91 protein-coding genes, 1 pseudogene and 1 other annotated feature (2 of these 93 cut by a window edge) are annotated in these 115,343 nt (G+C 58.5%); of the genes and pseudogenes, 39 read left to right on the plus strand and 53 right to left on the minus strand.

Going from position 1 to position 115,343, the window contains the following annotated elements; all coding sequences use genetic code 11:
• The 5 genes from fabD to yceD form a co-directional block, all read right to left on the minus strand.
• A protein-coding gene (fabD, locus tag NOM67_RS03460) for an ACP S-malonyltransferase (protein WP_156853017.1) crosses the window boundary here: on the minus strand, nt 1–301 show its 5' portion. The gene continues 635 nt to the left of window position 1, outside the view; the window shows 301 of its 936 coding nt (coding positions 1–301); the start codon lies at nt 299–301; its stop codon lies off the left edge, out of view.
• A gap of 70 nt (nt 302–371) precedes the next feature.
• Complete coding sequence (locus tag NOM67_RS03465) at nt 372–1,331, minus strand: beta-ketoacyl-ACP synthase III (protein WP_255933807.1); 960 nt, start codon at nt 1,329–1,331, stop codon at nt 372–374.
• 7 nt (nt 1,332–1,338) lie between these two features.
• A complete protein-coding gene (gene plsX / locus NOM67_RS03470) occupies nt 1,339–2,358 on the minus strand; it encodes a phosphate acyltransferase PlsX (protein ID WP_041207723.1) in 1,020 nt (339 codons plus the stop codon).
• Nucleotides 2,359–2,367: 9 nt separating this feature from the next.
• Nucleotides 2,368–2,535, minus strand: coding sequence for a 50S ribosomal protein L32 (gene rpmF, locus NOM67_RS03475; protein ID WP_005300935.1), 168 nt, complete (start codon nt 2,533–2,535; stop codon nt 2,368–2,370).
• 19 nt (nt 2,536–2,554) lie between these two features.
• A complete protein-coding gene (gene yceD / locus NOM67_RS03480) occupies nt 2,555–3,076 on the minus strand; it encodes a 23S rRNA accumulation protein YceD (RefSeq protein WP_041207910.1) in 522 nt (173 codons plus the stop codon).
• Nucleotides 3,077–3,195: 119 nt separating this feature from the next.
• Here yceD and NOM67_RS03485 point away from each other — a divergent pair, with 119 nt between their 5' ends.
• Entirely contained in the window at nt 3,196–3,777 is a 582-nt protein-coding gene (locus NOM67_RS03485) for a nucleoside triphosphate pyrophosphatase (RefSeq protein WP_255933808.1), read from the plus strand.
• Between the two features lie 98 nt (nt 3,778–3,875).
• Here NOM67_RS03485 and NOM67_RS03490 read toward each other — a convergent pair whose 3' ends face one another.
• On the minus strand, nt 3,876–4,538 hold the full coding sequence (locus tag NOM67_RS03490; protein WP_255933809.1) for an HAD-IA family hydrolase: 663 nt from the start codon (nt 4,536–4,538) through the stop codon (nt 3,876–3,878).
• A complete protein-coding gene (gene rluC, locus NOM67_RS03495) occupies nt 4,538–5,482 on the minus strand; it encodes a 23S rRNA pseudouridine(955/2504/2580) synthase RluC (protein ID WP_255933810.1) in 945 nt (314 codons plus the stop codon). Before rluC ends, NOM67_RS03490 begins: the two co-directional genes overlap by 1 nt.
• Before the next feature lie 412 nt (nt 5,483–5,894).
• On the opposite strand from rluC, the gene rne reads away from it, so the two are divergent.
• Both rne and NOM67_RS03505 read left to right on the plus strand, forming a co-directional pair.
• The gene (gene rne / locus NOM67_RS03500; protein WP_255933812.1) at nt 5,895–8,924 is read left to right on the plus strand and encodes a ribonuclease E; all 3,030 of its coding nucleotides are present in this window, start codon (nt 5,895–5,897) and stop codon (nt 8,922–8,924) included.
• An 83-nt stretch (nt 8,925–9,007) separates the two neighbouring features.
• Nucleotides 9,008–9,100, plus strand: a pseudogene (locus NOM67_RS03505) (dCTP deaminase); the annotation flags it as partial.
• 783 nt (nt 9,101–9,883) lie between these two features.
• Here the strand turns inward: NOM67_RS03505 and NOM67_RS03510 are convergent.
• The 4 genes from NOM67_RS03510 to apbC form a co-directional block, all read right to left on the minus strand.
• The gene (locus NOM67_RS03510) at nt 9,884–11,353 is read right to left on the minus strand and encodes an inorganic phosphate transporter (protein WP_041207908.1); all 1,470 of its coding nucleotides are present in this window, start codon (nt 11,351–11,353) and stop codon (nt 9,884–9,886) included.
• Between the two features lie 396 nt (nt 11,354–11,749).
• A complete protein-coding gene (gene dcd, locus NOM67_RS03515; protein WP_041207718.1) occupies nt 11,750–12,331 on the minus strand; it encodes a dCTP deaminase in 582 nt (193 codons plus the stop codon).
• Between the two features lie 62 nt (nt 12,332–12,393).
• Nucleotides 12,394–13,038, minus strand: a complete 645-nt coding sequence (gene udk / locus NOM67_RS03520; protein WP_041207717.1) for a uridine kinase — start codon at nt 13,036–13,038, stop codon at nt 12,394–12,396.
• Between the two features lie 110 nt (nt 13,039–13,148).
• Nucleotides 13,149–14,231, minus strand: coding sequence for an iron-sulfur cluster carrier protein ApbC (gene apbC, locus NOM67_RS03525; RefSeq protein ID WP_255933815.1), 1,083 nt, complete (start codon nt 14,229–14,231; stop codon nt 13,149–13,151).
• 186 nt (nt 14,232–14,417) lie between these two features.
• Here apbC and metG point away from each other — a divergent pair, with 186 nt between their 5' ends.
• Nucleotides 14,418–16,451 (plus strand): methionine--tRNA ligase, encoded by a 2,034-nt coding sequence (gene metG, locus NOM67_RS03530; protein WP_104014789.1) that lies wholly within the window; start codon nt 14,418–14,420, stop codon nt 16,449–16,451.
• A 116-nt stretch (nt 16,452–16,567) separates the two neighbouring features.
• Here metG and NOM67_RS03535 read toward each other — a convergent pair whose 3' ends face one another.
• Both NOM67_RS03535 and NOM67_RS03540 read right to left on the minus strand, forming a co-directional pair.
• Nucleotides 16,568–17,326, minus strand: coding sequence for a CHAD domain-containing protein (locus NOM67_RS03535; protein ID WP_255933816.1), 759 nt, complete (start codon nt 17,324–17,326; stop codon nt 16,568–16,570).
• Nucleotides 17,327–17,341: 15 nt separating this feature from the next.
• A complete protein-coding gene (locus NOM67_RS03540) occupies nt 17,342–17,614 on the minus strand; it encodes an acylphosphatase (protein ID WP_255933817.1) in 273 nt (90 codons plus the stop codon).
• A gap of 82 nt (nt 17,615–17,696) precedes the next feature.
• Between NOM67_RS03540 and NOM67_RS03545 the strand changes: the two genes are divergently transcribed.
• The 6 genes from NOM67_RS03545 (at nt 17,697) to NOM67_RS03570 (ending at nt 25,187) form a co-directional block, all read left to right on the plus strand.
• Complete coding sequence (locus NOM67_RS03545) at nt 17,697–19,127, plus strand: methyl-accepting chemotaxis protein (RefSeq protein WP_255933819.1); 1,431 nt, start codon at nt 17,697–17,699, stop codon at nt 19,125–19,127.
• 110 nt (nt 19,128–19,237) lie between these two features.
• On the plus strand, nt 19,238–20,431 hold the full coding sequence (locus NOM67_RS03550) for a class I SAM-dependent methyltransferase (protein WP_025201720.1): 1,194 nt from the start codon (nt 19,238–19,240) through the stop codon (nt 20,429–20,431).
• Nucleotides 20,432–20,776: 345 nt separating this feature from the next.
• Entirely contained in the window at nt 20,777–21,961 is a 1,185-nt protein-coding gene (locus tag NOM67_RS03555) for an acyltransferase (RefSeq protein ID WP_255933821.1), read from the plus strand.
• Between the two features lie 409 nt (nt 21,962–22,370).
• Complete coding sequence (gene selD / locus NOM67_RS03560; protein ID WP_255933822.1) at nt 22,371–23,408, plus strand: selenide, water dikinase SelD; 1,038 nt, start codon at nt 22,371–22,373, stop codon at nt 23,406–23,408.
• Nucleotides 23,405–24,520, plus strand: a complete 1,116-nt coding sequence (mnmH, locus tag NOM67_RS03565) for a tRNA 2-selenouridine(34) synthase MnmH (protein ID WP_255933823.1) — start codon at nt 23,405–23,407, stop codon at nt 24,518–24,520. The genes selD and mnmH overlap by 4 nt, the downstream gene beginning before the upstream one ends.
• Before the next feature lie 22 nt (nt 24,521–24,542).
• Complete coding sequence (locus NOM67_RS03570) at nt 24,543–25,187, plus strand: MBL fold metallo-hydrolase (protein WP_042030935.1); 645 nt, start codon at nt 24,543–24,545, stop codon at nt 25,185–25,187.
• A 179-nt stretch (nt 25,188–25,366) separates the two neighbouring features.
• Here the strand turns inward: NOM67_RS03570 and rnd are convergent, their stop codons facing one another.
• From rnd to NOM67_RS03605, 7 genes are all read right to left on the minus strand, one after another.
• Nucleotides 25,367–26,479, minus strand: a complete 1,113-nt coding sequence (gene rnd / locus NOM67_RS03575) for a ribonuclease D (RefSeq protein ID WP_255933827.1) — start codon at nt 26,477–26,479, stop codon at nt 25,367–25,369.
• Nucleotides 26,480–26,577: 98 nt separating this feature from the next.
• Nucleotides 26,578–28,254, minus strand: a complete 1,677-nt coding sequence (fadD, locus tag NOM67_RS03580) for a long-chain-fatty-acid--CoA ligase FadD (protein WP_370689129.1) — start codon at nt 28,252–28,254, stop codon at nt 26,578–26,580.
• Nucleotides 28,255–28,452: 198 nt separating this feature from the next.
• Nucleotides 28,453–29,319, minus strand: coding sequence for an alpha/beta fold hydrolase (locus NOM67_RS03585; protein WP_255933831.1), 867 nt, complete (start codon nt 29,317–29,319; stop codon nt 28,453–28,455).
• Nucleotides 29,320–29,328: 9 nt separating this feature from the next.
• Nucleotides 29,329–29,844, minus strand: coding sequence for a Slp family lipoprotein (locus NOM67_RS03590; protein ID WP_041207704.1), 516 nt, complete (start codon nt 29,842–29,844; stop codon nt 29,329–29,331).
• A gap of 101 nt (nt 29,845–29,945) precedes the next feature.
• Nucleotides 29,946–30,647 (minus strand): tRNA (adenosine(37)-N6)-threonylcarbamoyltransferase complex dimerization subunit type 1 TsaB, encoded by a 702-nt coding sequence (gene tsaB, locus NOM67_RS03595; protein WP_041207703.1) that lies wholly within the window; start codon nt 30,645–30,647, stop codon nt 29,946–29,948.
• Between the two features lie 134 nt (nt 30,648–30,781).
• Nucleotides 30,782–32,689 carry an ATP-dependent DNA helicase gene (locus NOM67_RS03600; RefSeq protein ID WP_201908188.1) on the minus strand — a complete coding sequence of 636 codons (1,908 nt, stop codon included), beginning with the start codon at nt 32,687–32,689 and terminating at the stop codon, nt 30,782–30,784.
• Between the two features lie 67 nt (nt 32,690–32,756).
• Complete coding sequence (locus NOM67_RS03605) at nt 32,757–32,999, minus strand: hypothetical protein (protein ID WP_041207701.1); 243 nt, start codon at nt 32,997–32,999, stop codon at nt 32,757–32,759.
• Nucleotides 33,000–33,186: 187 nt separating this feature from the next.
• Nucleotides 33,187–33,311 (plus strand) — a sequence feature (His leader region).
• Nucleotides 33,312–33,339: 28 nt separating this feature from the next.
• On the opposite strand from NOM67_RS03605, the gene hisG reads away from it, so the two are divergent.
• From hisG to hisIE, 8 genes are read left to right on the plus strand one after another with little or no spacing between them, the layout of a single operon-like run.
• Nucleotides 33,340–34,236, plus strand: coding sequence for an ATP phosphoribosyltransferase (gene hisG, locus NOM67_RS03610; protein WP_182925515.1), 897 nt, complete (start codon nt 33,340–33,342; stop codon nt 34,234–34,236).
• A 12-nt stretch (nt 34,237–34,248) separates the two neighbouring features.
• Nucleotides 34,249–35,574: a histidinol dehydrogenase gene (hisD, locus tag NOM67_RS03615; protein ID WP_255933837.1), complete on the plus strand. Its 1,326-nt coding sequence runs from the start codon at nt 34,249–34,251 to the stop codon at nt 35,572–35,574.
• Nucleotides 35,571–36,641, plus strand: a complete 1,071-nt coding sequence (gene hisC / locus NOM67_RS03620) for a histidinol-phosphate transaminase (protein WP_255933838.1) — start codon at nt 35,571–35,573, stop codon at nt 36,639–36,641. Before hisD ends, hisC begins: the two co-directional genes overlap by 4 nt.
• A gap of 15 nt (nt 36,642–36,656) precedes the next feature.
• Nucleotides 36,657–37,766: a bifunctional histidinol-phosphatase/imidazoleglycerol-phosphate dehydratase HisB gene (hisB, locus tag NOM67_RS03625; RefSeq protein ID WP_158110782.1), complete on the plus strand. Its 1,110-nt coding sequence runs from the start codon at nt 36,657–36,659 to the stop codon at nt 37,764–37,766.
• Entirely contained in the window at nt 37,766–38,407 is a 642-nt protein-coding gene (gene hisH, locus NOM67_RS03630) for an imidazole glycerol phosphate synthase subunit HisH (protein WP_255933839.1), read from the plus strand. The genes hisB and hisH overlap by 1 nt, the downstream gene beginning before the upstream one ends.
• Nucleotides 38,408–38,412: 5 nt before the next feature.
• The gene (hisA, locus tag NOM67_RS03635) at nt 38,413–39,174 is read left to right on the plus strand and encodes a 1-(5-phosphoribosyl)-5-[(5-phosphoribosylamino)methylideneamino]imidazole-4-carboxamide isomerase (RefSeq protein WP_139478569.1); all 762 of its coding nucleotides are present in this window, start codon (nt 38,413–38,415) and stop codon (nt 39,172–39,174) included.
• The gene (gene hisF, locus NOM67_RS03640) at nt 39,174–39,947 is read left to right on the plus strand and encodes an imidazole glycerol phosphate synthase subunit HisF (RefSeq protein ID WP_019446757.1); all 774 of its coding nucleotides are present in this window, start codon (nt 39,174–39,176) and stop codon (nt 39,945–39,947) included. The genes hisA and hisF overlap by 1 nt, the downstream gene beginning before the upstream one ends.
• The gene (gene hisIE, locus NOM67_RS03645; protein ID WP_255933846.1) at nt 39,940–40,590 is read left to right on the plus strand and encodes a bifunctional phosphoribosyl-AMP cyclohydrolase/phosphoribosyl-ATP diphosphatase HisIE; all 651 of its coding nucleotides are present in this window, start codon (nt 39,940–39,942) and stop codon (nt 40,588–40,590) included. Before hisF ends, hisIE begins: the two co-directional genes overlap by 8 nt.
• A gap of 33 nt (nt 40,591–40,623) precedes the next feature.
• Here the strand turns inward: hisIE and NOM67_RS03650 are convergent, their stop codons facing one another.
• The gene (locus tag NOM67_RS03650; RefSeq protein WP_255933848.1) at nt 40,624–42,138 is read right to left on the minus strand and encodes a P-loop NTPase fold protein; all 1,515 of its coding nucleotides are present in this window, start codon (nt 42,136–42,138) and stop codon (nt 40,624–40,626) included.
• Between the two features lie 354 nt (nt 42,139–42,492).
• Here NOM67_RS03650 and NOM67_RS03655 point away from each other — a divergent pair, with 354 nt between their 5' ends.
• On the plus strand, nt 42,493–43,782 hold the full coding sequence (locus NOM67_RS03655) for a sensor domain-containing diguanylate cyclase (RefSeq protein ID WP_041207692.1): 1,290 nt from the start codon (nt 42,493–42,495) through the stop codon (nt 43,780–43,782).
• 87 nt (nt 43,783–43,869) lie between these two features.
• On the opposite strand, the gene NOM67_RS03660 is transcribed toward NOM67_RS03655, so the two are convergent.
• Nucleotides 43,870–45,492, minus strand: coding sequence for an acyl-CoA synthetase (locus NOM67_RS03660; RefSeq protein ID WP_255933851.1), 1,623 nt, complete (start codon nt 45,490–45,492; stop codon nt 43,870–43,872).
• Between the two features lie 636 nt (nt 45,493–46,128).
• On the opposite strand from NOM67_RS03660, the gene NOM67_RS03665 reads away from it, so the two are divergent.
• Complete coding sequence (locus NOM67_RS03665; protein ID WP_255933853.1) at nt 46,129–47,655, plus strand: YfcC family protein; 1,527 nt, start codon at nt 46,129–46,131, stop codon at nt 47,653–47,655.
• A 55-nt stretch (nt 47,656–47,710) separates the two neighbouring features.
• Here NOM67_RS03665 and NOM67_RS03670 read toward each other — a convergent pair whose 3' ends face one another.
• Nucleotides 47,711–47,899, minus strand: coding sequence for a hypothetical protein (locus tag NOM67_RS03670; RefSeq protein WP_255933855.1), 189 nt, complete (start codon nt 47,897–47,899; stop codon nt 47,711–47,713).
• A gap of 482 nt (nt 47,900–48,381) precedes the next feature.
• Between NOM67_RS03670 and NOM67_RS03675 the strand changes: the two genes are divergently transcribed.
• The gene (locus tag NOM67_RS03675) at nt 48,382–48,921 is read left to right on the plus strand and encodes a glycine zipper 2TM domain-containing protein (RefSeq protein WP_255933856.1); all 540 of its coding nucleotides are present in this window, start codon (nt 48,382–48,384) and stop codon (nt 48,919–48,921) included.
• Between the two features lie 107 nt (nt 48,922–49,028).
• Here NOM67_RS03675 and xdhC read toward each other — a convergent pair whose 3' ends face one another.
• The 10 genes from xdhC to ygfK form a co-directional block, all read right to left on the minus strand.
• Complete coding sequence (gene xdhC / locus NOM67_RS03680; RefSeq protein ID WP_095592723.1) at nt 49,029–49,514, minus strand: xanthine dehydrogenase iron sulfur-binding subunit XdhC; 486 nt, start codon at nt 49,512–49,514, stop codon at nt 49,029–49,031.
• On the minus strand, nt 49,511–50,389 hold the full coding sequence (gene xdhB / locus NOM67_RS03685; RefSeq protein WP_255933857.1) for a xanthine dehydrogenase FAD-binding subunit XdhB: 879 nt from the start codon (nt 50,387–50,389) through the stop codon (nt 49,511–49,513). Before xdhB ends, xdhC begins: the two co-directional genes overlap by 4 nt.
• On the minus strand, nt 50,382–52,700 hold the full coding sequence (gene xdhA / locus NOM67_RS03690; protein ID WP_255933859.1) for a xanthine dehydrogenase molybdenum-binding subunit XdhA: 2,319 nt from the start codon (nt 52,698–52,700) through the stop codon (nt 50,382–50,384). The genes xdhB and xdhA overlap by 8 nt, the downstream gene beginning before the upstream one ends.
• Before the next feature lie 311 nt (nt 52,701–53,011).
• Nucleotides 53,012–54,313 carry an NCS2 family permease gene (locus NOM67_RS03695; protein ID WP_162516894.1) on the minus strand — a complete coding sequence of 434 codons (1,302 nt, stop codon included), beginning with the start codon at nt 54,311–54,313 and terminating at the stop codon, nt 53,012–53,014.
• Between the two features lie 379 nt (nt 54,314–54,692).
• Nucleotides 54,693–56,009 carry a guanine deaminase gene (guaD, locus tag NOM67_RS03700; RefSeq protein ID WP_255933860.1) on the minus strand — a complete coding sequence of 439 codons (1,317 nt, stop codon included), beginning with the start codon at nt 56,007–56,009 and terminating at the stop codon, nt 54,693–54,695.
• Between the two features lie 39 nt (nt 56,010–56,048).
• A complete protein-coding gene (locus NOM67_RS03705; protein ID WP_255933861.1) occupies nt 56,049–57,566 on the minus strand; it encodes a nucleobase:cation symporter-2 family protein in 1,518 nt (505 codons plus the stop codon).
• Between the two features lie 95 nt (nt 57,567–57,661).
• Nucleotides 57,662–60,559 carry a molybdopterin-dependent oxidoreductase Mo/Fe-S-binding subunit gene (locus NOM67_RS03710; protein ID WP_255933864.1) on the minus strand — a complete coding sequence of 966 codons (2,898 nt, stop codon included), beginning with the start codon at nt 60,557–60,559 and terminating at the stop codon, nt 57,662–57,664.
• Nucleotides 60,556–61,332, minus strand: a complete 777-nt coding sequence (ygfM, locus tag NOM67_RS03715; RefSeq protein WP_255933866.1) for a molybdopterin-dependent oxidoreductase FAD-binding subunit — start codon at nt 61,330–61,332, stop codon at nt 60,556–60,558. The genes NOM67_RS03710 and ygfM overlap by 4 nt, the downstream gene beginning before the upstream one ends.
• Before the next feature lie 80 nt (nt 61,333–61,412).
• Nucleotides 61,413–62,741, minus strand: a complete 1,329-nt coding sequence (gene ssnA, locus NOM67_RS03720; RefSeq protein ID WP_255933868.1) for a putative aminohydrolase SsnA — start codon at nt 62,739–62,741, stop codon at nt 61,413–61,415.
• Nucleotides 62,742–62,771: 30 nt separating this feature from the next.
• Nucleotides 62,772–65,882, minus strand: coding sequence for a putative selenate reductase subunit YgfK (gene ygfK, locus NOM67_RS03725; RefSeq protein ID WP_255933870.1), 3,111 nt, complete (start codon nt 65,880–65,882; stop codon nt 62,772–62,774).
• 136 nt (nt 65,883–66,018) lie between these two features.
• Between ygfK and NOM67_RS03730 the strand changes: the two genes are divergently transcribed.
• A complete protein-coding gene (locus NOM67_RS03730; protein ID WP_255933872.1) occupies nt 66,019–66,246 on the plus strand; it encodes a hypothetical protein in 228 nt (75 codons plus the stop codon).
• A gap of 109 nt (nt 66,247–66,355) precedes the next feature.
• On the opposite strand, the gene mocA is transcribed toward NOM67_RS03730, so the two are convergent.
• A complete protein-coding gene (mocA, locus tag NOM67_RS03735; RefSeq protein ID WP_338142768.1) occupies nt 66,356–67,021 on the minus strand; it encodes a molybdenum cofactor cytidylyltransferase in 666 nt (221 codons plus the stop codon).
• Between mocA and yqeC the strand changes: the two genes are divergently transcribed.
• Both yqeC and yqeB read left to right on the plus strand, forming a co-directional pair.
• Nucleotides 67,020–67,856, plus strand: a complete 837-nt coding sequence (yqeC, locus tag NOM67_RS03740; RefSeq protein WP_071910247.1) for a selenium cofactor biosynthesis protein YqeC — start codon at nt 67,020–67,022, stop codon at nt 67,854–67,856. The two genes, mocA and yqeC, sit on opposite strands and share 2 nt — an antisense overlap.
• A 39-nt stretch (nt 67,857–67,895) precedes the next feature.
• Nucleotides 67,896–69,488, plus strand: coding sequence for a selenium-dependent molybdenum cofactor biosynthesis protein YqeB (yqeB, locus tag NOM67_RS03745; protein WP_255933879.1), 1,593 nt, complete (start codon nt 67,896–67,898; stop codon nt 69,486–69,488).
• Nucleotides 69,489–69,555: 67 nt separating this feature from the next.
• Here yqeB and NOM67_RS03750 read toward each other — a convergent pair whose 3' ends face one another.
• The 7 genes from NOM67_RS03750 to NOM67_RS03780 form a co-directional block, all read right to left on the minus strand.
• Nucleotides 69,556–70,479 carry a DMT family transporter gene (locus NOM67_RS03750; RefSeq protein ID WP_255935125.1) on the minus strand — a complete coding sequence of 308 codons (924 nt, stop codon included), beginning with the start codon at nt 70,477–70,479 and terminating at the stop codon, nt 69,556–69,558.
• A gap of 171 nt (nt 70,480–70,650) precedes the next feature.
• Complete coding sequence (gene arcC, locus NOM67_RS03755) at nt 70,651–71,583, minus strand: carbamate kinase (RefSeq protein WP_255933881.1); 933 nt, start codon at nt 71,581–71,583, stop codon at nt 70,651–70,653.
• Between the two features lie 95 nt (nt 71,584–71,678).
• Nucleotides 71,679–73,103 (minus strand): dihydropyrimidinase, encoded by a 1,425-nt coding sequence (gene hydA, locus NOM67_RS03760; RefSeq protein ID WP_255933883.1) that lies wholly within the window; start codon nt 73,101–73,103, stop codon nt 71,679–71,681.
• A gap of 105 nt (nt 73,104–73,208) precedes the next feature.
• Entirely contained in the window at nt 73,209–74,426 is a 1,218-nt protein-coding gene (locus NOM67_RS03765) for a YgeY family selenium metabolism-linked hydrolase (protein ID WP_033113252.1), read from the minus strand.
• A 139-nt stretch (nt 74,427–74,565) separates the two neighbouring features.
• Complete coding sequence (gene dpaL, locus NOM67_RS03770) at nt 74,566–75,765, minus strand: diaminopropionate ammonia-lyase (RefSeq protein ID WP_043850868.1); 1,200 nt, start codon at nt 75,763–75,765, stop codon at nt 74,566–74,568.
• A gap of 156 nt (nt 75,766–75,921) precedes the next feature.
• The gene (ygeW, locus tag NOM67_RS03775) at nt 75,922–77,109 is read right to left on the minus strand and encodes a knotted carbamoyltransferase YgeW (protein ID WP_255933896.1); all 1,188 of its coding nucleotides are present in this window, start codon (nt 77,107–77,109) and stop codon (nt 75,922–75,924) included.
• A gap of 397 nt (nt 77,110–77,506) precedes the next feature.
• On the minus strand, nt 77,507–78,466 hold the full coding sequence (locus NOM67_RS03780) for a Wadjet anti-phage system protein JetD domain-containing protein (RefSeq protein WP_255933898.1): 960 nt from the start codon (nt 78,464–78,466) through the stop codon (nt 77,507–77,509).
• Between the two features lie 216 nt (nt 78,467–78,682).
• On the opposite strand from NOM67_RS03780, the gene NOM67_RS03785 reads away from it, so the two are divergent.
• Both NOM67_RS03785 and NOM67_RS03790 read left to right on the plus strand, forming a co-directional pair.
• A complete protein-coding gene (locus tag NOM67_RS03785) occupies nt 78,683–79,915 on the plus strand; it encodes an alpha/beta hydrolase (RefSeq protein WP_255933901.1) in 1,233 nt (410 codons plus the stop codon).
• A gap of 126 nt (nt 79,916–80,041) precedes the next feature.
• Nucleotides 80,042–80,245 carry a hypothetical protein gene (locus NOM67_RS03790; protein ID WP_033113256.1) on the plus strand — a complete coding sequence of 68 codons (204 nt, stop codon included), beginning with the start codon at nt 80,042–80,044 and terminating at the stop codon, nt 80,243–80,245.
• A 79-nt stretch (nt 80,246–80,324) separates the two neighbouring features.
• On the opposite strand, the gene NOM67_RS03795 is transcribed toward NOM67_RS03790, so the two are convergent.
• From NOM67_RS03795 to cmoM, 8 genes are all read right to left on the minus strand, one after another.
• The gene (locus NOM67_RS03795; RefSeq protein ID WP_255933907.1) at nt 80,325–81,155 is read right to left on the minus strand and encodes a hypothetical protein; all 831 of its coding nucleotides are present in this window, start codon (nt 81,153–81,155) and stop codon (nt 80,325–80,327) included.
• A 48-nt stretch (nt 81,156–81,203) separates the two neighbouring features.
• Nucleotides 81,204–81,707, minus strand: coding sequence for a peptide deformylase (gene def / locus NOM67_RS03800; protein WP_255933909.1), 504 nt, complete (start codon nt 81,705–81,707; stop codon nt 81,204–81,206).
• A gap of 43 nt (nt 81,708–81,750) precedes the next feature.
• Nucleotides 81,751–82,329: a hypothetical protein gene (locus NOM67_RS03805; RefSeq protein ID WP_201932144.1), complete on the minus strand. Its 579-nt coding sequence runs from the start codon at nt 82,327–82,329 to the stop codon at nt 81,751–81,753.
• A gap of 80 nt (nt 82,330–82,409) precedes the next feature.
• Entirely contained in the window at nt 82,410–82,823 is a 414-nt protein-coding gene (locus NOM67_RS03810; RefSeq protein WP_050490001.1) for a septal ring lytic transglycosylase RlpA family protein, read from the minus strand.
• A gap of 435 nt (nt 82,824–83,258) precedes the next feature.
• Nucleotides 83,259–87,686: a chromosome partition protein MukB gene (gene mukB, locus NOM67_RS03815; RefSeq protein WP_255933920.1), complete on the minus strand. Its 4,428-nt coding sequence runs from the start codon at nt 87,684–87,686 to the stop codon at nt 83,259–83,261.
• Nucleotides 87,687–87,689: 3 nt separating this feature from the next.
• A complete protein-coding gene (mukE, locus tag NOM67_RS03820; protein ID WP_005336835.1) occupies nt 87,690–88,409 on the minus strand; it encodes a chromosome partition protein MukE in 720 nt (239 codons plus the stop codon).
• Complete coding sequence (mukF, locus tag NOM67_RS03825; protein WP_255933926.1) at nt 88,390–89,709, minus strand: chromosome partition protein MukF; 1,320 nt, start codon at nt 89,707–89,709, stop codon at nt 88,390–88,392. Before mukF ends, mukE begins: the two co-directional genes overlap by 20 nt.
• 100 nt (nt 89,710–89,809) lie before the next feature.
• Nucleotides 89,810–90,586: a tRNA uridine 5-oxyacetic acid(34) methyltransferase CmoM gene (gene cmoM, locus NOM67_RS03830; RefSeq protein WP_033113262.1), complete on the minus strand. Its 777-nt coding sequence runs from the start codon at nt 90,584–90,586 to the stop codon at nt 89,810–89,812.
• Between the two features lie 101 nt (nt 90,587–90,687).
• On the opposite strand from cmoM, the gene elyC reads away from it, so the two are divergent.
• From elyC to pfkA, 3 genes are all read left to right on the plus strand, one after another.
• Entirely contained in the window at nt 90,688–91,458 is a 771-nt protein-coding gene (gene elyC / locus NOM67_RS03835) for an envelope biogenesis factor ElyC (RefSeq protein WP_255933932.1), read from the plus strand.
• Between the two features lie 135 nt (nt 91,459–91,593).
• Nucleotides 91,594–92,349 carry a triose-phosphate isomerase gene (gene tpiA / locus NOM67_RS03840; RefSeq protein WP_041207655.1) on the plus strand — a complete coding sequence of 252 codons (756 nt, stop codon included), beginning with the start codon at nt 91,594–91,596 and terminating at the stop codon, nt 92,347–92,349.
• 151 nt (nt 92,350–92,500) lie between these two features.
• Nucleotides 92,501–93,472, plus strand: a complete 972-nt coding sequence (pfkA, locus tag NOM67_RS03845; protein WP_041207654.1) for a 6-phosphofructokinase — start codon at nt 92,501–92,503, stop codon at nt 93,470–93,472.
• 1,458 nt (nt 93,473–94,930) lie between these two features.
• Here pfkA and NOM67_RS03850 read toward each other — a convergent pair.
• The gene (locus NOM67_RS03850) at nt 94,931–96,172 is read right to left on the minus strand and encodes a dicarboxylate/amino acid:cation symporter (protein ID WP_255933936.1); all 1,242 of its coding nucleotides are present in this window, start codon (nt 96,170–96,172) and stop codon (nt 94,931–94,933) included.
• A gap of 268 nt (nt 96,173–96,440) precedes the next feature.
• Between NOM67_RS03850 and NOM67_RS03855 the strand changes: the two genes are divergently transcribed.
• The 3 genes from NOM67_RS03855 (at nt 96,441) to NOM67_RS03865 (ending at nt 99,909) form a co-directional block, all read left to right on the plus strand.
• Nucleotides 96,441–96,725 (plus strand): pyrimidine/purine nucleoside phosphorylase, encoded by a 285-nt coding sequence (locus NOM67_RS03855; RefSeq protein WP_042030890.1) that lies wholly within the window; start codon nt 96,441–96,443, stop codon nt 96,723–96,725.
• Between the two features lie 152 nt (nt 96,726–96,877).
• The gene (locus tag NOM67_RS03860; protein ID WP_255933938.1) at nt 96,878–98,263 is read left to right on the plus strand and encodes an L-serine ammonia-lyase; all 1,386 of its coding nucleotides are present in this window, start codon (nt 96,878–96,880) and stop codon (nt 98,261–98,263) included.
• A gap of 275 nt (nt 98,264–98,538) precedes the next feature.
• Nucleotides 98,539–99,909, plus strand: coding sequence for an L-serine ammonia-lyase (locus tag NOM67_RS03865; protein ID WP_041207648.1), 1,371 nt, complete (start codon nt 98,539–98,541; stop codon nt 99,907–99,909).
• A 165-nt stretch (nt 99,910–100,074) separates the two neighbouring features.
• Here the strand turns inward: NOM67_RS03865 and NOM67_RS03870 are convergent, their stop codons facing one another.
• Nucleotides 100,075–101,601 carry a fumarate hydratase gene (locus NOM67_RS03870; RefSeq protein ID WP_041207647.1) on the minus strand — a complete coding sequence of 509 codons (1,527 nt, stop codon included), beginning with the start codon at nt 101,599–101,601 and terminating at the stop codon, nt 100,075–100,077.
• Nucleotides 101,602–101,895: 294 nt separating this feature from the next.
• On the opposite strand from NOM67_RS03870, the gene pabB reads away from it, so the two are divergent.
• The 3 genes from pabB to NOM67_RS03885 all read left to right on the plus strand — a co-directional run bounded on the left by pabB (nt 101,896) and on the right by NOM67_RS03885 (nt 105,302).
• A complete protein-coding gene (gene pabB, locus NOM67_RS03875; protein ID WP_255933944.1) occupies nt 101,896–103,179 on the plus strand; it encodes an aminodeoxychorismate synthase component I in 1,284 nt (427 codons plus the stop codon).
• 41 nt (nt 103,180–103,220) lie between these two features.
• Nucleotides 103,221–103,787, plus strand: coding sequence for a CoA pyrophosphatase (locus tag NOM67_RS03880; RefSeq protein WP_255933946.1), 567 nt, complete (start codon nt 103,221–103,223; stop codon nt 103,785–103,787).
• 216 nt (nt 103,788–104,003) lie between these two features.
• Nucleotides 104,004–105,302 carry a serine/threonine transporter gene (locus NOM67_RS03885; RefSeq protein ID WP_255933949.1) on the plus strand — a complete coding sequence of 433 codons (1,299 nt, stop codon included), beginning with the start codon at nt 104,004–104,006 and terminating at the stop codon, nt 105,300–105,302.
• 365 nt (nt 105,303–105,667) lie between these two features.
• On the opposite strand, the gene sstT is transcribed toward NOM67_RS03885, so the two are convergent.
• Nucleotides 105,668–106,918: a serine/threonine transporter SstT gene (gene sstT / locus NOM67_RS03890; RefSeq protein ID WP_215807987.1), complete on the minus strand. Its 1,251-nt coding sequence runs from the start codon at nt 106,916–106,918 to the stop codon at nt 105,668–105,670.
• 318 nt (nt 106,919–107,236) lie between these two features.
• Between sstT and NOM67_RS03895 the strand changes: the two genes are divergently transcribed.
• From NOM67_RS03895 to NOM67_RS03910, 4 genes are all read left to right on the plus strand, one after another.
• The gene (locus tag NOM67_RS03895) at nt 107,237–109,150 is read left to right on the plus strand and encodes an ATP-dependent DNA helicase RecQ (RefSeq protein ID WP_255933958.1); all 1,914 of its coding nucleotides are present in this window, start codon (nt 107,237–107,239) and stop codon (nt 109,148–109,150) included.
• 581 nt (nt 109,151–109,731) lie between these two features.
• The gene (locus NOM67_RS03900) at nt 109,732–111,654 is read left to right on the plus strand and encodes a PrkA family serine protein kinase (protein WP_033113275.1); all 1,923 of its coding nucleotides are present in this window, start codon (nt 109,732–109,734) and stop codon (nt 111,652–111,654) included.
• 23 nt (nt 111,655–111,677) lie between these two features.
• Nucleotides 111,678–112,949 carry a YeaH/YhbH family protein gene (locus NOM67_RS03905; RefSeq protein ID WP_182925556.1) on the plus strand — a complete coding sequence of 424 codons (1,272 nt, stop codon included), beginning with the start codon at nt 111,678–111,680 and terminating at the stop codon, nt 112,947–112,949.
• A gap of 9 nt (nt 112,950–112,958) precedes the next feature.
• Complete coding sequence (locus tag NOM67_RS03910) at nt 112,959–114,479, plus strand: SpoVR family protein (protein ID WP_203976334.1); 1,521 nt, start codon at nt 112,959–112,961, stop codon at nt 114,477–114,479.
• Between the two features lie 165 nt (nt 114,480–114,644).
• Here NOM67_RS03910 and fadJ read toward each other — a convergent pair whose 3' ends face one another.
• A protein-coding gene (gene fadJ, locus NOM67_RS03915) for a fatty acid oxidation complex subunit alpha FadJ (protein ID WP_255933962.1) crosses the window boundary here: on the minus strand, nt 114,645–115,343 show its 3' portion. 1,425 nt of this gene lie beyond the right edge of the window; only the last 699 of its 2,124 coding nucleotides appear in the window; the start codon falls outside the window, past its right edge; it ends in the stop codon at nt 114,645–114,647.

The following is a 115,343-nucleotide window of genomic DNA, read 5'->3' on the forward strand; positions in this document are numbered from 1 at the left end:
AAACCAGAGCGGAATACTCACCCAGGCTGTGACCAGCCATGACGGAAGGCGTTGCCCCTCCCTGCTGTTGCCACAGACGCCACAGTGCGACAGAAGCAGTCAGCAGTGCGGGCTGGGTACGCCAGGTTTTGTTCAGCTCTTCGGCAGGACCGTTCATTACCAGGGCAAACAGGTCATAACCCAGCACCTGGCTCGCCTCGGCGAAGGTCTCCTTGATCACGGTATGTTGCTCGGCCAGCTCGGCCAGCATGCCCACGGTTTGGGAGCCTTGTCCCGGGAAGGCAATGGCAAATTGGGTCATCATTGATTCCTTTAGATAAGCAAAAATGAAATCGTTGCGGGATGACAGCACTCGCTCATCCCGCATTGGATCAGAGGCGAACCAGCGCCGAGCCCCAGGCAAAACCACCGCCAAAGGCTTCCAGCAGTACCAGCTGGCCCGGTTTGATCCGGCCATCCCGCACCCCTTCATCGAAGGCGATAGGTACGGATGCAGCAGAGGTGTTGCCGTGCTTGTCGAGGGTCAACACTACCTTGTCGAGGCCCATGCCGAGTTTCTTGGCTGTGGCGCTGATGATGCGGAAGTTGGCCTGATGGGGCACCAGCCAGTCCAGCTCGCTCGGCTCGAGACCGGCAGCTGCCAGCGTCTCGGTCACGATCTCGCTCAAACGGGTGACTGCCACTTTGAACACATCGTTGCCCTTCATGTACATGTAGGCTTCGAGTTCGGCGCCCGGCATCCCGCGACGGGGTTGCGGCAGCTTGAGCAGATCGCCATAACGGCCATCGGCATGAAGATGGGTGGAGAGAATGCCCGGTGTTTCGCTGGCACCAATCACCACGGCACCGGCCCCATCACCAAAAATAATGATGGTGCCGCGATCTTCCGGATCGCACATGCGCGACAGCACATCGGCGCCAACGACCAGCACGTGGCGGGCGGCACCGGATTTGATGAACTGATCGGCAATGGAGAGTGCGTAGGTAAAACCGGCGCAGGCTGCCGCCACGTCAAAGGCAGGGATCCCCTGTACACCCAGCAGTCCTTGCAGTTCGCAAGCAGCTGCCGGGAAGGCGTTTTCTGCGCTGGTGGTGGCCAGCACAATCATGTCGAGATCGGCCGCGGTCAGGCCCGCGGCATCCAGGGCCCGCAGGGCGGCCTGGTAAGAGAGGGTGGCAACGGTCTCATCAGCACCGGCAATGCGGCGCTCACGGATCCCGGTGCGTTCCACGATCCACTCGTCACTGGTCTCAACCATCTGCTCGAGATCGGCGTTGGTTCGCACTGAACTCGGCAGGTAGCTGCCAGTACCCAGAATTTTGCTATGCATAGAGTTCTTATAGGTCCCTGTCGGAAAAGACAGCTTCAAGGCGATCTGCTATTTGCAGTGGAAGTTGATGTTTGGCCTCTTGTGCGGCCAGCAGAATCGCATTACACAGGGCGCGCCGCTCGGCTCGCCCATGACTTTTTACCACAATGCCGCGCAATCCTAACAGACTTGCCCCGTTATACTGGTCGGGGTTCAGGTATGAAAAACGCCGTTTGAACATAAAACCGGCGATCCGGCCAAGAAAAGTGCGCTTCTTGCGGGGATATCCCGCCAGCTGAGCCATCATCCGCACTACCCCCTCGGCCGTTTTAAGGGCGACATTGCCAACAAAACCGTCGCAGACGATCACATCGCACTCGCCGCTGAAGATACGGTCCCCTTCAATGAAACCGACATAGTTGAGTGCGTTGCACTGGCGCAACAATTCGGCACTGTGACGTACCAGATCGTTCCCCTTGATCTCCTCTTCCCCGATGTTGAGCAAGGCAACTCGAGGAGAAGCGATGCCTTCGACTTTCTCGGCCACCACGGAGCCCATCACCGCAAATTGCAGCAAGGTATCCGCATCGCAACTGACGTTGGCACCGAGATCCAGCATCACGGTGCGCTTGCCGCTCAACGTCGGTAGTGCCTTGATGAGTGCCGGCCGATCGACCCCGGGCAGAGATTTGAGCACGCACTTGGCCATCGCCATCAGAGCGCCAGTGTTGCCGGCACTCACGCAGGCATCGGCCTCACCGGCTTTCACCAGATTGAGTACCACCCGCATGGAGGAATCTTTCAGAGTACGCAGCGCCACGATCGGTTTATCGCCCATGCCAACCACCTGGGATGCATGTACGAAACGAACGCGGGGATGATTCAGCAAGCCATGTTGCTGCAGCAGAGAGGAGGTCTGATGTTGGTCACCGACCAGGATCAGTTTTAGCTGGGGTAAAAGAGACAGTGCCTGCACGGCGGCAGGCACTGTTTCCGAGGGGCCAATATCTCCCCCCATGATGTCTAGCGCGACAGTTTGCGTAGACAAAGGCAATCCTTAAGCGATTACCTTTTTACCGCGGTAGAAACCATCGGCAGTCACGTGGTGACGACGATGGATTTCGCCACTGGTCTGATCAACAGTCAGGGCAGCGGTGGTCAGCGCATCGTGGGAACGACGCATGCCACGCTTGGCACGGGTTTTACGGTTCTGTTGTACGGCCATTGTAGGCTAACTCCTAAATTCACTTACGTTTAAGCTCTTCAAGAACTGCAAAGGGATTCGGCCGCTCATCAGCAGGTTCGATTTCACCCCAAGTCATCTCCATGTTACCACGGGGACACGCATCCAGAGAATGCATGGCTACCTGAGGCAACGAGAGGATGAGTTCATCCTCCAGGATTTGATGAAGGTCCATCTCGCCGTTTTCGTCCAACTCAATGGGCTCATAAGCTTCCGGCAGTTCTTCCTCGTTTGTTCTTTCGAACAGCGGAGTGTAGATAAATTCAGCTTCACAGAGATGCTCGAAAGTCTCTCCGCAACGTTGGCAAACCAGGTCAACCTTGGCATGGGCAGTGCCTTTCATAACGGTCAACTTCTGGACATCTTTGCCAAAGTGCAGCGATACCTCGATATCACTCCGCAAGCCAGCGGTTGATTCCTCCAGCCTGGGCATCTGCGACTTTTCCACTATCCCGACATAGTCGAGCAGCTTCAAGGCACTACGGACTGGATCAACCTTAACGGGCAACTTCACCTTTTGCATAGGGCGCGAATAATATAGGTCCAACAACTGATAGTCAAAGGAAAAAGTCCTTACCGCCGATGATTTTAACGCCACAAGTCCCTAGAATGCCGGTACTTGCTTTCATCGGTATTCGGATTATGCCACAGAATCTTATCCTCGCCTCAACTTCTCGCTATCGCAAAGCCCTGCTGGAGAAGCTTGGCCTCCCCTTTGAATGTGCAGCTCCCGACGTAGACGAACGCCCGCTGGCAGATGAATCCGCTCAGGAGCTGGTGGCCCGACTTGCCCGGGCAAAGGCCCAGGCCATTGCAAATAGTCGTGATCACGGGCTGATCATCGGTTCTGATCAGGTGTGTGTCTGCAATGGCCGCATCCTCGGCAAACCGGGCACCATAGATAATGCCATAGCACAGCTGATGGCGGCCCAGGGTCGCAGCGTCACCTTTTACACCGGCCTGTGCGTACTTAACGCTGCAACCAATGAGATTCATCAATTGATTGAACCGTTTACGGTTCACTTTCGCGATCTCGACGAAGCCGCCATTCGCCGCTATGTAGAGGCTGAACTGCCCCTCGATTGTGCTGGTAGTTTCAAATGCGAAGGGATGGGGATCGTGCTGTTCAAGGGGCTGGAAGGGCGCGATCCTAACGCATTGATCGGTCTGCCGCTGATCGGCCTGATCGAACTGCTGGAGCGCCACGGCATCGCCCTGCCCTGATGGTGGACGAATGGATGAGCTAGAAGATATATAAAAGGCCCGGTCAATTGACCGGGCCTTTTATCAATCAGATTGATGTCACTCAAGGTGTGAGACGTTTACAACAACGTGCGAAGAACCGTCATAGAGTCAACCACGGCCACTGGCTCGTAACGACTGAGTGCCTCGCGGCTATCCACCCCCCAGGTGACGCCAATGCACGGCATGGCGATTGCCTCGGCCATCGCCATATCGTGAACAGAGTCTCCAATCATTACGGCCTGACGGGGCGACAGCCGCAGTTCGTCCAGGATCTGCTCAAGCATCAGCGGATCAGGCTTGGATCGAGCCTCATCAGCCCCACGACTGGTCACAAACAACGGGCGCAGCCCGGTCTCATCAAATACCCGATCCAGCCCACGGCGTGATTTGCCGGTCGCGACGGCCAGTTGCAGCCCTCGTGACCGCCAGTCATGTAGTAGCTCCGTTGCCCCGGCAAACAGCGGGCTGGGAGTGGTGTCGTGCAGATAGTGATAACGATAGCGATCGATGAGTGTGGCAATCTGGCGCTCATCAATGGCGGCGCCACTGTCGCTACACAAAGGGAACAGACGGGACATGGCGACATCAAGGCTCAATCCGATGATCTGCCGGATCTGGGCTGGTGCAGGTACCGCCAGCTCACAATCTCTGGCGGCCCCCTGCACACAGGCAACAATCCGGCCCACCGAATCCATCAGGGTACCGTCCCAATCGAAAATGGCAAGCCGGATATCCTGCATCAGCGTGACAAGCCGTTGAGGAAGTGGTCGAGTTCAGGTGCCAGCGGCGCTTCGACCTGCATCTCGCGACCATCGGCCGGATGGGTAAAGCTGAGCTTCCAGGCATGCAAAAAGAGCCGTTTCAGCCCTTGGCTGCGCATTTTCTCGTCAAACGCCGCTTCACCGTACTTATCGTCACAGGCGATCGGGTGACCGGCATGCAGGGTGTGCACCCGGATCTGGTGGGTACGGCCGGTGATGGGGCTGCACTCGACCAGGGTCGCTTCGGCAAATTGACGCACGATACGGAACCGGGTTTCCGATGGCTTGCCATCCGCGCTGACCCGCACCACCCGCTCACCGGATTGCAGATCGTTCTTGCGCAGAGGTGCATTAACCACCTTGACGTGAGCTTGCCATTTACCGCGAACCAGCGCCAGATATTGCTTTCGCATGGTCTTGACGCGCAACTGCTCATGCAGGCTGCGCAGTGCGCTGCGTTTTTTAGCAACCAGCAGTACGCCAGAGGTATCGCGATCCAGTCGATGAACCAACTCGAGGAAACGGGCTTCCGGCCGCAGGGCGCGCAGCCCTTCAATTACGCCAAAGCTCAGGCCGCTGCCGCCATGTACGGCCATGCCGGAGGGCTTGTTCAGCACGATCATGGCATCGTCTTCGAACAGGATCTGGCTCTCCAGACGCTGGATAACGCCCAGATTTGCTGAAGGCAGCTCATTCTTTTCGGCAACGCGTACGGGAGGAACCCGCACCTCATCGCCTGCGCAGAGTTTGTACTCCGGTTTGATGCGCTTTTTGTTTACTCGCACTTCACCTTTGCGAAGGATGCGATAGATCAGGCTCTTGGGGACGCCCTTTAGCTGAGTCTTGAGAAAATTGTCGATGCGCTGCCCGTCATGCTCAGCTTCGATGGTGAGCAGCTGCACTTGTTGATGTATCTGTGTCATGGCGCGGATTTTACCACTGCCAGCGCCCCTTGGCTGCTGGTTTGTTGAAAAATGGCGCCTTGCTATAAAAGAGGTTTAAATGGGATAATAAACAAGGTTTTGTCATTGTGTTCAAGCCTTGTACTAAGTGGCCAAAAAGTATGCCACCCAATCCCGATACACCGTGTCTAGAAGAACATGACGGTTCCCGGGTGCGAGGTACAACGCATGGAGAACACAAACATCACCGTTTATTTGTCTCCATTTCGGCATCCTTATTCATCTTTTCTCGAGAAAAGATGACCAGAACGCCCTTAGTTTGCGCCTCATGCATACCCCAACCGGGAGGTTGCCCCAGTATGCTGAAGACCCGAGGCCGGCGCTGGCAGGACCCAGATGGAGGAAATCAAAATGACACAATAATGAGAACTCAATGAAAAGAATGCTTATCAACGCAACTCAAGAAGAAGAGTTGCGCGTAGCGCTGGTTGACGGACAACAGCTCTACGATTTGGATATTGAAAGTCCGGGACACGAGCAGAAGAAAGCGAACATTTACAAGGGTAAGATCACCCGCGTAGAACCCAGCCTTGAAGCTGCTTTTGTCGACTACGGCGCCGAGCGCCACGGTTTCCTGCCATTGAAGGAGATCGCCCGCAATTACTTCCCCTCCGGTTACTCCTATCAGGGTCGTCCCAACATCAAAGAAGTGGTCCGCGAAGGTCAGGAAGTTATCGTCCAGATCGACAAGGAAGAGCGTGGCACCAAGGGTGCAGCCCTCACCACCTTTATCAGCCTGGCAGGTAGCTACCTGGTACTGATGCCCAACAACCCCCGTGCCGGTGGTATCTCCCGCCGCATCGAGGGTGATGAGCGGACTGAACTGAAAGAAGCCCTGAGTGGGTTGACCGTGCCGGAAGGCATGGGCCTGATCGTGCGCACCGCCGGTGTGGGCAAGTCGCCAGAAGAGCTGGAGTGGGATTTGAACGTTCTGCTCAACCACTGGGACTCCATCCACAAGGCCTCTCAGGAGCGCGCCGCGCCGGTACTGATCCACCAGGAAAGCAACGTCATCGTGCGTGCCATCCGTGACTATCTGCGTCGCGATGTGGGCGAGATCCTGATCGACAATCCGGTGATTTTCGAACGCGCCAAGGCCCATATCGAGCTGGTACGTCCCGATTTCCTCAACCGTGTGAAGCTGTACAAGGGTGAAGTAGCCCTGTTCAACCACTTCCAGATTGAGAGCCAGATCGAATCAGCCTTCCAGCGTGAAGTGCGCCTCCCCTCCGGCGGCAGCATCGTTATCGATCCAACCGAAGCACTGACCTCCATCGATATCAACTCCTCCCGCGCCACCAAGGGCGGCGATATCGAAGAGACTGCGCTGCAAACCAACCTGGAAGCGGCCGATGAAATTGCCCGTCAATTGCGTCTGCGCGACCTGGGTGGCCTGATCGTTATCGACTTCATCGACATGACGCCGGTTCGCCATCAGCGCGAAGTGGAAAACCGTCTGCGTGAAGCTGTTCATCAGGACAGGGCCCGCATCCAACTGGGTCGGATCTCCCGTTTCGGTCTGCTGGAGATGTCTCGCCAACGTCTGCGCCCCTCCCTCAACGAGTCCAGCAGCCATATCTGCCCCCGTTGCCAGGGTCAAGGCGTGATCCGTGACAACGAATCCCTCGCCCTCTCTATCCTGCGTCTCATCGAAGAAGAGGCCATGAAGGACAACACCGAGCAGGTTCACGGTCAGGTGCCGGTGGATGTTGCAGCCTATCTGCTTAACGAGAAGCGTGCTGCCATCGCCAGTCTGGAACAGCGAAATGATGTGCGTGTTTACATCATTCCGAACCAGCATCTGGAAACTCCGCACTACGAAGTGACCCGCATTCGTCAGAACGAGATCCCGGAAGCGGCCAGCTATGAGCTGAAAACCGAGATTGCCAAGCCGGTCTACCAGCCGAAGCAAGCTCAGGTGATCGAGCGTGAACAACCGCTGCTACAAGGCTTTGCCCAGCCGACTCAACCCGCGCCGGTTGCAGCACAGCAGCAGACAGCCCCGGCCGTTGCCGCTGCACCTGAAGCAGGTTTCTTAAGCAAGCTGATCAAAGGCATTACCAGCCTGTTCAGCAGCGATGCAGCCCCTGCCGAAGTAAAAGCTCCGGCTGATAAACCGGCTGCTCGTGAAGCGCGCAAGGAAGAGGGTCAGCGTCATCAGCGCGAAGAAGGTCGTGGCCGTGGTCAGCGTCCTCGTCGTGACGACAACCGTGGCAACCGCAACAATGCGGAAGCTGGCGAGAAACGTGAAAATGGCAACCGCGAAAGTGGTGAAAACCGCAATCGTCGTCCTCGTAAAGAGCGTGAGCCCCGTCAGGAACGTGAAGCTCGCACTGAACAGCGGATGGAACGTGAACCACGCGAAGCGCGTCAAGAACGTGAGCCCCGTGCTCCACGCCCTGCTCGTGAGCCACGCGCTCCCCGTGAGCCTCGTGCCGAGGTTGTCGTTGACGCGGTGGAAACCGTTGATGCCATCGAACCACGTCAGGAAAAAGAGCAGAAAGTGGCTGAGCGCCGCGAACGTCGCCAGCTGCGCAAGCAGATCCGCGTTGATGTTGCTGCGAGCGACACCCCTGCCCTGCCTGTCGTAGAAGAGGTTCAGGTTGCAGCTGTTGAGACTGGCGACCAGGATGAGCAGGCCGAAGGTCAGCGCCGTTCCCGCCGTACTCCGCGCAGCCAGCGCATCGAAGGCCAACGTCGCAAGCGTATTAATGAAGAAGCACGTAGCCAGCGTGATGAAGAGCAACAAGCCGAGCCTACTCTGACTACCGCCGCCCAGGCCGATATCGCCAAAGCGCAGGTTGAAGAGCCGGTAGTGCCTGTTGTCACCATCCCGAGCGCTGAAGCTGTCGCGGCAGCCCTGCAAGCTTCTGCTGCACTGACCGAACACGTGGTTGTCGAAGCTGTTGCTGAGGAGTCTGCTGAACAGGCTCATGCGGTACAGACCGAAGTGGCCGCAACATCTGTTGTTGACACCGTTGAAGTAGAGGCTCCTGCAGTCGCAGTAGTTGAAGCAACTCAGGTTGAGATTGCACAAGCTGAACAACCTGCTGAAGTTGTTGCCGAAGCTGCCGAAGCTGCCGAAGCTGCCGAAGCTGCTGTTGAAGCAGTTGAGGTCAGCGAAGCAGTAACTACTGCACCTGTTGCTGAAGAGCCGGTAAAAGTTGTAGCTGAAGAGACTCCCGTAGCCGTAACCAAGCAGGTTAAGCACGGTGCCGGTCTGTTGGCCCGAGCTCGCAAGGCATCTGCGCCGATGGCAACCCCTGCTGAAGCCCCTGCCCTGCCCGCTCGTGAACCGGTGGACTACCCGCCTCTGGTTCGTGGCGAAGTGGTTAGCTCTGGCCGTCACGGTGGTAGCACCGCAGCTGTCAATGTGGCTTCTTGCCCGGCAGGTCGTCCTTAATAGTTCTTGTTAAGACAAGCAAAGAGCCACACAATGTGTGGCTCTTTTTTTATGGGTGACATTCACCTAGTTATCCGTTGGCAATGCGTCTGTGTAATACCGATATCGGAGACCATTCGGCTGAGGGCAAGATCGTCATTGAGCCACGGCCCGGTGTAGAGCGGATCAGTGGCGTCCTTGGTAAAACTAAAGGCGTACTAAGTTTTCTACCTGAATTCTATTTATTCGAAATAATGGCCATAAAAGCTTAAGTCACAAACTTGTTTGTTGGCATATAAAACTCATTATTCATGCATCCAATAGTACATTTCTCATCCTAGCTCCGATTCATTTTTGCCGAATCGCTGATTACAGCTTGGACTGTCAATCTAATTTAGATCTCAGGAATCAATCTACTATCCAGATTAAGTCAGCTCCATATAAAACCACAATCCGACTTACATCTGGGACAATGTTATAGATTGAGCCAAATACTATGCCCAGGTACACAATGCTGCAAATGCAGCTTATGTAATCGTATATTTTGTAGCGGTAACTTTCTGGTTGGAGGTTACAGTTATCCCTCCCCTCCGCTAATTACATGTACTTACCAAATAACCCAGGTTCCTGTTAATAGAAATCCCTGATGCTGATTGGAGAACACTTGGCTACGGCGCTCTTGCTCATGTCTATGGGTGAAATACTATCTATTGACCGGGTATCGCAGGATAACGCGAGCTGTGATAAACACTGAACAGATGTTGTATCTAAAAAGCAAAAAGCCACACAGTGTGGCTTTTGCTTGTACCAATAACGAGATATCCCTCCCCCACCCTACTTATTAGTCGTCGCTCTACATAATATCAATCTGGATTAGCAGGGTGCTGCAGGCTCTAATCGATAGGAAAAAAGGGGTATGGAACTCATGTCGAAATAAAAAAGGGCCCGAGGGCCCTTTTATCTATAAATGCTTGAAGAGATTATGCGAACAGATGGTGGCTGATGATGAACAGGCCACCAGAGAGCAGCATGGTAAGCGGCAGGGTCAGCACCCAAGCCATCAGGATGGTCTTGATGGTTTGGCTTTGCAGGCCTGACTTGTTGGCCACCATGGTACCCGCCACCGCAGAGGAGAGAATGTGGGTGGTCGATACCGGCATACCGGTCAGACTGGCAATACCGATGGAGCTGGCCGCCGTGATTTGGGCTGCAATCCCCTGGCTATAGGTCATACCGGTAGAACCGATTTTCTCACCAACGGTGTGCACGATACGACGCCAGCCCACCATGGTGCCACAACCCAGCGCCATCGCAATGGAGACGATCACCCAGGTCGGAGCGTATTCGGCAGTCGCGGTCAGATCCTTGCGCCATTTGGCCAGATCGGTCAGCTCCTTGGCCGGCAGAGAGAGTTTGGAAACCTTGCGTGCGGTGTCATCGATACAGAGCAGCAGACGACGCACTTCACGGCGATCGGTCAGGCTCATCTCTTCATAGGTACGTACGGCACCAAGACGGGCATCCAGAGTGTTCATCGCCTGCAGCACGCTGTCTGCTGAACAATGAGTCATCAGCTCTTCTTGCACAGCAGAGGCTGAGTTGAAGTTGATAACACCACTCACCGCATCCTGATTGCGCTTATAGATTTCCATGATGCGCTGGTTGGCATCCTGGGTACGATCCAGATCATAAGAGCGGCTATTCATGTCCAGCGCGAAGTAGGCTGGCGCCATGCAGATCAGCACCAGCATTACCAGACCGATGCCCTTCTGGCCATCGTTGGAGCCGTGCACAAAGCTCACCCCCATCGCAGAAGCAACCAGAGTGAGGCGAGCCCAGAATGGCGGGTGCTTCTTGCCATCAACAAGTTGACGCTCTTCCGGGGTCTTGTGGATCTTGTTGCTGGTCCAGATGCGTTTCATAACCAGCAGCAGCAGCGCTGCCACGATGAAACCGATGGTGGGAGAGATGATCAGGGAGAGCATGATGTCGATCGCCTTGCTCACGTTGATCCCTTCAGTCACCGGCTTGTGGCTGATCCAGGCATAGGCACCGCCTACCCCCAGAATGGAACCGATCAAGGTATGTGAGCTGGAGGCTGGGATCCCGAAGAACCAGGTACCCAGATTCCACACAATGGCGGAAAAGAGCAACGAGAAGACCATGATCAACCCTTGGGTGGAGTCCATCCCAAGCAGCAGGTCGATGGGCAGCAGATGGACGATGGCATAAGCCACACCCAGACCGCCAAACATGACGCCGAAAAAGTTGAAGATCCCTGATGCCACAACCGCCAGGTGAGCGGGCATCGCTTTGGTGTAGATAACCGTTGCTACCGCGTTGGCGGTATCGTGAAAGCCATTGATGAATTCATAGGCAAGCACAAAAAAAACGGCCAATACCAAACCGATTGACCACCACAAACCCAAACCACTAAACATTTCAAACATAAAAAAAAGCCTGTTTATGAGTTGCGGCGGATTATGCCAGATGGCGGCCAACACCATAGCTATCCGTGAAATATTTCAGCCATAAAAAAAAAGAGCTTTTTGGTAAAAAATATCTTACAGCCAGTCGCAATGCGGCTTGCCAGAGATTAATTAAAGCGAGCAGTTGATGCCAATAAACAACAAAGTTGCTGACAATTCAGCCAACAAACGTCATTTTTAGCCCTCTTTTTCACCCCCATCAGGCATGAAAAAGCATAAAAATATCGTTTGCCAACCATTCTCATCCGACCAGCCAGGAGTCATCCGTATCTTCGCAGCGCCCGCTCGCCTGCAACATAAACCAAAAAAGAGGAGCCACTTTGTGCTCCTCTTTTCCAATCATGCCTGCGGGCAGCATCAATCCTGGTTGATACGACTGGCGACAGCACCCTGCTGGCTCTTGTACTTGGCATTTTCCCGCTTGTTGTACGGACGGGCTGCGGTGCCTGAGAGCATCTCGAAGTTCAACGCGCCGATCTTCATCTTGGGACGCAACGCCAGCGGCAATTTGCCGCCATTGTAGAACTCCAGCACGATACGGCCAGACCAGCCCGGATCGATACGGTGTGCCGTGACATGCACCATCAGACCAAGACGGGCCAGCGAAGAGCGGCCATCGAGCCAGCCGACGATATCTGCCGGCAGGGTGACGGATTCATAGGTCACGGCCAGCGCCAGCTGACCCGGGTGCAGATAGAAGGCTTCGCCATCCGGGATGTGGATCTCGTCGCTCATCACCCGATCGATGGCATCGGCCATCTCGCTGCTCGGGCCGCTCAGATCGATATAGGGGGCGGTATGATCGCGAAACACCCGAAACTCGTTACCCAGCAGCACATCGACGCTGACGCCACTGATCCGTTCTACACCGGGCCGTGGCTCAATGACGATCTTGCCCTCATCCAGATGGCGTTCGATATCGGTATCACACAGACGCATTGGCGACTCTCCTGACTACTTTGTGCTTTAAAAAAGCCGGGCATCACCCGGCTTGTTTCAACTTAACCAATCAACATGTGGCGAATACGCGCCTTGAGCATGTCGATCGCGATACGGTTCTTGCCACCACGGGGCACAATCACATCGGCATACTGTTTGGAAGGCTCGATGAACTGCAGGAACATGGGGCGTACGGTCTTTTGATACTGCTTGAGCACGGAGTCCATAGTCCGGCCACGCTCCTGCACGTCACGCACCAGTCGGCGCAGCAGACAGATGTCCAGCGGTGTATCCATAAAGATGGAGGCATCCATCAGGTCGCGCAGACGGCTGTCGGTCAACAGCAGAATACCTTCCAGAATGATCACACGGCGCGGGGCGAACGGAGTCACCTCGCTCATCCGGGTGTGCTCGGTGTAGGAGTACTGGGGAATGTCTACCGCATCCCCTTTCAGCAATTGACTCAGGTGCTGAACCAGCAGGTCGTGATCCAGCGCATTGGGGTGGTCATAGTTGGTTTTTACCCGCTCTTCCATGGTCAGGTGGGTCTGATCACGGTAGTAGCAATCTTCGGTGATCACACCAATCTGACCTGCACCCAGTTCTGCCACCAGCTCTTCATAAATGGTCTGGGCTATAAGACTTTTGCCTGACGCGGACGCGCCGGCAATACCGATGATCACACACGAATGTTGAGTATCAGACATGACAAATACCTAAAAGAGAAGAGCAGTGGGGATTGTTTAAACCGATCCATTATATGAAAAAGGGTGGGCCATGCCCACCCTCAAATCCCCATCAGGTGACCGACAGCTGATTATTCATCCAGCGCGACAGTATAAAGCGGGGTCGCAATCGGTTTTGCGCTGAAAAAGAGTTCGGCCCCCACCCTGCGCGCCAGCTTCAAATAGGCCTGAGCCAGGCTTCCTTCCGGCGAACTGAAGACGGTCGGGCAGCCATCATCCATGTGCTGGCGGATGTCGATGTGCAGCGGCAGCTGACCAAGCAGTGCCACTTGATACTGCTCTGCCATCTTCTGGCCGCCACCGGTACCGAACAACGGCTCATGGTGACCACAGGCGCTGCAGACGTGGTAGCTCATGTTCTCGATGATGCCGAGCACCGGCACATTGACTTTGTGGAACATGGCGATCCCCTTGCGGGCATCGGCCAGCGCCACATCCTGCGGGGTGGTCACGATCACCGCCGCCGAGGTGGGCACCTGCTGAGCCATGGTGAGCTGGATATCACCGGTGCCCGGCGGCATGTCGACCACCAGATAATCCACCTCGCCCCAGCGGGTCTCGTGGAGGATCTGCGCCAGTGCCTTGCTCGCCATGGGGCCACGCCAGATGGTGGCATCCTGCTCGGAGACCAGATAGCCGATGCTGTTGCTCTTGAGGCCACAGGCCATCACCGGCTCCATCAGTTTGCCATCATGACTGACCGGGCGCTCCTTGAGGGTGCCCATCATGGTAGGGATGGAGGGGCCATAGATATCGGCATCGAGAATGGCGACCCGCGCCCCCTCCTTTTTCAGGGCCAGCGCCAGGTTGACCGCGGTGGTGGACTTACCCACCCCGCCCTTGCCGGAAGCAACGACGATGATGTTGCGAATGCCCTGCACTGCGTTGAGCCCCTGCGCCCGCGGCATGCTGGCCACATCGATCGAAAGTTGCCAGTCGATGCGGGAGACGCCGGTGGCAGCGCGCAATCTGGCGTCGAACTCCTCCTTGAGGGTATCGAGCAGCGACAGCGCGGCAAAGGGCAACACCAGACGGATAGAGAGACTTTGATCCTTGCTGATGACGTCGCGCACAAATCCGGCACCGACCAGATCCTTGCTCCAGCCTGCCGGCTTAAATTCGGCGAGGATCTGTTTTACTGAATCAATCACCATTAACTCCTCATTATGTTGTCATTATCTTGAGGTGAACGGTTACCGCACACAAATCAGTGGCTTGCCTGCGGTACAGATGGTGCATCCGGCCAAGCCCGGCACAGCCACAACCCTAGGCAGGCTACCCCCAATTCGGGTAACATGCACGGCACTCTATCATCCCAACAAGCACATCAAGAACGTAATATGGCAACTGATCCTCGTAAAATGCTGGTAACCTGCGCCCTCCCCTATGCCAATGGCTCCATTCACCTTGGCCACATGCTGGAACATATCCAGGCCGATATCTGGGTTCGTTATCAGCGAATGCGCGGTCATCAGGTGCACTTCATCTGTGCCGATGATGCCCACGGCACCCCGATCATGCTCAAGGCACAGCAGATGGGGATCACCCCGGAAGAGATGATTGCTGCGGTCTCCAAGGAGCACCAGGCCGATTTCGCCGGGTTCAACATCAGCTTTGACAACTATCACTCCACCCACAGCGATGAAAACCGCGAGCTGGCGGAGCTGATCTATGGCCGCCTGAAAAATGGTGGCTTTATCAAGAGCCGCACCATCTCCCAGCTGTTCGATCCGGAAAAATCGATGTTCCTGCCGGATCGTTTCGTCAAGGGTACCTGCCCCAAGTGCAAGTCTCCGGAGCAGTATGGCGACAACTGTGACAGCTGCGGCGCCACCTACAGCCCGACTGAGCTTATCGATCCGAAATCTGCCGTCTCCGGCGCGACTCCGGTGATGAAGGACTCCGAGCACTTCTTCTTCGACCTGCCGCAGTTTGAAAAATGGCTGGCAGAGTGGGTACGTGGCTCCGGCGCCATTCAGGAAGAGATGGCCAACAAGATGCAGGAGTGGTTCGAAAGCGGCCTGCAGCAGTGGGACATCACCCGTGACGCCCCCTACTTCGGGTTCGAAATTCCCGGCGCTCCGGGCAAGTACTTCTACGTCTGGCTGGATGCGCCCATCGGCTACATGGCTTCCTTCAAGAACCTGTGCAACAAGCGTGGCGACATCGACTTTGACAGCTACTGGAAAGCGGACTCCGAGGCCGAGCTCTACCACTTTATCGGCAAGGACATCGCCTACTTCCACTGCCTGTTCTGGCCATCCATGCTGGAAGGTGCCAACTTCCGCAAACCGACCAAGGTCAACGTGCACGGTTATGTGACCGTCAACGGCGCCAAGATGTCCAAATCCAAGGGCACCTTCATCAAGGCATCTACCTACCTGAACCACCTGGATCCGGAGTGCCTGCGTTACTACTACGCCGCCAAGCTCAACAGCCGCATCGACGATCTGGACCTGAACCTCGAAGATTTCGTGCAGCGCGTCAACGCTGACGTGGTCAACAAGCTGGTCAACCTCGCCTCCCGCAACGCCGGCTTTATCGCCAAGCGTTTTGGCGGCAAGCTGGCAGCCACCTGCGCCGAGCCCGAGCTCTACGCCGAGTTTGCCAATGCCCGCACCGCCATTGCCGAGGCTTATGAGAGCCGCGAGTTCAGCCGTGCCATCCGCGAAATCATGGCGCTGGCCGACAAGGCCAACCGCTATGTGGATGACAAGGCTCCCTGGGTCATCGCCAAGCAGGAAGGGGCTGACGCCGAGCTGCAAGCTGTCTGCTCCGTCGGTATCAACCTGTTCCGCGTACTGATGGCCTACCTCAAGCCCGTCATGCCGCTGCTGGCCGAACGTGCCGAAGCCTTCCTGGCTGAAACCCTCAGCTGGGATGGCATCGAGATGCCGCTGGTCGATCATACCGTTGCGCCGTTCAAGGCCCTCTTCTCCCGCATCGAGCCGGCCAAAATTGAAGCCATGATCGAGGCATCCAAGGAAGACCTGGCCAAGGAGCAGGCACCGAAAGTGACCGGCCCGCTGGCTGATGACCCCATCAGCGAAACCATCACCTATGACGACTTTGCCAAGATTGACCTGCGCGTAGCGCTGATCAAGAAGGCCGAAGCGGTACCGGAAGCCGAGAAGCTGCTCAAGCTGCAACTGGATATCGGCGGCGAAACCCGTCAGGTGTTTGCCGGTATCAAGTCCGCCTATAACCCGGAAGATCTGGAAGGCAAGCTGACCGTGATGGTGGCCAACCTGGCACCACGCAAGATGCGTTTCGGCATGTCCGAAGGCATGGTGCTGGCTGCAGGCCCGGGCGGCAAGGATCTCTGGATCCTGGAGCCGCAGGAAGGCGCCCAGCCGGGCATGCGCGTCAAGTAAGCACATCAACCCGATAAAGATAAAAAAGAGGCCTGCGGGCCTCTTTTTTTGTCTCTGCACTCTTTTAAATCTCTGCGACTCTGCGGATTACTCCCGTTGAGCATCCGGCAAGATGGTTAGAGCGGGCTATCCAGCATCGCCACCTTGAGCCCTACCAGTTCCGCCTGCTGGCAATCGAGGCGGCGCAATCGAGTCACTATCTTGCGCTTGAGTTTGCACCTCACCCTGCGCTGCCGTTTGTTTCCTTTCAGTGCGCGCCGCCACTGCCGCCAATCCTGCAACTGCCCGAGCCGCTCCTGCCAATGACTAAAGGCGCTGACCCACTGCGCCTCCCCCGCCCCCAGCTCCAGCAGCAACTCGGCGCCGTAGCGCGCCTGTTTTATCTCAAGGCGCAGATGATGCCAGCGGCGCAGCTGCTGGCGATGGGAGACGTTGCCAGCCGGGTGCTCATCAAGTCGGCTCAATGCCCCATCAAGGCGGCGGGCAAGGTGGCGCCGGTAGTGACGAGCCAGCCCTGAGGTATCGGGAGTTTGCTCCAATGCATCCAGCCAGCGGGCAAGCAGGCCCGAAAAAAGGGGAACCGTCACCCTGGGCAAGACGATTGTGGATGACGCGCCAAAGCGCGCGGCGTAAACCTGTGCATCGCGCAGGGCCGAGAGTCGGCCAATGGCCCGCTGCAGCCGTCGTTCCAGTTTTGGATGGCAAAGGGCGGGTCGCCACAATGCGAGCAGCGCCTGCATGCGACGCGCTGCGATGCGGTAACCATGGACATGGGTTTCGCTCGCTTCACGGCGCACCGCGCGAGCAGCATGGCGGTAGCTGGCAACCAGCACCCGGGCCTGCGCCAGCAAGGGATCACGCGTATCGGCAATCATGATGTCCCCGGCAGATCAGTTGGTATGAAAGCCCTGGCAGCTTGGCGGCAGCGCCTCTTCATACTCCATCCGGGTCACCCGGGCGGTGCGCGGGCCATGTTCCAGCCAGCCCAGCATCATCTGTACCCCCTGCGTCGGCCCGCTGATGAGGATCTCCACCGACCCATCCTCCAGGTTGTAGGCATGGCCGCGCAGCCCCAGCTGCAAGGCACGCTCACGGGTGAAGTAGCGAAATCCGACCCCTTGCACCTGCCCCCACACCCGAATGACAAACGATTGCTCTCCCATTTCTCACACCTTCTGCTTAAGAAAAAAATTCCCGAGACGATAATGTGCCCGACACTCTATCTCTGCAGGATGCAGCTCCATTATGAAAGAAGTTAAATTCCGGTGGGTTGACCGCTATCTCATTCACCTCACCATCAGTGAAAAATTCCACATCGCCTTCTGGCTTCCCCTGCTGATCATCGCCTTTCTCAGCTGGTATCTGCTGGCAAACAGCCACGAGCAGGAGATAAAACTCAAGGTTGAGCAGTTGCAGCAGCGGGTCGAGACCACGGCGCAACTGGTCAGCCAGCAGCCAACGCTCACTCTGCCAGCCGATCTGCGCATCCAGCCACAAGGGGTGAGCGGGCTCGAACAGCAGGGCGATCGCTACCGCTTCACCGCACCAGCGGGTCAGGCTGGCTATGTGACCGGCGAGCTCGACACCAGTACGTCCTCAATGTGGGATGATCAGGGCACCACGCTCACCATGATTGGCGCGCTGGCAGCCCTGATGGCACTGGTGATCCACTACATGATGACCTTTGTCTCCGGCGCCCTTTACTCCACCAACAAGGCGCTGCAAACCGTGGCCGACGGCGATCTCACCTTCCGCCTCAACTTCTTCCCGGTACGCGACGAGTTCTCTACCCTGGCGGGCAGCATCGACCGCTTTACCGACCGCCAGCATCAGATCGTCAAGCTGGTCGAAGAGTCTGCCGAGGCGCTGGCCATGGCCGCCGACGAGTTTCGTGACCACGCCAGTGAAGGCGAAAACATGGCGCGCGCCCAGCGCCAGCACATGGATTCGCTGGCCACCGCCATGGAACAGATGTCAGCCGCCATTCGCGAAGTGGCGCGCAATGCCAACGACACCCTGCAGCAAACCCGTCAATCAAGCGAAGAGGCGGCCAATGGCGCCAACCGGGTGGCTCGTACCATAGAGGCGATCCGCACTCTGGCCGACGAGATTGGCAATGCCTCCGGCGCGGTAGAGCGCCTGACCCACAATGCCAACCGCATCAACGAGGTGGTAAGCGTCATCAACGCCATCTCCCAGCAGACCAACCTCTTGGCCCTTAACGCCGCCATCGAAGCTGCCCGCGCCGGTGAGCAGGGACGCGGCTTTGCGGTGGTGGCCGACGAAGTGCGTACCCTCGCCAGCCGCACCCAGCAGGCAACGGTCGAGATCCAGAAGATGATCGAAGAGCTGCAAGCCGGCACCGGGGCGCTGAACGACATCATGGAGAAAACCGTGGGTCGCGCGGCCAGCAGCCAGCAACTCATCAGCGAGGTGGGGCTCGATATCGAGAAGCTGAGCAATCACAGCGATGCGGTGCTGGAGATGAGTACCCAGATCGCCACTTCCAGCGAAGAACAGAGCTCGGTGGCCGCCGAGATCACCCACAATCTGGATCAGGTACGCCATGAAGCAGCGCAGGTGGAGGAGTCTGCCAGCGCCTCGGTGGCTGGCACGCAGGGGCTGAAAGCCACCGCCAGCGAGCTGACCCGGGCACTCAAGGGGATCCGGATCTGATCTGTCAGTCACATCCGGTTCGGGCACGCTGATGCACCGGGCCGTTTGAGTTTTACCTGCGGGCCACATAGAATGTGGCCCCTTTTCTTTTGACCATCTGGCAAACATCCATGAGCGCTTCCATCTATCTCGTCAAAGGCCGCGAAAAATCCCTGCTGCGTCGCCACCCCTGGATCTTCTCCAAGGGGATCGAGCGGGTTCAGGGCAACCCCATTGACGGCGATACCGTCGAGATCCTCACCCATGACGGCAAATGGCTTGCTCGTGGCGCCTGGTCGGGCAGCTCCCAGATCCGTGCCCGGGTCTGGACCTTCGACAAGGATGAGACCGTCGATCTCGACTTCTTTATCCGTCGCCTCAAATATGCGCAAGAGTCCCGCGATGGGCTCATCAAGCGTCAGGGCCTCACCGGTTACCGCCTCTGCGCCGCCGAATCCGACGGTCTGCCGGGTCTGACCATCGACCGCTACGCCGATTTTCTGGTGTGCCAAATTCTCTCTGCCGGTGCCGAGTTCCAGCGTGAGCTGATAACGCAGGCGCTGCGTACCCTCTACCCCGAGTGCAGCATCTATGAGCGCTCCGACGTGGCGGTACGCAAGAAGGAAGGGCTGAAAGAGCGCACCGGCGTCATCTATGGCGAGACCCCGAACGAGCCGGTGGTCATTGAGGAGAATGGCGGCGTCAAGATCCTGGTGGATATTCGCAACGGCCACAAAACCGGTTTCTATCTGGATCAGCGGGATAACCGTCAGGCTGCCGCCAAGTACACCGAAGGCAAGCGGGTACTCAACTGCTTCTGCTACACCGGTGGGTTTGGCGTTTATGCCCTCAAGGGCGGTGCCAAGGAAGTGGTCAACGTCGATCTCTCCCAGAATGCGCTGGATATTGCCCGCCAGAATGCCGAGCTGAACGGGCTGGATACCAGCAACACCCAGTTTGTCCGTCATGACGTGTTCAAGCTGCTGCGTGAATATCGCGAGAAGGGCGAGAAGTTCGACGTCATCGTGCTGGATCCGCCCAAGTTCGCCGAGAGCAAGGCGCAGCTGCTGGGTGCCTGCCGCGGCTACAAGGACATCAACATGCTGGCGTTCCAGCTGCTGGCACCGGGTGGCGTGCTCTTGACCTACTCCTGCTCCGGCCTGATGGAGCAGAGCCTGTTCCAGAAGATCGTTGCCGATGCAGCGCTCGATGCCGGTCGCGATGCCCAGATCCTGGAGCTGCTCTCCCAAGCCTCCGATCACCCCATCGGTACCGCCTATCCGGAAGGCTTCTACCTCAAGGGTCTGGTAGTACGCGCCCGCTGATCGGCAACCACCCTCCCCTTGTGATCAATCAGGCCCCTTGCGGGCCTGATTGTCTTGCTTAACGCCTATAGACCTGGCCCTCGCCCCGTTGACCACCCTCTCTGCTTTATGGGTGTTCTCTCTCCTCCTCTTTCCCTGCCTGCGTCCGACGTCTTTATCTGTTTAAATTTTTTTGCACAATAACTGCGCATTTATGATTTAAATCACACCCGTATGACTCTCTTTTCCGTAGTGTGATCCCGCCTGCGGCAGCCAAGCCGGGGCAACCGTCCCATCAGGATTGATGGACGGTACAACAACAAAAATCGATGTCAGGCCAAGCTGAACATCACAAGGGATCCCGTTATGAATCAATCATTGCCGCTGTTAACGCCGCTGCGGGGCATCGCTGCCCTGATGGTGGTGCTGTTCCATGCCCGCTTGCTGCTCTTTCCCCAGTGGATGGAGTCGATCGCAGGCCACACCCAACTCATCGAGAATGGCTACCTCTGGGTCGACCTGTTCTTTATTTTGAGCGGCGTGGTGCTGGCCCATGTCTATGGCGAGGCCTTCACCCGCACGCCCCGCACCGTGAGCTATGGCCGTTTTCTCTGGCTACGGCTGACCCGTGTCTACCCCCTCTACCTCGTCACCCTGCTGCTGCTGGTCGGCTGGGAGCTTTACAAGGCGCAGCACGGGGTGGGCTTCTATGCCGGCCCCTTGTTCAAAATGTGGGAGTGGGAAGGGATGCCCCCCTTCGGCTCCCCCTTCACCCCGGCCGAGGCGCTGCCGAGCGCCTTCCTGCTGCTACAGGTGGTAACCGATCACGGGTTGACCTGGAACTTCGCCGCCTGGTCGCTCAGCGTGGAGTGGATCAGCTACCTGCTGTTCCCGCTGCTTATTCCCCTCGCAGTCACCCGCAGTCGCTGGAGCCATCTCGCCCCCTTGCTGGCGCTGACGGTGCTGGCCTTTATCGTGCACAGTCGCGGCACCCTGGATGTCACCAGCGGCGCGCTGGCGGTGGGGCGCGGGGTGAGTGAATTTGTGCTCGGCCTCTGGCTGCTGCCGAGGGTCAAGACCGCAAAAGGCTTGCCCATGATGAAGCGAGATCTGCCGCTGCTGGTCGCCTTTGTGCTGCCCTTCGCGCTGATGCAGTTCACCATGACGCCACCACTGACACTGCTGCTGATCGGCTCCTACGTGCTGCTGATCTGGATTGCCGCCTGCCAGGGCAATCGCCAAAGCCCGCTGCTGCACCTCCTGGATAACCGCTTCACCAACTGGCTGGGGGATCTCTCCTACTCCATCTACCTGCTCCATGCGCTGGTGCTGCTCACCGGCTGCGAGCTTATCCACTATCTGGCGCCGGGGATCACCGAGTGGTGGTATGGCCAGACCAACCCGCTGCTGGGGGTGGTAGCAACCTTGCTGATGCTGGCGGTGCTGATCGGCCTCTCGGCGCTGAGCTACAACCTGCTGGAGCGGCCACTGCAACGGCGCCTGCGCCGCTGGGGCAAGGCTCGCCAGCGGGTGCTGGAGCAAGCCGGCTAACCCATTTTCGCCAACTGATAGCCCCGCAGAGGTCAAGCCAACCTCTGCGGGGCAAATCCACGAGAGCTCTCCCCCTACCGATAACTGAGTAGCTCATGCCAGCGCCCTCCTCCCTTACCTTTCACCCGCCAATCCCCTTCGCTTTGTGTGAATTCCTGTTCGAACCGGAGCGGGCATTTATGGCATAATGCCCTGTCCTGTGGCCCTTGGCGGGGCTGTGTTGGCGCATCTGTCGCCTTTTCTTCCCCGTCCTACCCGGCAGCCCTGCGTGACTGCCTGACATCACTGCTTCCAGAAGCAGCCAAGGCCACCTATTTTTGCGGCTCTTTACATGACGGTAGATGGCCGCGCATTGACCAAGATGGCTCCCGCAGAGCCTCTGCACACGGTGCACAAACAAGGGGTAAGTATGTCTTCCATTCGTCTGACCCAATACAGCCATGGCGCTGGCTGTGGCTGCAAAATATCTCCCAAGGTGCTCGACACCATTCTCAAGAGCCAGATCCCGGGCTTCAACGACCCGACCCTGATCGTTGGCAACAGCAGCAAGGATGACGCGGCCGTGGTCGATATCGGCAACGGCCAGGGCATTGTATCCACCACCGACTTCTTCATGCCCATCGTCGATGACCCCTTCACCTTTGGCCGCATCGCCGCCACCAACGCCATCAGCGATATCTACGCCATGGGCGGCAAGCCCATCGTTGCCATCGCCATCCTCGGCTGGCCCATCAATACCCTGGCGCCGGAAGTGGCCCAGCAGGTGATCGACGGCGGCCGTCAGGTGTGCCACGAAGCGGGGATTTCGCTGGCCGGTGGTCACAGTATCGATGCCCCCGAGCCCATCTTCGGCCTCGCGGTCACCGGTATCGTGCCTCTGAATGCCATCAAGCAGAACGATACCGCCGAGGTGGGTGACACCCTCTATCTGACCAAGCCCCTCGGTATCGGCATCCTCACCACCGCCCAGAAGAAGGGCAAGCTGAAGCCGGAACACGAGCAACTGGCCCCCAACGTCATGTGCACCCTCAACAAGATTGGCCAGCGCTTTGCCGAGCTGCCGGGTGTCCACGCCATGACCGACGTCACCGGCTTTGGTCTGGCGGGCCATCTGCTGGAGATGTGCGAAGGATCCAATGTCAGCGCCCGCCTAGACTTCAAGGCGCTGCCGCTGCTGGACGAGGTGGATTACTACCTCGCCGAGGGCTGCGTCCCGGGCGGTACCCTGCGCAATCACGACTCCTACGGCCACAAGCTGGATGCCATGGACGATCGCACCCGCAACATCATGTGTGATCCGCAAACCAGCGGCGGCCTGCTGGTCGCCGTGGGTAAAGAGAGCGAAGCCGAGCTGCTCGCCATCGCGTGCGAAGCTGGCCTTGCGCTCTCGCCCATCGGCCAGATCAAGCCCCTTGAGGGCTCCCGCTTTATCGAGATTGTCCAATGAGTGAATTGCCACTGGCCACGGACTACGCCCAACTCTTTTTGGACGATGTGCCGTTGATTGATGTGCGCGCCCCCATCGAGTTCAAGGAGGGGGCCTTCCCCTGCTCGACCAATCTGCCCTTGATGACAGACGATGAGCGCGCCCAGGTGGGGACCTGCTTCAAGAAGCAGGGTCAGGCCGCCGCCATTGAGCTTGGACACAAGCTGGTGGGGGGAGCAGTACGTGCCGAGCGACTCGAAGGCTGGCTGGCGCAGTTGCGCCAGCAGCCCGATGCCGTGCTCTACTGCTTTCGCGGCGGCCTGCGCTCGCAAACCGTACAACAGTGGCTGGCTGATGCGGGGGTGACTCGCCCCCGCGTCGCCGGTGGCTACAAGGAGCTGCGCCGTTTTCTGATCGACACCCAGGACAAGGCCTCTGCCGAGTGTCACTGGAGTGTGCTGACCGGCATGACCGGCTCCGGCAAGACCCATATGCTCGATCAGGTGACCCAGGCGGTGGATCTGGAGGGGCACGCCCATCACAGGGGCTCCTCCTTCGGTCAACTGCCCGGCGGCCAGCCCAGCAACATCAACTTTGAAAACAACCTCGCCATCGAACTGCTCAAGCGCCGCCATCGCGGCGAGCAGACCTTCGTGGTCGAGGATGAGAGCCGCCTGATTGGCCGCTGCTGCCTGCCCCTCTCCCTCCATGAGGCCATGAGTCAGGCACCGCTGGTGGTGGTGGATGTACCGCAAATCGATCGGGCCGAGCAGATCCGTGAGGATTACGTGCACGATCTCTGGCTGCGCTATCAAGCCATGTATGGCCAGGAAGAGGGATGGCCACTGTTTGCTGCCTACCTCACCGATGCGCTGGCCCGCCTCAAGCGCCGTCTTGGCGATCAGGCCCACCGAGAGCTGGATGCCCTGATGCAAACCGCCCTCACCGAGCAGGAAAAGAGCGGTGATACCGCGCTGCATCTGGCCTGGATCACGTTGCTGCTGACCCGCTACTACGACCCCATGTATCTCTATCAGCTTGGCAACAAGCAGGAGCGCATCGTGTTTCGCGGTGACAAGCAGGCCTGCCTCGACTATTTCGCCGAGCAGCATGCCAGCGCGCTGCGCGGCTGACCCATCCCAAGAGAGGAACTCTATGTTGAAATTCGAGGTGATCCCGGTCACCCAGTTCGCCCAGAACTGCTCCCTCATCTGGTGTGACGAGACCCATCAGGCGGCCCTGATCGATCCGGGCGGCGAAGCGGACAAACTGTTGGCCGCCATCGCCAAACGCGGCCTGACCCTGACCCACATCCTGCTGACCCACGGTCATCTGGATCACGTCGGTGCCGCCGCCGAGCTGCGGGAAAAAACCGGCGTCGCCATCACCGGCCCCCACAAGGAGGACGCCTTCTGGCTCGACATGCTGCCCCAGCAGAGCCAGATGTTCGGCTTCGCCCATACCCCCGCCTTCACGCCGGATCGCTGGCTTGAACAGGGTGACAAGGTGCAGCTTGGCCAGTGCGAGCTGGATGTCTACTTCTGCCCCGGCCACACCCCGGGCCATATCGTGCTGCTCTCCCAAGCCGAGCAGCTCGCCTGGGTTGGCGACGTGCTTTTTGCCGGCAGCATCGGCCGCACCGACTTCCCCCGTGGCGATCACGGGACGCTGATAAAGTCGATCACCGAGACCCTGCTGCCGCTGGGTGACGAGATCGTCTTTATCCCGGGCCACGGCCCCAGCTCCACCTTCGGCCGCGAGAAGGCGAGCAACCCCTACCTGACCCAGCCTATCTGGTGATCAAAAAAGGCAGCGGTTTCCGCTGCCTTTTTCACTCTTCCTCTATTCCCGCTAGCACCAGCCAAATTGATCGCTTGGCCAGATCGGCAGCCACGTCATTGCCTCTCTCTGAATGTCGCCCGATAAAAAATCCCCACCCGAGGGTGAGGATTGATTCATAGGTGCAACAATAAGTGCGCTTATTGTTCCAAAAGGTGACCTACCAGCTCATGGCGCCACCCTTGCAGCAGCATGGGTTTGTCGGCACGGGCACGCTCCGCATCTCCCATCCGCCAGCGCCAGGTGAAGTACTGGTGGATGATCTTCTTGCTGGCAATCAGCTCGGGCGGAATGTTGCTCGCCTTGGCCTTCTCCTCCACCAGCGCCTTGATCCGCTTGAGCTCGCCCTTGTACTGGGGATAGTCCACCAGCCGGCGAATGGGCTCGGGCCAGCTATCGGGATCGCTCTGCTGGGCCCTGGCAACGATATCGAGCATCCGCTTGCCGTGGATCTTGATTTCGATGGGAGAGAGGCCGAGCTCATTGAGATCGCGCAGGGAAGCGGCACGGCGCTCCGCTACCTTGAACAGGTGCAGCTCTTTGACCACAAAGTTCAGAGCCAGATCGCGGCGTACCGCCTCCTGCTGGCGCCAGGCGGCCAGTTCACGCAGGATGGCCAGCTCGCGGCGCCCCAGTTGCCAGGCGTTGACGATATCGAGATAGGCCTGACGGGGATCGCTGCCCTGGGTCTTGCGGGCGGAGTGGCTGTGGCACTCCTGCTCGAACCAGGCAAACTTGCCGCTTTCACGCAATTTGGCCATCACTTTCTCGTAGAGCGGCATCAGGTAGAAGACGTCAGCCGCGGCGTATTCAAGCTGGCGCGGGGTCAGCGGGCGGGCCAGCCAGTCGGTACGGGCCTGATCCTTCTCCAGCTCCACGCCGAGGAACTCCTTGACCAACGCGCCGAAACCGACCGATACACCGTGACCGAGGAACGCGGCAGCCAGCTGGGTGTCGTGCATCTGGTTGGGCAGATGGCCGGCCTGATGCTGGATCAGCTCCAGATCTTCACCGGAGGCGTGCAAAATGGCGATCTGCCCTGCCCGGCCAAGCCGCTGCCAGAGCGGAGCCAGATCGAGAGTGAGCGGGTCAAGCAGCGCCAGTTGCTGGCCGTCGTAGATCTGAAACAGGCCAAGCTGGGGATAATAGGTGCGGGTGCGAACGAATTCAGTATCGATAGCCAGGGGAACGTCGGCCAGAGAAGCGAGATACTGCTCAAGTTCGGCTTGCTGAGTGATAAGTTGATATTGCATCTGTGCCTGCGCGGTTGATCAGGGCCAAAAAGAAAAAACCGTGGGATGACCCACGGTTTTGCATCACTGCGACACACCAGAAAGCCCGGTGCAGCGCCTTACTGCTTGGCAATCTCCTCGTCACGCAGTACGCGGCGCAGGATCTTGCCCACATTGGTCTTGGGAAGTTCGTCACGAAATTCTACCAGTTTCGGCACCTTATAGGCAGTCAGATGTTTGCGGCAGTGGGCAATAATCTCGTCCTCCTGCAGCTTTGGATCTTTCTTGACCACAAAGATCTTCACCAGCTCGCCGGAGACCTTGTGCGGCACGCCAACGGCGGCCACTTCCAGCACTTTCGGATGGAGCGCCACCACATCTTCGATCTCGTTGGGATAGACGTTGAAACCGGAGACCAGGATCATGTCCTTCTTGCGATCGACGATCTTGAAGAAGCCCTGCTCGTCGCACACGGCGATATCACCGGTACAGAGCCAGCCATCCTGCATCACTTCGGCAGTGGCCTCGGGACGCTGCCAGTAGCCAACCATCACCTGCGGGCCGCGCACCTGCATTTCGCCCGGGGTACCGAATTCGTGGATCACCTGACCGTTGTCATCCACCAGACGGATATCGGTGGAGCAGACCGGCAGGCCGATGGAGCCGTTGTAATCACTCAGATCGTAGGGGCAGACGCTCACCAGCGGTGAGCACTCGGTCAGGCCGTAACCTTCCAGCAGCGGGGTGCCGGTCAGCCTCTTCCACTGCTCCGCCACAGCCCGTTGCACCGCCATGCCGCCACCGATGGTGAGCTTGAGCTTGTCAAAGGCGATGCTCTGAAACTCGGCATTGTTGACCAGGGCGTTGAACAGGGTGTTGACGCCGGTGATACAGGTGAAGGGGTACTTCTTGATCTCTTTGACAAAACCCGGGATATCGCGCGGGTTGCTGATCAGCAGGTTGTAACCGCCAAGGCGCATAAAGAGCAGGCAGTTCACGGTCAGTGCGAAGACGTGGTAGAGCGGCAAGGCGGTAACCACAAACTCCTTGCCCCGCTCCAGCATGGGGCCATAGACGCCGAGGCACTGCTCGACGTTGGCAATCATGTTGCGGTGGGTCAGCATGGCCCCCTTGGAGAGACCGGTAGTACCGCCGGTGTACTGCAGGAAGGCGAGATCTTCGCAGGCAATCTCCGGTTTGATGTACTGCTGATAACGCCCTTTGGCCAGCGCCTGGCGCATGGTGGTGGCGTGCGGCAAGTTGTATTTGGGTACCAGCTTCTTGACGTATTTCACCACGAAGTTGACCAGGGTGCCCTTGGCCAGACCCAGGTTGTCACCCATGCGGGTCAGGATAACGTGCTTGACCGGGGTGTCGTAGACCACTTTTTCCAGGGTATGGGCGAAGTTGGAGACGATGACGATGGCCTTGGCACCGGAGTCCTTGAGCTGGTGCTCCAGCTCGCGCGGGGTATAAAGCGGGTTGACGTTGACCACTATCATGCCGGCACGCAGGATGCCGAACACGGCGATGGGGTATTGCAGCAGGTTCGGCATCATCACCGCGACCCGATCCCCTTTCTCCAGCTTCAGCTCGTTTTGCAGGTAGGCAGCAAAGGCGCGGGACTGCTCTTCCAGTCGGCGGTAGGTGATGGTCTGCCCCATGTTGACGAAAGCGGGCTGGTCGGCGAACTGGCTCACTGAGGATTCAAACATCTCGACCAGCGAGCTGAACTGCTCCGGATTGATCTCGGCGGGGACCCCTTGTGGATAACGCTTGAGCCAAACTTTTTCCACGAACTTCTCCTGCATAACTAGCACCTGTGCGCTCACTCTGTTGCCTCCGTCCCTGTTCACATCGATTTCAATCAACTGTTTTAAGCACGTACTCTAATGCCGCCCATATTTACACAGCGCAACATCAATTAACAGCAAATTAACAACGGAAAAATGTGAGGGGGATGACAAACCTGGAATTATAGAAAGCCGGTGATTCTACCGAACTTGACAAAAATTTACGATACAAACGGCGGTTGCTGCGCCATTTTCCATATGAAAATGGTGATTTCCCGGCAAAATCACCTGCTCTATCTGCCTGAAGGCCCCCTGTCGCAACTGCCACTGTGCCTCCAGCTCGGCAAATCCCTGTTCACCGCGGATAAAGAGCACCGGGCAACAAATGGCGCGGATCAGCGCCTGCGCCTGTCCCTCGCTCATCCGCAGCGGCGAGAGATCCCGCAAGCGAGGATCACTACGCCACTGCCAGCGCCCTGCCCGCTCCTCGAGTTGTCGCTCGCAGATAAGGCGCGCCGCCTCAGGCGTGATATCCGCCACCTTGCAACGCGCCGCCACCGCTTCATCGATGGAGGCAAAGCCAGCCGCGCTTCGCTCGCGGGTGCGGCTGCGATTGAGGATCGCTCTCCTTATCTGGGCGGGAACCGCCTCGTCAGGCTGCGTGAGCGGCCCGAGCCCCTCCAGCAGAACAAGCCGCTCTATCTGTTCGGGGAACACGCCAGCATAGGCAGAAGCGATGAGGGCGCCAAGGGAGTGGCCCAGCATGGTAAAACGGGGCCAGCCTGCGGCCTGAGTGATCTGGTAGAGATCGTCGAGCCAGTCGACAAAGACATAGGGCGTGGTTTTATGATCGGAGTGACCATGCCCCGGCAGATCGACACACACCAGATGAAAATCATCAAGATACGGGACAAGAGGCAGAAAGCTGGCCCCATTGTCGAGCCAGCCATGCAGGGCTATCAACAGGGGCTTTTGTGGCTGCTCGGAAACCGCTTGCCGGTTCTCGAGCAAGGCCACCCGGCGGCCATCCGCCAGGGTGACGAAACGCTCTTGCATCGGGGTACTCAATGCGTGCTCCTAGCGATGGAGTGGCCGTCTTGGCCAGAAGGGATCGTAAAAGGGGTCGTAGAAGTAGGGATCCACATAGCGAACCTCCACCTCCTTGACCGGCGGCCACAACTTGCTGCCCGTTACATTGAGCACCGAGAAGCGATAGTTGTGCTCGCCAATCTGGCTATCCACCGGTTTACCGATGGTGCCGAGCACCGTCAGGCTGCGCCCCTTGGCATAGAGGGTCGGGTCGACAAAGCCCTTCATGATGGCCAGAAAACGGCCGGGGCTCTGCTCGGTCTGCTCCGGCACGCCGTTGGCCTGCAGCGGCAGATAAACCACCTCGATGACACTCTGATCCGCCTTGTTGTGCACCGCGGAAATGATGCCGCTCCAGCGGGCAGGCTTGCCTTCCATACCGCCGAGGGCCGGCTGATAGGCCACCAGCTGGTTCTCCGGTTGATAGACCAGCTCCTTGGGCACCGTACTGCAGGCCCCGAGCAGCAGGGCGGTCGCCCCAATCACCATCGCACGTTTCAACATGTCACTCTCCTCTCGCCGAACGGCCCCAAGGCCACGACACAACCCATGACAGGGCGAGTCTCGGTGGCAGAGGCGACATGAAAGCCATGGCGCCTTTGCCCTTATTCGCGACCCGGCAGCTTTTTCCAGGTCACCTTGTCCCGCAAATATACCGGGGTCGCCTGCTCGACCGCTACCGCTTCACCCGCCAGCCAAGCGGTGCGGGCCAGCGGCAACATGTCTTCTGCGGCCGGGAAACGCACCTGGCTGACCACCAGTTCGTCGGCAAGAGCCTTGAGGGTCTCACCATAGGTCTCAAAACCGGTGCCGACACAGGTAAAACGGCCAGAGTGCTTGCCACGGGCTTCCACCAACGCGGCCGGGCCACTTACCACCTCTTCACCCACCAGCTGGATACGACCATCGATCAGCTCGTAGTGACCGAAATAGACCTCGTCCATCCGTGCATCGATGGCGGTCAGCACCCGCTCGGCCCCTTCCAGCCGATGAGCCCCTTGCGCCATGGCCGCCAGGGTGGAGATGCCAATCAGCGGCACGCCAGCACCAAACGCCAGCCCTTGTGCGACGCCGATACCAATCCGCACGCCGGTAAAAGAGCCCGGGCCACGGCCAAAAGCGATGGCATCGAGCTTGTCCAAGGTTATCCCCGCTTCATCCAACAGAGCCTGAACCATCGGCAGGATCTTGCGGGTGTGATCCCGTGGCGCCTCCTCCCAACGGGAGAATACCTTGTCACCCACCAGCAAGGCGGCGGAGCAGGCTTCGGTGGCGGTATCAACGGCCAGGATCTTCAACTCGTTCATGCTTTCCAATCTCTATAAAATCAGTCAATTACATAACGGGCAAGCAAGAGATGCTCGCCCGTTGTTCAAATCGTTTGTTAGCGACAATCCCCCGCCTGAACGGCTGCGACAGGCCATATGTCAGGCGGGTATATTCAACTGCGGTCAAAAAAATTTCCCAGCGTCGCCAGCTCGCGGGTTCGCGGAATGGCGGGCAAACTCTTGATGAAGGTGGCGCCGTAGGGTTTGTTGACCATGCGCGGATCACAGATAACCAGTACGCCGTGATCACTGCGATCACGAATAAGCCGCCCTACCCCCTGTTTGAGCGCAATCACCGCCTTGGGCAGCTGAAGTTCGGCAAAGGGATCGCCGCCCTTTAACTTGCAATCCTCCACCCGAGCCTTGAGCTGAGGGTCATCGGGGCTCGCAAAGGGAAGTTTGTCGATGATAACACAGGAGAGCGCAGCGCCTCGCACGTCGATCCCCTCCCAGAAGCTGCTGGTCGCCACCAGCACGGCGCGGCCATTCTCGACAAACTCCTTGAGCAGCCGCTGCTTGTTGTCCTCCCCCTGCAGCAAGACGGTACGGCCAATCTCCCGACGCAGCACCTCGGCTACCTGACGCATCACCTGATGGCTGGTGCAGAGGAAGAAACAGCCGCCCGGTGTCTTGTTGATCAGCGGGATCATCAGATTGGCCAGCTGCTCACCGCGGCCAAATGCGTTGGGCTCGGGCAGGAAACGCGGCACGCAGAGCCGCGCCTGCTCGCCATAATCGAACGGGCTGTCGAGGATAAGCTCGGCGCTACCCGCCAGTCCCAGCTCGGCCTTGAAGTGATCGAAACGCTGATCGACAGTCAGCGTGGCAGAGGTAAAGACCCAGGCAACCTCAGGGCGCAGCACCTCTGAGCCAAAGCGCTCGGCTACCGAGAGCGGAGTCAGGTTGAGGGTAAAGTGCAGCCGTGAGCAGTCATACCAGTAGGAGAATCCGGTCTGATTGACTGCCAGCACCTCGCCAAGGCGGGTGCGCAGTTCACTGATACGCTCGAAAGCGTGATCCAGCTGCTCACCCCGCCCCAGCGCCAGCTTCAGCACTTCATAGCAGAGCCCGATGGCATCGTTAAGACGAGCCAGTGCCTGGCCCCAGAGCGGTTGGCGCAGCATGTCGCGGGTATTACCGCGACCACCATCCACGCCGAAAGCGAGCCGCAAATCCTGACTGGCAATGGCAAGCCGGTCGGCCGCCTTGCCGAGCTGGGCCATGTCGTGAGCTTCGGCCCGATAGGCAAGCTGGATATCCTGTGCCAGATCCTGAATGGTACGGCTGCCCACCGACTTGCCAAAGTAGCTGGTGGCGATCTCCGACAGCTGATGGGCTTCATCAAACACATAGACCTGAGCTTCCGGCACCAGCTCGCCAAATCCGGTGTCTTTGACCGCCATATCGGCGAAGAAGAGGTGATGGTTGATCACCACCACCTGGGCGTCCATGGCGCGGCGGCGGGCCACCACCAGATGGCAGTCGTCGTAATAGGGGCAATCCCGACCGAGGCAGTTTTCATTGGTGCTAGTGACGTGAGCCAGGATCTCGGCGTTCTCCTGCAGCCCCGGAATATCCCCCACGTCGCCATTGTCGGTGGCGGTGGACCAGGATTTCACCTTCACCAGATCATTGAGCACTTCCGGTTTTTGCAGGTGGGATTCGCTCAAGAGCCGGTTCATCCGCTCGATGCACAAATAGTTGCTGCGCCCCTTGAGCAGGGCCACCGGCGGGGTATAGGAGAGCGCGCCAGTGATGGTCGGGAGATCCCGATAGAAGAGCTGCTCCTGCAGGTTTTTGGAGCCGGTGCTGATCACGATCCGTTTGCCGGACTCCAGCGCAGGCACCAGATAGGCGTAGGTTTTGCCGGTACCGGTCCCCGCCTCCACCAGCAAGCGACCATGACTCTTGATGGCGCGAGCGACCGCCTCGGCCATCTCCAGCTGGGGAGCGCGAGCTTTGAAACCGTCGATATGGCTGGCCAGAGGGCCGTCTGGCTTGAACAGGGTCTGGATGGTCAAAGGGGCGTCCCGCGGTCAAAGCGGCCATTATGCCAAAAGTGCGGCAAAAGCGGGACAGATAATATGCTCAGACGAAGAGATCGATCTGGTGGTCGGGATCCGGCTTGTGATCACTCTCTTCCACCTTCTGCTGATCGTGCTTTTTCTGGCTATAAGCCTGCTCGCGCTGCTGGGAGTCACTGTTGTCAGTGCTGGTCTTGCGCAGCTGATGCTTCTTGCTGATCTGGTTCACTTCCCGCTTGATCTCTTCGCTACCGGGGGTGGCGGGGGCCCGGGGCAAAATGGGGAACAACAGGTCCTGGCTGGGCATGATACGAACTCCTGCAAGGGGTTATTGTCTAGTTATCGACCAGAAAACCGTTTTCTCAACTTTAATCGACCAAATTACATTTTCTGGTTGCTTTTTCCGTCAAGGCAGGTAGTTTAAATCGGGCGTCAATTACGACATCTTATTTGTAAAGGATTGATTACATGCAGTTCACCAGCCTGAAGACTCATCACCACCATCATCATCCCGAATAGTCTTTCAGGAGGTTGACTGCTGGAAGACACGTTACTGGTGACTTCCAAAAGGACCGCAAGATTCATAAACCCTCGGAAGCACCCACTTCCGAGGGTTTTTTCGTTTTTGACTAGAAGGAAATCGAGCAATGGAAACACAACGTCTGCGTATCGCCATGCAAAAGTCCGGTCGTCTGAGCCAGGACTCCCAGGCCCTGTTCAAGAGTTGCGGCCTCAAGATCAACCTGCGCGAGCAGCGCCTTATCGCCCATGTCGAGAACATGCCCATCGATATCCTGCGGGTGCGTGATGACGACATCCCGGGGCTGGTAATGGAAGGGGTGGTCGATCTTGGCATCATCGGCGAGAACGTGCTGGAAGAGGTGCAGCTTATTCGTGCTTCTCAGGGTCAGCCCTTTGCGGTCAAGACTCTCAAGCAGCTCGATTTTGGCGGCTGCCGCCTCTCACTGGCGGTGCCGGAAGATGTGACCTACACAGGGCCAGCGAGCCTGGCCGGCAAACGCATCGCCACCTCCTACCCCGGGCTGCTCAAGCGCTTCTTTGACGAAAAAGGTCTCGGCTTCAAGAGCGTGATGCTGGGTGGCTCGGTGGAGGTGGCACCGCGCGCGGGTCTCGCCGATGCCATCTGCGATCTGGTCTCCACCGGTGCGACCCTGGAAGCCAATGGCCTGAAAGAAGTAGAGGTGATCTACCGCTCCAAGGCTGTGCTGGTACAGGCCCCCAACCCCTTGTCCGATGCCAAGCAGAAGCTCATCGACAAACTGCTGCCCCGCATTCAGGGGATGCAGCAGGCGCGCGAGAGCAAGTACATCATGCTGCACGCCCCCAAAGACAAGCTCGATGCCATCACCGATCTGCTGCCGGGTGCCGAGTGCCCCACCATCATGCAACTGGCCGGTGACACCAATCAGGTGGCCCTGCACGTTGTATCCAGCGAGACCCTGTTCTGGGAGACCATGGAGCAGCTCAAGGCCCTCGGTGCCAGCTCCATTCTGGTGCTGCCCATCGAAAAGATGATGGAATAAGGAAGGGATATCATGCAGACCCTGATCTGGAAGACCCTCTCCTCCACCCAGCAGGCCGACGTGCTGACCCGGCCCGCCCTCAATGACGAGGCCGATATCGGCGTCGTGGTGAGGGATATCATCGCTGCGGTACGCAGCCGGGGCGACGAGGCCCTGCGCGAGCTGAGCCTGCGCTTCGAGCGCGCCCCCCGTGAACAGCTGCGTGTCAGCGAAGCCGAAATTGAAGCTGCTTGCGAACGGCTGGATGGCGACATCAAAAGTGCCATCGAAGCGGCGATTGCCAATATTCGCACCTTCCACGCCGCGCAACTGCAGCAGGTAGTGCGGGTGGAAACCCAGCCCGGGGTGGTGTGCGAGCTGCGCACCCAGCCCATCAGCCGGGTCGGTCTCTATGTGCCGGGCGGCAGCGCACCGCTCCCTTCCACCGTGATGATGCTGGCCATTCCGGCGGCTATCGCCGGTTGCCGGGAAGTGGTGCTCTGCACCCCGTCCCCCGCCAGCGACGAGATCCTGTTTGCCGCCCGCGCCTGCGGGGTCGAGAAGGTGTTCGCCATTGGCGGCGCCCAAGCCATCGCCGCCATGGCTTACGGCACCGAGAGCATTCCCAAGGTGGACAAGATCTTCGGCCCGGGCAACGCCTATGTGACCGAAGCCAAGGGCCAGGTGTCGCGCGACTGGCGCGGCGCCGCCATCGACATGCCCGCCGGCCCCTCCGAGGTGCTAGTGATTGCCGACGAGAGCGCCAACCCGGCCTTCGTGGCGGCGGATCTGCTCTCCCAGGCCGAGCATGGCCCCGACAGCCAGGTGGTGCTGGTGACCACCTCGCCCCTGCTGGCCGATGCCATCGCAGGGGAAATCAAGAGCCAACTGGCCAAGCTGAGCCGCCGCGATATCGCCGCCCAGGCGCTCGGCAGCAGTCTGGTGATCCTCTGTGACGATCTGGCCGAGGCATGTGCCATCTCTAACGCCTACGCGCCGGAGCACCTGATCGTGCAGACCCGAGCCCCGCGCGATCTGCTGGACCTGCTTGAAAATGCCGGTTCCATCTTTCTGGGAGCATGGACACCGGAATCGGTCGGCGATTACGCCAGCGGCACCAATCACACCCTGCCAACTTATGGCTATGCCCGCACCTGTTCCAGCCTTGGCCTTGCCGATTATCAGCGCCGCTACACGGTGCAGGAGCTGAGCGCCGAAGGCATTCGCGGCCTTGGCCCTATCGTCGAGCGCATCGCCCAGGCCGAGGGGCTTAATGGCCACAAGAACGCCGTCACCCTCAGGTTGAACGCCCTGGCCGCCGCGCCCCAACCAACAGCACAGCAGAAGGATTTGTCATGAGCATTGCCAATCTGGCGCGCCGCGTGGTGCGGGCCCTCACCCCTTATCAATCCGCCCGCCGCATTGGCGGCAAGGGCCACGTCTGGCTCAACGCCAACGAGGCGCCGCAGGCCTATCCCTTCACCATCGAGGGGAGCCGCCTCAACCGCTACCCCGAGTGCCAACCGGCCGAGGTGGTGAACAGCTATGCCGCCTACGCTGGAGTCAATCCCGATCAGGTGCTGGTGAGCCGCGGCGCCGACGAGGCCATCGAGCTCTTGATCCGCACCTTTTGCGAAGCGGGTGAAGATCAGATCCTCATCTGTCCGCCCACCTACGGCATGTACGCCATCAGCGCCGAGACCTGCGGCGTAGGTATCGTCGAGCAGCCGCTGACCGCCAGCCGTCAGCCTGACTGGCCCGCCATTGCCGATCGCCTCAGCGATGTGAAGCTGGTGTTTCTCTGCTCCCCCAACAACCCCACAGGGGATCTGGTGGGGCGCGACGGTCTTATCGCTTTGCTGGAGAAAGCCCGGGATCGCGCCATCGTGGTGGTGGACGAGGCCTATATCGAGTTCTGCCCCGAGGCATCCGTGGTGGATCTGCTTGCTCGCTTCCCCAATCTGGTGGTGACCCGCACCCTCTCCAAAGCCTTTGCTCTGGCGGGGATCCGCTGCGGCTTTACGCTGGCGAGCCCCGAGGTGATCGTCATGCTGGCCAAGGTGATCGCCCCCTATCCCATCCCCGAGCCCATCGCCCAGATCGCGGCGCAGGCACTCTCCCCCATGGGGCTGGAGCTGATGCGCGAGCGAGTGGTCGAACTCAACAAGCAAAAAGCCGCCTTCAAGGCAGAGCTGACAAAGCTTGCCTGCGTGAAGGAAGTATTCGAGGACAAGGGCAACTTCGTGCTGGTGCGCTTTGTGGATGGCGCCACCGTCTTTGCCGCCATGAAGGCCGCCGGCATCATACTGCGGGATTTCTCCAGCAAGCCGGGTCTGGACAACAGCATTCGCATCACCATCGGCTATCAGGGCGAGATGGATGCCGTGCTGGCGGTATTGCGTGACCTGCCCCCTCCCTCTTTTTAAGACAAGGATGTAGCGATGAAGACCCCGTTTTTGTTTATCGACCGCGACGGCACCCTGATTGAAGAGCCGGTGACCGACAAGCAGGTGGATAGCCTCGCCAAGCTGCGCTTCGAGCCCATGGTCATTCCGGTGCTGCGCGAGTTGCAGGCCGCCGGTTACGTGCTGGTGATGGTGACCAATCAGGATGGACTGGGCACCGCCAGCCTGCCGCTGGAGAACTTCCAGCCGCCCCACGACCTGATGATGCACCTGTTTGAATCGCAAGGGGTGAAGTGGGAACAGGTGCTGATCTGCCCGCACTTCCCCACCGACGGCTGCAGCTGCCGCAAGCCCCACCTAGGACTGGTGAAAGAGTACCTAGCCTCCGGTCGTATCGACTTTGCCAACTCCTTCGTGATTGGCGATCGCCAGACCGACCTGCAGCTTGCCGAGAACATGGGCATTGGCGGTATTCGCTACCACCCGCAGGATCACAACTGGCTCGCCATCCGTGATCAGCTGCTGTCCAAGGGGCGCGTAGCCTCGGTGGAGCGCTACACCAAGGAGACCCGTATTCAGGTGACGCTGGATTTAGACAAGAGCGGCGGCAACCAGATCGCCACCGGCATCGGCTTCTTTGATCACATGCTGGATCAAATTGCCACCCACGCCGGTTTTCAGCTCAAGCTGAACGTCAGCGGCGATCTGCATATCGACGATCACCACACGGTGGAAGATGTGGGGCTGGCGCTGGGTCAGGCACTGCGTCAGGCCCTTGGCAACAAGCGCGGGATCGGCCGCTTCGGCTTCGTGCTGGCGATGGACGAGGTGCAGGCGGTGATCGATGCGCGCCCGCTGACCGAGCAGGAGGTGAGTACCGCGCTGGATCTCAGCGGTCGCCCCTACTTCGTGTTTGACTGCCCGAGCGGCTTTGGCCGTGACAACGTGGGCGAGATGGCCACCGAGATGGTGCCCCACTTCTTCCGCTCCCTCTCGGACGCCATGGCCATCACCCTGCAGATGAAAGTGGGCAGCGGCAACACCCACCATCAGGTGGAGGCGCTGTTCAAAGGCTTTGGCCGCGCCCTGCGTCAGGCCATTCGGGTGGAAGGGAGCGAGCTTCCCTCCAGCAAGGGAGTGCTGTGATGGATGTGAGCAAGCAGAAGCTGGTCATTATCGACACCGGCTGTGCCAATCTGGCCTCGGTGCGCATGGCATTCGAGCGCCTCGGCGTGCAGCCGCGGGTCTCCCGTGAGGCTGCCGATATCGAGCAGGCGGACAAGCTGATCCTGCCCGGCGTTGGCACTGCGGTGGCCGCCATGAAGAACCTCAACGAGCGCGGGCTGGTACCGCTCATTCGTGCCGCCAAACAGCCGCTGCTGGGCTTTTGCCTCGGCATGCAGATGCTGGCGGAGGCCTCCGAAGAGAGCATGGGTACGGATGACTCGTCAGAGCGGCTTATCGACTGCCTCGGCATAGTGCCGGGCAAGATCCGGTTGATGGAGGTCGGCAATCTGCGCCTGCCCCATATGGGCTGGAACCAGATTGAGCATGACGAGACCCATCCTCTGCTCAAGGGGATCCCGAGCGGCAGCTACTTCTACTTCGTCCACTCCTATGCGCTGGAGGTGACCGAGGCGACGCTGGCGACCTGTGACTACGGCCAGCCGTTTACCGCCATCGTCGGTGGGGTTGCAGCGCACAGCAACTTCTTCGGCGCCCAATTCCACCCGGAGCGCTCAGGCGCAACCGGTGCCCGTTTGCTGCAAAATTTTCTGGAGCTGTGACTAGCATGATCATTCCCGCAATTGACCTTATCAACGGTCAGGTGGTTCGCCTCTATCAGGGGGACTACGAGCAGAAGACCGAATACAGCAGCAGCCCGCAGGCCCGCTTCGACGAATATGTCTCCCAGGGGGCGGTGCAGCTCCATCTGGTGGATCTGGACGGTGCCAAGGATGCCAAGGCGCGCCAGCTGCCCCTGCTGACCCAACTGCTGTCGGCCACCGAAGCGCCGGTGCAGGTCGGTGGCGGCGTGCGCACCGAACAGGATGTGGCGGATCTGCTGGCCGCCGGCGCCAGCCGGGTGGTGATTGGCTCCACCGCCGTCAAATCCCCGGATCTGGTGGCCAGCTGGATGGAGAAATACGGCCCCGAGCAGATCGTGCTGGCGCTGGACGTCAATATCGATGAGCAGGGCAATCGCCATATAGCGGTAGCAGGCTGGCAGGAGAACAGTGGCGTGACCATCGAAGCGCTGATCGAGCGCTTCCTCCCCGCCGGGCTCAAGCATGTGCTCTGCACCGACATCAGCCGTGACGGTACCCTGGCTGGCACCAACGTCGAGCTCTATCGTGATCTCTGCGCCCGCTACCCGAGCATCGCCTTTCAGGCCTCCGGCGGCATTGGTGGCATCGCGGATATCGAAGCGCTCAAAGGCTCCGGCGTCAAGGGGATCATCCTTGGCCGCGCCCTGCTGGAGGGCAAATTCTCGGTGGGTGACGCCATCGCCTGCTGGCAAGCACCCGCAGCCGATACCACAGGAGGCAACTGATGCTGGCAAGACGCATTATCCCCTGCCTCGACGTGAAAGATGGCGTGGTGGTCAAGGGGGTGCAATTTCGCAACCACGAGGTGATGGGCGGCATTGTCGAACTGGCACGCCGCTACGCCGAAGAGGGCGCTGACGAGCTGGTGTTCTATGACATCACCGCCTCCAGCGATGCGCGGGTGGTAGACAAGAGCTGGGTGAGCCGGGTGGCGGAGGTGATCGATATCCCCTTCTGCGTCGCCGGTGGCATCAAAAGCGTGGAAGATGCCCGCCAGATCCTCGAATTTGGTGCCGACAAGGTCTCCATCAACTCCCCTGCCCTTGCCGATCCGACCCTCATCAGTCGACTGGCCGAGCGCTTTGGCGTGCAGTGCGTAGTGGTGGGCATTGACTCCTACTTCGATGCCGAAACAGGCCACTATCAGGTCAAACAGTTTACTGGTGACGAGAGCCGCACTCGCACCACCGCTTGGCACACCCTCGACTGGGTACAGGAGGTGCAAAAGCGCGGCGCGGGCGAAATTGTGCTGAACGTGATGAATCAGGACGGCATGCGCCAAGGTTATGATCTCGACCAGCTCAAGCTGGTGCGCAGCGTCTGCAAGGTGCCGCTGATTGCCTCCGGCGGTGCCGGTGCCATGGCGCACTTTCGCGATGCCTTTACCCTCGCCGATGTGGACGGAGCGCTGGCCGCCTCTGTATTCCACAAGGGCCTTATCCCCATTCCCGAATTGAAACGCTGGCTGAAAACCGAAGGAGTCGCCATCCGTGAATAACTTCTCTGATAACACACAAACAACCGCCAGCACGCGCCCCCTTGCCGAGCAGCTCGACTGGGAAAAATGCGACGGCATGATCCCCGCCATCGTCCAGCACGCCGCCAGCGGCGAGGTGCTGATGCAGGGCTTTATGACCCGCGAGGCGCTGGAGAAAACCTTGGCTACCTGTCAGGTCACCTTCTTTAGCCGCAGCAAACAGCGGCTCTGGACCAAGGGTGAAAGCTCGGGCAATGTGCTCAACCTAGTAGCCATCAGCACCGACTGCGATCAGGACTCTCTGCTGATTGCCGCCAACCCCGTCGGCCCCACCTGCCACAAGGGCACAACCTCCTGCTTCCATGGTCACCCACTGCCGCCCCTCGGTTTTCTGGCGGAGCTGGAGCAGGTGCTGGCAGCCCGCAAAGGGGCCGATCCGGCCACCAGCTACACCGCCAGCCTCTACGGCAAAGGCACCAAGCGCATCGCCCAGAAGGTCGGTGAGGAAGGAGTGGAAGTGGCACTGGCCGCCATGGCCAAGGATCGGGAAGAGCTCATCAACGAATCCGCCGATCTGCTCTACCACCTGACCGTGCTGCTGCAAAACGAAGGGTTGGGATTACAGGATGTGGTGCAGCGACTTTATGAGCGGCATAATAAATAAACTGATAATAAAGCCGGGATCTTCCGGCTTTATTTATTCAAGATGGACAGCCAACTCTACTAAATTTTTATATGTTGTTAAACGTCGTTCCAATTGTGACAGCTCTTTTTCTGCCAAAGCAGAACTCTCTTCTACTGTTAACTTACGATATCGATTAGAATACTCCTTTACTAAATCTAGAAGCCGATTAGAATAACTATAACCTAGTGCTGGATTTAGCATGTTTTTATATGACACCACCAATATCTCCTTTAAAGAAACATTATACCCCTTATCTTCGAAGGGGTTTCGATATTTACCATCGCCCATAAACTCTATATAAGTACCCATGGAACTTTCTGCTTTTATAAAACAAGAAAAATTTTGTTCTACATATTCATTGATTAGAGCATTAAAACCTTTTAGCTTAGGGTTATTATCTGTAGTAGGCATTTTCCCATCCACTACAGCTCGATAATCTTCATTGCTTTTCTCGCATAGAGAGAACAGGTAAACAAGAAAAATCAGATTTAATGTGCAACCTTCGTAATTAACGATAGAAGCGATCGTTCTATCAAGCACTTGCTCTGTTTTTCTTAAGCTCAATGAAAAATGATCACAAACAGCTGTCAATACATTTACCAACACTTGGCTATTAGTGATCTCAGGCCATACAGTGACATACTCAAAATGCAATTTTTTATCTAAAACTGCCTGCTGAATAAACTCTCGTCGAGAGATACTGCCTAACGTAAATCGCCTATGGAAAAATCGACCAAGATAGCTTTCTGCATCAAATCCTTCGCCATATATTACCTTTATGGCATGCTGCAACTGCTCGGTATCCGTTGCCAAGACAAAGACCACGCCGGGTATATCGAAAATATGCTTGATGGTCTCAAGCATCTCTACTGCATAAGAGGGGCGGCAACGATCCAGCTCATCAATCAAAATAAAGGCGGGATAATCCCGTTCTCCTTCACTTAAACCAACCGCTCCCTCAACCCATTGCCGTATCTCTTGTTTAAGATACTGGATAGATTCATAACGCTCTTTGTGATTGCTGCAAAGTGTATCAACTAGGTTATCTGCGTCTTCGCCTTCCACAGAAAAATCACTATCTTCCCATCCAGCTTTTTTAATGGCTGACTTGAGTACCAATTTCCCGCCCACTTTGAGCAAACCCAATAATTTGGACTTGATGCCATCAGGTATTGCAACCTTATTTCCTGTTGCATCTCTCAATTGATCGATAATCGACGACATCACCGTCAATAAAGGATCATCGGAAAAGTCCTGCTGCCAGGCATCGATATAGACCGTGGGATAGTGCGTTTTCAGCTCCATATACCAGCGCTTGATAAACCAGGTTTTTCCCGCCCCCCACTCGGCATTGAGGTTAAGCACATAGTTGCGCTGCTTGCCTTCGGCAGCGAGGTAGTTGGTAAGAAACTCGGCATAGCGGGCGCGCTCCAGCCGATCGGCACTCAAGATCTCTTCGCTACCCGCAATGGCCCCCGGCCCGTCCCACTGAACTGCGTCATCCCATTTAAACGGTGCCACTGCCATCTCGTATCTCTCCATATTGCGTTGCTGAGGATGATATCAGGGGCACAGTGAAAATAGTTTGATTAAAGACCTGTTTGTTGCCCTTTCTGCCGCTCGGAGTGGCGCATTTGATTGCCGGGCAATTTCTCTGCTGCTGGCCCACGATGCCGGGCCGATATGGGTGGGACAGTTATCTGAATAGCCACGGACTCAGCTGATTTCCTTTGACCACACCAACGATGACAATCGTGTGACATCGCGCAGATCCTGCGGAAATAAACGCGAAATATGGCCTGTTCAGTGCTTAATTTAAACCGTTGGTACATATATTCGCGCGGTATACAACGACTCCATTGACCAAGGATGGTTAACCACATGAAGGATGAACCCTTCTCCATTCGATTACAGCATGAGCTGGATCACCTCAAATCCATCTTCAACGAGACGGGCGCCTACATGTTTACCAAGGATCTGGAGGGGCGCTACACCTATGCCAATCAGGCTGTCCTCGACCTGTTTGGTTGCTCACTGAGCGAGTTGCAGGGGCAGGATGACAGTGCCTTCTTCGATCTGCACATTTCGGATTCCATCTCCCGCAACGACCGGCTGGTACTGGAACAACAGGTTGCGATCGCCAGAGAGGAGGTGAACTACCTCAAACTCACCGGAGAAAAGCGGGTTTACTGGAGTGTAAAGAAACCGCTCTACGACGGTGAGGGACAACTTATCGGCCTGTGCGGCATCTCCACCGACATCACAGAGCAAAAACTGATAGAAGCCCGTCTAGCCGAGCAGCACCAGTTGCTGGAGATCATCCTCGCCAATGTCGATGCCCATATCTACATGAAAGACAGCCAGCACCGCTTTCTCTACGTCAATCAAAAGGTCTCCGACCTGCTTGGCCTTCCTGCCGAGCAGATCATCAACCGGCGCGATGATGAGGTGATCCCGGCCGCCAGCGCCTGCCAGCTGTGGCGGCTGGACAACCGGGTATTCGAAACGGGAGAACTGCAAGCCGGAGAAGAGACGCTGACCGATATCGAGGGCAATCAGCACTACTACTGGTCGGTCAAGGTGCCCTTTCTGCTGGGGGATGGCACCCCGACCCTGATCGGTATCTCCTCCGATATCACCGAACTGCACCAGCTCAAGGAGCAGCTGCACCAGCAGTCGGTACGCGATGGCCTCACCGGCCTCTACAACCGCCGCTTCTTTTTCGAGATGTGCGAGAAGAACCTCAGTCTGGACATGCGCCACCACCTCACCTCGGTGCTGATGGTGCTGGATGTGGATCAGTTCAAGTGCATCAACGATCGCTTCGGCCATCCCCTGGGGGACAGGGCGCTGGTTCATCTGGGCAGGGTGATGCAATCGGTGCTGCGCAGCGAAGATGTGCTGGCTCGTATCGGCGGCGACGAATTCGCCATTTTACTGCCCAACACCACCCTCCAGGCTGCCGCATCTCTGGCCGAACGGCTGCGCCTGCAGGTGATGCAAAGCACGCTGCCCCTGCCCGATGGGGATGAGCTGGTCATCACCATCAGTGCCGGACTGGTGGAAAATGGCGAGGGGGAGCTGATGGAGAGCCTCTACGCCCGCGCTGATCAGATGCTCTATCAGGCCAAACAGACCGGCCGCAACTGCGTCGCGTGCAAGGCGCGATAGCTGGCTGACCAGTCAGGCACTCCCACCTCCTTTGTTTGCACTTATCCCATATTGCACACGCTGCTTTCACTCACGCCCGATTAGCGCCTAGCCCAGCTGTTTGCGCAGCACAAACTTTTGCACCTTGCCGGTGGAGGTCTTCGGCAACGGGGTGAAGATGATGCGCTTGGGCGCCTTGAAGTGGGCCATCTGCTCGCGACAAAAGGCGATAAGCTCCGCCTGGGTGGTCTCTCGCCCCTCTTTTAATTTTACGAAGGCGCAGGGCACCTCCCCCCACTTCTCATCGGGCATGGCGATCACTGCCGCTTCATCCACATCGGGATGGCGATAGAGCACATCTTCCACCTCCAGACTGGAGATGTTCTCCCCGCCCGAGATGATGATGTCCTTGGATCTGTCCTTGATCTCCACATAACCGTCCGGGTGCCACACTGCCAGATCTCCGCTGCGAAACCACCCCTCGGCCATCGCCTCGGCGCTGGCAGAAGGGTTCTTGAGATAGCCCTTCATCACCACATTGCCGCGCAACACGATTTCGCCCATGGTTTTGCCATCTTTGGCCACCGGCTCACCACTGACCGGATGGACCACCCGCATCTCCCCCTGCAGGGGTGATGCTACACCCTGCCGTGCCTTGAGACGCGACAGCGTGGTGGCATCCTGCCCTTGCCAGCTTCTTTGCGGTTCGCACAACACGCAGGGGCCATAGGTTTCGGTCAGGCCATAGACGTGGGTCACGTTTATCCCCATCGCCTCCATGCCAGCAATCACGGTGGCGGGGGGCGCAGCGCCAGCGGTCATCACCTTGATGGGGTGATCCAGCCCCTGCTTGAGCGCCGGATCGGCATTGTTGAGCATATTGAGCACGATGGGCGCTGCGCAAAAATGGCTCACCTTGTGCTCGTGCAACGCCTCATAAATGGCGGCTGCCTGCACATGACGCAGGCAGACGCTCACCCCGGCGGTGGCCGCCAGCGTCCAGGGGAAGCACCAGCCGTTGCAGTGAAACATCGGCAGGGTCCAGAGGTAGACGGGATGTTTGGGCAGCTCCCAGGAGAGCACATTGTTGATGGCGTTGAGGTGGGCGCCACGATGGTGATAAACCACCCCCTTGGGATTGCCGGTAGTGCCGGAGGTATAGTTAAGGGAGATGGCCTGCCACTCATCCTCTGGCAACCAGCCGGACTCATCGCCACTCCCTTGCGCAAGGAACTGTTCATAGTCGAGGTCACTGACAAGCGCCCCCTCCCGGTAGAGGGGATCGTCGATGGCGATGACCAGCGGTTGGCTCTCCAGCAGATCCAATGCCTTGCGCACCACAGGGCCAAACTCCCTGTCCACCAGCACCACCTTGCTCTGGGCATGCTGGAAGATAAAGGCCATCGACTCGGCATCGAGCCGGGTATTGATGGTGTTGAGCACGGCGCCGCTCATAGGCACCCCGAAGTGCGCTTCAAACATCGCCGGGATATTGGGCGCGACGATGGAGACGGTATCCCCCTCCCCGATACCGCGAAGCCGCAGGGCCGAGGCCAGCTGGCGGCAACGGCGGGCTGTCTGAGCCCAGCTCTGGCGCAGCGGGCCGTGGATCAGCGCCGGATAGTCGGGGTAGACCCGCTCCGCCCGTCCCAGAAAGCTGATGGGGGTCAGCGCCTCGTAATTGGCGGGATTTTTTTCCAGATCGCGCTGATAGATGTTCTGCTCTGTCATCGGGTTCCTTCCTCGCAGGTAGCAAAAGCGGGGCGCTCCCGGGAGCGCCGGCAACCATCGTCTGGCATCCTGCCAGATGGTGCTCGTATCGGGGATCACAGCCTACCGCGAGGTGATGGCCACAGGTATTAGCAAAACGTCTTAGAGGCGCTGCACCGACGACGCTAATCTGACCGAACTGCATTATGGTGCCTGTTTTTTCAACAACAAATGTCGACGGCCAATATCCTCAGCATAAAACCCGCCAAATAATGAATACGCTGATATTGGCATGCAACCAAACCATATTAGGTTGCAGGAGTATTAATATTGACATATTAACCAAGATCGCTTGCACGGATATTTATGGCATAAACAAGCGCGTCTATTTATTGCCAATGAATTAATAACAAACCTCCCATTAAATATATTTTGTGACGGCTTCCATAAAGCAGGCCCGCAGCGCTGTTCATGCGTCCCCTTGGCGGGTTATGGTTTCTTGGTGAAACAATCTACCGGATGTTCAATATCAGGCCAGATTTCTCGCCATACGATGCACCACAACCAGTGAGTTTACGCACTCCCGCTGCATGACGAAGGAAGCCTATCGACCCGATATTCCGCCGAGCCCGAACCTGCTTTATCGAGGAGCATTTTATGTGTGTCGAGCCGAATACCCAGACCCGCAGACAATTTCCCACCGCGTTTACCATTTTGTTTTTGATCATGTTGTTGGCCATCGGGCTGACCTGGATAATTCCGGCGGGAGCCTATGCCAAGCTCTCTTATAATGCCGCCAGCCATATGTTGACCATCAATACGCCGCAAGGGGAAACCCGGCGAGTGCCCGCCACTCAGTATGAACTGACCAGACTCGACATCAATATCGGGGTGGAGCAGTTCATCAACGGCACCATCCGCAAGCCCATCGCTATCCCCGGCACCTATGAGCGACTGGCCCAAGCGCCCAAGGGGCTCTCCGACGTGGCGGTGAGCATGGTCAAGGGCACCATAGAGGGGGCCGACATCATTGTCTTCATCCTGGTACTGGGGGGACTGATCGGCGTCATCAACAAGACCGGCGCCTTCAATGCCGGGCTGGTCGCCCTCTCGCGCAAGACCCGGGGCAATGAGTTCCTGTTTGTGGCGCTGGTCTGCTTTGTGATGGCGTTGGGGGGCACCACCTGTGGGCTGGAGGAAGAGGCTGTCGCCTTCTATCCCATCCTGGTCCCCATCTTTCTTGCGCTCGGCTATGACTCCATCGTTTGTGTGGGAGCCATCTTCCTTGCCGCCTCCATGGGCACCACCTTCTCCACCATCAACCCCTTCTCGGTGGTGATCGCCTCCAACGCCGCCGGCATCCCTTTTACCGAGGGGCTGATCTTTCGCGCCGTCGGCTGTCTGGTGGGCACCCTGGTGGTGATCGGTTATCTCTACTGGTACTGCAAGAAGATCAAGGCCAACCCGGCCTTCTCCTACACCTATGAAGATAGAGAGAGCTTCCGGGCCCGCTTCCTGAAAGAGGGCTCCCTCGATGAAGGGATCCCCTTCACCCTGCGCCGCAAAATCATTCTGACCCTGTTTATCCTCGCCTTTCCGCTCATGGTGTGGGGCGTCTCCATGGCTGGTTGGTGGTTCCCGCAGATGGCGGCTTCCTTCCTTGCCGTCGCCATCATCATCATTTTTATCTCGGGCCTGAAAGAGAAAGAGGCGGTCGAAGCCTTCACCCAAGGGGCGTCTGAACTGGTGGCGGTATCGCTCATCATCGGGCTGGCACGTGGGGTCAATCTGGTGCTGGATCAGGGGATGATCTCGGACACCATCCTGGCCTATGCCTCCAGTCTGGTGGCTGGCATGCACGGCGCCGTGTTTGCGGTGGCGCAGATGCTGGTGTTCACCCTGCTGGGGCTGGTGGTGCCCTCCTCCTCTGGGCTCGCGGTGCTCTCCATGCCTATCATGGCGCCGCTGGCGGATACCGTGATGATCCCGCGCTACATAGTGGTGTCGGCCTACAACTGGGGGCAATACGCCATGTTGTTCCTGGCCCCCACCGGGCTGGTGTTGGTCACCCTGCAGATGCTCGGCATCCAGTTCAACCAGTGGGTCAGGTTCGTGCTGCCCATGGTGGGTTTTGTGCTGGGATTTGGCGCCATGATGCTGGTGGCGCAGGTGATGATGGCCTGATTGGCTAACTTTGTGCACCCCCCCGTGCCAGGCGCGGGGGGTTCTTTTGTCAATCTTAATGACGTACCCGCCCCTGTTGGCGGAAGCAGTAGAGTTTGAAACTGATGTCGGCCAACTCAGCAGGCAACTCTTCACCCTGCTCGGCAAGTGGCTGATAGAGAGAGGCTAGCAGGCGCTCCGCTTGCTGCACCGTGATGATGTTGGCCTGAATGGCCGGGGTGATCCACCTGGGTAACATTGACATATCTCCCCCTCATTGCTTCGGTTCGGAGGTGGTCTCCTGTCTGGCGCGACCCCTTGGTGCCTAACGCCCCACTCTCCTTACCCCAATCCAAGCAAAAGGCTTGCCGTATTCTCTTATCGGCACAAAGACGATCTGGCTGCAGTGTTTTATCAATGAGTTGGCAGCAGCATATGGGAACTCACGCTCTGCACTTGATCTCGCGGGCGGAAGCAGTTTGCCACTTGCCAAACAACCGTCATTTTTTCATTGCAAAATGCGACTCATAATGGGCCGTCCACCCTCTTACTTCCCTTTCACTATCGCCACAATGGTCATTTTTACGGCGTTGTCGCCAAAGTCAGACACTTTTTCGAAGTGGCTGTTTTTTGACCTTGTCACCGGCTGTCGCACCCTCGTCCCTCTCGCCTTGTCCGCTGTAGCGGCTATGACAAGATGGCGCCAGATTGGAACAGCTCGAATGGACATTGCAGGAGAACAACAAAATGAACAGATCCATGATGGCAGGTATCGGTATTGGCGTCGCATCCGCACTGGCTCTGTCGGCGGCGGCCAGTGGCTCGTTCTTTACACCGACCCCCACCTTTGCCGAGGTGATTGCCAGCAAGCCGGTCACAGAGACTATCCAGACCCCGCGTCAGGAGTGCCGCAACGTCACGCTCACCCACCGCAAACCGGTGCAGGATGAGAACAAGATCCTCGGCACCGTGGTTGGCGCCGCGCTGGGTGGTGTGCTCGGCCACCAGTTTGGCGGTGGCAGTGGCAAGAAGGTTGCGACAGCCGCCGGAGCGGTTGCGGGTGGCTACGCCGGCAATCAGGTGCAGGGCAATATGCAGGCGGGCGACACCTATACCACCACCGAGCAGCGCTGCAAGACGGTGCAGGATAGCAGTACCCGCACCATCGGCTATGACGTGACCTACCGCCTAGCCGGTCAGGAGGGGGTGATCCGGATGAAACAGGCTCCCGGCCCCACCATTCCGGTCAAGGATGGCAAACTGGTGATCGAGCCGCAAAAAGGGTAATCAACCCGGTTAACGACTCAAAGATAGAAGGCCCGCCTCTTGCGAGACGGGCCTTTGGTTTTATTGCTTGTTACGCGGCTTTCGTCACCGAAGGGGCAAACTGCTGCTCAACCCTTGCAGCACTTCTTCACCGCCCGCACCACGTTCTGATAACCGGTGCAGCGGCACAGATTCCCCGACAGCCCTCGGCGGATCTCCGCATCGGTCAGCGGACGGCGCTCGGTCTTGTCGAGCAGGGCGGCGCTCGCCATCACGAGACCAGGGGTACAAAAACCGCACTGCACCGCTCCCTCCTCGATAAAGGCCTGTTGTACGTCGGAGAGCTCATTCCCCTTGCGTTCCCCCTCCACGGTACGAATGGATTTGCCATCGGCCCAGACCGCCAGATAGAGGCAGCTGTCGATAGCCGTGCCATTCACCCGCACGGTACAGGCGCCGCACTCACCGACACTGCACCCCTCTTTCACACTGATAAGCCCCTGCCCACGCAGGAAGTGGAGCAGCGACATGGTGGGCGACACAGCATAGGAGTAGGGTTTGCCGTTGATCTCGCACTGGATCTCTACGGCGGGACAGCTTTGCGGTTGCATCATAGGATCTTGCCTCCGGCACGTTCTACTGCGCAGGCGACCACCCGCTGCGCCAGGGTTTTGATAAGGTGCAGGCGAAACTCCTTCTCTGCCCGCCAGGAGGATCGCGGCGCCACATCGGCTACCACCGCCTCGGCAATCGCGGCCAGTGTGGCACGAGTCAGCGGTTGCCCCTCGGCCGCTGCTTCGGCGTGCGGGGTACGCACCGGGGTCGGGGCCGCCACGCCATAGGCCAGCCGCAGGCGCTTGAAGTGACCATCCTCAATCTGGCAGTAGGCGGCGCAGCCGATGGTGGCGATATCCATCGCATCACGCATGGCGTACTTGAAGTAGTGGGAGCCCACCTTGGGATGAGTATCCGGGGCAAAATGAAACGCCACCAGGATCTCCGCCGGTTGCAGCGCCACCTTGCCCGGGCCGGTGTGAAAACCGGCGATGGGAATGCGGCGTGTGCCGTCTGGCCCGGCGATCTCAAGCTCGGCCTCCAGCGCGACGGTAGGCGCCGCCGAGTCAGCACTGGTGGCGCCATTGCAGATATTGCCGCCATATGTGGCGACGTTGCGGATCTGCGGGCCAGCTATGGTGGCGGCCGCTTCCGCCAGCATCGGCAGGCGGCGCTGCACCAGTTCGCTCTCGATGAGCTCGGTAAAGGTGGTGCCAGAGCCGATGCGGATAGAACCGTCAGCCAGCTCGCTCACCCCTTTGAGTTCGGGCAAGTCGTGAATATCGACGATATGACGATAGGCGGTGTTGAGGTGATGGAGCTGGATCATCACATCGGTGCCACCGGCCAAGAGGCGCGCCTCGGGGTCAGCCTGACGCAGGGCGACCGCCTCGGCCACACTGTGCGCCTTGTAGTAACGGGCAATATCAAACATGGTGTTGCTCCTCCCCTGCTCCCTCGCCAATCAGACCCGCCGCGACAAACTCCCGAAACAGGGTTTTGGGGGTGATGGGCAGCTCATTGATGGCCACCCCGGTCGCCATGCGAATAGCGTTACGGATCGCTGGGCCCGGCGAGATGATAGGCGGTTCCCCCAGGGATTTGTGGCCATAGACCGACTGGGGCTCGTAGGTCTGCACGAAGTCGCACTCAAGCTCTGGCAAATCCAGCATGGTGGGGAACTTGTAGTCGAGCAGGTTGGGGTTGCGCACCACGCCGCTCTTGGCGTCGATGATCATCTCCTCGAACAGCGACCAGCCGATCCCCATCCCCATGCCGCCATGCACTTGCCCCTCTGCCAACTGCGGGTTGAGGATCTTGCCGGCATCGTGCAAGTTGAGGATGCGATTGATGGTCACCTTGCAGAGATCGATATCGACGCTGAGATCGACAAAGGTACAGCCAAAGCTCGGTGGGTTGGTGGTGGTCTTGTGGGAAACCTCGGAGGTGATCTGGCCGCCGATGGTAAGGTGGTAATAGGCGTTGACCGACACTTCGGCGACGCTGATCAGCACCTTGTCCGGTGCGCCGGCCAGCACCACGTAGCCGTCGATCAGGGTGAGCGATCCCACATCCTGATGACAGAGCTGGGCTGCCAGCGACAAAATGCGGGCCCGCAGCTGCAGCGCCGCCTGATGGATGGCAGGGGCTGCCACATAGCTCTGGCGCGAGGCGAACGAGCCCGGATCGTAGGCGGTAATGTCGGTATCCTGGGTCGAAATGACCCGGATCTGCTCAAATGGAATGCCTAAAGTCTGGGCCGCCATCTGGGCAAAGACTGTATCCGAACCCTGCCCTATCTCGGTAGCGCCGATCTGCAGATTGACGGTGCCATCCTGATTGAGCAGCATGCGGGCACCGGCAATTTCTACCCCCACCGGGTAGGTGTTGGAGCCGTAGCTAAAACACGCCACCCCGATGCCACGGCGTACCCGACTCGCCGGATCCTGCGCCAGACATTCGGCCTTGAGCAGTTCCCACTGGAACCGCTCGCCACCCCGGCGCAGACACTCGGGCAAGCCCGCACTGTAGATGGTCTTCTGGTTGACCTGATTGACATCCCCCTCGCGGGCCACGTTGGCGATGCGCACTTCGAGCGGATCCAGACCCAACTCGGCGCAGGCATCATCCAGCATGCATTCGAGGGCAAATACCACCTGCGGCGCGCCGTAGCCGCGCATGGCACCGGCGGTGGGCAGGTTGCTGTAGAAGGTTTTGGCGTCGTAGCCAAAGGCACTGCGCGGATAGAGGTAGCTGATCTTGTTGGCCCCTGCGCTGGCGATGGAGTGGCCGTGGGAGGCATAGCCGCCGGTGTTGGAGAGCACGTCGAGTTGATAGCCCTTGAGGGTGCCATCCCGGTTGATACCGAGGGTGCCGTCGATGGCAAAGCCGTGGCGGGTGCGGGAAGCAAAGAAGCACTCCTCCCGGCTCAAGGTCACCTTGACCGGCACGCCGCCGAGCTTGTAGCTCAAAAATGCCGCCATCGGCTCTTCCAGCACATCCTGCTTGTTGCCAAAGCCGCCGCCCATGTAGGGCTTGATCACCCGCACGCTCGACCAGGGCAGACCGAGGGATTTGGCCACCCGGCTGCGCACGATCTGGGGGATCTGGGTACTGCTGACCACGATGATGTGGTCCGGCTGATCCATGTAGGCGTAGCAGGTCACCGTCTCCAGATGGCAATGCTGTACCACCGGCGTCTGATAGTGCGCCTTGAACCGCAGATCCGCTGTTGCGATTGCCTGCTCCGGCTCACCCGCCCGGATCTGGCTTTGCCGCAACAGGTTGCCATTCGGATGGATGGGATAAGCATCCTCGGCCAGCGCACTGTGGGCATCCGTCATCACCGGCAACGGCTCGTAGGTGACCTTGACCAGGGCGGCAGCCTTCTCGGCGACCAGCGGATCGCGCGCCACCACGATGGCGACGCCATCGCCGAAGTGGCGCACATGGTCGGTGAGCAGACGGCGGTCTTTTACATCCCGCTTGGCCTCATCGAGGGACCAGGCGTGGCCGGCAGTGCGAAAACAGGTGGTGGGCACATCCTCGTGGGTAAACACGGCTTCGACCCCGTGCAGCGCCAGCGCCTCGCTGGCGTCGATGGCAAGCACCTTGCCGTGGGCAATATTGCTACGCACGTACTTGGCGTGGCGCATGCCGAGCATGATGTTGTCATCGGTATAACGGGCACTGCCGGTCACCTTGGCCTCGGCATCCACCCGCTTGAGCGGTAATCCTATGGACATGATCAAGTCCTTTTTCAGGGAAGAAAAATCCAGAACCGGGATAAAAAACAGCAAGATATGCGCCTGTTTCCCCCTCTCTCCCCGGCGATGGGAAGAAGTGTGAAGAGGATCCCATCTGTCTCCCTTTTTCTAGCCGGCAAGGTGCCTGCCGAAGACGAAACTGCAGCCCCCGATGAAACCAGAGCCCGCTGCGCTATCAATCTGGTAAGGGGATTTATCAAAATGGTACGGGGTGAAAATCAAAGGAACATGCAGGTTTGGCAAAGAAAAGCGGGGCTGCCGATGGCAGCCCCGAAACGGGCGGGTTATCCCTAAATAGCCCACCCCCCAGCATAGAAAATCACCAGCGCCAGGGCGATGATGACGGTGCCCGTGTTGAGCTTGTGCCACTCCTTGGAGCAGATGCGGCCAATAACCAGCGCACTGAAGCCCAGCATGATACCGGTGACGATGTTGCAGGTGAGCACGATAAAGACGGCGCACAGCAGACCGGACATGGCCCCGACGAAGTCACTGAAATCGAGTTTGGTGACGTTGCTCAGCATCAGGAGACCCACATACATCAACGCCGGTGCGGTGGCATAGGCAGGCACCAGATAGGAGAGCGGCGCCAGAAACAGCATCAGCAGGAAGAGGCCGCCAACCACGGTAGCGGTGAGGCCGGTCTTGCCCCCCGCCGCCGTGCCCGCTGCTGATTCGATATAGACGGCGGCCGGAGATGCCCCCACCAGACCGGAGAAGATGCTGCTCACCGAGTCGGCACTCAGCGCCTTGCCGCTGTTGATGATATGGCCATCCTTATCCAGCAGATTGGCCTGCCCTGCCACGGCGCGAATGGTGCCGGTGGCATCAAACACCGCGGTCATCACCAGTGCCAGCACGCTGGGCAGCACCAGCGGCGAGAGCGCGCCCATGATGTCCAGACTGAAGATGAGAGACTTGCCCTGATCGTCGGAGAGACTCGGCAGAGCGAACAATCCCTGATACTTCACCGCCGGGTCAAAAATAAGGCCAAAGATGGATATGGCGATGATCACCAACAGGATCCCGCCCGGGACTTTGAGCTTCTCCAGCCCGAAGATCACCGCGAGGCCGAGCAGGGTCATGATGACCGGCATCGAGGTAAAGGCCCCCAGCGCTACCGGCAGCCCCTCGAGCGGGTTCTTGATGACCAGCCCGACCCCGTTGGCCGCGATCAGCAACAGGAAGAGACCGATACCGATACCGGTGCCATGGGCAATCCCCATCGGCAGGTTGTCGAGGATCCAGCTACGCACCCCTGTCACCGAGATGGCGGTAAACAGCACCCCCATCAGGAAGACGGCCCCCAGCGCCACCGGAATGGGGATCTGCTGCCCCAGCACCAGACTGAAAGCGGTAAAGGCGGTGAGCGAGATGGCGCAGCCGATAGCCATCGGCAGCTTGGCCCAGAGCCCCATCAACAATGAACCACACCCCGCCACCAGACAGGTGGCCACAAAGACGGCGCCCGGTGGAAACCCTGCCTTGCCAAGCAGGCCGGGCACCACGATCACTGAATAGACCATGGCGAGAAAGGTGGTGAGCCCGGCCAGCACCTCCTGTCTGACGTTGCTGCCCCGCTCGCTGATCATGAAATAGCGATCGAGAGCGGTGAGCGGTTGCTGTTGTGATGCGGTCTTGCCGGTGTCTTGACTGGCCAGCCCTTCCACGCTGTTTGTCCTGCTGTTTGCTTGGGTCATACCCAACTCCTTCACAAGCGCCTGAATGTTTCATCACGAAATGGCGACAGGATCTGTGGATCTGCCATTGCACACGGAAGGTGCAACTCAGAGACCAGGGCTGGCAGCACAAATCAAACGTTTGCCTTGCTGATCTAAAAACCGGGCCATTTCAGGTTGGTCATCAGGGGATCGCCCTGATGTATCGCGGCGCTGGCGCCCCGGGCGGGCACGCCAGCCTCCGTATTCGTGGCAGGGCAGCATGCTTGCTGCCCTGCCCGGTTTATTCTCCCTAACCCCGTTCGTGGACCAGCTGACCATCCACATAGGTACGGTAGATGGCTCTGTCATCCCCCAAAGTCAGCAGCACAAAGAGCTTGTCGCGCAAGGTGGTGGAGTTGTCGTAGCGCAGCTGTTGCAGCGGGGTGGCGACCGGGTCGAGTACCACGAAATCCGCCTCCTTGCCCACGGCAAAGCTGCCGATCTTCTCGTCCAGCCCGAGCGAATGGGCGCCGCCCAGGGTGGCCAGATAGAAGGCCTGATAGGCCGAAAGGCGCTCCCCCTGCAGTTGCATCACCTTGTAGGCCTCGTTGAGGGTCTGCAGCATGTTGAAGGTGGTACCGGCGCCGATGTCGGTGCCCATCCCCACTTTCACCTGCTTGCGCCACGCTTTGTGCAGCTTGAAGAGACCACTGCCGAGATAAAGATTGGAGGTGGGACAAAACGCGATGGTGGAGTTGGTCTCTTTCAGACAATCCCACTCCTGCTCTTCCAGATGGACACAGTGGGCAAACACGCAGTTGTGACCGGTCAACCCATGCTGGTGATAGACGTCGAGATAACCCTTGTGCGCCGGGAAGAGGGATTTCACCCAGGCGATCTCGTCCTTGTTCTCGCACAGATGGGTGTGCAGATAGGTGGTGGGAAACTCTTCGCGCAGTCGCCGCGCCATCGTGAGCTGCTCGGATGTCGAAGTGGGTGCAAATCTTGGTGTGATGGCATATAGAAGTCGACCGTTACCATGCCAGCGCTCGATAAGCTGCTTGCTCTGTTCATAGCTGCTCTCGGCGGTATCGAGCAGATAGTCGGGCGCGTTGCGATCCATCATCACCTTGCCCGCGATCATCCGCATGTTGATGCGGCTGGCTGCCTCGAAGAGGGCATCCACCGACTCGGGGTGAACGGTGCCGAACACCAGCGCCGTGGTAGTGCCGTTACGCAGCAGCTGCTTGATAAAGAAAGTGGACATCTCGCGGGCATACTCGAGATCGTTGTAACGCCGCTCGGCCGGGAAGGTGTGGCGGTTGAGCCATTCCAGCAGCTGCTCGCCATAGGCCCCCACCATCTCGCTCTGGGGATAGTGAATGTGGGTATCGACAAAGCCGGGCACTATCATCTTGCCGCGATAATCGCGCACCCGCACCTCGGCCGGAATGCGATCACAGCCCTCCTCCCACTCACCGAACCAGTCGATGCAACCGTTGCGAATGATCAACAGGCCATCCTCGATAAGGCGGGCGTTGGACTCAATCTCCTCGGGCTGATCCACCACCCGGGTGATGTCGAAGAAGCTGCCGCGCACGGCTTTGACGGAGTTGTCGTATTTCATACCTCGTTCCCCTACTTTTTTATTGTTCTGTTGTGACCATCAAACCCGTTCGGTCGGGACGACGGCGACCGGTTTGGCATCGGCCAGCGCCTCTTCATCGCGGCGGTTCGCGGTACTGACAGGACGGGCCGTGAAGGTCACGTCCGGTTTGTCGCTCAGCTGGATCACCTCCACCGCCTCGGCATCTTTGATGACCGCCTTGCGTTTGCGGCTTTGCGGCAATACCAGATTCATGATGATGGCGGTGATACCACCGGCGCAGATGGGGTTCTCCACCAGCATGTAGATACCCGCCGGCAGCACCTTGAAGACGTTCGGGTCATAGGAGACACCAAGCCCCAGACCCAGGGAGGTGGCGACAATCAGGGTCTCCCGCCGATCGAAGCCGTGGCTGATGATGATGCGACCACCGGCGATGGCGATCATGGAGAACATGATGACCATGGCGCCCCCCATCACAGGTGACGGTATGGTGGTAAAGAAGCGCCCCACCACCGGGAAGAGCCCCAACAACACCAGAATGACGGCAATAAACTTGCCCACATGGCGTGAGGCCACCCCGGTCATCTGGATAACGCCGTTGTTCTGGGCAAAGGTGGTGAGCGGCAAAGAGCCGAGGGCCGAGGCGATCACCGAGACCAACCCATCAGCCAGCACACCGCCGGAGAGCCGTTTTTGAAACTCGGGGCCCTGAATATCCCGGTGGGAGACCATGGCGGTGGCGGTGATGTCCCCCACCGCCTCCAGCACACTCAACAGATAGATGGTGCCCGCCAACATAAAGGCGTGAAAGTCGAAGGAGAAACCGTACTTGAACGGGATCGGCACCGTAATAAGCGGCAGGTTCTCAAGGGCGGAAAAATCCACCATGCCGAGCATCAGGGCCACCGCATAACCCACCATCAGACCGATGGCGATCCCGCTCATCCGCAGCAACGGGCTTCGACTGCAGTTGAAGGCGACGATGACGCAGAGCACCAGCAGCCCCAGCCCGATGTGCTCGTATTTGCCAAAGGTGCCGCTGCTCATGGCGGAGAAGCCGCCGCCAAAGTCGATGATCCCCACCTTGATAAGGCTCAGGCCAATCATCAGCACCACTACCCCGCTCACGGTCGGGGTGATCACCCGCTTGAGGTAGGGCAGCACGAAGGAGGAGCCCATCACCAGAAAGGCACCGACAAAGGAGACCCCGAGCAGGGTAGAGACGATCAGCTCCTCGTGGATGCCATCTTTTTTCATGGCGCCGCCGAGCGCGATCATCACGGTGACGAAGGAGAAGTTGACCGACTGGATGGAGAGCAGCCCAGACCCGATGGGGCCATAACGGTTCACCTGCAGCCAGGTGCCGATACCGGAGGCGATCATCGCCATGGAGACCAGATAGGCGGTGATCTCGGTAGAGAGGCCCAGGGCGCCGCCGACGATCAGCGCTGGGGTCACCATGGGGACAAAAATAGCCAGCAGATGGGTCACTGCGCCCATCAGGGTTTGATAAAACGGAGGTTTGTCTTCCAGCTCGTAAATGAGATCCGAGTGCTTGCGTGTTGTTTTAGACATCATGTTTGTCCCATCACACAGAATGTAGGCGGAGTACTCATTCCGCCGTCAGGCGCTGGGGGCGAGCTTTCACCCGCCCCTCACCTTTTCTTTTGTTATGCCGACACGTTTTGCTCCAGCTTGCCCAGCTCGCGCAGGATCTGCTCCGGCGTGAAGTGCCACTTGCGCAGCCAGACACCGCAGGCGTCGTGGATGGCGGTGGCGATGGCTGGCGCGGCGCCGTTGACCCCGATCTCCGAGATGGACTTGGCGCCGTAAGGGCCGACCTTGTCGTCACTCGGTACCAGGAAGGCCCGGAAGTCGCGCGGAATGTCGCCAATCTTGGGCGCGCCATAGCTCTTCAGATCCCGGGTGAGCGGAATGCCCTTGCCGTCGTAGCAGATCTCCTCGGTCAATGAGTGGCCGATGGCCCGCATGGTCGCCCCGTAGATCTGGCCGAGCGCCAGTTCCGGGTTGATGGGGGTGCCGCAGTCGAGCAGGGCGTAGAACTTGTCGAGCCGGATCTCGCCGGTTCTGAGGTTGACCGCCACCTCGGCGAAGTTGGCGCCATACGGGAAGGCAAGCTCAGAGGTGATGTAGCTGGCGGTGCCCACGAGGATACCGAAGCCGGTACCGGTCTCGGCCTTGTGGGCCAGCTTGGCGAGGCTCACCTCCCCCAGCTTGCCGCGCACCACGCCCGGGAACGCCAGTTCAACATCTGCTACCGGCTCGCCCAGCATGGCGGCACCGTGGAACAGGATCTTCTCCTTGAGGTTCTCGGCCGCCTTTTTGGCCGCGTTGCCGGAGAAGCAGGTACCTGACGAGGCGTAGGCCCCCTTGTCGAACAGGGCGTGGTCGGTGTCGCCGGAGATGACATGCACATCCCCGAGCGGGCAATGCAGCACTTCAGCAGTCAGCTTGGCCACCACGGTATCGAGGCCGGTGCCGATATCGGCACCACCGGAGTGGACGATAAAGGTGCCGTCCGATTCCAGCTTGACCATGCAGTTGGCCTGATCGATATCCGGGATCCCCGATTTCTGCATGATGATGGCGACGCCACGGCCGATCCGCCAATCCCCGTCAGCGGGTTTGGGGCTATCCCACGCGATCAGTTCGCGGCCCTGTTTGAGGATGGGTTCGAGGGCGCAGCTGGCCGCATGGGGCACCGAGGTGGGCATCTTGCCCTCGCCGATGGCCCCCAGTACCTTGAGGATGTCCCCTTCATGCACCCGGTTGTGCTCCACCATGTCGAGCTGATCGATGCCCAGTTTCTCGGCAAGTTCCGCAATGGCCATGGTCAGGGCAAAGTTGCCCTTGGGCGCACCGTAGCCCTGATAGGCGCCGGTCGGACAGATGTTGCTGTAGTAGGTGTTAACGGTAAAGCGCACGTTGTCGCACGGATAGAGCGGCAGGGAGAGCGCAGGGCCGTTGCTCGGCACCGTCAGAGAGTGGTTGCCGTAAGGACCGGTGTTGGCACGAAAATCCATTTCGATGGCGGTGATGGTGCCATCTTTCTTGGCCCCCACTTTCACCTTCACCTTGGCCACATGGCGCGAGGTATTGCTGATGAACTCCTCTTCACGGGTGTAGCGGAAGGTGACGGGACGGCCGGTGACCTTGGTCGCCCAGGCGCACACCTCTTCCAGCAGGATATCCTGCTTGGAGCCAAAGCCGCCCCCTACCCGCTCCTTGATCACATGCACCTGATGCTGCTTCATGCCGACGATGCGCGCTACCTGACGGCGCACGTGCCACGGCACCTGAGTGGATGCGTGAATGACCAGACGATCGCCATCCATGTAGGTGAAGCAGATGTGCGGCTCGGTCGGGCACTGCTGGGCCTGGGTCGATTCGTAGGTGCGCTCGACAATCTCGTCCGCCTCGGCAAAGCCTTTGGCCACGTCACCGATCTGGCCATGGACGCTGGCGGCCAGGTTCTCGTGCGGGCGGGAACCGATGGGGAAGTTGATGATCATGTGCTCGTCGCCGCGGCGCACCGAGCAGGCGTTCTGCTGCTCCAGATCCGCCGGCGCCCCGGCCATGTAGACGATGGGCTCGTCGTGGACCAGCGGCGCATTGGGGGCCATCGCCTCGTCAATGCTCATGACCGCCGGCAACACCTGATACTCGACCTCGATGAGCTTGAGCGCGGCCAATGCGATGGCTTCGCTCTCGGCCACCACGGCGGCTACCCGATCACCGACGTGACGCAGCTTGCGGCCAAACATGCGGCGATCGAGCGGTGACGGCTCGGGCGCACTCTGGCCACCCGGGGTGTAGTAGATATCCGGGCAGTTGAGGTGGGTGATGACATGCACGACGCCCGGCATGGCTTCGGCGCGGCTCACGTCGAGTTTGGTGATCACCGCATGGGGATGGGGGCTGCGCAGCATCTTGATGACCAGCGCATCCTCGGTGACCCGATCCTCCACGTAGCAGGGCTTGGCCTGTACCATCTTGGCGGCGTCAACCTTGGGGCAGCTCTTGCCGATGTGGCGCAGATCGTCGCGAAACTCGGGGGCAATCTGGCACAGATAATCGGGATCCTTCATCCGTGAACTGGCAAGCTCGATGGCCTGATAGAACTGCTGGTAGCCACCGTCCCGGTGAAACAGGCCCGAGAGCGCGTCGTCGATTTGATCACGGCTAGGTTCGGGATGGCGATCAAGCAGGTCGGTGACAATGAGCGCCGCAGCCGGATCGTTGTAGCCCGACTGCACCACGCCCACATCTACCATCGCCTGCTGTACCAGACTGAGCTGGTTCCAGCTGCCCAGCGACTCGGCGGTGCGCACCTGCGCCCCATCCAGTTGTGCGGCGATCAGCAAGGAGGCGTTGATCACCTTGCCGTTGAAGAGAATGGCATCGGAGCCGGCAAAGCCAAAACCGTCGTCGCTGTTGCGCACCGAGTGCATCCGGCACTGGTTGAACAGGACCCGCTGGGCATTCTCGCCAGCCGGGGTGATGACGGTGCGCAGGGCACCGTTCAGTGTGAAGTTTAGTTCCATCATGCCTGTACCTCCTGCTGCTGGCACTCGACCAGCAGATCCGCCACCACTACCCCGCTGATATAGCGCTTGTAGGTCACGCTGCCGCCGAGATCCTCGCGCGGTGCAACCAGCTCGCTCACGGCCGCCTCCAGCGCGGCATCATGCAGATCGCGGCGCTCCACATCACGCAGGCGCATCGGCTGCGGCGTAACGCCAGCAACGGCGACCCGCATCTCGCCAAGGGCATCGAGGGCGACGGCGGCAGTCATCACCGCCAAGCCATCGGCGTTGCGGCTGATACGGCGAGTGGCGCAGCGCAGCGCGGGCTCCGGCAGCACCACCCCCAGCACCAGCTCCTTGCGCTGGCCTGCCAGATAGGCATCGATGGGTTGCAGCTGGTTGTTCTCCAGCACTACCACGGCTTCGAGCACCAGCAGTACCGGCAGCAGCGGGGAGTCCTGCTGCTGGCAGGCAATCTCGCCGCCGAGGGTGGCCTGATTGCGCAGATGGCGAGAGTAGACAAACCCCAGCGCCTCGCACAGGGCGGTCGGGGTACGAGGGTCGTCTTTGAGTGCTTGCAGGGTGACGGTGGCACCGATATGGAGCTGGCCGTGCTGCTGCTCAATCTGGCCAAGTCCGAGCTTGTCCAGCGAGATGGCGACCTTCTTGTCGGTGCGGGTCGGGGCGGCGTTGAGCTTGCTGCCGCCCCCCATGTAGACGGCGTCGTTGCCAAAGCGGGCCTTGAGTTCCAAAGCCTGACCCAGTTGCTCGGGTCGGAAGAATTGCTCAATCATGTGTCGTCCTTACTCTTGCTGCCCGCCGCCGGGGAGTTCCACAGGGCGGGCAATCCAGTCCAAACGTGCGGAGGGTGGCCTCAGGCCAGCTGATCCATCCGTTGCCACAGGCGGCTCGCCACCTTGCTGGCCTGCTGATAAATGGGCTCGACGTCAAAGGCGAACTCGCGATCCTGATAGACCATGCGTCCCTCGACCATCACGCTGTTGACCGAGGATGAGCCCATACCGAAGGCGAGATGGCCGCCGAGGTTGCGCGGTGCCAGCGGAGTCGGTGCGGCGTAGTCGAAGAGTGTGAGGTCAGCCTTGTAACCCGGCTCCAAGCGGCCAAATTTGGCGCCGAAGTTGCGCTCCAGCAGGGTGTTGCCGTTCCAGAGGAAGCGGGCAAAGCTGTCAGGCCAGAGCGCTCCGCCGGCATCCTTGTGCTTGAAGTAGGCAAACTTGAGCTCTTCGAGCATGTCGGAGCCGATACCATCGGTACCGAGCGCCAGATTGCGATACTCCGGCAGGTGCATGTTGTAGCCCACGTGGTTATTCATGTTGGAGCGGGCGTTATGTACCAGGAAGGCATCGCGGCTGTTGAGCAGCTCGATGTCAGCCGGGCTCAGGTAGATGCCGTGGGCGATCAGAGTCTTGCTGTCGATAAGGCCAAACTCGTCCAGCCGGGCGATGGGCTCCTTGCCATAGTGGTGGTGACCGTGGGCCATGTCGTAGCGGTCTTCCGCCACATGGATATGCAGACCACGACCGGTGACCTGCACCGCTTCGCGCAGCATGGCCAGCCCCTCGTCGGGTACGGTGAAGGGGGCGTGAGCGCCGATATGAGCCTCCACCAGATAGGGTTCGCTCCCCTTGGCTTTGGCCGCATCGATCTGTTGGGCGAACAGGATGTTCTCCTCCACCCCGGCCTGCAGTTCGGCGAGGCCGCCGTTGCGATCCGTGGTCTCGAAGCAGGTCATGCCACGCAGACCCGCCTCCATAAACCCTTTGCGCAGCACATTCAGGGAGCCCTTGATGAAGTTGGGCGAGGCGTGGTGGTCGATCACCGCACTGCAACCGCTCTTGATCGCTTCCAGCGAGCAGATGAGGCCGCTGTAGTAGAGGGACTCTTCATCGAGCGCCCGATCGAGCCGCCACCAGAGATTTTTCAGGGTGGAGATAAAGTCCGGGCAGGGGGCGATATTGGCCATGATCCCCCGCGACAGGCCGGAGTAGAAGTGGTTGTGGGCACAGACGATACCCGGCATCACCAGCTTGCCGCCCATCTCCCGATAGTTGGCCTCCGGGTAGAGGGCCCGCAGATTGGGCCCCACCGCTTTGATAAGCGATCCTTCGATGGCGATATCCACCCCTTCCAGCACCCGGGTCGGCTCCAGCTGGACAGCGGTGACGTTCTTCAGAATAAACATGGTTTGCTCCTTCGCTTATTCGTGGTTCGCTCAGGCCTCGACGGCCCCCAGCAGGTAGTGGTGATGAGCATGGACATGGCTGATGATCCGGCACATGTCGCCAAGGGCCGCTGGCGCATCCTTGATCCGGCTCTGGGCATCTATGGTCAGGCGATAGGTCTCGCCATCCTGACGCACCCGCAGTTCGCCACCGTCAGCCAGATAGAAACCGGGGTTGCGGCTGTTGTCGAAGTCCTCGGGCAGGCTGAAGATGGTGACCTTGTCCTGATAGGGCTTGCCCTGCCACGGGCAGAACTGGGCGCAGTTGCCACATTCGTTGCAGTAGGCATCCAGGTGCAGGGTCTGGAACTGGTCTTTGAAGCCCGGCACCGCGATGGCGACGTTGGCCCGGTTGGGGCAGACATCCACGCACTTGCTGCAGAGGTAGTTGCACTCGAGGCAACGGTGCGCCTCTTGCGCCACGAAGGCATCGCGCTCGTTCTTGTCAACCATGGTGACGGCGATGCTCCCCTTGCGGCGGTAGATCTCATCCTTGCCCGACGGCTGGATGGTCACTTCACTCTGCTGGCTGGCGATATGCTCACGAGAGAGCACCAGATCCGCGGCGCGGCGGGCACCACCGATGGCACCGACGATGGAGGACGGGCCGCTCTGCACGTCACCGATGAGGAAGACGTTGCGACGGCTGGTTTCGCCAGTCTGGCCATCCACCTCGGGCCAGCCATCGCTGCCAAGGGGAATGCCCATCGCTTTCAATACCTCGCAATCAGGCTGCTCGCCGATGGCGGTGATCAGGGCATCCATCTGCATCACTTCGGTCTGCTCGGTGGGCACCGGACGGCGGCGGCCCTGCTCGTCAGGATCCCCCAGCGCCATCATCCGCACGGTAAGCTTGCCATCTTTCTCAAAGCGCTCCGGATTGGTGAGGAAGCAGAAACGCACCCCATCCTCCACTGCTTCCAGATACTCCTCGCGATAGGCGGGCATCTCTTTTTCGCTGCGGCGGTAGATAACGGTCACATCGCTGACACCCGGCACCTTGAGGGCGGCGCGGGCACAGTCCATGGCGGTGTTGCCGGCACCGATCACCGCCACATGGCGGCCCAGCGGCAGCGGTTTGCCCTGATTGAAGCTGCGCAGGAAATGGAAGGATTTGTAAATCCGCTCGTGTCCCCCTTCGAGGCGCATGCCACCATTCTTGTCGGCACCGATGCCGACGAAGACATAGCTAAAGCCCTGGGCGTGCAGCTTGTCGACGGTGAGCGCCGGATCGCAGCCAAACTCGAACTTGACCCCGTGAGCGGCGACAAAGTCGATGTCATGCTGGATAAGTTCGGCCGGAATGCGGAACTCGGGGATGATGTGCTTGACCACGCCACCGGCATCCGCTTCGCGCTCGAACACGGTGACCGGGTGACCGGCACGGGCCAGGAAGTAACCGGCGGAGAGACCGGCCGGGCCGGCGCCAATAACTGCAACCGGATGCTTGTCACCGCTGCCAGCCGGTTTGTGCCAGCGGGCCTTGTACCCTTCCCAGCCGCGCTCCAGCGCCACTTTTTTCAGCTCGCGGATGTTGAGCGCGCTGTCGTAATCGAGACGGGTGCAGTTGTACTGGCACTGGTGATCACAGATATGACTGGTGATGGCAGGCAAGGCGTTGCGCTGATAAATCAGCTCAAGGGCTGCCACATACTCCCCCTCGCCCATCAGGCGAATGTACTCGGGGATATCCTGATGCACGGCGCAGGCGGTGACGCAGGGCGCCACGTAGCAGTCGGTCAGCGGCAGGCCACCACCCACTTCGATGCGATCCTCGGACTTCCACTCCTTCTGGGTGTAATCCATGGTGAGCGCCTTGGCGGCAAGCGCCTCCAGCTTGGCCACGTCCACCTGAGTCATGCCCCAGCTGTCAGAAGCGTCGATCTCTTTGAGGCACTCGATCTGGCGCAGGTAGCCACCCGGTTTGAGCAGGTCAGTGGCCATGGTGATGGGACGGATACCGGTCTCGAAGATCTCGGCGATGTTGAACTTGCTGGCACCGCCCGAGTAGGAGATGGGCAGCTTGCCATCGAAGGCGCGGGACAGCACGGCGGCCACGTTGATGGAGAGCGGGAACAGCGCCCGACCGGACATATACATCTCATCGCCGGGCAGTGCCCCTTTGCGGTTGATGGTGCCGAGAGTGTTGGTGAGTTTCACCCCGAAGGTGAGCCCCTTCTCGGCCCCCAGCGCCATCAAGCGGGTCAGCATCGCCTTGGCCTGATCCAGCTTGAGGTCGTGATCGAACGACTCTTCGCTCAAACCAATGTAATCAAAGCCGCAGGTATCGAGGATCTCGCGCACCCGCGGGTAGCCCAGCAGAGTCGGGTTCAGCTTGACGAAGGTGTTGAGCCCCTTCTCTTCCAGCATGTAGCGGCAGATGGCCTCAATTTCGTTCGGCGGGCAGCCATGCATGGTAGAGAGGGTAACGCCGTGCACCAGATTGGCCGGGATACGATCTACCAGCTGTTGCAGGCGATCGCGGCGCGCCCCCAGTCCCAGCTCGGCGATAAACTGCTCGTCGGCCACGAGGTCACGTACCACCTGCTGGTACTCGGCAAATTTCGGACTTTGGCTTGCATCCATCAGGCTGTGGATGAACTGCTGCATCGGTGGCTGTTTGATGCCATCGAGGTTGTAACCCACGCTCATGTTGAAGATGAAGGACTTGGCCTCTCCGTCGAGGCGCGGGTCAAACACCTCCTCCAGCAGGTAGAGGGCAAACCAGGCTTTCAGATACTCGTCAAACGCCTTGGGCAGGGTGAACTCGGTAGACCACTCGGTGTTGAAGCACTCATCCTCGGCGTCAATACAGGGCTTTTCCAGTTCGAGACGGTCCAGGATCTGCACCGTCTTGAGCTCGATAAAGCGCCCGCCGGTCAGCCAGGAGGTAACGATGTTCTGGGCCAACTGGGTATGGGGGCCGGCTGCCGGGCCAATGGGAGTCTCGCAGGTTTCACCGAACACCTTGATCTTGCGCTCGTCCTGCTTGCGATAAAATTGTGCGGCGGGAATACCGAAAATAGTCTGACTCTCTTTATATTCCGCAAAAATACGGGTCAGAAGGTTCTTGAAGGGAACGGGTCGCATAATATCGCCCATGGCTATCTCCTTGCAGCTGTTCTGCTCATTGGCAGCATGAATAAATGGGGTATCCCGCACGGGCATGACCCCTTGGCAAGGAGAGGAGCAACTATCAGGCCACTCCATCGGCAAAACTATTTTTTAGGGTAAAAGCGTGAGATGGCTCGAATTAATGAAGGCGGTTTGGCATGTCGCCATTATGATTAATGAGAGTGGTTCTCACTCACTTGAAATTTTATTCAAGGCAATGTCAGAGAAAAATGAAAAGTATCAAATCGGCAGCGATAAATATCACTTTGATAGGATAAAAATCATCCAGCATTATCGCAAGCAAACCCCGGCCAATATGGCCGGGGTTTGCTTAAAAGTCACTGCTATATAAAAGGCGGTCGTCGCTATTTCGGTTTATCCAAAGGCTGCGAGATGACTCGGCGTTACCGCCCCGCTGGCTGCCATTGCACGCAGAGGGAGCTGGGCCCCAACGATGCGACTCAGCCCTGCTCGGTCGTAAACTCGTCGGCAGAACGCAGCTCCAGTTCGCCACGGATCAGCGCCTGATAGCGCTCGGGGGTATCGATATCAAAGAGGATGGCAGGACTCTCGACCGGTATGGTGCGATGGGGACGTTGCAGCAACCAGCGGCGCACCGAACCCTGTGCCGGCGCGGCAGCCAGCTCCCTTGCGAGGGATTTTGGCAGCAAGACCGGATGACCCGCCTCCCCCTCAAAGCTCGGGAACAGGGCGAGCTCTCCGCGCGCCTGCCACAACTGCTGATAGACCTCGCACGGGATACAGGGCAGATCCCCGTGGCTGATAAAGAGGTAGTCAGCATTGCTGGCCGCCAAAGCGCAGCGGATGGAACTGCCCAGCCCCAACTCATAGTCAGGGTTATGGACGATGAGAATGTCGGGGCGATTCCCATAACAGGCAGCGAGTTCCGCACCGCGATGGCCCACGACCAAAATAATCCGGGAGCAGAAGGCCAGGGCATTTTTGAGACTTGCATCAAGAATTGTCCCGGAGCCATAAGGTAGCATCATTTTCCATGCCCCCATGCGGGATGACAAACCTGCTGCGGTAATTATACAGTCACACTGTTCACGCCCCCGAGCCTGCACCTTTTCATTCACCTCGCTATTTATTTCGGTCATTGCCATGTCCTTGCCACACTCTGTTATTCACGCGTTTCCGGATATTGGTTCGCTTTTAAATCCACTGCTTGAAAATAGTGACAACCATACCACGCTAATTAGCCTTTGTGGTGCCGGCGGAAAAACCAGCACCCTGTTCTGGCTGGCGGAATATTTTTATAAGCAGGGTAAAAGGGTGCTAATTACCACCACCACCCGGATGTTTCTGCCAGCCCCGTCACACTATCGGGAATTGATTATCGAGACGGATCCCGTTCGTCAACTTACCCGCTGTCAGGCTCTGCCGGATGGCCCGACCCTGGTTGCCCTGTTCAGCCATCTCGACGAGCGCACCGGCAAGGTTGCAGGACCGGATCTGCGCCAAATCGACCTGCTCAAAGGACAGCAGCGCTTCGATCTCATCCTGGTCGAAGCGGATGGCGCCCATCACAAGTTATTGAAAGTGCCCGCTTTGCACGAACCTTGCATTCCACACCAGAGTGACTGGGTGATCGCCCTGCTGGGCGGCGCCATGGTGGGAGCCAATGCCGAACCGGCGCAGATCCACCGCTGGGCTGAATTGCAGGCTCTGTGCGGGATTGCGGCCGGTGAGCCACTGGATTGGGCACTGTTTGACAGGCTGCTCTCCCACCCCGAGGGGGTGTTCAAGGGCACCCCGCCCGGGGCGCGCCGGATCTGGTTTATCAATGGCGATTATCAAAATGAGGCGTCGTGGCTGGCGGAATTGATAAAGCTGCAGAGCCGCCACCCCGAGATCCACGCTATCTGGCAGGGGGCCGTGCGCGAATCCCCCCCCATTCGTCACCTGATCTGCACAGCTCCGCACGGGGAGGCGCTTTAGCCTCACCCCTGACGTTTTAAGGATGAAAAGAGGTACCTTATGAATCTGTTTGCACACGCAGCCCGACTGGAACAGGAGAACACTCCGTTTGCCATGGCCCAGATCATCGAGAGCCGTGGCTCCACCCCGCGCCATCAGGCCCAGATGCTGGTAATGGCCGATGGCCAGATCCTCGGTACCATCGGCGGCGGCATGATCGAGCGGCTGGTGATCGAGGAAGCGATGGCCGCCATTGCCGAGCGCAAGCCCCGCATCTTCCACGGCCGGATGGCGCGCAACGGTGAGCATGCGGTCGGGTCGGATTGCGGTGGTGCCATGTCGGTCTATATCGATGTCTATGGTCTGCGACCACGGCTGGTGCTCATTGGTGCCGGCCACGTCAACCGGGCTGTGGCCCATGCTGCGGCGCCGCTCGGCTTTGATGTCCATGTAGGGGATTGCTTCGAGGGGAGCCTCAACCCTGATCTCTTCCCCGCCGGTACCCATCTGGTGCAGGCCGATACCATCAGCGCGGTGATCGAGAAACTGGCCATCGAGCCCGCCAACTTCGTCATCATCGCCACCAACCATCAGGACAAGGAGGCGCTGGATCGGCTCATCAGCCGTCCCCTCGCCTATCTGGGGCTGCTCGCCAGCAAGCGCAAGGTGCAGACCTTCACCCAGGCGCTGCGCCAGCAAGGGGTGAGCCAGGATCAATTGCAGCAGCTGCACGCCCCCATCGGCTACAACATCGGCGCCGAGACCCCCGAGGAGATCGCCATCAGCATTCTCGCCGAGTTGTTGCAGGTGAAAAACGGCAAGGCAGGCGGTCTGATGCAGGATGATGTGCGCCTCAAGCGGGATCAGCTGGTGGTGATGCGCGGCTCCGGCGATATCGCCACCGGGGTGGCGCTGCGCCTGCACAATGCCGGCTTCAAGGTGGTGATGCTGGATCTCGACAAGCCCACGGTGATCCGCCGCACCGTCGCCTTCGCTCAGGGCATGTTCGACGGCGAAACAAGGGTCGAGGGAGTGCGTGCCAAGCGGGTCGAGAGCGTCGAACAGGCGTTCGAGCAGCTTGATCGGGGCGTCATTCCGCTACTGGTTGACCCTGACTGTGCCACCCTCGCCGAGCTCAAGCCCCGCTATCTGGTGGATGCCATCCTCGCCAAGCAGAATCTCGGCACCCACAAGGAGATGGCCCCCATTACGGTAGCCCTTGGCCCGGGGTTTGAGGCGGGGCGCGACTGCGATGCGGTCATTGAGACCAACCGCGGCCACCATCTGGGGCGGGTTATCTATCAGGGCCCTGCCCAGCCCAATACCGGCATTCCCGGGGTGATCGAGGGACACTCCGCCCGCCGGGTAGTGCGCGCGCCCGTCGCCGGGGTGATGAAGAGTATTATCAAGCTCGGTGATCTGGTGCAGGAGGGGGATGTGATCGCTCACGTGGGGGACGCCCCCATTATCGCGCCGCTCTCCGGCATGGTGCGGGGGCTACTCAGCGATGGCATCGAGGTGACCGTCGGCTTCAAGATCGGTGACATCGACCCCAGAGGCGAGCGGGCCGACGCCACCACGGTATCGGACAAGGCACGCGCCATCGGCGGCGCCGTGCTGGAAGCAATGATGCATCTGGCCCAGCGCAGATAAGCCAACCACCAACACAAAGGGCCCGCCATGATGGCGGGCCCTTTTTATTTCGTTGCCGACAATCGACTCAACCGTGCTTGACGCGGGTCTCCCCCGCCACCGACACCACAGAGCGCTTGCCCTTGCGGCTGATGACGATAAGCGCCAGCACGATAAGGGCGATGCCGCTCCCCTCCACCGGCCCCGGATTTTCACCCAGCAGCCACCATGAGAGCAGCACGCCGCTCACCGGCACCGCCAGGGTACTGAGGCTGGCGATCCCGGCCGGCAGCTTTTTCAGTACGAACAGCCAGAGGCTCCAGGCCAGTGCCGTGGCGAAGATGGCGCTGTAGGCGAGCGCGCCAAACACATAGGGCTGCCAGTCGATGGGTCGCTCCGGCACAAGCGCCGCCACCACGGCCATCACCATGGTGGCGTAGATCATCTGCCAGGTGGTGAGGGACATCAGATCCACCGCGGGATGGCGGGCATACATCCGCTTGGCGATGATGGCGCTGATCCCCCAGCAGATGCCGGAGGCAATCCCCAGCAGCGCACTCTTCATGGAATCCAGATGCAATTGCCAGGGCTCGATCACCAGTAGCAGCCCGCAGGCCGCCACCCCGACCGCCAGATAGTGGAGCTTGCGCATCCGCTCGCCGAGAAAGAGCGCCGCGAAGATCACCACCCAGAACGGCATGGTGTAGCTCAGAATGGCAACCTTGCCCGCCCCGCCGCTGATAAGCGCCCACTGGGCCAACCCCACCATGCCGCAGGTCTGGAACAATGCGATGGCGAGGGTATAGCGAAACGGGGTGGGTTTGAGATAACGGCGCCCGCGCAGGGCCAATACCAGCAGCAGAACCAGAGATCCGCACAGGCAGCGCAGGGCGGTGAACTCGAAGGCCCCCGCGTAAAGCATCACCTGCTTCATCACGATCCAGCTGTAACTCCAGATGGCGGTGAGCAGGATCAATCCCACCAGCGCCGCCATATTGATCTTTCCGCTCATTTGCTTGTTACTCACCTCTTGTCACTCATTGCGCCGGTTCAACTCTCGACGTCTTGCCCGCGCTTGAAGGCGGCCATCTTACGCCGCTCATCGTCCGCTGGCCATGATTGCCCCAAAATGAACAAGGGGGCCGACGGCCCCCACAATCACACTCAACCCGAGCTGGAACGCCTAGCGGCTGATAAGGGTTCCGGTCTTGCCGGCAATGCCGTCGGCGGCCTTCTCCAGCAAGGTGATCAGGGATTTGCGCCCCGGCATGGAGGTCGCGAACGAGAGCGCCGCCTCCACCTTGGGCAGCATGGAGCCCTTGGCAAACTGTCCCTGTGCAATAAAGCTGTTGGCATCGGCCACGCTCAGCTGATCGAGCCACTGCACCTCGGGCTTGCCGAAGTTGATGGCAACCTTCTCTACCGCGGTAAGGATGATCAGCATGTCGGCGTCGATAAGCTCCGCCAGCTTGGCACTGGCCCAATCCTTGTCGATCACCGCACTGGCACCGCGCAGGTGATTGCCCTCGCGCAGCACCGGAATGCCGCCGCCACCGACGGTGATCACCACCTGACCGGCGGCCAGCATGGCAGAGACGGTCTCTTTCTCGATGATATCGACGGGTTTGGGGGATGCCACCACCCGGCGATAGCCACGGCCGGCATCCTCCTTGAGCCGCTCGCCCTTGGCCATCAATGCTTCGGCCTCCTCCTTGCTGAAGAAACCGCCAATGGGTTTGCTCGGGTCCTGGAAGGCGGGATCGTTTTTATCCACCTCCACCTGGGTCACCAAAGTGGCAACCGGCTTGTGAATACCACGCGCCAGCAAGGCCTCGCGCAGGGCGTTTTGCAGGTCATAACCGATATAACCCTGACTCAGGGCCACGCAGACCGACATGGGCAGATGGGGCGCCTTGGGGTCGTGGCGGGCCGCCACCTCGAACGCCTGCTGGATCATCCCCACCTGCGGGCCGTTGCCGTGGGTCACCACCACTTCATGCCCCTGAGCGATCAGGTCGGCAATGGTGCCCGCCGTGCTCTGCACCGCCTTCATCTGCTCGGGCAGGTTGTTGCCCAGCGCATTGCCACCAAGGGCCAGTACGATTCTCTGTTTCATCTTGTTATCTCCAGTGATGGGACAAGCCGGCGCGATACCGGCCCACCTTTCGTTGTTCACATAACCTTGCTGATTTGCGTGTTTCGAACGAATTGTCAGCCTGCAGCCACGGGGCAAGGCGAGTGCAGATCCGGCGCCAACGCCGGATCAAAGGGCGCTCTGGCCAGAAAGCGGCCATGACCACGCCGCCCCAGAAACTCGCCATCGCGAGCGACTATCTCGCCACGGCTCAGGGTCATTCTGATCCGGCCGGGGCAATGCATCCCCTCGTAGGGGCTGTAGTCGCCGTTGTCGTGCAACTGTTGATGGGAAATCAGGGTGTCACCACGGGGATCCATCAGCACCAGATCAGCGTCAGACCCCGGTTGCAGGTTGCCCTTGCGCGGCCAGAGGCCAAACAGGCGCGCCGGGTTGACGCTGGTGAGAGCTACAAAGCGGGACGGCGAGATGCGCCCGCCCAGCACCCCGTGGGCAAACAGCAGCAGCATCCGGTTTTCGACCCCGGGCAAGCCGTTGGGGCAGCGGCTGAAATCGCCCCCCGAGAGGGTCATGCGCTGGGCGTGGGAGAAGTTGCAGTGATCGGTCGCCACCGTATCGATGTCACCAGCAGCGATACCGACCCACAGCTTGTCCTGCTCGCGGCGCGAGCGCAGCGGCGGGCTCAGCAGATAGTCGACCCCGTTCTCCTTGTAATAACACTGCTCATCGAGCAGCAGATATTGCGGGCAGGTCTCCACCCAGACCGGCTGGCCCTGACGACGCGCCAGTTTCAGATACTCCAGCCCCAAGCCATTGGAGAGGTGGACGATATAGAGCGGGGCATTGCCAGCGAGCCCCGCCAGATTGATCATCCGGGCCACCGCCTCGGCTTCGCACTCCAGTGGGCGGCTTTGCGGGTGATACCAGGGCTCGTGATGGCCTGCGGCCAATAGGGCAGCCCGGCGCGCCGCGATGGCGGCATCGTTCTCGGGGTGGACGGTGGCAAGCGCCCCCACCTCCTTGAGGCGGGCCAGGGCGCGCAGCACGTCGTGATCCCCCAACTTGTACTGGTAGGTGAGATAGAGCTTGAAGCTGCTGATCCCCTCCTCCTGCACCATGGAGGCCATCTCGTGGAGGATGGCGTCATCCACATGCTGGATCACGCCGTGAAAGCTGTAATCGATCACCGCCTGATCGGCGGCATAGTCGTGATAGCGGGCCAGCTGGTGATGCAGATTGCACCCCGCCGGGCCAAATCCCATGTGATCGACGATGGTGGTGGTGCCACCACAGGCGGCGGCACGGGTACCGCTGAAAAAGTCATCGCAACTGCGGGCAATGCCCACGTCGATGTTAAAGTGGGTATGTACGTCGATGCCACCCGGCATCACATAACAGCCGCTGGCATCGATCACGTCGGTCTCGCCATCGGGCTGGATAGCGGCGGCCCGCGCGCGGATCGCCCCGTTCTCGATCAGCAGATCCTGACGATATTCACCCTGTGCATCGACCAGCACACCGTTTTTGATCAGCCGTTTCATTCCCACCACCTCGAACATCACTTCAAACAGCAAAGCCCCGCCTCAATGGAGACGGGGCACTTGCAACAGCCGGGCCGCGATGGCAGCCACCACCCGGCAGACCCCTTACTTGTCCAGCTCGGCCAGATAGAGCATGGGGATCACGGCGTACATGGCGGCGCACTTGACCAGATGCTCTTTCCAGGTCTTCTCGTTCGGGGCGTGGGCCTCCGGCTCTTTACCCGGGCCAAAACCGATGACCGGAATACCGTGGCGACCCATGATGGAGACCCCGTTGGTCGAGAAGGTCCACTTGTCCACCACCGGCTCCTTGTTGAACAGCTCGCGATAAGCCTTGGAGAGGGTTTTGACGGTGATGTGATCCTCTTCCACCTTCCAGGTCGGGAAGTAGCACTCGGTCGGATAGACCAGACCTGTGTAGGCCGGACGGTCGTACTGGTACATGGAGACCTCGGCACCGGCGGCTTTCACCGCAGGCAGGGCGCGGATCTCGTCGAGCGCCCCTTGCCAGGTTTCGCCCCAGGTGAGGCGGCGGTCGATGGAGACGGCGCAGCTGTCTGCCACGGCGCAGCGGCTTGGGGAGGTGAAGAAGATCTCGGAGACGGTCAGGGTGCCCTTGCCGAGGAAGTCGTCATTGCCGAGGTTGTGGCTCAGCTCCTGCAGCTCGCCAAGGATGGGGCCCATCTTGAAGATGGCGTTGTCACCGCGCTCCGGTGCGGAGCCGTGGCAGCTGACCCCCTGCACATCGATGCGGATCTCCATGCGGCCACGCTGGCCACGGTAGATCTGGCAGTCGGTGGGTTCGGTACTGACCACAAACTCGGGGCGGATCTTGCTCTGCTCGATGATGTACTGCCAGCAGAGGCCGTCGCAATCCTCCTCCTGTACGGTACCGGTCACCAGCAGGGTGTATTGATCTTCCAGCCCGAGATCCTTGATGATCTTGCCCGCATAGACCATTGAGGCCATGCCGCCTTCTTGGTCAGATGCGCCGCGGCCACCGATGATCTCGTGATCTTCCATCCCCTCATAGGGGTCAAACTTCCAGTTGGCCATGTTGCCGACGCCCACGGTATCGATGTGGGCATCCATGGCGATCAGGTGCGGGCCGTGGCCGATATAGCCCAGCACGTTGCCCATGGGATCGATCTCGACCTTGTCAAAACCAACCTTCTCCATCTCCTGTTTGATGCGCAGCACGACGCGCTCTTCATCGCAGCTCTCGCTCGGGATGGCGATCATGTCGCGCAGGAACTGACTCATCTCGGCCTTGTACTGGTAGGCCTTCTCCAACACCATTTCAAACGGAATTTGCTTGCTCATTGTGATTCTCCATAACAACTGAGAGTGCGTGGCCTGTTCGTCGGCCGCGCCCTGTGCCCGTTACCGCGCCCCGTTGGCGAGGCGCGATCAGTTCTTCAATTCGTCTCTCTGCTCTCGCAGGGATTACTCACAGCCGGGGTTAATCGCAGGCAGGATGTTTGCCTTCCCACACCACTTCCCGGTAGTGCTTCACATCGGTATCCCCTTCGGTGTTGATGATGAGTACGACCGAGTTGCTATCCAGCCCCAGACGTTCCATCAGCGCCGCGCGATCCGGGTGGTGACGCACCGCCGCCAGCACGCCGGTGCCTACCGAGCCCGATTCACCGGAGATGATGCGGGGGTCATTGCCAAGAGGGTTGCCAAGCACTCTCATGCCTAGTGCCGACACCTTGTCGTGACAGGAGATGAACTGGGTGGTGCAGCCCCTGAGCAGCGGCCAGCCGAGCGGATTGGGTTCGCCGCAGGCGAGACCGGCCATGATGGTGCGCATGTCGCCCCCCACGTTGACCATTTCCCCCGCCACGCCGGAGCGGTAGATGCAGTCGGCCTGATCCGGCTCGACCACGATACTGTGCAGGTTTTTCGCGCCGAAGCAGTCCACCAGATAGCCGAGCACACCGCCCGCCAGCGCCCCTACCCCGGCCTGCAGCAGCACGTGGGTGGGCTGCTTGATGCCCATATCCTGCATCTGCTCGACCGCTTCGTCGGCCAGAGTGGAGTAACCCTGCATGATCCAGGTCGGGATCTTGGTGTAACCCTCCCAGGCAGTGTCCTGCACTATGTGCCAGCCGCGTTCTTCGGCCATCTTCATGGTCAGGCGCACGGTATCGTCGTAGTTCATGTCGGTGACGATGCACTCGGCACCGAGATTGAGAATGTGGTCAACCCGCTCCTGGGCAGAGCCCTTGGGCATGTAGACCACCGCATGCTGACCCACCTGCTTGGCGGCCCAGGCGACGCCGCGGCCGTGGTTGCCATCAGTGGTGGTGGCGAAGGTCATCGGCTCCTTGATGGTGCGCTTGATGAGATCGAAGGAGAAATCCTCGACAGCCACCCCGTATTTTTCACAGAGCAGGTTGGCGATGGCATAGACGCCACCGAGCATCTTGAAGGCATTGAGACCAAAGCGTTTTGACTCATCCTTGACCAGAATATTTTTTACCCCGATATAGGCGGCCAGATCTTTCAGGTCGCACAGGGGTGTCGGTTCATAACCGGCCAGTTTTTTATGAAAGGCACGGGCCTTTTGTGCTTCGGCGCGAGAAAACAGGGGAGATGGTTCACCGGTAAAAAAACGGTTATCGGCAATATCCATCTTCAGAGAAAATTGGGACATGCGTACCTCATCCAGATTATGGGGTCGGGAGCCATCTCACCGGGAAATCCGATATTCAGATACCACGGGGAGAAAACTCACGACAATTCCGCTGTTGTAGCAGGCAGGGGAATGATTACCCCTGCCATTTCTTTTATTTATTTCAGCCAACGCTATTTATTTAACCCGCTTCTGGGCCTCTTTCAGCAGCGTTTCGAGGGTCTCTCCCGGGGCGGAGAATTTACGAGCCATGATCATGGCGGCGATAATATAGGGCTTCCAGCTCGCCTCTTTATAAGTGGCGATACGATATTTCTCGAATACCCCTTCGGTTACTTCCCCTTCCTTGCAGGAGACACCGGAAATATCGGCCGGCAGGCAGTGCATATAGAGCGCTTCGCCACCCTTGGTGAGCTTCATCATCTCTTCGGTGCAGTGCCAATCCTTGTGCTTGGCGTTCTGCTCAAGGCAGTGTTTCTCCAGCTCTTTGAGGCCGGCGTGGTCATTGGCACGCAGCAACTCGGTGCGCTGCTCCATCACCTTGTAGGGGGCCCAAGACTTGGGATAGACGATATCGGCATCCTTGAACGCCTCTTCCATGGAAGTGACCTGACGGAAGCTGCCGCCGGAGGCCTTGGCATTCTCCTTGGCCACTTCGATCACGTCCGGGATCAGGTCATACCCTTCCGGGTGGGCCAGGGTCACGTCCATACCAAAGCGGGTCATCAGACCGATGATGCCCTGCGGCACGGAGAGCGGCTTGCCGTAGCTTGGGGAGTAAGCCCAGGTCATGGCAATTTTCTTGCCCTTGAGATTTTCCAGGCTGCCGAAGTGCTCCTGCAACCAAGCCAGATCAGCCATGGACTGGGTCGGGTGATCTATGTCGCACTGCAGGTTGACCAGCGCCGGACGCTGGGGCAGCACCCCCTTCTCGAACCCTTCATCCAGTGCGGCGCCCACTTCACGCATGTAGGCGTTACCGGCGCCCAGATACATGTCATCGCGGATACCGATGGCATCGGCGCAGAAGGAGATCATATTGGCGGTTTCACGGACGGTTTCACCGTGGGCGATCTGGGATTTGCCTTCATCCAGATCCTGCTGGGCCAGACCGAGCAGGTTCAGCGCAGAGGCATAAGAGAAGCGGGTTCGGGTGGAGTTATCGCGGAAAACCGAGATACCGAGCCCGCTGTTAAACAGTTTGGTAGCAATATTTTCGGCACGCAGTGTCTTGAGGGATTCGGCCAGTTTCAATACCAGTTCAAGCTCCTGAGGTGTTTGCTCCCAGGTCAGCAGAAAATCTTTTTCATGCAGGTTGGATTTGAGTGGTTTGATCTCTTTGATTAACTCGTTCACTGCTTTCATCGTTCGCCCCAATTCGTTGGATGATATATGAATAGCTCCCCAGTCACTCACGATGTCACCAGCATCCCGGTTGTGGGTGAGCTCATCGGTTCGCGTCGATATAGGGCAATCAATAAGCGTGCCAAGGTAAATATTTGCGGCGGAATAATATGAAATGGCAAAAGTATGTGATGGGCGCCACAAAAAAAGCAGCGATTAGCCCTATTTGGCTGATGAGGTAATGCGCTCACTGAATTTATCCTGCTGCGACCACATCTCATAGGGTGATAAAACCGAGTAACGGTAGAGATAATTATCATCCCGACGCATCGCTCGGGGCTGAAATGATATAAAACAGACCAACTTTATCATTATGATAAGCAGCCGGGAGGTGACGGCCCTCCCCTTTAACACTCTGCTACTCAAGCGCCCACAGACGCCAGTGCGGCGCAGCAATCAATACCTCCTGTTCCAGCCACTTTCCATCGGTGATCAACTCATCGAGCCAAGGGAGGGCTCCCCTCACTCTTTCCTCTTTACGCCAGTGCACCTTGCCAGCCACCTCCGTAAAAGCGCCTACGGGACGGGCATAGTGTTCCAGATAAGAGTGGATGGCGTCGGGAAGCCAGAGCATGGCGGGGCGATGAAGCTCACGAGCCAGTTCAACGGCGATATCTATGCCACGTTGATCAAGATCGCCAAAGTGAGCCCACTCTATGCTTTGAGGCAGCAAGGGGATCAGCCGTTTGGCAAGCCTAGTATTGCGCCCGGGGGCAAACAGCAACAGTTGTCCCGGCTGCAGCGGGTAGTCAACAAAGGCCCCTTTGTTCTCCACTGTAATAACAAGCTCTCCCTGCCACTCGAGAGCCGCCAGCGTGTCCAGAGCCCGCTCCGGCATCACCAATTCACCCAGTTGTGCCATCACTGCCGTCATATCGTGCTGCTGACCCAGCTGATCGGCCAGCGAGAGCGATTCGAGGGTACGGATTCGGATCACCTCATCCTGTGTCAGCGTCAAATCCGCCAGTGGTGGATCCGGACATTCACTGCGCGGATGCTTGCTGTCCCCATACCAGAGCGCATACCCGCAGGCTTGATTCAGCTGCGGCGGCAACGTCACGCCAAGAAGCGCCAGTTGCTCACGCTTGTTCGGTTCCGGTGGCACCACCTGCGCCAACTGGCTGGCAAGATACGTCCGACCATCATCGGTCAAGACATAGAGTGCGCCACGTCCAACCGGCCTGATCCCGCCCACAGCCTGCAACAGCTCCTTCAACTCGCGACCATGTCTGCTCTCAAGAGAACAGCCCTTTTCGTTCCGGCTATCGAGCAACCTTGCACACAGCTCCTGCACCCGGATCTCATCAAACAACGACATCTCACCCCTCCCTGACAGCGTCATATGAGGAAGTAGATGTGATTTTCCTTGCTGTTACCGTGACCAGCTTCGCAAGAGAACTTTTCAACGCCTGTGCGCCCGCCAATGCATTTGATGAAACTGGTAAACACAAGCCAAAGGGCGCAAGCTGGTTTGGCCTGCAGACCATTCGCAGCATGGCTCCGGCCACTTTACCCACCGCAGCAAGGAGTGCTTATGACCGATGCCGCTGACAAGTCGCCCTCCTCCTGGCAGCTTTCGGATATCCGCGAGCTGGCGCAACTGCTGACCCAGGCGCTGCCCGCTACCGTACAGATAACGGAAGCGGTGCATCAGGCGGTGCTGGGTGGTATGGGTATCAAGGGGCGAGAGAAAGGTAAGACGGCAGGGCTCACCGGGCTTATTTACAAGGGAGTTCACGGGGCCGCCAATAGCCTCGGCAGTGGTATCAATGACCTGCTGGCCCGCCTGCCACACCCGACGCAACCTTCTGTGGCAGAGACGCCCAAGCGCGCCGCTCTGCTTGCCACCCTCAATGGGGTGCTGGGGGACAAGCTGGTCGAGCAGCAAAACGTCCTCGCCACCCCTATGACTCTGCGCTATCAGGGCAAGCCGCTCGATTGGAAGGATATACCTGCCGACCTTCCCCACACGGGGCGAGTGCTGCTGATGATCCATGGCCTCTGCATGAACGATCTGCAGTGGCACACCAGCTATCAGGGGAAGTCAGTCAATCATGGCGAAGCGGTGGCCAGAGAGCGTGGCTATCTGCCTCTCTATCTGCGCTACAACTCGGGTCTCTCTATTGCCAACAACGGGCAGGCGCTGGCGCTGCAGCTGGAGGATCTGTGTGACCAATGGCCGGGGGCCATCAAGCAGCTCAGCGTGCTGGCCTACAGCATGGGGGGACTGGTTATCCGAAGCGCCTGCCATTACGCCCAAATCCACTCACTGCGCTGGCCCGAGCGACTGCGACATCTGATCTTTCTTGGCACCCCGCACCACGGTGCTCCGCTCGAGTCGGCCGGTCACTGGCTGGAGCAACTGCTGCCAGTCACCCCTTACAGCATGCCCTTTGTGAAGCTGACCCGCATACGCAGCCAGGGCATTCGGGATCTTCGCCATGGCAAGGTCATCGACGCCTCCCGCAATAACAGGGAGCTCACCATAGGGCGTGATCCCCGCCAACCGCTCCCGCTTCCAAGCGACGTAGCCTGCTTTGCCATCGCCGGCACCACATCCGCCAAACGCACCCTGCTGGCAGAGCGGCTGATTGGCGATGGACTGGTCCCCCTGCGCAGTGCGCTGGGCCTGCACCGGGAGCGCGCACATCAACTCGACTTTCCTCCCGAACATACCCTGATCGCCTATCGCACCACTCATATGGCCCTGCTCGGCAGCCCGGAGGTCGGTGCACAACTGCTGGACTGGCTTGACGATGCCAGGTGATCCCGCTTCTCTTTGCATGCCGTTTCAGAAATTTGGTCGAACAGCGCCAATCGGGCGCCGCATGCTGTGCTCGCAGCAACTAGCCTTGGAGGCAGTGTTTGATATGAGCCAGCAGTGGAGCGCCATATGTTCTCTTACACCCTCACCTTCAAGGATGATGTCGACCGCCTGACCGCCCCCGAGCAGGAGGTCTCCTTGCAAAGCCCTGCCCAGGCGGGCGATTTCCTTATCCTCTCCGACGGTAGCCGCCATCAGGTGATGTTTGTCACCCACAGGGCCAACTACAGCAGCCTCTATCTCGATAAAGGGGTCAGGGTGCCGCAAAGCTAGCGAAGCTCATCCCTCTGTGTGCGAAAGCAAAAGAGCGGCACCTGGCCGCTCTTTGCTCTCTCTTTATGTGGATTTGCTGTCACAGCACCTTGATCACCGGTTGGTGCACTATCTCGACGTCGTCTTTATAGACCACCAGCTCACCCGGTGGCACGCCTCGCTCACCCAGTACGGTGACGACGCACTCGTAGCGATAGGGGCCGCTCGTGAAGAGGTAGGTATGATTGCCCCCCGTCCCCTCCACCCTGACGGTGCCATTTTTCAGCACCAGATCCGGCTTGTCGGCGAGCGTCTTGCCCTTGGCCCAGGAGGCGTAGCGATAGTGGCCATCGTCCAACTCGTCGATGCGGATGGTAAATTTCTCGGTCTGCCACATCAGCTCGGGGCTCTTGTACTCCCGCACACTGGGATGCAGACCACTCTTCTGCCTGGCGATAAGCTCGGCTTTCAATTTGGCGGCCTGCGCCGTCTGATGATTGATACCGATCACCTTGCCATCAAAATCCATCCAGACCTCGCCACTGCCCAGCATGATGCCGCGCCACCCCATGGTCTGCCAATCCTGCCCGACCCGGGAGGTAGCAATGCTTGTTAATATGGCGTCATCAAATACCTCGTCAAAACGGGTCAGCATCTCCGCCGGGGTTTTGATGGCGGGAATGGGATACTCCTGCTTGAAGGGGTACTTCATCTGGTTGGCAAGGGCCTGATGATCCCGGGCTTCTGCCGCATCGACCAACTGCTGCACAAAGGGGCGATATTCGGCCGGCAGCTGCTCTTCATCGGCTGATACGGGGAGTGCGACCCACAATGTTCCCAGCAACAGCAGAGCCTTCAGCCCATAACGTCCCCGCACCTCATTGCTATTGCGGCCAAACAGTGCCCTGACATTCCATCTTGCCACTTTCATTCTGCCTGCTCTCCACATAACTAAACGGCCAGCGACTATCCGCAAACATTAGCTGGCGGACTTGAGCGATTTTTTAACGCGTTTGAGTGCCATCTGCCGCTTGAGCGGTGACAGGTAATCAATGAACAAGTTGCCATCCAGATGATCAATTTCATGCTGCATGACAATGGCCAAAAAATCGCTGCTCTCAATCGTAATCGGATTGCCTTTTCGATCCAGTGCAGATACCACCACCGAGCTGTAACGCTCGACATCCGCGTAGTAATCCGGCACAGAGAGACATCCCTCTTGTCCAAGCACCTTTTCAGTACCGCTTGTCACTTGTGGATTAATCAAAACCAGCGGCTGATCCCTGCTCTCGGACAAGTCGATAATAACGACTGCCTCTTTACGCCCGACTTGAGTCGCGGCCAAACCAATCCCGTTTTCCGTCGCATACAGGGTTGCCAGCATGTCATCGATCAGCCCCTGTACGGCAGCGATATCCTCAACTCGCTCGGCCTTTATCCTCAACCTGGGATCGGGAGCCGTCAAAATATTCAAAATCGCCATCACAACTCTCCAAAATGGGATCTTTATGTGTCAATCATGCTTTCTATAAAGGAGGAATACCCAATGCTTTCAGTGCTTTATTTAACTCCAATTGATTGTCATGATCCTCTGAATACTTAAAGATTGATGTATTGTTCAGCTTGTTGCAGATCCAATAAATACTTGCCGCAGACTTTATGGATTTTTTAAAGTCCAGTGACACTTCATTTTTACTTGAAACCAAATTAACCAATTGATTATTGAACCCATTAAATTCTTTAACAAGACAAATCAACGCTTTAATTGCTTTGCGCTCATCGAAACTAATTTGTGAATATGCAGATTTAAGAACATCGTTTAAAAAATAGACATCGATAGTATTTAGCCCATTGAAAATAGCTGTGTCACTTTCACCAGACTTATAGCTGGTAAGTTCGACTTGGGAATCATATAAATCAATGGCGAGTTTTTTGGCTTGTCTCTCAACATCTTTCAATTCTTCTTGATAATTTAATAAAAGCTGTAAAGTAGCAGCTTTACTTTTCATTTTCTCTGTTATTGGTACTAAATAAACCCCACAAGCAACACCAATAAGTGGAGTGATAACCTTCACGATATTGTCTACTAGATCGACTGTACTCATTGTTTTCAATTACCTTATGAAAAATAACGTCTCGTTACTCTCAACATTTCAATACATCAACTTTGACGCCAGGAGTTCCCTTACAACACCTCAACCTTTACCTTGATAACACCTTCGCGAATATTGGCGATGGAGCCGAAGGCGGATTTGGAGAGATCGATAATTCGCCCGCTTTTAAAGGCGCCACGATCATTGACCTTGACCACTACGCTCTTGCCGTTGGCGAGGTTGGTCACCCGCACCATGGAACCAAAGGGCAATTCCATATGGGCGGCGCTATTGAGATTGTTGCGATAGAGCTCGCCGCTGGCGGTCTTTTTACCGTGATAGCGGTCGGCATAATAGCTGGCATAACCGGTCTCGCTATAGCCGCGCCAGCTGCCGCCGTGGCTCTCGTCATAACGGCTGCTACAGGCGGCCAGCAGCAGGCAGACAAGCAACAGCCCCCCTTTGCAGGCCGATTGCACCACTCCTTCTCTCCCGATGCCGCGCATCTACTTCTCCTCGCTCACCTTGCCGGATAGATAGCCCGGCGGATCATCTCACGTCGCAGTAACGGGGAGATTCTCCCCATACCGGCAAGCCACCGCAATGTAGGCGGCCCCTTGCCATCATGGGGCCCAGCCCTGCTGCCAACGCCGTGGCCACCGCGATTGTTGCAATAAACACAGGATTTAAATCACCACTGTTGCACCCAAGAGACAATCGAGGGGCCACGTCTCTGCTCTCGTTTGCCAACTCGAGCGCGCAAACTCCCTCCGACCTGCGTCCGCAACGCAGCACAACAAGAGGGATACTTAACCAGAACCGGGCAAGCCCGTTCATCCGCAGCCTTACCCCATCACAGGCAGCGCCGCTACTTTGCCATATTTTTCCAATAAAAAGGGAGGCGAATGCCTCCCTTTTCTCTTGCTATTTGCCCATCAGAGTCAGGCGATCAGCTTGTCGTCGGCAAAGCCGAAACCGCGCAGACCCACCACATGCACATGCTCGTGCTTGCCCTGCACCTTGCGGATGAGCTTGTAGGTGGTGCCCTTCTCCGGGCTGATGTTCTCCGGCGCCGCGATAAGCAGCTGCATATCCTGCCGCTCGCACAGCTCGAACAGGGTGGCGATGGATTTGCCATCCAGACGGGCCGCTTCGTCGAGGAACAACAGACGGCAGGGGGCGATATCCTTGCCGCGCAGACGGCGGGACTCCTCCTCCCAGCTGATCAGCACCATCAAGAGAATGGCCTGACCGGTACCGATCGCCTCACCGGTGGAGAGCGCACCGCTCTCGGCACGCAGCCAACCATCGGCGCCGCGCTGCACCTCGATCTCCAGCTCCAGATAGTTGCGATAGTCGAGCAGCACATCGCCCATCACCTGATAGCTGCGCTCCCCCTGCTCGATCTGCGGATTGAGGCGCTGGAACAGCTTGGCCATCGCCTCGGAGAAGCTGAGCTCCTTGTCGGCGAACAGATCGTTGTGCATGGCGGTTTGATCGGCCAGCGCCGTCAGCAGTCGGGTATGGGCCTCGCGGATATTGACGTTGAGGCGCACCCCGCGCACCAGACCGAAGGCGATGTTCTGCAAGCCCTGGTTGAGCACCCGGATGCGGTTCTGCTCGCGGCGGATGATGTTGGTGATCTTGGCCGCCACCTCGTGGGAGGAGAGCGACAGATGAGTTTCCCGCTGCTTGAGCTCGTCAGCCAGACGGGCCAGCTCGATCTCCATCTCTTCGATCGCCTCGACCGGATCATCGGAGCGGATGATGTCGTTGCGAATGCGATCCTTGAGGTAGCGGTAGACCTGCACATAGAAGGCGACCTTCTGCTCGGTGCTGCGGTTGCCCTCCGACAGTCGCAGCGCATCGCGCAGCGCCTCGTCGTGGGCCACCGCCACCCGCAGGGCGCCGAGGGCCTTGTCCGACATGGATCGCAGCTCGTCGCTGTCGAGGTAGGCCAGTTCACGCTTGTTGAGGCGCTTCTCGACATCGGTCTCCCGCGCCAGACGCACCACCCGTGACCAGCTCGCCTTGTGACCCACCAGAGATTTACGGGCGCTGTAGTAATCCTTGCCTTCCAGCTTGAGACGACCGCCAAGGGATTCGATCTCGCGCTTGGTTACCTGCAACTGGGCCTCGGCGCTGGTGCGACGGGAACGGGTGCGGATCAGCAGCTCTTCGATCTCTTTCTTGTGGGCGCGCGCCTTCTCTTCCATATCGTCAGAGAGGGTCAGCCCCATGGCCGCCAGCTCCTGCTCGAACTCGGTCAGGGTCTGGCGCTTGGCCTCGACGCTGGAGTTGAGCGCAGTGCGCAGCTGCAACGCCTCGGTGTGGCGCTGGGCAATCTGCTTGTGCTGCTCGCCAGCGGTACGGGCCGCCAGCTCAGCCGCTTTCAGCTTCTCTTTGAGTCGCTCGCTCATCTCGGAGGCCTTGCCCAGCAGGTCTTGTGCATCCTGATAGGCAAAGTGCGGCAGACGGGCAACCAGCTGATCGAGGGCGTAGCAACGGCGTTTCTGCTCGGCCAGCAGGTCGCTCACCTCATCATAGGCAGCCTGCAGCGCAGCCAGATCCTGCGGATCCTGACGCAGCACCTGCACCATGGATTCCAGTTTTTCCAGCGACTTGCCGTGTTTGGCGATAAAGGCTTCGGCCTGTTTTAGCGCTTCCACATCGGCGTGAGCCGCCTCGAGGCGAGCCGCCAGCTCTGTCTCGGCAAACAGGTGGGCAAAGGGCAGCATCCCCTGCACCAGCTGGATATGACGGGTCAGCTGGGCGGCGGCCGCTTTGGCTTCAGCCAGCTGCTTGTCGCATTCGCCGATGGCCCCTTGCAGCGCGCGCAGCTCGGCCTGTTTGGCCTGCACTTCGGCTTCGGGGTCGGGGCGGAAGGCGATATCCAGATGCTGGCCGATAAAGTCGCGGAAGTGACCGTAGAGACGGTGGTACTTCTGCTGCTCGAAGGCGGCCTTGGCGTAACCCTCGATGAGCCCTTCGCGCTCAAGGTCGAGCTGCTCGATCCGCTTTTCCCGCGCAGCGCGGCCAAACAGCGGCAGCTCGGGGTAGCGGGAGAAGCGCACCTGACGCTTGCTGGTGCGCACCAGCACGGCATCCCCCAGCTCGTCCGCTTCCACCAGATCCTCGTCAAAGGAGTCGGGGTTGCCCTGAATGAGGTAGATATCCTCCGGGCAATCTTCCAGCTTTTTCAGCCGCTCGATGGCACCTTCGAGGTCGAGCACCACCAAAGCGCTGCGGGCCGGGCCGTAGAGCGCGGAGTAGTAAGGGGCATCGTCGATGGAGATGTCGTCGTAGACATCGGAGAGCAGCACGCCCCCCACCTGCTCGGCGATACGGGCAAGACGTGGATCCGCCTCGCCAGCCCCCAGCTGCAGATTGCGAATTTGCAGCTCCAGCGCCTGTTTCTGCGCCGCGATGCGGTTGCTCTCCTGTTCGAACTCGCGCTCCTTGTCGAGCACTGTCTGCATACCGGCCGAAAGCTCTTCGGCGGTAGTCAGCGGCAGAGCGCTCTGCTCGCGCAACTGCTCGAGCTTCTCGAACGATTTCAGCCAGCGCGGCGCCAGCTTGGTGAGATCGCTGATATCGCGCCCCAGCTGGGTGCCCTGATGCTCGAGGCTGGCGCGGCGCTGATTCACCTCCGCCTGCTGCTCGGAGAGCTCCTCCTGACGGGTGCGCTGGGCTTCGAGGAAGATCTCCAGCTCATCGCTGCTGGCGATAAGCTGGCCAGAGGCCTGCTGCAGCTCGTCACGCAGCTTGAAGAGACTCTTCTGGCTTTCGCTCTCTTTCTCGAGGCGAGCCAGGGCGGCGCGCAGCCCCTGCCCCTGGGCAATACGGGCCTTGTCTTCGATGTGACGCTTGAGCAGCGCCTGCGCGGTGGGCCAGGCGGCCTCACGTACTGTCTCGGGGGCGATGCTAAGTAGCAGCGCCAGCGCCGCTTCGTGCTCGGCCACTGCCGCCTTGGCCAGCGCCAATTGCTGTTCGGCCCCCAGCACCCGGCTAGTGAGGCTCTGCTCAGCGGCGCGGAACTGGTGCAGGGTGTCGCTCGCCTGTTCGGCGGTCAGCCCCGGCAGCTCGCACTGCTCGCGGGCAGCTTCCAGCGCCTGCACCGCCTGACGGTACTGGATGGCGCGGGTCTGCTGGATATCGAGCGCCTGCTGGTAGTCGGCCAGCTGGGTCTTGAGGCTGTCGACTTCTGCCTGCGCCAGCTCCTTGCGCTCTTCCACCTCCAGCAGTTGGCCGTGGATCTCCTCCACTACCGCCTGCTGCTGTTCGAGTTTGTCAGAGAGATCCGCCAGATCGGCACGGTACATCTCGATCTTCTTCTGCAAACTGACGGCCGCCATCACCTTGGCCAGATGCTCGGAGGCAGACTCCAGCTCGTCGGTCAGCAGTTTCTCGCGGTTGGTGAGCTGCTCCACCTCGTCGGCCAGATAGATGGCACGCTGTTTCTCTTCGGCCAGAATGCGGCGCTTGTCGGCCAGCTCCTGGCGCGCCTTGAGGGCCAGCTCGGAGAGACGGCTCTTCTCGGCGGCGTTGCGCACATAGTCGGCGGCCACATAATGGGTGGTCTCGGTGATGAGGTTCTTGAACAGATCCCGCTGACCCTGGGTCTCCTTGATCGCTTCCAGCGTGCGGCGGTTTTCATAGATGGCCGCCTCCATGTCTGCAAACGCCTTGCGCACCCCGGAGTTCTCCGGCAGCAGGTATTCGCGCAGGGAACGGCTGATGGACGAGGAGATACCGCCGTAGAGAGAAGCTTCGATCAGGCGATAGAACTTGCCGCGATCTTTTTGATCACGCAGCTTCTTCGGGGTGATGCCGAACTCGAACATGAAGTTGTGATAGTCGGTCACCGTATTGAATTTGGCGACTTTCAGCGCTCCCAGCTCGGCGGCCGCCCCTTTCAGGTCGGTAAAGGCGCGTACCCGCCCCTTGCCGCCATCGAGCTTCTCCAGCAGCAGATCGGTCGGTGCCAGATTCTCCGGTACATCCACCAGCGCAAACGGGGTGATGTTGACCTTGTTGTCGCGGTTGGCCACCTGCTCGAGGTGGACGCCGACCCAGATCCGCTGTTCGCGGCTGTTCATCACTTCCAGCAAGGAATAGCAGTGGCCGCGCTGCAGCTTGCCGTAAAGCCCCTTGTCACGGGAGGCGCTGCTGGAGCCCGCTTCCGTGGTGTTGCGGAAATGGAGCAGTGACTGGTCGGGGATGAGCGCTGCGATAAAGGCCGCCATGGTGGTGGACTTGCCCGCGCCGTTGCCGCCGGAAAGGGTGGTGACCAGCTGGTCGAGATCGAAGGTCCGGGCAAAGAAGCCGTTCCAGTTGACCATGGTCAGGGATTTGAACTTGCCTCGCACCGGTTATACCTCCAGATCCAGTTGTTCTTCATCGAGATCCGCCTCGATGTCATCAAAGAGCGAGTCGCTGCTCGGCATTTCGTCGTCGTGGAAGATGGCTTCACCCTCCTGGATCATCCGCAGCTGAACGGCGCGCGGATCTTCATCGGAACGCACGTCGGCGGCGAAACGGAACACCGATTCGTTGACCCGGAATTTATCCCCGTTGCCAAGGGCGGTGATCATGCCAAGGCGGCGCAGACGGCGCATGGAGGTACGGATCTTTTCGAGCAGCTTCTTCTTGTCGAGATCGGTACCGCCGGAGCGGCTGTTGACCATCCGCAGCAGTTGCTTCTCGTCGGCGAGGCTCAGCACCTCCTCCTGCAGCTCGGCCATGGCGAATACCCCTTCCGAGGCGAGACGATCCGGACTCAGGTAGAGGTAGCAGAGCACCTTGCCCACCAGCATATCGAGCTCGGAGAGCACAGTAGTGCCGATGTCGGAGCTCGGGCGCGGGCGCAGGTAGAAGAAGCCTTCCGGCGCCTTGATCAGCTCCACCTGATAGCGGCCGTAGAAGATCTCCAGCTCGCTGTGATATTCGACCAGCGCCGAATGCTGCTCGAACTCGTCGGCACTGATGTGACGACCGGAGCGCAAGGCGGTGTCGATGCGCGGAAACAAGGGGTTGGCAATCGCCTCTGCAAGGCGCAGCGGCAAGGGAAACTCAGAATTGATCAATGACATAGGCCTGAACCTTGGATCCAGCTTGGTTAATGGGTTTCCATGCGGGTTGGCGATGCAGTTCGCGCTCGCCGCTGGCATGGCCCAGGCGCACGGCCTGGTCGATCAGAAGACGCGCCACATCGAAGTGGGCATGAGCCGGGTAGTCCAGCAGGTATTCGCGCAGCACATCGGCCAAGTCCAGCTGCTGGCCCTGCTCGGGGTAGCGGGCCAGATAGCGCTCGATGCGCTCGGCCAGCTCCTGGTTGATGTCCACCATCTCGACGTACTCCATCTCGAGTGGCACCTCACCGGTCACCTCCTCGTCGTGGATGGCGATGGTTTCATCGCGCAGCTCCAGCAGACGGGGCTCTTCGGCCACCCGCAGCTGCCAGTTGTGCTGCTCGAAATTGCGGATGGACTCGCGCAGCCGCTGGCTGAAGGCGCGGTTCTTGTCCATGTCGATGGCGTTGCGGATAAATTTGTGGACGTGTCTGTCGTAGCGGGACCAGAGCTCGATGCACTGCTGACCCCAGCTGGTGATGACGTCAAGACGACCTTGCAACGCGTGAGTCAGCTCCTCGACGTGGAACAGATCGTCGCGCCCCTGCGCCGCTTCCTGAATATTGAGCAGCCCCGCCTGCAGGCGGTGGCCGGCAGCATCCAGGGTATCCTGCAGCTCGCGCAGGGTCTGGCCTGTCTCGTGCAGCAGCTTTTCGCAGCTGTGAATGGCATCGACCCAGTTCTGGGTCAGCAGGGCCGCGATTTCGCTCTTGACCTGATTCTGCTGCTCATCCATGGCGCGCTGGGTGAGATCGATACGTCCAAGGGTCTCTTCCAACGAGAAGGTGAGGCGCGGCAGCACCTCGGCATCCCACTGCTCGCGGGTGTTGGTCTCCAGCGCCGCCTTGCGGGCGGTGTCGAGCTCGGAAGCCAGGTGTTCGAGCAGAATGGAGAGCTTGATGGAGTCAACCTGACGCTGATCCACAAAGAAGTCGACGATGCTCACACCCAGACGTGACAGGCGGTAGAGGCTCTCCCCCGCCACCATGTCGGTGTTGAAACGCGACAGCAGCTGCTGACGAATGAGATCGTTGATGGCGTTGTTGGCGCGACCGGTGAGGGTCTCGTCCATCTGGCCGAAGGCGCTGCTGACATAGCCAAAGGCATCGTGCAGGGCCGCTTCCGACAGATCCGACTCATCTTCGGACAGGGTCTTGATTGCAATCAGAAAGGCCAGCCGGTCGGTCGGCAGGCTCAACGCCAACCCCTCCTGCCTGACCCATCCCACCATCTCTGGCAGGGTACGGGATGTACTCATCATGATGTTGTCATCTCGTTGTTGTATTGGGCGCAAAATCGTGCGCGCGGCTACATCCGGTAGCATCGAAAACATGGTTCACATCGACGTGAACAGCGAGCAATCAGCTGGCCGGCTTCTGGGCCATCACATGGATATAGCGACCGAGGGAGACAAAAGGCTCCTGACGGCAATATTGCTGCTCCATGGCCAGCAGATCGTCGAACTTCTCCACCTGATCCTGCTTGTGACGCATATAGTCGTGGATGACCCGCACCCCGGTCTTGCCGATGATGCGCAGCCCCCCGCGACCAATCCAGTCATAGACTTGCTCGGGCAGCTGGGGATTGGTGGGCGTAAGCGCTGTCTGGCGCTTCTTGCGAAGGCCAAGGCGCACATAATCAAAATTGCCCACCACCAGGCTCTGGAACAGCAAACCATGACGGTTGTAAAAAAGCAGCGACAGTATGCCCCCGGCATTGACGAAAGGGAACAGACCCAGCAAGGTCTGACGCGGCTCGGCAAGCCACTCCAGCACCGCATGGCAGAGCACCAGATCAAAGGTACCGGTCACGTGTTGCTTCAGATCCTGAATGGGGCAATGGATGAGACGAATTTTGTCTTCCAGCCCCTTCTCGGCGATCTGGCTGCGGGCCAGTTCCAGCATTTCTGCTGACAAATCGCACAGCTCCACCTGATGACCCATGGCCGCCAGCTTCTGGGCGAAATAGCCAAAACCGCCTCCTGCATCGAGGATGCGCAGCGGTCGGTTGCCAAGGCGGGCCAAGCAGGCTTCGATGTCGCTCCAGACAATGGTGGTGCGGATGCGCCCCTTGGTGGAGTCGTAAATGTTGCGGGCGAACTTGTCGGCGCGCCCGTCAAAACTCTGATCGTGCTTCAAGGAGAAACTCAACATTAGCGCCACAGGGTTGTGGCCATCCCAAAAAAGAGAGGTATTCTGTCACATCCCGAATTTGCTGAAAACTCAAGGAAGTGTCTGCCGTGTTTGTGCTCAAAAAGTGGCTTGGTCAACTGTTGATGCCGCTCCCCTTCTCCCTCTCCCTGCTGCTGGTCGCCCTGCTGCTGCTCTGGTTCACCCGTTTTCAGAAAACCGGCAAGCTGCTGGCGACTCTGTCGCTGCTGCTGGTCGCCCTGCTGGGAATGCGGCCGGTGAGCTACGAACTGGCCCGCGGGCTGGAGCAAACCTTCCCGCCGTTCGAGGTGAGCCAGCATCCCAACATCGATGCCATCGTGGTGCTCGGCAATGGTCATGTCAGCGACCCGGCGGTGCCGATGCGCAGTTGGCAGAACAATATCTCGCTGGCACGGACTCTCGAAGGGGTGCGCCTTGCCCAGGCCTATCCCGAAGCCGAGCTGGTGTTCTCCGGCTATGTGTCGGGGGATACCCTCTCCAATGCCGAGGTCAATGCCCGGATGGCCGAGAGCCTCGGCATACCCCGTTCGCGGATGACGTTGTTTGAAAACAACAAAGACACTCATGATGAGGCGGTCAGTATCAGCCGCCATCTGAAAGGAAAAGAGGTGGCGCTGGTCAGTTCTGCCACCCACCTGCCGCGCGCCATGGCCCTCTATCAGGGTCAGGGGCTCAACGCCGTGCCGGCTCCCACCGATTACACCGCCAAGCAGAGCCAGGTGGCCCAGCCCCTCTACAGTTATTTACCCAAAGGGCGTTATTTGATGTATTCCGAAGCTGCCATCCACGAATGTATTGGGGTATGGTGGGCCCGCTTGCGGGGGCAGGTTAACGAATGAGCAATCAAGCGTTTCATTCCTGATTTGGATCAGGAAAGCGAAAAAAAATTACGTCATTTGCCGCCGGGTCAGCTATCTTGGGCTCAGTTCAATTCATATAATGTTGCGCAATCAAATGCCTAGGAGATTAAGAAGATGAGACAGCACCTGGTAATGGGTAACTGGAAACTGAACGGCACCAAGGCTTCTGTAGAAGCTCTGATCAAAGGACTGACACCGGCTGCTGCCGCTCATCCTTCTGTGCAAGTCGCCGTCTGCCCGCCGGTTATCTTTTTGGGTCTGGTTGAGCAGCTGACCGCTGGCACCAAAATCGCCTACGGAGCCCAGAACGCCGACGTACACGAGTCTGGCGCCTTCACCGGTGAAAACGCTCCGTCCATGCTGAAAGCCTTCGGTTGCACCTACTCTCTGGTCGGCCACAGCGAGCGTCGTACCCTGCATGCAGAGAGTGACGATGTGGTTGCTGCCAAGTACGAAGCGATCCAGAAAGGCGGCTTGGTGCCGGTTCTGTGCATCGGTGAAACTCTGGAGCAGTTCGAAGCCGGCGTGACCAAGAACGTGGTTGAGACCCAGCTGAAAGCTGTTATCGACCGTTGCGGTATCGCCTCCTTCAACAACGCCGTCATCGCTTACGAGCCGGTATGGGCCATCGGTACTGGCAAGACTGCCACTCCGGAGATCGCTCAGTCCGTTCACGCTCACATCCGTCAGTACCTGGCCGGTTTTGATGCCGCCGTTGCTGCCAAAGTACAGATCCTGTACGGCGGTTCCGTCACTGGCGCCACTGCTGCCGACCTGTTCGGTCAGCCGGACATCGACGGTGGCCTGGTCGGTGGTGCGTCCCTGAAAGTGGACGACTTCTCCCAGATCATCGCTGGCGCTGCCAAGTAATCGCTGATTACGGCAAAGAGAGGGGCTTGTCCCCTCTCTTGTATCGCTTTTCCTATGGTGGCCCCCGCATCCCATACGAAAGCCGATATAGTAAAAGTGGCTTGTCTATTTCCAAACATTCGTATTTGACAACTCAGATCCAGAGGCACTCATGACCAAACAAATCAAACGTATTGGTGTTCTGACCAGTGGTGGCGACGCGCCGGGTATGAACGCAGCCATCCGCGCTGTGGTTCGCGCCGGTCTGCATTACGGCCTGGAAGTTTACGGTATTTATGATGGCTACCTCGGTCTGCACCAGGATCGCATCGTCAAGCTGGAGCGTCACAGCGTCTCTGACGTGGTCAACCGTGGTGGTACTTTCCTCGGCTCCGCCCGTTTCCCTGCTTTCAAAGACCCCGCAGTGCGCGCCGAAGCGATCGAGAACCTGAAAAAGCACGGTATCGATGCGCTGGTCGTCATCGGTGGTGACGGCTCCTACATGGGTGCCAAGAAGCTGACCGAAGAGGGTTTCCCCTGCATCGGCCTGCCGGGCACCATCGACAACGACATCGCCGGTACCGACTTCACCATCGGCTTTGATACCGCCCTGAACGTGGTGGTTGACGCCATCGACCGCCTGCGCGATACCTGCAGCTCCCACCACCGTATCTCCGTGGTCGAGATCATGGGTCGTCACTGTGGCGATCTGGCCATGTCTGCCGCCGTTGCTGGTGGTGCCGAGTATGTGATCGTGCCGGAAGTAGCCTTCGACAAAGAGAAGCTGCTCAAGCAGATCAAGGAAGGCGAAGCCAAGGGCAAGAAGCACGCCATTATCACTATCTGCGAGCACGTTACCGACGTGAACGCGCTGGCCAAAGATATCGAAGCCCTGACCGGTCGTGAAACCCGCGCCACCATCCTGGGCCACATCCAGCGTGGCGGAGCCCCGACTGCCCGTGACCGCATCATGTCCAGCCGTATGGGTGCTTATGCCGTTGAGCAGCTGCTGGCTGGTCACGGTGGTCGCTGCGTCGGTATCCAGCGCAACGAGCTGGTACACCACGACATCATCGACTGCATCGAGAACATGAAGCGTCCGTTCGATCAGGAGCTTTACAACCTCTCCACCACCCTGTTCTAAGCACTGCCGGAACAAGCTGGTTATGCAAAAACCCTCCATCCGGAGGGTTTTTCTATTTCTAGCCGTCACTCACCGTGGTGCCCAGAAAATGGATTGGAGTCAGTATATTTGGCAATGTCATCAGGCAGGCCCGCCAACTGCGATATGAAAGCAACGTGTATATGAGACCGGGTTGAGGTTGCGCTTCAGCTCGGCCAATTAACCCACCGTTGCAGTCGTACCGACAACTTGCCCAGCATCATCTCTTTATCATCTCATCCGCTCTCTCTTATTCCCCCACTGTTACTGTTGTCCTCTAGTGCTCCTGTTAGGCGATGCGTTATCTCTAATCCGCACCGACGGGGCTCAACATTGGCTACAGATATAGGCAGTCGCAGATCGGGGGCCTATCTCGCTCCCCCCCCCTGCAGGTTGCAACTTCTCCCCTTGAGGGAAAAACCGCTTCCCAAGCCACTATTGCACCAACCAATATCAATCACGCTATCTCATCCATAGTCAGAGGCTAAAAAACGGGCTACCTCTGCATTTTTTCTCTCTCAGATCCGGCTACATCGCTAAAAGCAGGGCTATTTATGCAGATCCATGAACAGAAGATCGTGATAAAACCCTAACCATGGCGCTGGATTGCATGCCGATACCGGCATTACTCTCTTTCAGAGGGGGATTATCTTCGCCAGAAGCGGTAAAACCAGATTCACAGCCATTTTTTGACGCTAAAAATGGCTGCCTAGCCCAACAAAAAATGTAAAACCAATTAATGGCTCCATTCAAAACCCCGAATTCAGATTCCATTCACTTAACTAAAACACTGAAAATAAAGGACTTTTAATATATAATCCCCATTAAAACAACCAGCACCTCAAACATAGAGGATAAAATAGCCACAAGATTGCAAAAACAGAGTCTTCATCATCACGAAGAACACAAAGCTCAATTTTATCAACCAAACCCTTGTTTTAAGCTCCTGTTATGGTATCTTGACCTCATCAACCAACAACCTGGGGAGAAAAAAGATGAAAGAGTTTGTTGTTACCGCTGTTTTTACCGTGTTTTTCACCCTGGTTGCTGTCTCTCTGCCCTCGCTGTCACAGCTCTGAGTCGGATAGAGAGGCATCAATCGGGAACGAGCCTCTCTGGCATGACGCTTTAATCGCCACAAACTGGCGTTTTCAGCCATCAGTGCCGAAATGGTCAACATGGATATGATTTCAAGCTGTTGTGGTTGCTTGTTTAACCACACCTCTGACTGAGCCAACGTCAGACCATCCTCGGGGGAGCCAAGCTCCCCTTTTTGCTACCTGCCGTCTGACAACACCTTTGCTCTCTCCTTATCCTTTCTTCCTCTTCTACCGCTTTGCTGTTTGTTCAGACCAATCCTTTTTTTCTGTAACCAGCGGGCACAAAAAAGCCCCCACCCGAAGGTGGAGGCTTTTGGCATAACCAGAAGGTTAATCCCGCTTATGCCTTGTTCCAGCGCTGCGGGTCATACTCCGGGCTGAAGCGATCAACGATCACGGCGCAGGCTGCGTCGCCGGTGATATTGAGGGAAGTCCGGATCATGTCGAACAGACGATCCAGCGCGAACAGCAGCGGCAATCCTTCGATGGGGATCCCTGCCGCCAGCAGCACCGCCACCACCAGGAAGCTTGGGCCCGGTACACCGGCCTGACCAATCGCGCCCAGGGTGGCCGTCACTATGATGGCAGCCCAGGCACCAACGCTCAGATCAATGTTGTAAACCTGCGCAAAGAAGATGGCGACCAGCCCGTAATAGATGGCGTTGCCGCTCATATTGATGGTGGCCCCCAGCGGCAGCACAAAAGCGGCCGTCGCATTGGTCACCTTCAGATCCTGCTCGCAGGTCTCCATATTGACCGGCAGGGTCGCCATGGAGGAGGCGGTGGAGAAGGCCACGATCTGCGGCTTCTTCATCGCCGAGATATAGGTCATCACCGGCGTGTCGGAGAAGAGCGCCACCAGCAGCGGGTAGACCACAAAGCCGAAGATCAAAATCGCGGCAACATAGACCACAAACAGCTTGAGCACCAGCGTCAGCACATCGAAGCCATAGGTGCCGATGGCATCAGCCATCAGACCGAATACCCCGAGCGGCGCAATGATCATTACCTTGTTGATCATCCAGACAAAGGCATCCACCAACGTATTGAGGCCATCGACCAACGGCTTGGCCCGCTCGCGCGGCTGTTTGGCCAGCGCAATGCCGAGGAACATGCAGAACACCAGGATCTGCAGAATGTTCGCCTCGTTGAGGGACTGGAATACGTTGGTCGGGATCATGCCAAGCAGGGTTGCGACAGCATCCGGCAGCGCCCCTTTATCTGCATAATCACCGCCAAACATGGAGGAGACAGAGCCAAAATCGACACCGACACCCGGCTTGAAGATCTGTCCCATCACCAGTGCCAGCAACACGGCCAGTGCCGAAGTGACAAGGAAGAAGGCCAGCGTGGCCACCCCTATCTTGCCCGCTGCCGGGCTTGCACCCAGATTGGCGGCGCCGGAGAGGATGGCAACCGCCACCAGCGGGATCACCAGCATCTTGATGAGCTGGATAAAGAGGGTACCGAGTGGGGCAAAGATGGTGGCCTGCTCACCCATGAGCACCCCTACCACTGCCCCCAGTACCATGGCCACCACAACCTGGAAGCCGATATTTTTTATGAGTCCTTTAGTCAACACAGTACTTTCCTTTATGTAGCTACATTCGCACTTTCCCAGTGCAATAAACCAGACAGGGGAATGAGCTCCTGCACATTCCCCTGCTGCGGCGTGTTATCGCATATTTCATTGCTGTTTGAAATCGACAAATCGTTAACAGAAGCTATTAATAATTTTCTAAAAAGCGCATTTCCCACCCTTTGGTTGCGTTTTTTGCAGTCAGCCCAATGACAATTGGCAAAATGTTGTGCTAGCTTGGCTGCACAACCGAACATACAAGGATGTAAAGATGCTGAAAGTTAACGAATATTTTGACGGAAATGTAAAATCCATCGGTTTTGAGCAAAAAGGCGAGAAATCTACTGTCGGCGTCATGAACGTCGGTGAATACCTGTTCAATACCGCAGCCCCCGAGCGGATGACGGTGATCAAGGGTGCCCTGACCATCCAGCTGGCAGATGAAGATGAGTGGCACACCTACAGCCAGGGTGAATCCTTCCTGGTTGCGGGCCACTCCTCCTTCAAACTGGAGGTGACTACCCCCACCGCCTACCTGTGTGAATTTCTCGACTGATCAGCCCGGCTGAAGGGGCTCATCCCTTCAGCCCTCTCTCCCCCTCCTGCTCTTCATATCTCTACCCATGTCACAGCGCGGCACATCCCCGCTTTTCATCCATGGCAAAAATCCTAGAATAAACAGACATAAACCATCACCGGAGTGGTGTCATGATCAGTGTGTTTGACCTTTTCTCTATCGGTATCGGCCCCTCCTCTTCCCATACAGTCGGTCCCATGCGCGCCTCTTATGCCTTTGTGCAGCAGCTCAAGCTCCATGGCCATCTGCCTCATACTGCACGAGTCGAAGTGGAGTGTTACGGCTCGCTGGGTCAGACCGGCAAGGGACACGGTACCGGCAAGGCGATCATTCTGGGGCTGTCGGGCTTTGAACCGGAATCGGTCGATATCGATGCCATCCCCGCCATTCTGGCGCAAGTGGAAAAGGAGCAGAGCCTGCCGCTGGCAGGCGAACAGCCAAGCCATTTTCCACGCACCGGTGCCATCATCTTCAACCGCCGTAAAACCCTGCCAGCCCACACCAACGGCATGACTCTGCGCGCCTTTGGCGAAGATGAGAACCTGCGCTTCAGCCAGACCTACTACTCGATTGGCGGCGGCTTCATCATCGAAGAGAGCCACTTCGCCACCGCCAAGGAGGAAGCAGCCAGAGCGGATAGCGAGCATCCCATCCCCTACCCCTTCGAGAGCGGCGCCCAGTTGCTGGCACACTGTCAGGAGAGCGGTCTCTCCATCTCCGGCATCATTCTGGCCAACGAGCGGGTCTTTCGCAGCGACGAGCAGATAAAGAGCGGTCTTCGCAGGATCTGGCAGGCGATGCAGGGTTGCGTCGAGCGGGGCTGCAAGAGCGAAGGGGTACTGCCGGGAGGGCTCAAGGTACGACGCCGCGCCCCGGGGCTGTTTCGCCAGCTCAGCTGCGAAACCAACTTCAACAAGGATCCCCTGATGGTGATGGAGTGGGTCGATCTGTTTGCGCTGGCCGTCAACGAAGAGAATGCGGCGGGCGGACGAGTGGTCACCGCCCCCACCAACGGCGCCTCTGGCATCATTCCGGCGGTGCTGCACTACTATGATCGCTTCGTCCACAAGGTCGATGACGACGAGCTGGTGCGCTTTTTCCTCACCGCAGCAGCGATCGGCATCTTGTACAAGAAGAACGCCTCTCTGTCGGGAGCGGAAGTGGGCTGTCAGGGTGAAGTGGGCGTGGCCTGCTCCATGGCGGCCGGCGCGCTGACCGAACTGCTGGGTGGCAGCCCGGCCATGGTGGAGAACGCTGCCGAGATCGGCATGGAGCACAACCTCGGGCTCACCTGCGATCCCATCGGCGGGCTGGTACAGGTGCCCTGCATCGAGCGCAACGCCATGGGCGCAGTGAAAGCGATCAATGCCGCCCGTCTTGCCCTGCGCGGCACCGGTGAGCACAAGGTGTCGCTCGACAAGGTGATCAAAACCATGTGGGAGACCGGCAACGATATGAAGACCAAATACAAGGAGACGGCCCGCGGCGGCCTCGCCGTTAACATTACCGAATGTTAAAAAACGGCAATTGACTCCATTTGGTTCCGAAATGCCCGGCATCGCCGGGTATTTTTATGGGCAAACGCTTAACAAAATGGATAAGCACCAAAATAAATTTTATACTCGCGTCTCAAACTCAACAAAAATAGATCTATTTCAACTTTTTTTAGGTCGCGAGCCGTTACACTACGGTTATCTGGTTCAGTGACCTGCGCAAACCAGCGCGTTCCATGGATCTCCCAAATTTCTGTGAGTGGGCATGCCGCCCCCTTCTACCCTGAGGTAATAGTGACATGATCAGCGTTTTTGATATCTTCAAAATCGGTGTAGGCCCCTCTTCTTCCCACACTGTTGGCCCGATGAAAGCAGCCAAACAGTTTGTTGACGAACTGCGCGCAGGCGGCAAGATCCGCGATATCACCCGCATCAATGTCGATGTCTACGGCTCCCTCTCCTGGACCGGTAAAGGCCACCACACCGACACCGCCATCATCATGGGCCTGGCCGGCAACCTGCCGGAAAACGTCGATATCGATGCCATCCCTGAATTTATCTCCCGCGTAGAGCAGACCGAGCGCCTGCCGATCGGCCTGCACTGCCACACCGTCAGCTTCCCGCGCGATGCCATGGTATTCCACGACGAAGCCCTGCCGCTGCACGAAAACGGCATGAAGCTGACTGCTTTGATCGAAGATGAAGTGGTCTACAGCAAGACCTACTACTCCATCGGTGGCGGTTTCATCGTTGACGAAGAGAACTTCGGCAAGGCTGACAGCGGCGACATGTCCGTACGTTATCCGTTCAAGAGCGCCGCCGAGCTGGTTGCCCACTGCAGCCAGACCGGTCTCTCCATCTCTGCCCTGATGATGGAAAACGAGAAGTGCTTCAACACCCCGGAAGAGATCTACAAGAAGTTCGGCAAGATCTGGAACACCATGCGTGAAGGTATCGAGCGGGGCTGCCGTACCGAAGGCGTCCTCTCCGGCCCGCTGCGCGTGCCCCGTCGTGCGGCTCCGCTCTACCGTCAGCTCAACACCAACGAGAATCTCTCGAGCGACCCGATGAACATCGTTGACTGGGTCAACATGTTCGCTCTGGCCGTGAGTGAAGAGAACGCTGCCGGTGGCCGCGTAGTCACCGCCCCGACCAACGGCGCTGCCGGTATCATCCCGGCCGTACTGGCCTACTACGACAAGTTCATCCAGCCGGTTGGCCGCGACGAGTACACCCGTTTCTATCTGGCTGCCGGTGCCGTCGGCATCCTCTACAAGATGAACGCCTCCATCTCCGGCGCCGAAGTGGGCTGCCAGGGTGAAGTGGGTGTCTCCTGCTCCATGGCCGCTGCCGGCCTGACCGAGCTGATGGGCGGTAGCCCTGAGCACGTCTGCGAAGCCGCTGAAATCGGTATGGAGCACAACTTGGGTCTGACCTGTGACCCGGTTGCCGGCCAGGTTCAGGTGCCCTGTATCGAGCGTAACGCCATCGCAGCCATGAAGGCGGTCAACGCCTCCCGTATGGCCCTGCGTCGTACCTCCAAGCCGCGCGTCTCGCTGGACAAGGTGATCGACACCATGTACGTCACCGGCAAGGACATGGACTCCAAGTACCGTGAAACCTCCCGTGGCGGTCTGGCCATCAAGGTGATGCAGGTTGCCTGCGACTAAGCAGCCACTGGCATGACGACAAAAGGCGGGTTATCCCGCCTTTTTCTTTTTACCGGTTCCGGCACTTCGTCACTGGAAGAGTGGATAACAAAAAGGATGGCCTTGCGGCCATCCTTTTTTATCTGCGCTATCCAGCCAATCACGGCACCAGGGCCGCACGCCGGATCAGGAGGAGAGTTTGCCATCCAGTTCGGCAATCTTGGCAGACCAGTAGGCCGGGCCGGTTTCGTGGATATTGTTGCCTTCGGAATCGACCGCTACGGTCACCGGCATATCTTCCACTTCAAACTCGTAGATCGCTTCCATGCCGAGATCGGCAAAGGCCACCACGCGGGCTTTCTTGATCGCCTTGGCCACCAGATAGGCGGCGCCACCAACGGCCATCAGATAGACAGCCTTGTGCTGCTTGATGCTCTCGACGGTTTTCGGGCCGCGCTCGGACTTGCCGATCATGCCGATCAGGCCGGTTTCACCCAGCATCATGTCGGTGAACTTGTCCATCCGGGTGGAGGTGGTGGGACCTGCCGGGCCGACCACTTCGTCGCGCACCGCATCGACCGGGCCAACGTAATAGATAAAGCGGTTGGTGAAATCGACCCCTTCCGGCAGCCCTTCGCCACGGGCCAGCATATCGGCGATACGCTTGTGGGCAGCATCGCGGCCGGTAAGGATCTTGCCTGACAGCAGAACGGTATCACCGCTCTTCCAGCTGGCCAGCTCGGCCTTGGTGATGCCGTCGACGTTGACACGGCGCACGTTGCCACCCGCTTCACGGGTGATCTCCGGCCAGTCGCTCAGTTTCGGCGGCGTCAGCTCGGCGGGGCCTGAACCATCGAGTTCAAAGTGAACGTGACGGGTCGCGGCGCAGTTGGGGATCATCACCACCGGCTTGGAGGCAGCGTGAGTCGGCGCGGATTTCACCTTCACATCCAGCACGGTAGTGAGGCCGCCCAGACCCTGGGCACCGATCCCCAGCTTGTTGACCTTGTCGTAGAGCTCGACGCGCAGCTTCTCTTCAGTGGTTTGCGGGCCACGGGCGATCAACTCCTGAATGTCGATGTGCTCCATCAGCGCCTCTTTGGCCAGCACGGCAGCCTTCTCGGCAGTACCGCCGATGCCGATGCCGAGCATGCCGGGCGGGCACCAGCCCGCGCCCATGGTCGGCACGGTTTTCAGCACCCACTCGACGATATCATCGGAGGGATTGAGCATGACCATTTTGGATTTGTTCTCGGAACCACCGCCCTTGGCGGCGATGCTCACCTCGACCTTGTCGCCCGGGATCATGTCGATATGGACGACCGCCGGGGCGTTGTCTTTGGTGTTTTTGCGGCTGCCGGCCGGGTCGGCCAGCACCGAGGCGCGCAGCGGGTTGTCCGGATTGGTGTAGGCACGGCGAGTGCCTTCATCCACCATCTCCTGCACTGTCATGTCGCTGTCCCACTGCACCTGCATGCCGATCTTCACAAAGCAGGTGACGATGCCGGTATCCTGACAGAGCGGACGGTGGCCTTCGGCAGACATGCGTGAGTTGATCAGGATCTGGGCCAGCGCATCCTTGGCTGCGGGGTTGGCTTCCCGCTCATAAGCAGCTTTGGCGGCCTGGACAAAATCCAGCGGGTGGTAATAGGAGATGTACTGGAGGGCATCTGCGATGGAGTCGATAAAATCCTGTTTTTTTATAATGCTCATATCATCCTCACTGGTCCTTGCATCGCACGGAGGCGATGGACAAGGGCTTCCATATGATGGCTGTACAGAGGCGCAAACCAAACACTATCGGTCAGCAAAAAACCTGAAGCACAGCAGTTTTTTCTTTAGTCACCGACACCTATGATACGCTTGCCCACCAGCACCGACTAGGGTTCGGGAATCAAACTGTTGCCTGTGTAACATAAAATGTCGCCATCACTGCATATCCATTATCCAGATCATCACACACCTCTCCACGCGCTATTTGCACGGCTGCAACATCAGCCGTGGGCCATGCTGCTGGAGTCAGCCGGGCCACTTGGTGCCGACAATGGCTTCGACATCATCACCGCCGATCCGCTGGCCACTCTCCAAACCTGCGGCCAGCTCACCACGGTGCGCAGCAGCAATATAGAAAAAGAGCATCATGGCGACCCCCTCACCCTGCTGGCCGAACTTCAGCAGCAACTGCTTGGCCAACCGGTCGCACACGACAGCAAACTGCCCTTTATAGGCGGAGCGCTCGGGCTGTTTGGCTACGATCTGGGCCGCCACTTTGAACAGCTGCCAAGTCAGGCTGCCGCCGATATCAAGGTGCCCGACATGGCGGTGGGGATCTATGACTGGGCGCTGCTGCGCAGCGTCGAGACCGGCGTCTGGCAACTGGTGCACTGGGGAGATGAAGCGGGTCTTGCTAGGCGTATCGCCTGGCTCGAGCAGCAAGTTGCCGAACCGGCACCGCCTTTCCACCTGCAAGGCAGCTGGCAAAGCAACATGAGCCGGGAAGCTTATGGCGAGAAGTTTGCCCGCATTCAGGAGTACCTCGCAGCTGGGGATTGCTACCAAATCAACCTGACCCAGCGCTTCAGTGCCCCCTATCAGGGCGATGAGTGGCAGGCTTACTGCACACTGGCGGCGGCCAACAAGGCACCTTTCTCCGCCTTTTTGCGCTTGCCGGACAGCGCTATTTTGAGCCTCTCCCCCGAGCGTTTCTTGCTGCTCGATGGTCGCCATATCGAGACCAAGCCCATCAAGGGCACCCGTCCGCGCCATCCTGATCCAGTCATTGATCGGGATATAGCCCAAGAGCTGTCACAGGCTGACAAGGACAGATCAGAGAATCTGATGATCGTGGATCTACTGCGCAACGATATCGGGCGGGTGAGCAGGCCGGGCTCGGTCAGCGTCCCTCACCTCTTTGCGGTAGAGTCCTTTCCGGCAGTGCACCATCTGGTCTCCACCATTCATGGCGAGCTCGATAATCGCTGGCAAGGAGTCGATCTGCTGCGTGCCTGCTTCCCGGGTGGCTCCATCACCGGTGCGCCCAAGATCCGCGCCATGGAGATCATCGAGGAGCTGGAGCCCCAGCGACGCAATGCCTACTGCGGCAGCATCGGCTACCTCAGCCAGCATGGCCGGATGGACACCAGCATCTGTATTCGCACCCTGATTGCCGAAGCGGGCCGTCTGCACTGCTGGGCCGGTGGTGGCATCATCGCCGACTCCGACGCCGACAGCGAATATCAGGAGACCTATGACAAGGTCGCCCGCATTCTGCCCCTGCTCACAGCACTGTGAGCCAGAGCCCCAGATAAACTGCCACGGAATCACGTTACGCCATGGATCGCAACGAACTGCTGACCCGTTTCTCCCTGCAACGGCCGGCGCCTGCCCATCGCCTCGCTATCGCCGGCCTAAGCCCGGCGGCTGTGCTTGTGCCTGTCGTGGAGCGCCACGACGGCCTGCACCTGCTGCTCACCCGCCGCAGCGCCCGGCTGCGCCATCATGCCGGGCAAATAAGCTTTCCAGGCGGGCGTCAGGACCCCGATGATCAGGATCTCATCGCCACCGCGCTGCGGGAGACCAGAGAGGAGCTCGGCATCCCCTCTCATCTCGTGCAGGTGATCGGCACCCTTAATCCGCTCAATACCATCTCGCGCTTTGAGGTGCTGCCGGTACTGGCTCTGCTCGATGCCGACTACCCCCTCGAATTGAGTGCAGATGAGGTGGAGCATGCCTTTGAGGTACCGTTAAACCACCTGCTCGATCGCCGCAATCATATCGCCCTCACCTTTTATCGGGCGGGCAAACAGCACACCGTCTACTGGATCCCCTGGCAACAGCACTACATCTGGGGTGCCACAGCCAGCATGATCTGTCAGCTGGCCCAGCACCTCGAGAAATAACAATTTGACAACTTTTAGCGGGGCGGAATTTAATCATTAACATTAAACTAGCGTGCCAAATGATAAACAAAAATTGATTTTTTACTGTTTTGATCACGTTTCTATAAGAAACTCGGGGTTTTCGTCTGTTAAAGATGAATTTGATCAACATTTTTGATTAAAAAAACCGTATCCTTGCCGCCGACTTAATAAGAACCACAATTCGGGGTGAGATAGATGTCAAATACTGTCACTGGCGCACAGGATGTCGCGACCGTAAAGGAGCAAGGAACAAGCTTCGCCAAGAGTAAAGGCTGGACAAAACAAGATTCAACCTGGGTTATCAGCCTGTTTGGTACCGCTGTTGGCGCAGGCATCCTGTTCCTGCCGATCAACGCAGGCATGGGCGGCTTCTGGCCACTGGTGGTGATGGCGCTGCTGGTTGGCCCGATGACCTACCTGGCTCACCGTGGCCTGGCCCGTTTCGTTCTCTCCTCCAAAAAGCCCAATGCGGATATCACCGAGGTGGTAGAAGAGCACTTTGGTGCCGGTGCAGGCAAGCTGATCACCCTGCTCTACTTCTTCGCGATCTACCCCATCGTGCTGATCTACGGCGTGGGTATCACCAACACCGTGGAAAGCTTCATGGTCAACCAGCTGCAGATGAGTGCACCGCCGCGCTGGATCCTCTCCATCGTGCTGATCATGGGCATGATGTCCGTGATGCTGGCTGGCGAGAAGTTGATGTTGAAAGTGACCGAAGTACTGGTCTACCCGCTGATCGCCATCCTGGCCGGTATCTCCCTCTACCTGATCCCGGACTGGACTGGTGCCGCTCTGGAGCAAGTGCCTTCTGCCAAGGATTTCGCCGTCACTCTATGGTTGACCATCCCGGTGCTGGTCTTCTCCTTCAACCACAGCCCGGCCATCTCCAGCTTCTCGCTGGCCCAGCGCCGCGACCACGGTGAGCACGCCGTCGAGAAAGCCGATGCCATCCTCAAGCGTACCGCCATGGTGCTGCTGGGTTTCGTGATGTTCTTCGTCTTCTCCTGCGTGATGAGCCTGACACCGGCTCAGCTGGCTGAAGCCAAAGCCCAGAACATCGCCGTGCTCTCCTATCTGGCCAACCAGCATGCGAGCCCCATCATCTCCTACTTCGGTCCGCTGGTTGCGTTCGTCGCCATCGTCTCCTCCTTCTTCGGCCACTATCTGGGTGCCCGTGAAGGTCTGAAAGGGATGATCGTGCAGAACATGCGCAAATCCGGCAAAGAGCCGAACGCCAAGAAAGTCGAGATGTTCATCATCGCCTTCTTCATCCTGACCCTGTGGGGCACTGCCATTGCCAACCCCTCCATCCTGGGCATGATCGAATCACTGGGCGGCCCAATCATCGCGACCATCCTGTTCATCATGCCGATGTACGCCATCAAGCGCGTCTCGGCCATGGCGAAATATCAGGGTCACATCAGCAACGTCTTCGTGACTGTGATGGGCCTGACTGCCATCTCCGCCATCCTCTATCAGCTGGTCGGTTAATCCCGCCACCGATAGTCAAAAACCAGCCGGCAACGGCTGGTTTTTTTATTGCGTCATTTTGCGTTCTTCTCTGGAAATACCAGCTCCTTTACTCAGTTGCCCCGGTTAACCAAGCTCCCTGCACTACTGCATATCTGTGCCATCACAGCCCTCCTCTCACATCATGAGAACCCGTTTTTATCTCGCCCTGTGGGGTAAACACATCCCAACCCGTCACTACGCAACAGCCTTCTGACTGTCTGCCTATCTATTTGCCAAGCCCCTGCATAGTTGGGCAATACCCACGAAACAAGGCAAAATCGAGGCAATAAAAAGCGCCCTCCGAAGAGGGCGCCAAAAAACAGCATTAACCAGCGAAGCTGAAATCAGGCCTCGCTGCTGGGGAGTGCGGCAGGTTCCAGCAGGGTTTCATCTTCGGCCATGCAGGCCGCAGCGGTGAAGAGCACGTCGGTAGAGCTGTTAAGTGCAGTCTCGGCAGAATCCTGCAGTACGCCGATGATAAAGCCGACGGCTACCACTTGCATGGCGATATCGTTGCCGATACCAAACAGGCTGCAGGCGAGCGGGATCAGCAGCAGGGAGCCACCGGCTACACCGGACGCGCCACAGGCACTGATGGTGGCGACCACGGAGAGCAGCACCGCCGTTGCCAGATCAACTTCCATCCCTAAGGTATGCACCGCCGCCATGGAGAGCACAGTAATGGTTATGGCAGCACCCGCCATGTTAATGGTGGCCCCCAGCGGAATGGAGACCGCATAGGTATCCTCCGGCAGACGCAGTTTTTCACACAGCGCCATGTTGACCGGGATATTGGCCGCAGAGCTGCGGGTAAAGAAGGCGGTCACACCACTCTCTTTCAGGCAAGTCAGCACCAGCGGATAGGGGTTACGCTTGATCTTCCAAAATACGATCAGCGGGTTGACCACGAAGGCGATAAAGAGCATGGAACCGATCAACACCACCAGCAGTTGGGCATAGCCAAACAGGGCGTCAAAGCCGGTTTCCGCCAGGGTGGAGGCGACCAGACCCAGGATCCCGAGCGGCGCGCAGCGGATCACCGCTTTCACGATGGCCGAGACGCCGTGGGACAAATCGGTGATCAGCGCCTTGGTGCTCTCGTTGGCATGGCGCATGGCGATGCCCAGACCAATAGCCCACGCCAGAATGCCGATATAGTTGGCATCCATCAGCGCCTTCACCGGGTTGGTTACCACGTTGAACAGCAGGGTCTGCAACACCTCGGTGATGCCGCCCGGCGGAGTGATCTCGGCCGTATTGGCCACCAGATGCAGATCGGAGGGGAAGAGGAAGCTGGCAATCACCGCGACCACGGCCGCAGAGAAGGTGCCAAACAGATAGAGCAGCAAAATCGGTCGCATGTTGGTCTTCTGACCCTGCTTGTGACCAATGATGGCAGCCATGACCAGTACAAATACCAGCAGCGGTGCCACCGCTTTCAGTGCGCCCACAAACAGGCTGCCAAGCAGACCTGCCGTTTTGGCCCACTCGGGAGCAAACATCGCCAGCAAGATACCGAAAACCAGACCAACCAGGATCTGGCTGACCAGACTGGTGCTATTGACCAGCCGAAGGAGGGGGTGTTGTTGTGTCATCAAAAAAGTCCCTAGGCACCGTAGTGCTCGATTCATGAGTCCTGTCTGCAACCCTCCCGTCAGCATGATTCCGTTCTGACGGGTTGCCTGCGGCCAGCCTTCTGTCGGGCCGATCCACCGGTCACCGGATTGCATGACGAAATATCCCATTCACCACTGCTTTTTTCCAGAGACCTACCAAAAAATATCCAGTATCCGGCACAAATGACCACAACAAAAACACAACAACAGAGTAACCATCCATTTTTGTTCGTTTTATCAACACCCGGGCGAATGGCCAACTGTGGTATCATCCTCCATTTGCTGCGGAGCCTTGCCATGATCCCCTCCCTTCTGACCCGACACTTCGGTTTCTCCAGTCTCCGGCCTGGCCAGGAGGCGGTCATCAACCGGATCGTGGCTGGCCAGAGTGCTATTGCCATCTTCCCCACCGGCTCTGGCAAATCCCTCTGCTATCAGCTGCCCGCCCTTGCCCTGCCCCACCTGACGCTGGTGATCTCGCCCCTGATTGCGTTGATGCACGATCAGCTCGCCTTCCTTAAAAGCAAGGAGATCAGCGCAGCCACTCTCGACTCGAGCCAGAGTCCGGAAGAGAGCCGACAGGTGATGCAACAGGCGCTGGCTGGCCAGCTCAAGATCCTGATGATCTCGGTGGAACGCCTCAAGAACGAGCGCTTTCGCCGCTTCATCCAGCAGGTGCCGCTCTCGCTGCTGGTCGTCGATGAGGCGCACTGTATCTCGGAGTGGGGACACAACTTTCGCCCCGACTACCTCAAACTACCGGACTACCGCCAAGAGTTGCAGATCCCGCAGGTGTTGCTGCTGACAGCCACCGCGACTCCAGCCGTTATTGGCGACATGCAAGCCAAGTTCGCCATTGAGCCGCAAGGGGTGGTCGTTACTGGTTTCTACCGACCCAACCTCGACTTGTCGGTCATCCCGATGCTGCCGGGGGCACGCAGCGAATGGCTCTGTCAGACGCTGGCACAATCTCAAGGGGCACCGACCATCGTCTATGTCACCCTGCAACATACGGCAGAGGAGTGCGCCGAAGTGCTGGCCAGACGGGGGATCAACGCCCGAGCCTACCATGCCGGGCTCGATGCGGCGCTGCGCAGCCAGATCCAGCTCGACTTCATGAGCGGCAAGGTGGATTGCATCGTCGCCACCATCGCGTTTGGCATGGGGATCGACAAGGCCGATATCCGCCAGGTGATCCACTATGACCTGCCCAAGTCCATCGAGAACTACAGCCAGGAGATTGGCCGCGCCGGGCGCGATGGCCAACCATCACGCTGCATCGTGCTGGCCAACCAGAGTCAGCTGCCGGTGCTGGAGAACTTTGTCTATGGCGATACGCCCGATCTGAACGCCATTGTTCAACTCCTCGGCCAGATCCGCCAAAGCGGACCCGAGTGGGAGTTCACCCTGCTGCGCCTCTCGAACGATACCAATATCCGCCAGTTGCCGCTTAAAACCCTGCTGGTCTATCTGGAGATGGCGAGCATCATCACGCCGGCCTACAGCTACTACGCTGACTACCGTTTCAAATTCGTGCTGGAGAAGCGCGACATTCTTGCCCGCTTCAACCCGAAACGACGTCAGTTTCTGGAGCAGCTGTTCGCCTGCGCGCCACTGGCACGCAGCTGGTGCACCATGGATTTCGATGCCCTCTGGCAGAGTTACCAGGGGGAGCGGCAACGCGCGGTCGCCGCCCTCGACTACCTGCAGCAACAGGGCTGGATCGAGCTTGAGAGCAAGCAGATGACCGAGGTCTACCGGATCAACCGCCATGACTGGGAACCCGCTGCGCAGGCCAGTGTACTGCACGCTCTATTCCGGCAAAAAGAGCAAAGCGAGCTGGGCAGACTGCAAGCCATGCTCGACTTTTTCACCTCGGATGAGTGCCTGAGCCACCGCCTCGCCCGCTATTTCGCAGATGAAGCGGCGCCGACCCACTGTGGTCACTGCTCGGTTTGTCGTGGCCAGGTTGCTGTACTGCCTCCTCTGCCCCTGCAGACTATGCCAAATCATGCAGGGATCCGCGCCTGGTGCGATCCACTCATCGCCAAGGCTGGCTCACAGGACGCACGCATGCTCACCCGCTTTCTGTGCGGCATCGCCACGCCGCTCACCAGCAAAATCAAGGCAAGATCGTTGGCCGGCTTCGGCCAGCTGGCACAACATCCATTTGCTGACGTGCTGCAGGCGGTCGAGCAAGCCTACACCTGACCATTCGTACACCTCTTACATCCCGCAACGGCTCACACAAGCTGAAAAAAGAAGACCCTCGCTATTGCGAGGGTCAAGCCAACGGAAACGTGCTTAAACAGAGCTTGGTGAGGTCACGATACACTCTCTTGCTAAAGCGTCTCGCTGCTCACACATGGCCAATCTAGGGCAGCAAGAATGTAGCGTCAATGTAAAAATTAGAGCTAAAAATCTAATTGTTTGAATTTACGTTGACGTGAACGTAATGACATTTTTATCCATATCTGTGCAAACCAACCCCCGCCTCATCTTTTACTGCTCACCTTTCAGGCAACGCCGGCAGTTTCCACTTTCCAATAAACATTTATTTTTTATGTCTTTGACATTTACCTCACTATCGTGGCAAAAATAATTTAACAGTCAGTAACATAGGTGTGTTGTTGACTGACCCTCCCGCACAAGGATCGGGCAGGTTTCCTCCGCATTTAACCAATCGACCTTGATGGATTACTGGGGGCTGTTGACTAGGCTTAACATTGCAAACAACACAAAAGCAGTCATCCAACTTTTTCAGGGCAAGCGACTATAACGAGGGCAAAGTTATGGGCATCTTCGAGCACTACCAACAGCGATACGAAAAGGCAAGGGAAGAGGAGTACACCATCCAGGAGTTTCTGGATATGTGCAAGCAGGACAAAGCCTGCTACGCCTCTGCGGCCGAACGTCTGCTGACCGCCATCGGTGAACCTGAGATGGTAGACACCTCTGCCAACCCCAGACTGAGCCGGCTTTTCTCCAACCGCGTCGTGGCACGCTATCCGGCATTCAAAGATTTCTACGGTATGGAAGAGGCGATCGAGCAGATTGTCTCCTACCTCAAACACTCCGCCCAGGGGCTGGAGGAGAAGAAACAGATCCTCTATCTGTTGGGCCCCGTTGGCGGCGGTAAATCCTCGCTGGCAGAAAAACTGAAATCCCTGATGCAGAAGGTGCCCATCTATCGTATCAAGGGCTCACCGGTCAACGATCACCCCTTCTGTCTGTTTGACATCGAAGAGGATGGCGAAATTCTGGAAAAAGAGTACGGCATTCCGCGCCGTTATCTGCGCCCCATCATGTCCCCCTGGGTTGCCAAGCGCCTGCACGAGTTTGGCGGCGACATCACCAAGTTCAAGGTGGAGAAGGTCAACCCCTCCATCCTCGATCAAATCGCCATCGCCAAGACTGAACCCGGTGATGACAACAACCAGGACATCTCCTCACTGGTCGGCAAGGTAGATATCCGCATGCTGGAGCACTTCGCCCAGGATGACGCCGATGCCTACTCCTACTCCGGTGCGCTGTGCAAGGCGAACCAGGGTGTGATGGAATTCGTGGAGATGTTCAAAGCGCCTATCAAGGTGCTGCACCCGCTGCTTACTGCAACTCAGGAGGGGAACTACAACGGTACCGAAGGGCTCTCAGCCCTCCCCTTTGACGGCATCTTGCTGGCTCACTCCAACGAATCCGAGTGGCAGCAGTTCCGCAACAACAAGAACAACGAGGCCTTCCTCGACCGGGTCTACATCGTCAAGGTGCCTTACTGCCTGCGCGTCTCCGAGGAGGTGAAGATCTACGAGAAGCTGCTGGTTAACAGCGAGCTCACCGAGGCTAAATGCGCCCCCGGAACCCTCGAGTTACTGGGCCAGTTCTCGGTGTTGTCACGGCTGAAAGAACCCGAAAACTCCAGCATCTACTCCAAGATGCGGGTCTATGATGGCGAAAGCCTCAAAGACACCGATCCGAAGGCGAAGAGCTATCAGGAGTATCGCGACTACGCCGGTGTGGACGAGGGGATGAATGGTCTCTCTACCCGCTTTGCGTTCAAGATCCTCTCCCGCGTCTTCAACTTCGACCACGCGGAAGTGGCCGCCAACCCGGTGCACCTCTTCTATGTGCTGGAGCAGCAGATCGAGCGTGAGCAGTTCCCGCAAGAGCTGCACGATCGCTACCTTGAGTTCATCAAGGGCTATCTGACCCCGCGCTATGTGGAGTTCATCGGCAAGGAGATCCAGACCGCCTATCTCGAGTCCTACTCCGAGTACGGCCAGAACATCTTCGATCGCTACGTCACCTACGCCGACTTCTGGATCCAGGATCAGGAGTACCGTGACCCCGAAACCGGCCAGCTGTTTGATCGGGCTTCGCTCAACAGCGAGCTGGAGAAGATTGAAAAACCCGCCGGGATCAGCAACCCGAAAGATTTCCGTAACGAAATCGTCAACTTCGTGCTGCGTGCCCGGGCTAACAATGCAGGCCGTAACCCCAACTGGACCAGTTACGAGAAGCTGCGCACCGTGATTGAGAAGAAGATGTTCTCCAACACGGAAGAGCTGCTGCCGGTTATCTCCTTCAACAGCAAAACCTCGGCCGAGGAGCAGAAGAAGCACGATAACTTTGTCGAACGGATGATGGAGAAAGGCTACACCCGTAAACAGGTGCGACTGCTCTCCGAATGGTATCTCAGGGTACGCAAGTCATCCTGACCCTGACTGTTCAAGGGGGAGTTATGGCGCATTTTATCGACCGCAGGCTCAACGGCAAAAACAAAAGCGCTGTCAATCGGCAGCGCTTCATCCGCCGTTACAAGAAGCAGATAAAACAAGCGGTCTCTGATGCTGTCTCCAAGCGCAGCATTCAGGACGTAGACAAGGGCGAGAGCATCAGCATCCCGACCAAGGACATCGGCGAGCCCCATTTCCATCAAGGGCAAGGCGGTAAACGGGAGATGGTGCATCCCGGCAATGATCAATTCGTCTCCGGCGACAAGATTGACCGCCCCAAAGGAGGGGGCGGCGGACAGGGTTCTGGCGAGGGGCAGGCATCCAATCAGGGGGAAGGAGCCGATGATTTCGTGTTCCAGATCTCCAAGGATGAGTATCTCGATCTGCTGTTTGAAGATCTGGAGCTGCCCAGACTGCAGAAAACCCAGCTCAATCAGCTGATGGAAGTCAAAACCTATCGGGCGGGCTACACCTCCAACGGGGTGCCCGCCAACATCAACGTGGTGCGCTCGCTACAAAACTCGCTGGCGCGTCGCATGGCGTTGCAAGCTGGCAAAAAGCGCCAGTTGCATGAACTGGAAGAGCGACTGGCACAGCTGGCCGCCGATCCCAACGAACACTTTGCCGAAATTGCCCAGCTCGAGAAGGAGATCCGCGAGCTGAAACGGCGGATCGATGCGGTGCCATTTATCGACACCTTCGATCTCAAGTTCAACAATTTCGTCAAACGGCCCGTCCCTTCCAGTCAGGCGGTGATGTTCTGTCTGATGGACGTCTCGGGCTCCATGGATCAGGCCACCAAGGAGATGGCCAAGCGTTTCTATATCCTGCTCTATCTGTTCCTGAGCCGGACCTACAAGAACGTAGAGGTGGTCTACATCCGCCACCACACCCAGGCCAAGGAGGTGGACGAGCACGAGTTCTTCTACTCCCAGGAGACTGGCGGCACCATCGTCTCCAGTGCGCTCAAGATGATGAACGACATCATCAACGAGCGTTACCCCGCCAACCAGTGGAACATCTATGCGGCGCAGGCGTCGGATGGTGACAACTGGGCAGATGATTCACCGCAATGCCGAGAAATTCTGGCGCGGGACATCATGCCAAGGGTGCGCTACTACTCCTACATCGAAATAACCACCCGTGCCCACCAGACCTTGTGGCATGAGTATGAATCAGTGGCCAGCCAGTTCCCCCACTTTGCGATGGAGCATATTCGCAAGGTCGAGGATATCTATCCGGTATTCCGGGAGCTGTTCAAGAAACAAGCGGCGTGAGGAGGTCACATGATCGAAACTGAAAAACGTGTAGCGCCACTGGATGATGGGCCTGACTGGAACTTCGATCTGCTGGATACCTATCACCAAGAGATCGCTCGGGTCGCCCGCTTCTACAAGCTGGACACCTACCCCAACCAGATCGAGGTGATCACCGCCGAGCAGATGATGGATGCCTACTCCAGCGTCGGCATGCCCATCGGCTATCAGCACTGGTCGTTCGGCAAGCGCTTTATCCATACCGAGCGCAACTACAAGCGCGGCCAAATGGGACTGGCCTACGAGATCGTCATCAACTCGGATCCCTGCATCGCCTACCTGATGGAGGAGAACACCATGCCGATGCAGGCACTGGTGATGGCCCACGCCTGCTACGGTCACAACTCCTTCTTCAAGAACAACTACCTGTTCAAGGCCTGGACCGATGCCTCCTCCATCATCGACTACCTGCTATTCGCCAAGAACTACATCACCCAGTGTGAAGAGAAGCACGGTATAGAAGCGGTGGAGCAGTTGCTCGACTCCTGCCATGCCCTGATGAACTTCGGGGTCGATCGCTACAAGCGTCCCCAGAAGATCTCGATGGCCGAGGAGAAACGGCGTCAGAAGGCGCGGGAAGATTATCTGCAGACTCAGGTCAACGAGCTGTGGCGTACCCTGCCCAAGCAGCATAAAGCTGCTGGGGTGGAGGACAGACGCTACCCTGCCGAACCTCAGGAGAACATTCTCTATTTCATCGAGAAGAATGCCCCCCTGCTGGAACCTTGGCAGCGCGAAATAGTGCGCATCGTGCGCAAGATCAGCCAGTACTTCTATCCGCAAAAGCAGACCCAGGTGATGAACGAGGGGTGGGCTACCTTCTGGCACTACACCATCCTCAATCACCTCTATGACGAGGGCAAGCTGAGCGATCGCTTCATGATGGAGGTGCTGCACAGCCATACCAATGTGGTCTATCAACCTGCTTACAACAGTCGCTACTACTCGGGGATCAACCCCTATGCGCTGGGGTTTGCCATGTTTACCGACCTGCGCCGCATATGCGAAAACCCGACCGAGGAGGACAGATACTGGTTCCCCGATTACGCTGGCAGCAACTGGGTGGATACGCTGCATTTTGCCATGCAGAACTTCAAGGATGAGAGCTTTATCAGCCAGTTCTTAAGCCCGAAGGTAATGCGGGATATGAAGCTGTTCGCCATTGATGACGATGATCTGAAGAACTATCTGAAGGTCTCAGCCATTCACAATGACGAGGGCTATCGTCAGGTGCGTAATACTTTGTCGGCCCAGTACAACCTCAGCAATCTGGAGCCCAATATTCAGGTCTACAACGTGGCAGTAAAAGGGGATCGTTCCCTTACCCTGCGCTATGTCCCCCACAACCGCATACCCCTTGGCGACTCACGCCATGAGGTGCTCAAACACCTCCATCAGCTGTGGGGATTCGACGTGGTGCTGGAGCAGGATAACGGTGATCTGCCTGCAGATATCATCGGCCGCTGCCCGGAGCGTAAGCCGGGTATCTGAACCATGCGACCTCGCAAATGGCTCACTTCGGTGGGCCATTTTTTCGGCCTTCGCCTCTGCCTGCATCATCGCAGCACCACCTGAAAACCCGAACAAACCACAACATAGAAAGAGGCCCGCATGCTGTACGGGCCTATTTGGCTTGCGATCAATCTGCAGTTGTTATCAATAGAAGGTTTGCTGCTCCGCGGCCATCGCCTTGAGTCGGGCGCAAGGGGCGAACCGATCACCATGGCGCTTCTGGTAATACTCCAGACGGCCAACCAGATGATCGATACCGAGCTTGTCCATATAGCGGAACGGGCCACCGAGGAAGGGCGGGAAACCGATACCAAAGATGGCCCCGATATCGCCGTCACGGGCCGATGCAACCACACCACTGTCAAGGGTCATGGCCGCTTCATTGAGCATCAGCAGCACACAACGCTCGGCAATATCCTGCCTGGCAAGTTTGGCCACCGGCTTGATCCCCAGCACATCGTAGACGCTCTCATCCACCTTCTTCTTACCTTTGGCTGCCTTGCCATAGAGGTAGAAGCCCTTGCCGTTCTTGCGCCCCTTGCGATCGTTTTGCAGCAGCTTGTCGAACGCCTTGGGTGCCTGGAACTGCTCGCCACCCAACTCTTTTTCGAGGATGGGGGAAATCTTGGCCCCCACATCAATGCCCACTTCGTCAAGCAGGGTGATGGGGCCAACCGGGAAACCGAAGTCGAGCAACGCGCTATCCAACACTTCTACCGGCTCCCCTTCCAACACCAGACGTGCTGCTTCGTTCATGTAGGGAGCGAGGATGCGGTTGACGTAGAAACCGGCCTCGTCCTTCACCACGATAGGCGTTTTGCCCTGTGCGCGGGCGAAGGCCAG

The organism is Aeromonas sp. SG16, assembly GCF_024436135.1.
Taxonomy (GTDB): domain Bacteria; phylum Pseudomonadota; class Gammaproteobacteria; order Enterobacterales; family Aeromonadaceae; genus Aeromonas; species Aeromonas jandaei.

Coding starts and splice junctions, on each gene's coding strand:
- NOM67_RS03465 (WP_255933807.1), bottom strand. CDS start 1,331: ATGCATAGCAAAATTCTGGGTACTGGCAGCTACCTGCCGAGTTCAGTG.
- rpmF (WP_005300935.1), bottom strand. CDS start 2,535: ATGGCCGTACAACAGAACCGTAAAACCCGTGCCAAGCGTGGCATGCGT.
- yceD (WP_041207910.1), bottom strand. CDS start 3,076: ATGCAAAAGGTGAAGTTGCCCGTTAAGGTTGATCCAGTCCGTAGTGCC.
- NOM67_RS03485 (WP_255933808.1), top strand. CDS start 3,196: ATGCCACAGAATCTTATCCTCGCCTCAACTTCTCGCTATCGCAAAGCC.
- NOM67_RS03490 (WP_255933809.1), bottom strand. CDS start 4,538: ATGCAGGATATCCGGCTTGCCATTTTCGATTGGGACGGTACCCTGATG.
- rluC (WP_255933810.1), bottom strand. CDS start 5,482: ATGACACAGATACATCAACAAGTGCAGCTGCTCACCATCGAAGCTGAG.
- rne (WP_255933812.1), top strand. CDS start 5,895: ATGAAAAGAATGCTTATCAACGCAACTCAAGAAGAAGAGTTGCGCGTA.
- NOM67_RS03510 (WP_041207908.1), bottom strand. CDS start 11,353: ATGTTTGAAATGTTTAGTGGTTTGGGTTTGTGGTGGTCAATCGGTTTG.
- dcd (WP_041207718.1), bottom strand. CDS start 12,331: ATGCGTCTGTGTGATACCGATATCGAACGCCATCTGGATGAGGGCAAG.
- udk (WP_041207717.1), bottom strand. CDS start 13,038: ATGTCTGATACTCAACATTCGTGTGTGATCATCGGTATTGCCGGCGCG.
- apbC (WP_255933815.1), bottom strand. CDS start 14,231: ATGGTGATTGATTCAGTAAAACAGATCCTCGCCGAATTTAAGCCGGCA.
- metG (WP_104014789.1), top strand. CDS start 14,418: ATGGCAACTGATCCTCGTAAAATGCTGGTAACCTGCGCCCTCCCCTAT.
- NOM67_RS03535 (WP_255933816.1), bottom strand. CDS start 17,326: ATGATTGCCGATACGCGTGATCCCTTGCTGGCGCAGGCCCGGGTGCTG.
- NOM67_RS03540 (WP_255933817.1), bottom strand. CDS start 17,614: ATGGGAGAGCAATCGTTTGTCATTCGGGTGTGGGGGCAGGTGCAAGGG.
- NOM67_RS03545 (WP_255933819.1), top strand. CDS start 17,697: ATGAAAGAAGTTAAATTCCGGTGGGTTGACCGCTATCTCATTCACCTC.
- NOM67_RS03550 (WP_025201720.1), top strand. CDS start 19,238: ATGAGCGCTTCCATCTATCTCGTCAAAGGCCGCGAAAAATCCCTGCTG.
- NOM67_RS03555 (WP_255933821.1), top strand. CDS start 20,777: ATGAATCAATCATTGCCGCTGTTAACGCCGCTGCGGGGCATCGCTGCC.
- selD (WP_255933822.1), top strand. CDS start 22,371: ATGTCTTCCATTCGTCTGACCCAATACAGCCATGGCGCTGGCTGTGGC.
- mnmH (WP_255933823.1), top strand. CDS start 23,405: ATGAGTGAATTGCCACTGGCCACGGACTACGCCCAACTCTTTTTGGAC.
- NOM67_RS03570 (WP_042030935.1), top strand. CDS start 24,543: ATGTTGAAATTCGAGGTGATCCCGGTCACCCAGTTCGCCCAGAACTGC.
- rnd (WP_255933827.1), bottom strand. CDS start 26,479: ATGCAATATCAACTTATCACTCAGCAAGCCGAACTTGAGCAGTATCTC.
- NOM67_RS03590 (WP_041207704.1), bottom strand. CDS start 29,844: ATGTTGAAACGTGCGATGGTGATTGGGGCGACCGCCCTGCTGCTCGGG.
- tsaB (WP_041207703.1), bottom strand. CDS start 30,647: ATGAACGAGTTGAAGATCCTGGCCGTTGATACCGCCACCGAAGCCTGC.
- NOM67_RS03605 (WP_041207701.1), bottom strand. CDS start 32,999: ATGCCCAGCCAGGACCTGTTGTTCCCCATTTTGCCCCGGGCCCCCGCC.
- hisG (WP_182925515.1), top strand. CDS start 33,340: ATGGAAACACAACGTCTGCGTATCGCCATGCAAAAGTCCGGTCGTCTG.
- hisD (WP_255933837.1), top strand. CDS start 34,249: ATGCAGACCCTGATCTGGAAGACCCTCTCCTCCACCCAGCAGGCCGAC.
- hisC (WP_255933838.1), top strand. CDS start 35,571: ATGAGCATTGCCAATCTGGCGCGCCGCGTGGTGCGGGCCCTCACCCCT.
- hisB (WP_158110782.1), top strand. CDS start 36,657: ATGAAGACCCCGTTTTTGTTTATCGACCGCGACGGCACCCTGATTGAA.
- hisH (WP_255933839.1), top strand. CDS start 37,766: ATGGATGTGAGCAAGCAGAAGCTGGTCATTATCGACACCGGCTGTGCC.
- hisA (WP_139478569.1), top strand. CDS start 38,413: ATGATCATTCCCGCAATTGACCTTATCAACGGTCAGGTGGTTCGCCTC.
- hisF (WP_019446757.1), top strand. CDS start 39,174: ATGCTGGCAAGACGCATTATCCCCTGCCTCGACGTGAAAGATGGCGTG.
- NOM67_RS03650 (WP_255933848.1), bottom strand. CDS start 42,138: ATGGCAGTGGCACCGTTTAAATGGGATGACGCAGTTCAGTGGGACGGG.
- NOM67_RS03655 (WP_041207692.1), top strand. CDS start 42,493: ATGAAGGATGAACCCTTCTCCATTCGATTACAGCATGAGCTGGATCAC.
- NOM67_RS03660 (WP_255933851.1), bottom strand. CDS start 45,492: ATGACAGAGCAGAACATCTATCAGCGCGATCTGGAAAAAAATCCCGCC.
- NOM67_RS03665 (WP_255933853.1), top strand. CDS start 46,129: ATGTGTGTCGAGCCGAATACCCAGACCCGCAGACAATTTCCCACCGCG.
- NOM67_RS03670 (WP_255933855.1), bottom strand. CDS start 47,899: ATGTCAATGTTACCCAGGTGGATCACCCCGGCCATTCAGGCCAACATC.
- NOM67_RS03675 (WP_255933856.1), top strand. CDS start 48,382: ATGAACAGATCCATGATGGCAGGTATCGGTATTGGCGTCGCATCCGCA.
- xdhC (WP_095592723.1), bottom strand. CDS start 49,514: ATGATGCAACCGCAAAGCTGTCCCGCCGTAGAGATCCAGTGCGAGATC.
- xdhB (WP_255933857.1), bottom strand. CDS start 50,389: ATGTTTGATATTGCCCGTTACTACAAGGCGCACAGTGTGGCCGAGGCG.
- xdhA (WP_255933859.1), bottom strand. CDS start 52,700: ATGTCCATAGGATTACCGCTCAAGCGGGTGGATGCCGAGGCCAAGGTG.
- NOM67_RS03695 (WP_162516894.1), bottom strand. CDS start 54,313: ATGATCAGCGAGCGGGGCAGCAACGTCAGACAGGAGGTGCTGGCCGGG.
- guaD (WP_255933860.1), bottom strand. CDS start 56,009: ATGAAATACGACAACTCCGTCAAAGCCGTGCGCGGCAGCTTCTTCGAC.
- NOM67_RS03705 (WP_255933861.1), bottom strand. CDS start 57,566: ATGTCTAAAACAACACGCAAGCACTCGGATCTCATTTACGAGCTGGAA.
- NOM67_RS03710 (WP_255933864.1), bottom strand. CDS start 60,559: ATGATGGAACTAAACTTCACACTGAACGGTGCCCTGCGCACCGTCATC.
- ygfM (WP_255933866.1), bottom strand. CDS start 61,332: ATGATTGAGCAATTCTTCCGACCCGAGCAACTGGGTCAGGCTTTGGAA.
- ssnA (WP_255933868.1), bottom strand. CDS start 62,741: ATGTTTATTCTGAAGAACGTCACCGCTGTCCAGCTGGAGCCGACCCGG.
- ygfK (WP_255933870.1), bottom strand. CDS start 65,882: ATGGGCGATATTATGCGACCCGTTCCCTTCAAGAACCTTCTGACCCGT.
- yqeC (WP_071910247.1), top strand. CDS start 67,020: ATGTCCTTGCCACACTCTGTTATTCACGCGTTTCCGGATATTGGTTCG.
- mocA (WP_338142768.1), bottom strand. CDS start 67,021: ATGGCAATGACCGAAATAAATAGCGAGGTGAATGAAAAGGTGCAGGCT.
- yqeB (WP_255933879.1), top strand. CDS start 67,896: ATGAATCTGTTTGCACACGCAGCCCGACTGGAACAGGAGAACACTCCG.
- NOM67_RS03750 (WP_255935125.1), bottom strand. CDS start 70,479: ATGAGCGGAAAGATCAATATGGCGGCGCTGGTGGGATTGATCCTGCTC.
- arcC (WP_255933881.1), bottom strand. CDS start 71,583: ATGAAACAGAGAATCGTACTGGCCCTTGGTGGCAATGCGCTGGGCAAC.
- hydA (WP_255933883.1), bottom strand. CDS start 73,103: ATGAAACGGCTGATCAAAAACGGTGTGCTGGTCGATGCACAGGGTGAA.
- NOM67_RS03765 (WP_033113252.1), bottom strand. CDS start 74,426: ATGAGCAAGCAAATTCCGTTTGAAATGGTGTTGGAGAAGGCCTACCAG.
- dpaL (WP_043850868.1), bottom strand. CDS start 75,765: ATGTCCCAATTTTCTCTGAAGATGGATATTGCCGATAACCGTTTTTTT.
- ygeW (WP_255933896.1), bottom strand. CDS start 77,109: ATGAAAGCAGTGAACGAGTTAATCAAAGAGATCAAACCACTCAAATCC.
- NOM67_RS03780 (WP_255933898.1), bottom strand. CDS start 78,466: ATGTCGTTGTTTGATGAGATCCGGGTGCAGGAGCTGTGTGCAAGGTTG.
- NOM67_RS03785 (WP_255933901.1), top strand. CDS start 78,683: ATGACCGATGCCGCTGACAAGTCGCCCTCCTCCTGGCAGCTTTCGGAT.
- NOM67_RS03790 (WP_033113256.1), top strand. CDS start 80,042: ATGTTCTCTTACACCCTCACCTTCAAGGATGATGTCGACCGCCTGACC.
- NOM67_RS03795 (WP_255933907.1), bottom strand. CDS start 81,155: ATGAAAGTGGCAAGATGGAATGTCAGGGCACTGTTTGGCCGCAATAGC.
- def (WP_255933909.1), bottom strand. CDS start 81,707: ATGGCGATTTTGAATATTTTGACGGCTCCCGATCCCAGGTTGAGGATA.
- NOM67_RS03805 (WP_201932144.1), bottom strand. CDS start 82,329: ATGAGTACAGTCGATCTAGTAGACAATATCGTGAAGGTTATCACTCCA.
- NOM67_RS03810 (WP_050490001.1), bottom strand. CDS start 82,823: ATGCGCGGCATCGGGAGAGAAGGAGTGGTGCAATCGGCCTGCAAAGGG.
- mukE (WP_005336835.1), bottom strand. CDS start 88,409: ATGTCATTGATCAATTCTGAGTTTCCCTTGCCGCTGCGCCTTGCAGAG.
- mukF (WP_255933926.1), bottom strand. CDS start 89,709: ATGATGAGTACATCCCGTACCCTGCCAGAGATGGTGGGATGGGTCAGG.
- tpiA (WP_041207655.1), top strand. CDS start 91,594: ATGAGACAGCACCTGGTAATGGGTAACTGGAAACTGAACGGCACCAAG.
- pfkA (WP_041207654.1), top strand. CDS start 92,501: ATGACCAAACAAATCAAACGTATTGGTGTTCTGACCAGTGGTGGCGAC.
- NOM67_RS03855 (WP_042030890.1), top strand. CDS start 96,441: ATGCTGAAAGTTAACGAATATTTTGACGGAAATGTAAAATCCATCGGT.
- NOM67_RS03860 (WP_255933938.1), top strand. CDS start 96,878: ATGATCAGTGTGTTTGACCTTTTCTCTATCGGTATCGGCCCCTCCTCT.
- NOM67_RS03865 (WP_041207648.1), top strand. CDS start 98,539: ATGATCAGCGTTTTTGATATCTTCAAAATCGGTGTAGGCCCCTCTTCT.
- NOM67_RS03870 (WP_041207647.1), bottom strand. CDS start 101,601: ATGAGCATTATAAAAAAACAGGATTTTATCGACTCCATCGCAGATGCC.
- pabB (WP_255933944.1), top strand. CDS start 101,896: ATGCTGCTGGAGTCAGCCGGGCCACTTGGTGCCGACAATGGCTTCGAC.
- NOM67_RS03880 (WP_255933946.1), top strand. CDS start 103,221: ATGGATCGCAACGAACTGCTGACCCGTTTCTCCCTGCAACGGCCGGCG.
- NOM67_RS03885 (WP_255933949.1), top strand. CDS start 104,004: ATGTCAAATACTGTCACTGGCGCACAGGATGTCGCGACCGTAAAGGAG.
- sstT (WP_215807987.1), bottom strand. CDS start 106,918: ATGACACAACAACACCCCCTCCTTCGGCTGGTCAATAGCACCAGTCTG.
- NOM67_RS03895 (WP_255933958.1), top strand. CDS start 107,237: ATGATCCCCTCCCTTCTGACCCGACACTTCGGTTTCTCCAGTCTCCGG.
- NOM67_RS03900 (WP_033113275.1), top strand. CDS start 109,732: ATGGGCATCTTCGAGCACTACCAACAGCGATACGAAAAGGCAAGGGAA.
- NOM67_RS03905 (WP_182925556.1), top strand. CDS start 111,678: ATGGCGCATTTTATCGACCGCAGGCTCAACGGCAAAAACAAAAGCGCT.
- NOM67_RS03910 (WP_203976334.1), top strand. CDS start 112,959: ATGATCGAAACTGAAAAACGTGTAGCGCCACTGGATGATGGGCCTGAC.